The organism is Cyclobacteriaceae bacterium, assembly GCA_025808415.1.
In the GTDB taxonomy this organism is placed as follows: Bacteria; Bacteroidota; Bacteroidia; order Cytophagales; family Cyclobacteriaceae; genus UBA2336.
This window is the reverse complement of record CP075525.1, coordinates 1035172-1150514: the sequence shown is the minus strand read 5'-3', so window position 1 is coordinate 1150514 and position 115343 is coordinate 1035172. Positions and strand designations below refer to the sequence as shown.

114 protein-coding genes and 2 pseudogenes (1 of these 116 running past the window's edge) are annotated in these 115343 nt (G+C 41.4%); 85 read left to right on the top strand and 31 right to left on the bottom strand.

Annotated features, from left to right (window positions below; translation table 11 throughout):
* Positions 1-59: 59 nt before the first annotated feature.
* The 3 genes from KIT51_05355 to KIT51_05345 all read right to left on the bottom strand — a co-directional run bounded on the left by KIT51_05355 (position 60) and on the right by KIT51_05345 (position 2392).
* The gene (locus tag KIT51_05355) at positions 60-791 is read right to left on the bottom strand and encodes a copper homeostasis protein CutC (GenBank protein ID UYN87688.1); all 732 of its coding nucleotides are present in this window, start codon (positions 789-791) and stop codon (positions 60-62) included.
* Between the two features lie 73 nt (positions 792-864).
* Positions 865-1842 (bottom strand): N(4)-(beta-N-acetylglucosaminyl)-L-asparaginase, encoded by a 978-nt coding sequence (locus KIT51_05350; protein UYN87687.1) that lies wholly within the window; start codon positions 1840-1842, stop codon positions 865-867.
* Between the two features lie 55 nt (positions 1843-1897).
* The gene (locus KIT51_05345; protein UYN87686.1) at positions 1898-2392 is read right to left on the bottom strand and encodes a C40 family peptidase; all 495 of its coding nucleotides are present in this window, start codon (positions 2390-2392) and stop codon (positions 1898-1900) included.
* Positions 2393-2435: 43 nt separating this feature from the next.
* On the opposite strand from KIT51_05345, the gene KIT51_05340 reads away from it, so the two are divergent.
* The 8 genes and pseudogenes from KIT51_05340 (at position 2436) to KIT51_05305 (ending at position 9368) form a co-directional block, all read left to right on the top strand.
* Positions 2436-3851 carry an FAD-binding protein gene (locus tag KIT51_05340; GenBank protein UYN87685.1) on the top strand — a complete coding sequence of 472 codons (1416 nt, stop codon included), beginning with the start codon at positions 2436-2438 and terminating at the stop codon, positions 3849-3851.
* Positions 3852-3875: 24 nt separating this feature from the next.
* On the top strand, positions 3876-4580 hold the full coding sequence (locus tag KIT51_05335) for a DUF1080 domain-containing protein (protein UYN87684.1): 705 nt from the start codon (positions 3876-3878) through the stop codon (positions 4578-4580).
* Positions 4581-4634: 54 nt separating this feature from the next.
* On the top strand, positions 4635-5372 hold the full coding sequence (locus KIT51_05330; GenBank protein ID UYN87683.1) for a DUF1080 domain-containing protein: 738 nt from the start codon (positions 4635-4637) through the stop codon (positions 5370-5372).
* 17 nt (positions 5373-5389) lie between these two features.
* Complete coding sequence (locus tag KIT51_05325) at positions 5390-5968, top strand: hypothetical protein (GenBank protein UYN87682.1); 579 nt, start codon at positions 5390-5392, stop codon at positions 5966-5968.
* A gap of 120 nt (positions 5969-6088) precedes the next feature.
* Positions 6089-7990: an asparagine synthase (glutamine-hydrolyzing) gene (gene asnB / locus KIT51_05320; GenBank protein ID UYN87681.1), complete on the top strand. Its 1902-nt coding sequence runs from the start codon at positions 6089-6091 to the stop codon at positions 7988-7990.
* Between the two features lie 4 nt (positions 7991-7994).
* Positions 7995-8399, top strand: coding sequence for a hypothetical protein (locus tag KIT51_05315; GenBank protein ID UYN87680.1), 405 nt, complete (start codon positions 7995-7997; stop codon positions 8397-8399).
* Positions 8396-8768: pseudogene (locus tag KIT51_05310) on the top strand (DUF4260 domain-containing protein). The gene KIT51_05315 and the pseudogene KIT51_05310 overlap by 4 nt, the downstream one beginning before the upstream one ends.
* 27 nt (positions 8769-8795) lie before the next feature.
* On the top strand, positions 8796-9368 hold the full coding sequence (locus tag KIT51_05305) for a helix-turn-helix transcriptional regulator (GenBank protein UYN87679.1): 573 nt from the start codon (positions 8796-8798) through the stop codon (positions 9366-9368).
* A gap of 14 nt (positions 9369-9382) precedes the next feature.
* Here the strand turns inward: KIT51_05305 and KIT51_05300 are convergent, their stop codons facing one another.
* The gene (locus tag KIT51_05300; protein UYN87678.1) at positions 9383-10003 is read right to left on the bottom strand and encodes a hypothetical protein; all 621 of its coding nucleotides are present in this window, start codon (positions 10001-10003) and stop codon (positions 9383-9385) included.
* Positions 10004-10227: 224 nt separating this feature from the next.
* Here KIT51_05300 and KIT51_05295 point away from each other — a divergent pair, with 224 nt between their 5' ends.
* A complete protein-coding gene (locus KIT51_05295; protein ID UYN87677.1) occupies positions 10228-10758 on the top strand; it encodes a DUF2975 domain-containing protein in 531 nt (176 codons plus the stop codon).
* A gap of 3 nt (positions 10759-10761) precedes the next feature.
* Positions 10762-10968 (top strand): helix-turn-helix transcriptional regulator, encoded by a 207-nt coding sequence (locus KIT51_05290; GenBank protein UYN87676.1) that lies wholly within the window; start codon positions 10762-10764, stop codon positions 10966-10968.
* A 70-nt stretch (positions 10969-11038) separates the two neighbouring features.
* Here KIT51_05290 and KIT51_05285 read toward each other — a convergent pair whose 3' ends face one another.
* The 6 genes from KIT51_05285 to KIT51_05260 form a co-directional block, all read right to left on the bottom strand.
* Positions 11039-12490 (bottom strand): aldo/keto reductase, encoded by a 1452-nt coding sequence (locus tag KIT51_05285; GenBank protein ID UYN87675.1) that lies wholly within the window; start codon positions 12488-12490, stop codon positions 11039-11041.
* Between the two features lie 3 nt (positions 12491-12493).
* Positions 12494-13975: an APC family permease gene (locus KIT51_05280; protein UYN87674.1), complete on the bottom strand. Its 1482-nt coding sequence runs from the start codon at positions 13973-13975 to the stop codon at positions 12494-12496.
* 122 nt (positions 13976-14097) lie between these two features.
* A complete protein-coding gene (locus KIT51_05275; GenBank protein ID UYN87673.1) occupies positions 14098-14337 on the bottom strand; it encodes a hypothetical protein in 240 nt (79 codons plus the stop codon).
* A gap of 156 nt (positions 14338-14493) precedes the next feature.
* On the bottom strand, positions 14494-15312 hold the full coding sequence (locus tag KIT51_05270) for a hypothetical protein (protein UYN87672.1): 819 nt from the start codon (positions 15310-15312) through the stop codon (positions 14494-14496).
* A gap of 4 nt (positions 15313-15316) precedes the next feature.
* A complete protein-coding gene (locus KIT51_05265; GenBank protein ID UYN87671.1) occupies positions 15317-15466 on the bottom strand; it encodes a hypothetical protein in 150 nt (49 codons plus the stop codon).
* Positions 15466-16152: a hypothetical protein gene (locus tag KIT51_05260; GenBank protein UYN87670.1), complete on the bottom strand. Its 687-nt coding sequence runs from the start codon at positions 16150-16152 to the stop codon at positions 15466-15468. Before KIT51_05260 ends, KIT51_05265 begins: the two co-directional genes overlap by 1 nt.
* A 158-nt stretch (positions 16153-16310) precedes the next feature.
* Here KIT51_05260 and KIT51_05255 point away from each other — a divergent pair, with 158 nt between their 5' ends.
* A complete protein-coding gene (locus tag KIT51_05255) occupies positions 16311-18521 on the top strand; it encodes a copper-translocating P-type ATPase (GenBank protein UYN87669.1) in 2211 nt (736 codons plus the stop codon).
* Between the two features lie 115 nt (positions 18522-18636).
* Here the strand turns inward: KIT51_05255 and KIT51_05250 are convergent, their stop codons facing one another.
* The 5 genes from KIT51_05250 to KIT51_05230 are packed head-to-tail and all read right to left on the bottom strand — an operon-like array spanning position 18637 to position 21688.
* Positions 18637-19017, bottom strand: a complete 381-nt coding sequence (locus tag KIT51_05250; protein ID UYN87668.1) for a VOC family protein — start codon at positions 19015-19017, stop codon at positions 18637-18639.
* Positions 19014-19499, bottom strand: coding sequence for a GNAT family N-acetyltransferase (locus KIT51_05245; GenBank protein ID UYN87667.1), 486 nt, complete (start codon positions 19497-19499; stop codon positions 19014-19016). Before KIT51_05245 ends, KIT51_05250 begins: the two co-directional genes overlap by 4 nt.
* 31 nt (positions 19500-19530) lie before the next feature.
* Complete coding sequence (locus KIT51_05240) at positions 19531-20073, bottom strand: cupin domain-containing protein (protein UYN87666.1); 543 nt, start codon at positions 20071-20073, stop codon at positions 19531-19533.
* Positions 20074-20096: 23 nt separating this feature from the next.
* On the bottom strand, positions 20097-20783 hold the full coding sequence (locus KIT51_05235) for a hypothetical protein (GenBank protein UYN87665.1): 687 nt from the start codon (positions 20781-20783) through the stop codon (positions 20097-20099).
* A gap of 32 nt (positions 20784-20815) precedes the next feature.
* Positions 20816-21688 (bottom strand): c-type cytochrome, encoded by an 873-nt coding sequence (locus KIT51_05230; GenBank protein UYN87664.1) that lies wholly within the window; start codon positions 21686-21688, stop codon positions 20816-20818.
* Between the two features lie 95 nt (positions 21689-21783).
* Between KIT51_05230 and KIT51_05225 the strand changes: the two genes are divergently transcribed.
* The 5 genes from KIT51_05225 (at position 21784) to KIT51_05205 (ending at position 24693) form a co-directional block, all read left to right on the top strand.
* Positions 21784-22767, top strand: coding sequence for an AraC family transcriptional regulator ligand-binding domain-containing protein (locus KIT51_05225; protein ID UYN87663.1), 984 nt, complete (start codon positions 21784-21786; stop codon positions 22765-22767).
* A 17-nt stretch (positions 22768-22784) separates the two neighbouring features.
* Complete coding sequence (locus tag KIT51_05220) at positions 22785-23366, top strand: Crp/Fnr family transcriptional regulator (GenBank protein UYN87662.1); 582 nt, start codon at positions 22785-22787, stop codon at positions 23364-23366.
* A 69-nt stretch (positions 23367-23435) separates the two neighbouring features.
* On the top strand, positions 23436-23843 hold the full coding sequence (locus KIT51_05215; protein UYN87661.1) for a DUF4345 domain-containing protein: 408 nt from the start codon (positions 23436-23438) through the stop codon (positions 23841-23843).
* Positions 23843-24412, top strand: a complete 570-nt coding sequence (locus KIT51_05210) for a DinB family protein (GenBank protein UYN87660.1) — start codon at positions 23843-23845, stop codon at positions 24410-24412. Before KIT51_05215 ends, KIT51_05210 begins: the two co-directional genes overlap by 1 nt.
* A 74-nt stretch (positions 24413-24486) precedes the next feature.
* Positions 24487-24693: a heavy-metal-associated domain-containing protein gene (locus tag KIT51_05205; protein ID UYN87659.1), complete on the top strand. Its 207-nt coding sequence runs from the start codon at positions 24487-24489 to the stop codon at positions 24691-24693.
* Between the two features lie 10 nt (positions 24694-24703).
* On the opposite strand, the gene KIT51_05200 is transcribed toward KIT51_05205, so the two are convergent.
* The gene (locus KIT51_05200; protein ID UYN87658.1) at positions 24704-26029 is read right to left on the bottom strand and encodes a hypothetical protein; all 1326 of its coding nucleotides are present in this window, start codon (positions 26027-26029) and stop codon (positions 24704-24706) included.
* Positions 26030-26130: 101 nt separating this feature from the next.
* Between KIT51_05200 and KIT51_05195 the strand changes: the two genes are divergently transcribed.
* From KIT51_05195 to KIT51_05130, 14 genes are all read left to right on the top strand, one after another.
* A complete protein-coding gene (locus tag KIT51_05195) occupies positions 26131-26358 on the top strand; it encodes a hypothetical protein (GenBank protein UYN87657.1) in 228 nt (75 codons plus the stop codon).
* Positions 26359-26361: 3 nt separating this feature from the next.
* Positions 26362-28695 carry a molybdopterin-dependent oxidoreductase gene (locus tag KIT51_05190; protein ID UYN87656.1) on the top strand — a complete coding sequence of 778 codons (2334 nt, stop codon included), beginning with the start codon at positions 26362-26364 and terminating at the stop codon, positions 28693-28695.
* Positions 28696-28698: 3 nt separating this feature from the next.
* On the top strand, positions 28699-29385 hold the full coding sequence (locus KIT51_05185) for a hypothetical protein (GenBank protein ID UYN87655.1): 687 nt from the start codon (positions 28699-28701) through the stop codon (positions 29383-29385).
* Positions 29378-30028, top strand: a complete 651-nt coding sequence (locus tag KIT51_05180; protein UYN87654.1) for a hypothetical protein — start codon at positions 29378-29380, stop codon at positions 30026-30028. The genes KIT51_05185 and KIT51_05180 overlap by 8 nt, the downstream gene beginning before the upstream one ends.
* A 5-nt stretch (positions 30029-30033) precedes the next feature.
* Positions 30034-31050, top strand: a complete 1017-nt coding sequence (locus KIT51_05175; protein ID UYN87653.1) for a 4Fe-4S dicluster domain-containing protein — start codon at positions 30034-30036, stop codon at positions 31048-31050.
* 9 nt (positions 31051-31059) lie between these two features.
* Positions 31060-32289, top strand: a complete 1230-nt coding sequence (nrfD, locus tag KIT51_05170; protein ID UYN87652.1) for a polysulfide reductase NrfD — start codon at positions 31060-31062, stop codon at positions 32287-32289.
* A complete protein-coding gene (locus KIT51_05165) occupies positions 32286-32621 on the top strand; it encodes a carboxymuconolactone decarboxylase family protein (protein ID UYN87651.1) in 336 nt (111 codons plus the stop codon). The genes nrfD and KIT51_05165 overlap by 4 nt, the downstream gene beginning before the upstream one ends.
* A 167-nt stretch (positions 32622-32788) precedes the next feature.
* Positions 32789-33196: a hypothetical protein gene (locus KIT51_05160; protein ID UYN87650.1), complete on the top strand. Its 408-nt coding sequence runs from the start codon at positions 32789-32791 to the stop codon at positions 33194-33196.
* A 75-nt stretch (positions 33197-33271) separates the two neighbouring features.
* Positions 33272-37138 (top strand): efflux RND transporter permease subunit, encoded by a 3867-nt coding sequence (locus KIT51_05155; GenBank protein UYN87649.1) that lies wholly within the window; start codon positions 33272-33274, stop codon positions 37136-37138.
* 103 nt (positions 37139-37241) lie between these two features.
* Positions 37242-37637, top strand: coding sequence for a four helix bundle protein (locus KIT51_05150; protein UYN87648.1), 396 nt, complete (start codon positions 37242-37244; stop codon positions 37635-37637).
* 31 nt (positions 37638-37668) lie between these two features.
* The gene (locus KIT51_05145) at positions 37669-39084 is read left to right on the top strand and encodes a TolC family protein (GenBank protein UYN88501.1); all 1416 of its coding nucleotides are present in this window, start codon (positions 37669-37671) and stop codon (positions 39082-39084) included.
* A 21-nt stretch (positions 39085-39105) separates the two neighbouring features.
* A complete protein-coding gene (locus KIT51_05140) occupies positions 39106-40794 on the top strand; it encodes an efflux RND transporter periplasmic adaptor subunit (protein UYN87647.1) in 1689 nt (562 codons plus the stop codon).
* Between the two features lie 94 nt (positions 40795-40888).
* On the top strand, positions 40889-41383 hold the full coding sequence (locus KIT51_05135) for a DUF3347 domain-containing protein (GenBank protein UYN87646.1): 495 nt from the start codon (positions 40889-40891) through the stop codon (positions 41381-41383).
* 92 nt (positions 41384-41475) lie between these two features.
* A complete protein-coding gene (locus KIT51_05130) occupies positions 41476-42054 on the top strand; it encodes a DUF2911 domain-containing protein (GenBank protein UYN87645.1) in 579 nt (192 codons plus the stop codon).
* Positions 42055-42060: 6 nt separating this feature from the next.
* Here the strand turns inward: KIT51_05130 and KIT51_05125 are convergent, their stop codons facing one another.
* From KIT51_05125 to KIT51_05115, 3 genes are all read right to left on the bottom strand, one after another.
* A complete protein-coding gene (locus KIT51_05125; protein ID UYN87644.1) occupies positions 42061-42993 on the bottom strand; it encodes a tetratricopeptide repeat protein in 933 nt (310 codons plus the stop codon).
* 99 nt (positions 42994-43092) lie between these two features.
* Complete coding sequence (locus KIT51_05120) at positions 43093-44367, bottom strand: amidohydrolase family protein (GenBank protein ID UYN87643.1); 1275 nt, start codon at positions 44365-44367, stop codon at positions 43093-43095.
* Between the two features lie 15 nt (positions 44368-44382).
* Positions 44383-44775: a hypothetical protein gene (locus tag KIT51_05115; GenBank protein UYN87642.1), complete on the bottom strand. Its 393-nt coding sequence runs from the start codon at positions 44773-44775 to the stop codon at positions 44383-44385.
* 125 nt (positions 44776-44900) lie between these two features.
* On the opposite strand from KIT51_05115, the gene KIT51_05110 reads away from it, so the two are divergent.
* Positions 44901-45491, top strand: a complete 591-nt coding sequence (locus KIT51_05110) for a DUF479 domain-containing protein (GenBank protein ID UYN87641.1) — start codon at positions 44901-44903, stop codon at positions 45489-45491.
* Here the strand turns inward: KIT51_05110 and KIT51_05105 are convergent, their stop codons facing one another.
* Complete coding sequence (locus KIT51_05105) at positions 45492-48317, bottom strand: glycosyl hydrolase (GenBank protein ID UYN87640.1); 2826 nt, start codon at positions 48315-48317, stop codon at positions 45492-45494.
* Positions 48318-48410: 93 nt separating this feature from the next.
* On the opposite strand from KIT51_05105, the gene KIT51_05100 reads away from it, so the two are divergent.
* Together KIT51_05100 and KIT51_05095 are read left to right on the top strand one after the other, a co-directional pair.
* The gene (locus KIT51_05100) at positions 48411-48779 is read left to right on the top strand and encodes a hypothetical protein (GenBank protein ID UYN87639.1); all 369 of its coding nucleotides are present in this window, start codon (positions 48411-48413) and stop codon (positions 48777-48779) included.
* Positions 48779-51955: a hypothetical protein gene (locus KIT51_05095; GenBank protein ID UYN87638.1), complete on the top strand. Its 3177-nt coding sequence runs from the start codon at positions 48779-48781 to the stop codon at positions 51953-51955. Before KIT51_05100 ends, KIT51_05095 begins: the two co-directional genes overlap by 1 nt.
* Here the strand turns inward: KIT51_05095 and thiL are convergent.
* A complete protein-coding gene (gene thiL, locus KIT51_05090) occupies positions 51950-52987 on the bottom strand; it encodes a thiamine-phosphate kinase (protein UYN87637.1) in 1038 nt (345 codons plus the stop codon). The two genes, KIT51_05095 and thiL, sit on opposite strands and share 6 nt — an antisense overlap.
* Before the next feature lie 287 nt (positions 52988-53274).
* On the bottom strand, positions 53275-53682 hold the full coding sequence (mce, locus tag KIT51_05085) for a methylmalonyl-CoA epimerase (GenBank protein UYN87636.1): 408 nt from the start codon (positions 53680-53682) through the stop codon (positions 53275-53277).
* A 79-nt stretch (positions 53683-53761) separates the two neighbouring features.
* Between mce and KIT51_05080 the strand changes: the two genes are divergently transcribed.
* Positions 53762-54169, top strand: a complete 408-nt coding sequence (locus KIT51_05080) for a hypothetical protein (protein ID UYN88500.1) — start codon at positions 53762-53764, stop codon at positions 54167-54169.
* Positions 54170-54180: 11 nt separating this feature from the next.
* Positions 54181-54507 (top strand): iron-sulfur cluster assembly accessory protein, encoded by a 327-nt coding sequence (locus tag KIT51_05075; GenBank protein UYN87635.1) that lies wholly within the window; start codon positions 54181-54183, stop codon positions 54505-54507.
* Positions 54508-54770: 263 nt separating this feature from the next.
* Here the strand turns inward: KIT51_05075 and KIT51_05070 are convergent, their stop codons facing one another.
* The 5 genes from KIT51_05070 to KIT51_05050 all read right to left on the bottom strand — a co-directional run bounded on the left by KIT51_05070 (position 54771) and on the right by KIT51_05050 (position 59105).
* Positions 54771-55193: a RidA family protein gene (locus KIT51_05070; protein UYN87634.1), complete on the bottom strand. Its 423-nt coding sequence runs from the start codon at positions 55191-55193 to the stop codon at positions 54771-54773.
* A gap of 146 nt (positions 55194-55339) precedes the next feature.
* The gene (locus KIT51_05065) at positions 55340-56137 is read right to left on the bottom strand and encodes a DUF4198 domain-containing protein (GenBank protein UYN87633.1); all 798 of its coding nucleotides are present in this window, start codon (positions 56135-56137) and stop codon (positions 55340-55342) included.
* A 5-nt stretch (positions 56138-56142) separates the two neighbouring features.
* Positions 56143-57441, bottom strand: a complete 1299-nt coding sequence (locus tag KIT51_05060; GenBank protein ID UYN87632.1) for an aminopeptidase P family protein — start codon at positions 57439-57441, stop codon at positions 56143-56145.
* A gap of 81 nt (positions 57442-57522) precedes the next feature.
* Positions 57523-57981 (bottom strand): DUF4199 domain-containing protein, encoded by a 459-nt coding sequence (locus tag KIT51_05055; protein UYN87631.1) that lies wholly within the window; start codon positions 57979-57981, stop codon positions 57523-57525.
* 170 nt (positions 57982-58151) lie between these two features.
* Positions 58152-59105, bottom strand: coding sequence for a S1/P1 Nuclease (locus KIT51_05050; GenBank protein UYN88499.1), 954 nt, complete (start codon positions 59103-59105; stop codon positions 58152-58154).
* Between the two features lie 170 nt (positions 59106-59275).
* On the opposite strand from KIT51_05050, the gene rpsT reads away from it, so the two are divergent.
* The 7 genes from rpsT to rny all read left to right on the top strand — a co-directional run bounded on the left by rpsT (position 59276) and on the right by rny (position 66183).
* Positions 59276-59530 carry a 30S ribosomal protein S20 gene (rpsT, locus tag KIT51_05045; GenBank protein UYN87630.1) on the top strand — a complete coding sequence of 85 codons (255 nt, stop codon included), beginning with the start codon at positions 59276-59278 and terminating at the stop codon, positions 59528-59530.
* An 85-nt stretch (positions 59531-59615) separates the two neighbouring features.
* Positions 59616-60317, top strand: coding sequence for a DNA repair protein RadC (gene radC, locus KIT51_05040; protein ID UYN87629.1), 702 nt, complete (start codon positions 59616-59618; stop codon positions 60315-60317).
* 443 nt (positions 60318-60760) lie between these two features.
* Entirely contained in the window at positions 60761-61381 is a 621-nt protein-coding gene (locus KIT51_05035; GenBank protein ID UYN87628.1) for a DUF1684 domain-containing protein, read from the top strand.
* Between the two features lie 75 nt (positions 61382-61456).
* Positions 61457-63880 (top strand): phenylalanine--tRNA ligase subunit beta, encoded by a 2424-nt coding sequence (pheT, locus tag KIT51_05030; GenBank protein UYN87627.1) that lies wholly within the window; start codon positions 61457-61459, stop codon positions 63878-63880.
* Positions 63881-63944: 64 nt separating this feature from the next.
* Positions 63945-64241 (top strand): hypothetical protein, encoded by a 297-nt coding sequence (locus KIT51_05025; GenBank protein ID UYN87626.1) that lies wholly within the window; start codon positions 63945-63947, stop codon positions 64239-64241.
* A 20-nt stretch (positions 64242-64261) separates the two neighbouring features.
* Positions 64262-64549, top strand: a complete 288-nt coding sequence (locus KIT51_05020; protein UYN87625.1) for a cell division protein ZapA — start codon at positions 64262-64264, stop codon at positions 64547-64549.
* 65 nt (positions 64550-64614) lie between these two features.
* On the top strand, positions 64615-66183 hold the full coding sequence (rny, locus tag KIT51_05015) for a ribonuclease Y (GenBank protein UYN87624.1): 1569 nt from the start codon (positions 64615-64617) through the stop codon (positions 66181-66183).
* A 328-nt stretch (positions 66184-66511) separates the two neighbouring features.
* Here rny and KIT51_05010 read toward each other — a convergent pair whose 3' ends face one another.
* Positions 66512-67390 carry a bile acid:sodium symporter family protein gene (locus KIT51_05010; protein ID UYN87623.1) on the bottom strand — a complete coding sequence of 293 codons (879 nt, stop codon included), beginning with the start codon at positions 67388-67390 and terminating at the stop codon, positions 66512-66514.
* A 127-nt stretch (positions 67391-67517) separates the two neighbouring features.
* Here KIT51_05010 and KIT51_05005 point away from each other — a divergent pair, with 127 nt between their 5' ends.
* The 26 genes from KIT51_05005 to KIT51_04880 all read left to right on the top strand — a co-directional run bounded on the left by KIT51_05005 (position 67518) and on the right by KIT51_04880 (position 88780).
* Positions 67518-68714, top strand: a complete 1197-nt coding sequence (locus KIT51_05005; protein ID UYN87622.1) for a tyrosine-type recombinase/integrase — start codon at positions 67518-67520, stop codon at positions 68712-68714.
* 138 nt (positions 68715-68852) lie between these two features.
* A complete protein-coding gene (locus KIT51_05000) occupies positions 68853-69413 on the top strand; it encodes a hypothetical protein (protein UYN87621.1) in 561 nt (186 codons plus the stop codon).
* A gap of 237 nt (positions 69414-69650) precedes the next feature.
* On the top strand, positions 69651-69944 hold the full coding sequence (locus KIT51_04995) for a type II toxin-antitoxin system HigB family toxin (protein ID UYN87620.1): 294 nt from the start codon (positions 69651-69653) through the stop codon (positions 69942-69944).
* A gap of 5 nt (positions 69945-69949) precedes the next feature.
* Positions 69950-70306: a helix-turn-helix domain-containing protein gene (locus KIT51_04990; GenBank protein UYN87619.1), complete on the top strand. Its 357-nt coding sequence runs from the start codon at positions 69950-69952 to the stop codon at positions 70304-70306.
* 33 nt (positions 70307-70339) lie between these two features.
* The gene (locus KIT51_04985; GenBank protein ID UYN87618.1) at positions 70340-71407 is read left to right on the top strand and encodes a proline iminopeptidase-family hydrolase; all 1068 of its coding nucleotides are present in this window, start codon (positions 70340-70342) and stop codon (positions 71405-71407) included.
* Between the two features lie 228 nt (positions 71408-71635).
* Positions 71636-72154, top strand: a complete 519-nt coding sequence (locus KIT51_04980) for a hypothetical protein (protein UYN87617.1) — start codon at positions 71636-71638, stop codon at positions 72152-72154.
* Between the two features lie 484 nt (positions 72155-72638).
* On the top strand, positions 72639-73046 hold the full coding sequence (locus KIT51_04975; GenBank protein UYN87616.1) for a hypothetical protein: 408 nt from the start codon (positions 72639-72641) through the stop codon (positions 73044-73046).
* Positions 73047-73114: 68 nt separating this feature from the next.
* Positions 73115-73927: a hypothetical protein gene (locus KIT51_04970; GenBank protein ID UYN87615.1), complete on the top strand. Its 813-nt coding sequence runs from the start codon at positions 73115-73117 to the stop codon at positions 73925-73927.
* A 194-nt stretch (positions 73928-74121) separates the two neighbouring features.
* Positions 74122-74922, top strand: coding sequence for a hypothetical protein (locus KIT51_04965; protein ID UYN87614.1), 801 nt, complete (start codon positions 74122-74124; stop codon positions 74920-74922).
* Positions 74923-75108: 186 nt separating this feature from the next.
* Positions 75109-75537: a hypothetical protein gene (locus KIT51_04960; protein ID UYN87613.1), complete on the top strand. Its 429-nt coding sequence runs from the start codon at positions 75109-75111 to the stop codon at positions 75535-75537.
* Positions 75538-75540: 3 nt separating this feature from the next.
* Complete coding sequence (locus KIT51_04955; protein UYN87612.1) at positions 75541-76167, top strand: hypothetical protein; 627 nt, start codon at positions 75541-75543, stop codon at positions 76165-76167.
* An 887-nt stretch (positions 76168-77054) separates the two neighbouring features.
* Positions 77055-77993 (top strand): proline iminopeptidase-family hydrolase, encoded by a 939-nt coding sequence (locus tag KIT51_04950; GenBank protein UYN87611.1) that lies wholly within the window; start codon positions 77055-77057, stop codon positions 77991-77993.
* A 289-nt stretch (positions 77994-78282) separates the two neighbouring features.
* Positions 78283-78576 carry a type II toxin-antitoxin system HigB family toxin gene (locus tag KIT51_04945; protein UYN87610.1) on the top strand — a complete coding sequence of 98 codons (294 nt, stop codon included), beginning with the start codon at positions 78283-78285 and terminating at the stop codon, positions 78574-78576.
* Positions 78577-78581: 5 nt separating this feature from the next.
* Entirely contained in the window at positions 78582-78938 is a 357-nt protein-coding gene (locus tag KIT51_04940; protein ID UYN87609.1) for a helix-turn-helix domain-containing protein, read from the top strand.
* Positions 78939-78971: 33 nt separating this feature from the next.
* On the top strand, positions 78972-79565 hold the full coding sequence (locus KIT51_04935; protein UYN87608.1) for a hypothetical protein: 594 nt from the start codon (positions 78972-78974) through the stop codon (positions 79563-79565).
* A gap of 173 nt (positions 79566-79738) precedes the next feature.
* Positions 79739-80737, top strand: coding sequence for a hypothetical protein (locus KIT51_04930; protein UYN87607.1), 999 nt, complete (start codon positions 79739-79741; stop codon positions 80735-80737).
* Entirely contained in the window at positions 80737-80916 is a 180-nt protein-coding gene (locus tag KIT51_04925) for a hypothetical protein (protein UYN87606.1), read from the top strand. Before KIT51_04930 ends, KIT51_04925 begins: the two co-directional genes overlap by 1 nt.
* A 54-nt stretch (positions 80917-80970) precedes the next feature.
* Positions 80971-81264, top strand: a complete 294-nt coding sequence (locus KIT51_04920; GenBank protein UYN87605.1) for a type II toxin-antitoxin system HigB family toxin — start codon at positions 80971-80973, stop codon at positions 81262-81264.
* 5 nt (positions 81265-81269) lie between these two features.
* Positions 81270-81626, top strand: a complete 357-nt coding sequence (locus KIT51_04915) for a helix-turn-helix domain-containing protein (GenBank protein UYN87604.1) — start codon at positions 81270-81272, stop codon at positions 81624-81626.
* Positions 81627-81793: 167 nt separating this feature from the next.
* Positions 81794-82813 carry a hypothetical protein gene (locus KIT51_04910; GenBank protein UYN87603.1) on the top strand — a complete coding sequence of 340 codons (1020 nt, stop codon included), beginning with the start codon at positions 81794-81796 and terminating at the stop codon, positions 82811-82813.
* 446 nt (positions 82814-83259) lie between these two features.
* Complete coding sequence (locus KIT51_04905; GenBank protein ID UYN87602.1) at positions 83260-83898, top strand: hypothetical protein; 639 nt, start codon at positions 83260-83262, stop codon at positions 83896-83898.
* Between the two features lie 177 nt (positions 83899-84075).
* Entirely contained in the window at positions 84076-84915 is an 840-nt protein-coding gene (locus KIT51_04900; GenBank protein ID UYN87601.1) for an HNH endonuclease, read from the top strand.
* Positions 84916-85162: 247 nt separating this feature from the next.
* The gene (locus KIT51_04895) at positions 85163-85456 is read left to right on the top strand and encodes a type II toxin-antitoxin system HigB family toxin (protein UYN87600.1); all 294 of its coding nucleotides are present in this window, start codon (positions 85163-85165) and stop codon (positions 85454-85456) included.
* Between the two features lie 5 nt (positions 85457-85461).
* Complete coding sequence (locus KIT51_04890; protein ID UYN87599.1) at positions 85462-85818, top strand: helix-turn-helix domain-containing protein; 357 nt, start codon at positions 85462-85464, stop codon at positions 85816-85818.
* Positions 85819-86234: 416 nt separating this feature from the next.
* Positions 86235-88439 (top strand): peptidase domain-containing ABC transporter, encoded by a 2205-nt coding sequence (locus tag KIT51_04885; GenBank protein UYN87598.1) that lies wholly within the window; start codon positions 86235-86237, stop codon positions 88437-88439.
* A gap of 14 nt (positions 88440-88453) precedes the next feature.
* On the top strand, positions 88454-88780 hold the full coding sequence (locus KIT51_04880; protein ID UYN87597.1) for a hypothetical protein: 327 nt from the start codon (positions 88454-88456) through the stop codon (positions 88778-88780).
* Here the strand turns inward: KIT51_04880 and KIT51_04875 are convergent.
* A complete protein-coding gene (locus tag KIT51_04875) occupies positions 88758-91598 on the bottom strand; it encodes a carboxypeptidase-like regulatory domain-containing protein (GenBank protein UYN87596.1) in 2841 nt (946 codons plus the stop codon). The genes KIT51_04880 and KIT51_04875 overlap by 23 nt on opposite strands.
* Positions 91599-91793: 195 nt before the next feature.
* On the opposite strand from KIT51_04875, the gene KIT51_04870 reads away from it, so the two are divergent.
* The 3 genes from KIT51_04870 to KIT51_04860 all read left to right on the top strand — a co-directional run bounded on the left by KIT51_04870 (position 91794) and on the right by KIT51_04860 (position 96463).
* Entirely contained in the window at positions 91794-91973 is a 180-nt protein-coding gene (locus tag KIT51_04870; protein ID UYN87595.1) for a class I lanthipeptide, read from the top strand.
* A gap of 75 nt (positions 91974-92048) precedes the next feature.
* Complete coding sequence (locus tag KIT51_04865) at positions 92049-93278, top strand: hypothetical protein (GenBank protein UYN87594.1); 1230 nt, start codon at positions 92049-92051, stop codon at positions 93276-93278.
* Between the two features lie 11 nt (positions 93279-93289).
* Complete coding sequence (locus tag KIT51_04860) at positions 93290-96463, top strand: lantibiotic dehydratase (GenBank protein UYN87593.1); 3174 nt, start codon at positions 93290-93292, stop codon at positions 96461-96463.
* Here the strand turns inward: KIT51_04860 and KIT51_04855 are convergent.
* Complete coding sequence (locus KIT51_04855) at positions 96438-97718, bottom strand: hypothetical protein (GenBank protein UYN87592.1); 1281 nt, start codon at positions 97716-97718, stop codon at positions 96438-96440. The genes KIT51_04860 and KIT51_04855 overlap by 26 nt on opposite strands.
* A gap of 467 nt (positions 97719-98185) precedes the next feature.
* Between KIT51_04855 and KIT51_04850 the strand changes: the two genes are divergently transcribed.
* The 14 genes from KIT51_04850 to KIT51_04785 all read left to right on the top strand — a co-directional run bounded on the left by KIT51_04850 (position 98186) and on the right by KIT51_04785 (position 115012).
* Positions 98186-98782, top strand: coding sequence for a hypothetical protein (locus KIT51_04850; protein UYN87591.1), 597 nt, complete (start codon positions 98186-98188; stop codon positions 98780-98782).
* Positions 98783-100457: 1675 nt separating this feature from the next.
* A complete protein-coding gene (locus KIT51_04845) occupies positions 100458-100976 on the top strand; it encodes a hypothetical protein (GenBank protein ID UYN87590.1) in 519 nt (172 codons plus the stop codon).
* 147 nt (positions 100977-101123) lie between these two features.
* Entirely contained in the window at positions 101124-101699 is a 576-nt protein-coding gene (locus tag KIT51_04840; GenBank protein UYN87589.1) for a hypothetical protein, read from the top strand.
* 214 nt (positions 101700-101913) lie between these two features.
* Positions 101914-102429, top strand: coding sequence for an RDD family protein (locus KIT51_04835; GenBank protein UYN87588.1), 516 nt, complete (start codon positions 101914-101916; stop codon positions 102427-102429).
* Between the two features lie 168 nt (positions 102430-102597).
* Entirely contained in the window at positions 102598-103311 is a 714-nt protein-coding gene (locus KIT51_04830; GenBank protein ID UYN87587.1) for a hypothetical protein, read from the top strand.
* Between the two features lie 204 nt (positions 103312-103515).
* A complete protein-coding gene (locus KIT51_04825) occupies positions 103516-104184 on the top strand; it encodes a hypothetical protein (GenBank protein ID UYN87586.1) in 669 nt (222 codons plus the stop codon).
* A 138-nt stretch (positions 104185-104322) separates the two neighbouring features.
* A complete protein-coding gene (locus tag KIT51_04820) occupies positions 104323-104874 on the top strand; it encodes a hypothetical protein (GenBank protein ID UYN87585.1) in 552 nt (183 codons plus the stop codon).
* Between the two features lie 319 nt (positions 104875-105193).
* A complete protein-coding gene (locus tag KIT51_04815; protein UYN87584.1) occupies positions 105194-105823 on the top strand; it encodes a hypothetical protein in 630 nt (209 codons plus the stop codon).
* Positions 105824-106017: 194 nt separating this feature from the next.
* Positions 106018-106809: a hypothetical protein gene (locus KIT51_04810; GenBank protein UYN87583.1), complete on the top strand. Its 792-nt coding sequence runs from the start codon at positions 106018-106020 to the stop codon at positions 106807-106809.
* 28 nt (positions 106810-106837) lie between these two features.
* Positions 106838-107431, top strand: a complete 594-nt coding sequence (locus tag KIT51_04805) for a hypothetical protein (protein ID UYN87582.1) — start codon at positions 106838-106840, stop codon at positions 107429-107431.
* Between the two features lie 352 nt (positions 107432-107783).
* Positions 107784-110648 (top strand): N-6 DNA methylase, encoded by a 2865-nt coding sequence (locus KIT51_04800; GenBank protein ID UYN87581.1) that lies wholly within the window; start codon positions 107784-107786, stop codon positions 110646-110648.
* Between the two features lie 305 nt (positions 110649-110953).
* On the top strand, positions 110954-111553 hold the full coding sequence (locus KIT51_04795; protein ID UYN87580.1) for a hypothetical protein: 600 nt from the start codon (positions 110954-110956) through the stop codon (positions 111551-111553).
* A 197-nt stretch (positions 111554-111750) separates the two neighbouring features.
* Positions 111751-112350: a hypothetical protein gene (locus tag KIT51_04790; GenBank protein UYN87579.1), complete on the top strand. Its 600-nt coding sequence runs from the start codon at positions 111751-111753 to the stop codon at positions 112348-112350.
* 2083 nt (positions 112351-114433) lie between these two features.
* The gene (locus KIT51_04785) at positions 114434-115012 is read left to right on the top strand and encodes a CHASE2 domain-containing protein (protein UYN87578.1); all 579 of its coding nucleotides are present in this window, start codon (positions 114434-114436) and stop codon (positions 115010-115012) included.
* A gap of 79 nt (positions 115013-115091) precedes the next feature.
* On the opposite strand, the pseudogene KIT51_04780 reads toward KIT51_04785, so the two are convergent.
* Positions 115092-115343, bottom strand: a pseudogene (locus KIT51_04780) (IS3 family transposase) (it continues 812 nt past the right edge of the window).

Here is a 115343-nt window from a genome sequence, read left to right as displayed (position 1 = left end):
GCCTTTTTTAATTTCTGGGCATCCATCCTGACTTAAACTTTGGTTGCCGGTGGGTATTTTTAATTTCCCAGTGCTTCCACAACCTTCCTTACCCGTTCGGCATTAGCAACAAACTTTCCCGTTTCTTGTGGCAGTTTATCGGTAAACCGGATAGTACTATTAAAGGTTGAGGGCTGAAATTGCCGGGCAGAAAAATGGATTTCCTTTGCACCGGTTTGATCAACAATATGTTTTGCGTTGGTTTCATTAATGCCGGCACCCGGCATAATAGAAATTCGATTAGCCGCTTTTTGAACCAATTGCGTCAATAAGCTTATACCATCCGGTGCTGTTTGGGCTTGCCCTGATGTAAGGATGCGGTCAAACCCAACTTCAACACAAGCTTCCAGTGCTTCAAACGGATCGCGTGTAACATCAAATGCACGGTGGCACGTTACTTTCATCGGGCGGGCTGCATCAATTAATTTCTTGCAGCGGTCTTTATCCAGTGTTCCATCAGGTTTTAGGATACCAAGCACCACACCATCCAGGCTTGCACGCTTGCACATTTCAAGATCGCGTTTCATAGCATGATACTCGTATGCCGAATAAACAAAATCGCCACCGCGGGGACGGATCATGGCATATACATCCATGCTTACTGCTTGCCGTACAATTTCCATTACACCAAATGAAGGTGTTGTTCCTCCCTCAGCCGGATTGTCGCATAATTCAATCCGGTCGGCTCCACCCTTTTGGGCATTTATGGCGGATTCGATGTTATAGACTACGATTTCTACTACTACCGACATTTATTCAATTATTAAAATGGCCCCCGGTCACCAGTCACGGGTTCAAAGTATGTTAACCATTAAATGTTAACCCTTAAAAATAACTCCCTGATCGGATAACGGTATGTATTTGATCTGATGTTGTGAGTGTATATTCAAAAACATCGTTCGTTGAATATGCGCCAACCTCCCCGTTCACACTTAATGCCAAAAATGCCACACTCAGTTCTTTGGCTTTTTCTTCACCTCGTTTCCTGATCAACCGTTTAATGGCTTCTTCGCAGGCCGCTTGCGGTGTTAAACCCTGGCGCATCAATTCCACTATGCTATTGCTTCCCGCTATCCTTATCATTTCTTCGCCTAAGCCCGTTGCCGTGGCGGCACCCACTTCACCATCAACATAAAGTCCGGCTCCAATAATCGGTGAGTCCCCAACACGACCGTGCATTTTAAACGCCATACCACTGGTAGTACAGGCTCCTGATAAATTTCCTTGACTATCTAAAGCTAAAATACCAATGGTGTCATGCTGCCCCGGATTATGGTAAGGTTTATATTCCGATTTCTTCAGCCACTCTTTCCACTCCTTCTCTGATTCTTTAGTCAGCAGTTTTTCCTTCTTGAACCCCTGCGAAGCAGCAAATTGTTCTGCGCCTTTTCCAACCAGCATAACGTGCGGTGTTTTTTCCATCACAGCCCGTGCGATAGAAATCGGGTGTTTGTAACCTTGTACAAAAGCCACGGCCCCGCAGTTACTTTTTTCGTCCATAATGCAGGCATCCAATGTTACACAGCCATCGCGGTCCGGCAGCCCGCCATACCCAACGGAAGTATCCTTTGGGTTTGCTTCCGGTACACGCGCTCCTTGTTCAACTGCATCCAACGCGCGACCGCTTGCCGCCACCACTTTCCATGCAGCCGCATTGGCATCGGGGTTTCGCCAGGTGGAAATAACAATAGGTCTACCAGCGACTGGAAAAAAAGCAGATGCACTGTGAATGGATAGTGCCGTAGCTGAAAGTGCGGTTAATTTTAGAAAATCCCTTCGGGACGTTGCAACTGAAGGTTTCATTATATTTTATTGATCAGGTAAGATAGCAAACATCAGGAACACCCATGCATCGGTATTAATCAATCAACCTGCGGGCAGTCCTGAACCGTTCGATATAGTAAGCAGAATAAATGTTATCTTCCACCACACCCAAACTGGTAGAGGCATGAATAAATTTTATGTTGTCCCTGGCCTTTTTTTCGGTAACCAAGCCAACATGGGTAATTTGCCTTTTCTTTTTCCCCGTAGCAAAAAACACCAGGTCACCGGGCTGAAGCTCTTTTAGCTTAACTTCCTTGCCCACTTTACTCTGCCCTTCTGCGCTGCGGGGCAACTCCACATTTAAGGTACGGAAAGAATGTATGGTTAAGGCTGAACAGTCCATACCTGACCGTGTCGTACCTCCATAGCGGTAAGGCGTGCCCGTATAGCTTCGGGCAGTTTGAATAACCTTGTCAACTTTCTCATCGCGTACCCTGGCTTTGTGTGAAGCACAAGATGTAAAAAACAGAATGGCGAGCAGAAAAAGTAACTGAAAAGGTTGCTTACCTTTACGGCAAAAAATCAGCATCCTTGAACCGTTTAAAAAATTATTTTCCAAATATATAAAACGCATGGCATTTCCTGAAGTAAGTATTGACATCCTGAGCGAATTTGAGGCCATTATCGGCAAAGAAAACGTGATTCTTGATGAAGAAAGGCGCCAGGAGTACGCCCATGACAAAACTGAAGATTACTTTTTTCTGCCATCACTCGTGTTGAAACCCGGCACTACTGACCAGGTAAGCCGGATTATGAAAACCTGTAACGATCATCATATTCCGGTGACGCCCCGTGGGGCAGGAACAGGGCTTGCCGGGGCTGCCTTGCCTACCCATCATGGCATTGTACTCTCGATGGAACGCTTCAATAAAATTTTACTGATCGATGAACTAAACCTACAGGCTACCGTAGAACCTGGCGTAATCACCGAAGTGTTTCAAAATGCGGTTAAAGAAAAAGGATTATTTTACCCACCCGACCCGGCCAGCAGTGGCTCATGCTTTTTGGGTGGCAATCTTTCGCAAAACTCCGGTGGCCCTAAAGCGGTGAAGTATGGTGTTACCCGCGATTATGTTTTAAACCTGGAAGTAGTATTGCCTAATGGTGAAATTATATGGACGGGTGCGAACGTCCTAAAAAATTCAACAGGCTATAACCTTACACAACTCATGTGCGGCAGTGAAGGAACGTTGGGCATCATTACCAAAATAGTTTTTAAGCTGCGTGGGTATCCGCAGAAAAATGTACTCATGCTCATTCCGTTTGTTACCAATGAAGAAGCATGCCGTGCCATTGCTGCCATTTTTACTGCAGGCATTCAGCCTTCGGGCATGGAATTTTTTGAACGTGAGGCCGGTATAAAAACTTTCGAATATTGCGACAAGGTGTTGGGCAGCCCGGTAACTACGCAACTACCGGAAAATATGAATGCTTATTTATTGTGCGAACTGGATGGCAACGATGAGGAAGTGCTGATGCGTGATGCCGAGCGTGTGATGGGGGTTGTTGAAAAATTCCAGTCGGGTGAGATACTTTTTGCCGACACGGCAGCCCAAAAAGCCGAGTTATGGAAGGTTCGTAAAAATATTTCACCGGCAGTAAACTGGTATACGCTCACCAAGAGTGACGATGTGGTAGTGCCGCGCGCCAATCTCCCAAAACTCATTTCGGGCATCAAGCAAATCGGAAAGGCTTATGGTTTCAATACCGTTTGCTTTGGGCACCTGGGCGATGGAAACCTGCACGTGAACATTCTCAAAGAAAACATCAGCGATGAAGTTTGGGAAACCAAAATACCCGAAGGCATTGGCGAGATTTTTAAGCTTACCGTGAGCCTGGGCGGAACGTTATCGGGCGAGCACGGCATCGGTATTGCCAAACGCCCTTATATGCCCTTGGCCATGAAGGAAACAAACCTTGAATTAATGCGTGGCATTAAGCGTGTGTTTGATCCGAAAAACATTCTCAATCCAGGTAAAATTTTTTAAGTTGGATGTCCAAAATACATCCTTATGAAAATAACTTCTCTTCTTGTTTCATCCATCATGCTTTTGGCCTGCGCATCAAACCAACCAGGTAGTGAAGTACAGCAGGCAACTAAAGTTGAAAGCCTCAATCTTTTCGATGGCCATTCCTTAACGGGTTGGCGCATCTTTAAAAACAAAGAAAATAATTCATGGGAAGTGGTTGATGGAACGCTGCATTGCAAACCCTTTGCCGATACCGGGGCAAATTTCCGTTCGGACCTGATCACCGAAGAACAGTTTCAAAACTTTGAACTCACATTTGAATTTAAAATAGCCGCCCAGGCCAACAGCGGGGTAATGTTTCGTGTTAGCGAAGACTACGATCAAACCTATTCTACCGGCCCGGAATACCAGATTATTGATGACACCGGCTACCCCGGCCAGCTTGCCGAAGAAAACAAAACCGCATGTAACTACGCTATGCATGTTGCCGAGAACAAAGTCCTAAAACCCATTGATGAATGGAACGAAGGAAAAATTGTAGCTGACGGAAATCATATTAAGCATTGGCTGAATGGTACCCAGGTGGTAGCGTATGAACTTTACTCGACAGATTGGACAACCCGAAAAGAAGCCAGCAAATGGAAAGATTTTCCGGGTTATGCAACCGTTAAAAAAGGTCACATCGCTTTACAGGACCACGGCAATGAGGTGTGGTTCAGGAATATCTCCATTAAGGTACTGGACTAAACCGCCATTGCATCAATAATGTTAACTTTAAGCCCACACTAACTTTCTAACCTTATGAAACCCTATTTAATTTTAACTATAGCTTTGTTGCTGGTTGTTGCCTGCCAGCAAAAAACACAAGAGACGCAACACGTTGAGTCGACAACCACAAACAACATGTTAACGGAAGAGCAGAAAGCTGATGGCTGGGTATTACTATTTGATGGTAAAACAACTGACGGCTGGCGCAATTTTAAAAGCAACACCATCGGAGCGGCCTGGGTGATTGATGATGAAGCCTTACATTTTGATAACACCAAAACCGAAGGTAAAGGCGATATTATTACCGATGGCGAATATGAAAATTTTGAACTGATGTTGGAATGGAAAATTGATTCGTGTGGCAATAGTGGAATTATATTTAACGTAGTGGAAGACGCACAATACAATTATGTGTGGCAAACAGGCCCTGAAATGCAGGTGCTGGATAACAACTGCCATCCGGATGCTAAAATTATTAAACACCGTGCCGGTGATCTGTATGATTTAATTTCCTGCTCCACCGAAACGGTAAAGCCTGCCGGTGAATGGAACCAGGTTCGTATTGTTTCCGATAATGGCAATTATCAATTCTGGCTAAATGGTACAAACGTGGTAAACTTTACTATGCATACCCCCGAGTGGGATGCCATGGTAGCCGGAAGTAAGTTCAAGGAAATGCCCGGCTTCGGCAAGGCAACCAAAGGGCACATTTCGCTACAAGATCATGGCGATAAGGTATGGTACCGAAACATCATGATCCGTGTACTGTAAAAAAAAACGATTAGCCGTTGAGTATTCGTAATGGTGTTGTTCTAATAGTAGCACTTGAACTTGTCAGTGCCGCATTAGCCATTAGTCATTTCGGCTATACAGTGGAGGGGCTTCAGGCCGTAACACGCTATTCAGGAAGGTTATCGCTGATTGTTTTCAGCTTACTTTTTATTTTACTGCCGGCACATGAATCGCGTCTTTCAGCTATCCTCTCTCCCCGGTATTTTCTCGTATTTGCACTGGGGCATGGCATTCATTTACTCCAATTGCTCACCTTTGTTTACCTGTCGGGAAATGAATTGATACCGATACGGCTGGCCGGTGGATTCCTGGCCTATGTATTGATATTTGCCATGCCATGGGTACAACAGTATTACAAAGCCGGAAAATTAAACCATCAAAAATTCTACTGGATACAATCGATTTACCTGTATTATGTATGGTTTATCTTTTTTATGAGTTACCTGCCCCGTGTACAGGCGAAACTGCCAAATGTTGGCGGAAAGTATTGGGAGTTTGTGGTATTATTATGTTGGGTGTGTATGTTGCTGGGTATGAAGCTGGCTTCGCTGTTATTTAATAGCAAACGTCATTAATTTGAGAATTCAAGGTTCAAGATTCAAGATTCAAGATTAAAAGTTTAAAGTTAAAGGTTGCCCAATACAAAGTACGTTGAACCACCATGAACCAAGAACGTTGAACTTTAAAACCACAGTATGTGTGGAATAACCGGAATATTTGCGTTTAACCTGGTGGGTAAGATGAACATGATCCATCTTACCAACGCCACCATGGCCTTGCAAAAACGTGGTCCGGATTATCAGGACATTTACCACGATCAGTTTGTTGGATTAGGGCACCGAAGGCTTTCCATCATCGATACGAGTACCATTGCCCATCAACCCATGTGGGATGAAGGCAAACGATTTACAATAATATTCAATGGTGAAATATTCAACTACCGCGAACTGAGAAAGGAACTTGAGGCCGAAGGAGTTTCCTTTTTCTCACAATCCGATACGGAGGTATTGCTAAAACTCTACATGCTTGAAAAAGAGAAATGCCTGAACCGGCTCAATGGCTTTTTTGCCTTCTGCATCTACGATAAACAGGAACAAACATTCTTCCTTGCACGCGACCGGTATGGCGTAAAACCCCTGCTCTACCTGCACGATGAGGACAAATTCATTTTTGCTTCAGAGATGAAATCCATTATGCAGTATGGAATAGAAAAAGCAATCGATTATAATTCGCTCTACACTTATCTTCAGCTCAATTACATTCCGGCACCCGATTCAATTTTTAAAACGGTTAAAAAACTTATGCCCGGACACTATTTAACAATTGACAATAGGCAATTAACCATCAGCAATTTTTACAATATTCCGTACACGAGAGAGGATTCAGAAAGAAATCCTATTGGTTATGAGGATGCAAAGGCAAAATTCAAAACATTACTGGAGGAATCTGTACAACGAAGATTGGTTGCTGATGTTCCTTTAGGCTGCTTTTTAAGTGGGGGAATTGACTCTTCTGTTATTGCCGGACTTGCCCGTAAGCACAAACCTGATCTGCACACGTTTTCTATTGGGTTTAAGGATGAAAAATTCTTCGATGAAACAAATTATGCCAACCTGGTTTCAAAACATTTCGATACAGAACATACTGTTTTCTCACTCACCAATAACAATTTATACGAACACGTTAATTCCATATTGGATTACATCGATGAGCCGTTTGCGGATTCATCTGCCATAAACGTTTATATACTGAGCAAAGAAACCCGCAAACATGCCACGGTGGCCCTATCGGGCGATGGGGCAGATGAATTGCTGGGTGGCTATAATAAGCATGCGGCACATTATCGAGTCATTAATAAAACATGGAAAGAAAACCTGGTGGCTACGCTTCAGCCGTTTTGGATAGCCTTACCCCAATCGCGTAACAATCTATTGGGAAACAAAGCTAGACAACTGGCTCGCTTCGCGGAAGGAATGAAGCTATCATCGAAAGAACGTTACTGGCGTTGGGCGGGGTTTGCTACAAAAGAAGAAACCCTTAAGCTGCTTCACCCAGATCTGCAGATAAATTTATGGATCAATGATTTCTACCCCAGACGGGCATCCGTACTGGAATCCATTCCTGATACGGAAACCATAAATGACATACTGCTTACAGACACAAAGCTTGTTCTTCCCAACGATATGCTCACAAAAGTGGATTTAATGAGTATGGCCAACAGCCTGGAGGTGCGTACACCTTTCCTGGACTATGAACTGGTGAATTTCATTTTCAGCCTACCGTATGAGTTCAAAGTCAATGGCTCTATGCGCAAGCGTATTCTTCAGGATACTTTTAAAGACTTTCTACCATTGAAATTATATAATCGTCCTAAGAAAGGTTTTGAAGTGCCGCTGTTAAAGTGGTTGCGCCATGAAATGAAATCACTGATTGTTGATGACCTGCTTTCGAAAAAATTCGTTGAAGAACAAGGGATTTTCAACTACCTTGAAATAGCTAAACTCAAGGCAAAGCTTTTCTCTTCCAATCCCGGTGATGTACACGCCCACATTTGGGGGCTTATCGTATTTCAGTGGTGGTGGAAAAAGTATAATTAACCAAATGGCTGGTGTTAAAATTATAGTGGTTGACGGAACAGAAATCCTTGAAGTCGACTATCGTGGTGCAAAGCCGGTTGAAATGATCGACATCTTTGATCAGGCAACTGAAGTACTGACCAACAATAATAAACCCATGTTGGTTATGAGTTTGCTGCAAGACGATAACTATGGAACCCCCGATTTCATTCGTCATATTGAAAAACAACTTTCAAAGCATGGGCATCTTATCATAAAGCAGGCAGTTATTGGGCTAAATCTTACCAAGCGAATATTGCTGACTGGCCTAAATATCTTCCTCCAGCGAAACTTTAAAGCATTTGACACAAGAGAAGAAGGCCTTCAATATTTACTACAAAAAAATTCCGAAGAGGATTTGCCTGATCACTTTAAGAAAAGAAAATCATGAAAAATATTTTACGCCTTGAAGAGCTTGCCATGTTTGGCCTTGCGGTCTACCTGAATTCCTTCCTGCCTTTTAAAGGCTGGGTTTTCTGGGCATTTTTTTCTGGCGCCCGATCTTGGTATGCTGGGTTATCTTGTGAATACAAAAGTGGGAGCGTTTACTTATAACCTATCACATCATAAAGGTATTGCTATTGCATGCTACTTTGCCGGCTACTTTCTGGTGATTCATGAACTTACTTTGGTGGGGGTAGTGTTATTCGGGCATAGTTCATTCGATCGCATTGTAGGATACGGTTTAAAGTACACTGATAACTTTAAGAATACACATCTCGGATGGATTGGAGGTGGAGACACAAGTAGAAAGACATAAGTAGCAAGACATAAGTAGTAAGATATTATGACACTCTACATCAAAAATATGGTTTGTAATCGGTGCATCATGGCCGTGGAGCAATTGCTCCATAAATTTGGTCACGTACCTGAAAAGGTTTCACTAGGCGAAGTTATTTTGCAAAATGATTTATCGGAAGAAAACCTAAAACAGCTCGACAGTGAATTAATAGCTTTAGGTTTCGAACGGATTGACGATCGAAAGGCCCGGTTGATTGAAGGCATCAAAAATAAAATCATTCAGCTTATTCACCATACCGACAGGGTAAATCTGAAACACAACTGGTCGGATATTCTTTCGGAAGAATTACACTACGAATACAATTACCTCAGCAACCTGTTTTCATCAGTGGAAGGTATCACGCTGGAGCAATACATCATCAGGCAAAAAATTGAGCGGGCTAAAGAATTACTTTTTTATGATGAACTAAACCTGAGTCAGATTGCCGATCGGTTAGGCTATAGCAGTGTTGCCCACTTATCCGCTCAGTTTAAAAAAGTTACAGGTCTTACACCATCCGAATTGAAAAAGTCAAGGGAGTTTGACAAAGTACGCAAGCCCCTTGACTCGATTCAATAAATAAGAATCTGAAATCAGAACTTCCCAAACTTTAAGGTAAAACTATAATTCCAGTCACTTAGGTCACTATCGGAAAGACCAACACCGTCACTGTTGTATGATCTGCGGTAACTCACACCAGGACTTAAGCGCACCCAGCGAAAGAGATTGATTTCAACCTGTGCCCCAGGCTCCATAACAAAAGACCAGCTCTGATCATAAGGTCCATGAGTAACATTCCAATCATAATTGGGATTTGACCAATGTTCATACTGGTAAGAAAAACCGGCACCGGCAAACATGGATAACACCAGGTGAACAGGCTTGTTGGAAGCGAGTACATACTCCGTCATCAAGCCGGTTTGAACATATCCATAACTCATTTCCACTCCGGGATTACTGCTAAACTCGGCTGGAACTTGAATTTTGTTGGTGGTCGAAAATCCACCTACACCAATCATTACTTTCCGGTCGATAAACACACCACCATAAGCACCAACCATATTGGCATAATCGCCACGGATAGAAGTAAATTTATTGGTGATGGCACCATAACCGGTAACACGGGAGCTCTTAAAAACGGTTTGAATTTCGCCTTGAGCTGAGGCCACAAAGGTTGCAGATAAGGCAAAAAGAAGGATCAATAGCTTTTTCATGGGTTTCTTATTTTTTGATACCATGACAATTGACCGGGGGATTACCCCTATCCCGTTTTAAATTATTTTCTAGTAGTCATTCTGCTACCCGCACGAAATCCAAAAAAGCACATTTCTGCCCTCAAAATCGGTAATTATATAATTTTATCGAAAATCATTTTATATTTATTGTTTATCAATAAATATTTACTGATATTTGAAATATTAATAACAACTCAACTTTTATGGACACAAAAACGAGAACTGAACAAATACTGGTAATCATGCGTGTACTGGCATGGATTGCATTCATTGGCCTAACGATCAAGGTAGGGGCAATCCTTACTTCTTATGCAGTAAGTTGTGTAAACCCAACAGCAGCAAAAGATTTATATAGAGGACTGGATTTCTATAAGCTCAGCCAGCATAACTTTTGGTATTACTCTCAATTTGTTTCTTTCTTAGTTGTTTATATCGGCTTGAAAGCATACATGATTTTTCTGGTCATTAGAAGTCTTTCGAAAGTAAACCTGGCAAACCCTTTTACCAACGAAGTTGCCCGTATTCTGGAAAGGATCAGTTATACACTTTTAGCAATCTGGATTATTGCCCAATTGAATAATACACACGCCAGTTGGTTACTGAAAAAAACTGATATGACACTTGGAGATCTTGCCACAGGAGAATTTCTCTTTATGGCAGGTCTTGTATTCATTATTTCACAAGTGTTTAAGCGTGGTGTAGAAATTCAATCAGAAAACGAATTAACCGTTTGAGCTATGCCAATTATTGTAAACCTGGATGTGATGATGGCGAAGCGGAAAATGTCGTTGAATGAACTTTCGGAGAAAGTTGATCTGACCCTTGCCAATCTTTCTATACTTAAAACCGGAAAAGCTAAAGCCATTCGTTTCAGTACACTGGAGGCTATTTGTAAAGCGTTGGATTGCCAGCCCGGGGATATATTGGAGTACACAGAAAAATAAATACAGAAAACTTTACAAATCCCAGGTCTGTGTCAACACAGACCTGGGATTGCTTGCCATAATAAGGCTGTTACTCAACAATGGCCTCCGCTTCCATTTCCACCAGGTACTCATCACCAATCAATTCAGCTTTCACCATAGTGTTTGCCGGTTGAATGTCCTTGAATCGCTCACCATGAGCACGGGCAATGGGCTCCCAATCATTAATGTTGCGAATGAAAATTCTTGTCCGGACAACATCGTTCAATGTTCCGCCAAGTGACTGAATGGCTCCTTCAATCTTATCGATAATAAAATGAGTTTGCGCTGCAGGATCATTTCCACACATTGCTTTTGAGCCATGCGTTGCCGTTGTACCGGAAACCAAAATGCGATTTCCTTTTCTAACCGCCCTGCTGAACCCTGCCAGATCTTCCCAAACCGTTCCGCTTAAGGCTTTGCTTCTTCTATCGCTTCCCTGAACAGCCGGATAGGGCGCTGGAAAACTTTCCACATGATGACTCAGGTCTCCCGATGCCGTTAAGAATGGCGGCTTGCGATACTCATCGCCACAATCACCAGGTATTGGCTTCAGCATGGATAGTGCAAGAGCGATCTTTCTCTTGCTTTCGCTATCCAATTCAAATGAAAACAGTTTCTCATTTTCTGTGATATGTTCACTTTGCCCTAACCGGGCGCCAATAATTACCCCGCCAACAGCCGGCTGCTCCAGCATATACTTGCTGGCAATATTGGCTATACCTACATTATATTTTTTCGCCACCTGATCGAGTGTACTCAACAAGGTTTGAAATACATCCCATCCTCCAGCAGTATCAATAAAGCGCTTGTATTTCATTTGCGACCATGTGAGCGAATCATTCAATACTGGTTCAGGTTTATTCAACCACTTCTCTGAAAGAAAACCACCGGCCACAGTACCGAATGCAAGTAACTTTACACTATACTTTTTGCAAATCTCCGCCATCCGGCCCGCGGCCCGCTGATCAAGCAGCGAATAACACACCTGATTGGAGACAACTTCAATACCACTGTTGATTACAATACTTAAGTGAGCGCTATCAAAATTGGTAAGGCCGATGTACCTGATCAACCCTTCATTCTTTAGTTCCTGCAACCACAACAAGGCATCAACCCATGATGGATGCGCATAACTCCAGGCATGAAATTGCATCAGGTCAATTTGCGCTGATTGCATACGCTCAAGCGCTCGTTCAACTGCATCACGAACTTGCTGCCGCTTAATCGTTCCAGGTGTCGGTACCCATTTGGTCAATAGTTGCGCTTTCCCTTTTGCGTATTTTGTTTGAAACACTCCGGCTATTTCTTCCGCTGATCCATAATGATCGGCCATGTCAAACGTGGTGAAGCCTGCCTTTGCATAAGCATCCATCGCGGCAGCAGCTTTTTCAGCTTCCACTTTGGTTCCATCGCGTTCGAGATCGGCTATTTGCCATAAACCGGTTACCGCCCGACAAATGGTCAGACCGGGGGCGAGTTCAATGTATTTTGATGTGTTCATGTGCTATTCCGGTGGAAGTTCAGAAAATAATTTCTTTGTGTCTACGCCTGCATTCTTAAGTCTTTGCCATTGCACATAGAAAATAAATGAAGCCATCAGCATCACGATAATCCAAACAGGCGTAGAATGAAAATACCAGGCAGCAACCGTTGATGACAGATCTTTAGTGATATGGATAATCAGAAATGATGCTAACAACACAATGCCTCCAATGGCCAATACCAATTGCAAAGGTCTTGATGTAAATATGGCAATCCGCGCAGCTAATGCCGGATTACGATTAGGAAGCCCAACAACCGAAACACACATCAACAGAAAGTTGACCAGCATGGATGTAACCATGATATCAATACCCAGAAAAAAATCTCCGGCAAAGTGACTGCCTAATATGCCGATGGAAGCCATTACCCCGCTAAGCACAATGGCGCGGTGCGGTGTATGAAGTTTGGGATGAACCGCTGAAAGTTGTTTTGGAAAGATGCCATCCTCAGCCCAGGAAAACATGAGCCGGGAAACAGAAAGAATCATAGCCGGCAAATCGTTGAGCAGCGCTATGGTCGCGCCCAACACAATAAGCACAGCCCAACCTGAAGGAAGCACATAGCTCAACAAACCAGGTGCGGTTATATCTTTCACCAGCGACTCCTGCGCAACAAAATACCAGGGCACCGCATGATACACCGAAAGGGTGAAAACGATATAGAAAAAACTTACTGTGAGTATAGCCAAACCAATAGCACGGGGTAAATTCCGCGAAGGATTTTTAGCTTCACCACCTGCTTGCGCGATAGAATCAAACCCGATAAAACTTGCGAACAACAAAGTTGATGCTGAAAGAAATGTAGGCCAGTGAAAAACCGCATCCTGCTGCACTACTTCCCTTCCCTCCTTTTCAAACAATGCTGCTGCGAAGTCCTGATGGTTAAAGCTCAATCCGGAAATCACAACAATGGCGCCCAACGCAAACATGAGCAGCATTAACGGAATGAGTGTACGCTGATACAGTTTTACACCACGGATGTTTACATATACAAACGTCCACAGAAAAAGTAACGACAGCGCAACACGCACCACACCTGTGTCTAAAAATTTTGCCACGTCAATCAACTGAAGCGCTGAAGCTACATCACGTAGAAAGGGCACAATAACATACGACACCACGCCAATAACAATGGAAAGTCCGAACCACTGCGAGAAACTGGCCACAAAACCAAGGTATGGATGCAACGCTCGGCTGGCATAAATATAACTTCCGCCAGCACGCGGCATGGCGGACGACAAGATGGTGTAGGCCAACGCTGCCAATGCCGCGGGAAAAGCGGCAAACAAAAAAGCAGGCAACACGTATGGCCCAATGCCCGACACGTTGCGTTGGATCATAAAAGGTACTACATAAATGGAAGCACCTATCATGGAGCAAATGCCAGTTGCGGTAAGGCCCAAAAGCCCTAACTGCCGGTTCAGGTTTGGTGATGTGGAAGACATATGGCCCAAACAGGAAAAGTAAAGGTTTTGTCTTCCAATCGCAATGGAATATAGATTATACGTTGGCGGGTAAACCGGAATTCCCGCACTAATCGGGTTTAAGATTTGTCAACCCATTTACTTCAATCACACGTACAGGTTTCGCATTCTTGTTTAGTTGCAAATCCGTAGTGATTGCATCCGCTATATCCAATCTGCTTACAGGAATCCCTTTTCTTATCATAAAACCATCTTTGGAAGTATGCCCCGCATTCTTCGTCATTAGGAGGTGCTTCTTTGCATAAGGAATTGGCGTTTTCACAATCCCTGCTGCATGATCCGGTCACTACGATAAATACGAATAAAATAGTTAATTTTCTCATACTTGTTTACCCCGTGCAACGTTTTCGGGCTTTGCGTTCGGGCGGGTTTCGGAGCACTAAACTGTCTGCCAGCACTGAACTTGAATAGAAGCACAAAGCTCCAAGTTTGCACATCACCCCGCCTGACGCAAAACCCGTGTTGGTGGCTGGCATTCTTTAGTTCTTTGCAAATTCGTTCCATAAGTTAAATTTCTTAGCGTTTGTCAGTAACTTATTCCATTCGTTTTCATCTGTCATTGGTGCGACAATTGTAAATTCGTCCACAAGTTTCCAATTTGAAGGCAACATTGTATTTAAAATATCATTTGTTATCATAATCGGTTGCTTGTCTGATGTATGTAACAAAATGTAGTCATACTTGTCAATGATATAGTTGGTTTCGTTTGTCAGAAGTTTCATTACTTTCTTGTCATCTTCTGAGTTCCTGACTTGCATAATGTTACCATAGTCAAAGTTTGGTATTTGATAATTTACAGTCAAGATAATCTCAAACATCTTGTTTTTTAGTTGTTCGCCTTTAAGTCCTTTGAATTGCTCGTGCAATCTTTTGCCAAAATGAACTTTTCTAACAGGTCCATAAATAGCAATATTTTCGTGTTCTCTTGATAATACTTGAATGGTTTCGCAGTCGTGAATTTCTGCTTCAGCTATTCTGTCGTTGTCAAAAATGGGGAAATCAGAAATTTGTTCTTCATCTTCGTCAATGATAATTCCATTTGTCAATGCTATAATTTCTGCTACAATTTTATTTGTTAAATCGTAGTCGTGTTTATTTGAAAGAATAGTGTTTCTAACTTCAATGTAGTCTTGTTCAAGAGTAATATCAAAACCTCGTGTAGATTTTCCGTCAATCCAAAAGTAAAATACGCCTTCGCCTCTGTCTTCGTATGTTGCACCATCAATGGTAGAAACGAATTTGTCAAGTCTTGAAATGTCAAGAGGTCGCTTGTAAATGATGTTATGTATTAGGCTCATTTTTTTAATGTTTATTGTTACTGTCGGTGTTGTCACTTATGCTTGCCACCAACGTTTTGGGTTTGTTTAGTGGCGGATAAATCCAACGGATTTTTCCGCCTACACGAATATAAATAAACTTGTTGACACTACTGGCGACTGTGTCGCCCGCCATTAAACAAACCCGGTGTTAGCGTGCGTTTTTTTCTCAATTGCTTTTTTCAATAGTCCATTTTTTTCTTCCAACGTCAAACTATCTAAATACGCCTTTGATGCTTCGTCTCTTTTTGAAATTGTCTTGGGCAATATATACTTTATAAGCTCTAAGAATTCAAACAAGTCTTTACTACTTAACCCATATTGTCCAATAATCTCGTAGCTTAATTTCATACTTACATCTGATTCATGAATATTAAAGTTCGCACTTGCATAAATCTTTTCGCTATTTGATACTCCTGCGTGAGCTAAGTATTCATTCCTAATGTCCATTAAGTTTTTGTGAAGTTGTTTAAATGAAGTCTGGTGTTCTCCAAAACAGTCACGACTTTCCAACTTAATTCCCCGTCCGTCAGTCTGTGTAAAGCATCTTGCATAAGTTATGATGGATGAAATGAAAAGACTTCTCTCTGTCAGCTGGTTAACTCTGTTATTTTGTCCACTTTCTTCAATCACCTTTGCTTTTAAGTCTAGTAGTAAAGAGATAAATTCTCCAACCAATTTTAAGTCGAACGTAATAGATGCATAACCCTTGTATCTTTTAATTCTCTTATCGTCAAGGTCAATTGAATAGTCAAACTCATTGTTAGATTGTCTAACACTCTCAATTATTTCATTCAATTTATCTATCTCGTCACTGTCCATAAAAAATGCACGCTAACGTTTGTGTTTGTTCATTGCACAAAATAAATATCACCCTTTTTACCACAAATTCATAGCATCCTGTAAACCAAACCCGGAATTCTGTAAAACCTTAAATTAAGTTTCTGTGTATTATTGTGCAGGATCATTTCAATACATTCATGTCAACCATCAAACAAACCTTCCCCGTACTGGAAATGACCTGTGCCGCCTGTGCCGTTAGCGTGGAGTCAATGCTAAAAAGTACGAAAGGTGTAAAAGAGGCTTCGGTCAACTATGCCAACCAAACAGCTTTGGTGGAATTTGATCCGGCCGCAACCAACCCCACTGATTTACAGCAGGTCGTGCGCGCCATCGGCTACGACCTGGTGGTAGATGTGGAAGATCCGCAAACCATAAAAGAGGAAGCGCAGCAAAAGCACTATCAGGAAATTAAAAACCGTACCATCTGGTCGGCTGTATTATCAATACCGGTAGTGATCATCGGTATGTTTTTTATGGATTGGAAAACAGGAACCTATATATCCATGCTCCTATCAGCACCTGTAGTTTTTTATTTTGGCCGGTCTTTCTTTGTGCATGCTTTCAAGCAAGCCAAATTTGGAAAAGCCAACATGGATACGCTCGTGGCACTCTCCACCGGCATTGCATTTTTGTTCAGTTTATTCAACACATTCTTTCCCGAGTTCTGGCACAGCCGTGGTATTCATGCGCATGTGTACTACGAAGCAGCAGCCGTAGTGATCACGTTCATCACATTGGGAAAACTTCTGGAAGAACGCGCGAAGTCCAGCACCTCATCGGCCATCAAAAAACTGATGGGCCTACAACCTAAAACTGTTCGTGCCAAGGTAGATGGCGTAGAAATGGAGTTGCCGATTGCGGCAGTGAAGGTGGGCTACACCATACTGGTACGGCCCGGTGAAAAAATTCCGGTGGATGGGGTAGTAACATCGGGCTCTTCTTATGTAGATGAAAGCATGATCAGCGGAGAGCCCGTACCGGTAGAAAAAATGGCCGGTGAAAAAGTGTTTGTCGGCACCATCAACCAGAAAGGCAGCTTTGAATTTGAAGCGCAGAAAGTCGGTGCGGATACGGTGCTCGCACACATCATCAAAATGGTGCAGGAAGCACAAGGCAGCAAAGCGCCCGTGCAAAAACTGGTGGATAAAATTGCCGGAATTTTTGTGCCCATTGTTATCGGAATTTCTATACTCACTTTCATTGCATGGCTGGCGATTGGTGGTGATGACGCCTTCACGCATGCCTTGCTTACATCAATAACCGTTCTGGTAATAGCTTGTCCCTGTGCGCTGGGATTAGCAACACCAACAGCCATTATGGTGGGCGTTGGCAAAGGCGCTGAAAACAATATCCTCATTAAAGATGCCGAAAGCCTGGAACTGGCCCATCAGATAAACGCCATCATTCTCGATAAAACCGGAACGATCACCGAAGGCAAACCGCAGGTAGCAGCCTTTGAATGGCTGGAGGGAATTGAAAACACGGATCACCTCCGCTCAATTCTTTATGCACTTGAGAAAAAGTCAGAGCATCCGTTAGCCGAGGCTGTAACTTCTTATTTGAAAGGCCCTGCCGAAACTAAACTGGAGTCTTTCGAAAGCATTACAGGCAAGGGTGTAAAAGGCACTGTTAACGGCATAACCTACTATGTTGGGAGCAAGAATTTATTGGAAGAGTCTAACTGCATGGGGTGTGCCAGTCTGGATGCCAAAGCAGAGGAGTGGAAGGCAAACGCCAATACAGTGGTCTGGTTTGCCGATTCGCGAAAGGTTCTGGCTGCCATCGCCATTGCCGATAAAATAAAAGTTTCATCCAAAGCCGCTATCGAAGCCCTGCAAAAGAAGGGCATCGATGTGTACATGCTTACCGGTGATAATGAGCAAACTGCTAAGGCCGTTGCAAAACAAGTAGGACTGAAACACTACAAAGCCGAAGTGCTTCCTTCCGATAAGGCAGAATTCATTAAACAACTTCAGGCAGAAGGTAAGGTAGTAGCCATGGTGGGCGATGGCATCAACGATGCCCATGCACTGGCCCAGGCCAATGTAAGTATGGCCATGGGCAAAGGCACCGACATTGCCATGGATGTGGCAAAGATAACCCTAATCACTTCGGATCTTCAATCCATACCGAAGGCCTTGAACTTATCTACTAAAACTGTAATGGGCATCCGCCAGAATTTGTTCTGGGCCTTTATTTACAACGTGATCGGTATTCCCATCGCGGCCGGTGTTCTGTACCCTATTAACGGCTTTTTGTTAGATCCAATGATTGCCGGGGCAGCCATGGCACTCAGTTCGGTAAGTGTGGTAACTAATAGTTTACGGTTACGGTTTGCGAAGATTTGATCTGTCACCCAGGAATGGAGCGTTGAGTTCGGTGAGTGTGGTGAGTACCAGTTTGATGTTGAAGTTTAAAAAAATATGATCTTGACTGTCACCCTGAGCCTGTCGAAGGGTGACTTTACGCCTTCAGTCGCCAGGGCGGATTTAATCGGTTAACACCGGCATAGTACAAAATCAATTGATTGCCATCCGGATCTTTCAACCGGGCTTCTCTCCATAACCAGTTTTTATCGTTCGGCAATTCCTCAAACTCAATTCCTTTGCTTATCAACTCCTGGACATTCTTATCTAGACCATCACACTCAAAATAGATATTCACGCCATAGCCTGTAGGAAGTTGCTCAACCAAATGCAAGGAAAAGGTAGCATTTCCTTCCGGGCACTGTAACCTTGCATAGTAAGGAAGTGCCTCCACGATAAGTGTTAAACCCAATGTCTGGTAAAATGAAATTGCCTTTGAAAGATCTAAAGACGGGACGGTAACCTGGTTTAAATTCATGCTTGATCTGTCAGTTTTAGTGATAAAACAATCATATGCCTGGCTTGAATGGCGTTTTCAAAAATGGGCTCAGGATAATTCTGGATAAAGAAATTCCTTTTTATGTCGGTAATTTCAAAACCCAGTTTTTGGTATAGACACAATTGCCAGATACTGGAATTAGCTGTTCCAATGAGAATAGTTTTGAGCTTTTTGATAGCCGACCTGTGTATAGCATCTTTAATCAAGAAACTTCCAATGCCCTGCCCTTGAAATTCAAACTTAACGGCAACGTTCTTTATTTCAACTGTATCTTCGGTTAGTGGATATAATGTCAGAACTCCAAGGATTTCATTCCCTTCCATTGCCACAAACACTTCCGACTTTTCTAAATATTCGTCTACCTTTTTTTTTGAAGGGTCGGCTAATAACAACAGGTCATAAGGTATGGATTCTCCCTGGTCAAGTTTTTTGATGATGATGTTTTGACTGACTTGTTGCATTGTTCAATTATAATCTCTCCTTAATGAGAGTTTAACTGATATGGCAATACTTTTGCTCCAGCATCAATGCAGTTCTTTTGCGAAATAAGGCAATCATCTTGAATATTGGCATCATTAATCGAAGCGGGCCTGGCAGTTTGGTTCCTCCCATGGCTGCCAATATAGACAGGTGTGAAAATTTGTTTGGTATACCGTCTTTGTTCATTTCTCCATCTTCAGCCAAACCGTATGCAATAGCCAACGATTTTTCAAAACCAATATGACCTGGTGTAAGGGTTACTATGAACTTCACTGGATTTTCTGTTTTGTTCCGGAAGCAATGAAAATGATTCGGCTCCACTGTATAGGCATCCCCCGAATGCAATGTTAACTCGCACTGATCTACTGTAATGGATAATTCACCCTCCAGCACCCGGAAGGATTCTGAAAACAGATCGTGAGCATGAACCATATTTCCTCCACCCGGTACCAGTTCAATTTCAATGAGGGAATATTCGCCATTGGTTTCTTCAGCGCTTTTTATAAGCGTTGCTTTATCGCCAATCTGTGGATTTATAAAGACTCTTTTTCGCATAGGACAATTATTTATAGTTTCTATTAGATTTTGTTTTTCATGATAGTAAGGCCCATCCATACAGGCCAAACGATTCCCAGCAACAGGTACACGTTTAAGCCAATCTCAGCGAGCAAGGAAATCTGAAACAGCTCTCCGATGCCATCAATCAGACAAGCTATTCCCAATACAAGTGTTGTTACCTTCAACGCACGGTTGCGTATGGCAAAATGCCCCACGCCTATCCACCACACTCCGCCAAGCAAAACTTCCAGGTAGTTCCAAAAACCTTTCACCACCACGTTAGTGATCAGTAAAAAATCTGCTTTTAGAATTTCCTTCATGACAGCATCAGCAAGTCTATACTGTGTAATCAGGTCGGGCCAAACTACCGCAAGTACAGAAGCACCAATCGCGCCAACCAACACATAGCCATATCCCATGGAAGTAAGCATGGAAGCCCAGGCTGTTATTTGTGCAAGCTCCCGGTGCAGAAAAAATATAACGGGTAACAGCAGCAGGTAATAGCCAAACATATCCAGGATCATAAACCACCTGAGGTAATTCACATTTACCGAAGGCATGTTGAGAATTTTGGCGGGGTTGGCAAAAGCTTCATCATCAAACTCTGTTGCGATAAAACCGAGAAGCAGACATGCCAAGGCCAGCAGACCGGCAATGATGGTAATCACCGCTATAGCTTGCTTTTCTTTTTCATTAAAGAGTATCATACAAGTGTTGTTTATAAAATTCATTATTAAGGCTACAAGCTTTTCAGGTAGAGGTAAAGGGCCTTCAACTCAACATCAGTATAGTGTTGGGTAAGCATCCACGGCATTTCTTCTTGCTTAAGAATTTTCCCTTCCGGTGTTTTTCCTGTGCGAAGTGTACCAATAAATTCTGCTTCCGACCAGTCGCCCACATTTCCGCTTGCTGTGATATCTGCCACTTCAGGAAATCCCGGGGCAACGGGAGAACCACCCTTCATATTTTTCCGGTGACAACCTTCACAGGCAACCGACAAGTATTTTCCGAAGTCAACCGTTACTTCATGGGCAATCGCCTTACTCAGTTGCCGGGTGTGGTCAATCTTTTCAGCCGGTATCATGGGTATTGCATCCAGGCTGGTGAGCAAGTAGCCCAAAAAACCTATTTGTAATTTTGGTAACTCCCGATCAACATCTTCCAATTGCTGGCCATACGCTATCAGCGCATTCATATCGTGTTGCGTAAGTGTTGAAAACTCATTGGCAGGCATAATGATGAGTGGTGTTTTGTTTCGGCTAAGGCCATGCTTCAATGCCGTCAACCAATCATGTGAAGTGTAGTCACTGGGGAGTCCGCCTCTTCCGCGCGTAAGGTTTGGTGCCACTATCCGGCCCAACATCGGATCATCCAACCACACCTTACCGCCCAGGTCATCACCGTGGCAATCGCGACAACCTTTAATCGTCATTAGCCTGGCGCCTTCTGAGAGGATTACAGAATCGCTTGTGATGTCAATAGGTTGAAGGGTGATGTCGTATTTCGTTGCAAGGCGTGCGCGGGTAGAAAAGAATGCATACGCATAAAACACACACACCACTAGCACAATAGTGAACAGTAAATATGATGTCCATTTGAAAAACTTTTTCATGGGTCAAAGGGTAATGCTTGATTTTTCTGTGAGAAACGAAAGACAGGAGTGGGTGAGGAAGGTTATTTTGCGACAAAAAGCAGTTAATTTGTCGCATGCATGCACAAATGTCCATCATCCGCGATATTGTCTACGCATCCGTTTCGCATGGGGCGAACTTTTCAAAATTTTGCGCTGATCTTGGCATCGCCCCAGAAGATTTGAACAACTCGGAAAAGCTGGTTGACTTTGAGCCTGCCGCCAGGGTGTGGGACATTGCCCTTGAACAAACGGGTGATCCATTGCTGGGGCTTCACATCGGAGAGGAAATAAGCCCCGGGATATTGGGCATGACAGGGTACCTGATGCAAAACTGCAGATCGCTTCGTGAAGCGATGCTCGCCTTTTGCAAATTCAACAACGTGTTTTCAACTATTTTTGAATATCGTGTTCACGATGAAAAAAATTTAACCCGCATACATTTTCAACCGCACGAATTCTGGATAAAGAAGTATCCTGAAAGCGCCCGTCAATCGGTTGAAATTTCTATGTCTGGGTTACTTCGCTTATTTCGTTTGCTTGTTGACAAGAAAGTTGTACCTGCTAAAGCCGAACTGGTCTATCCTAAACGATCCATCGAAGAATATGAGCGGATTTTAAGCTGCCAAATAAAATTTAGTTCGGATAAAAATGCACTGACTTTTGACGAGAATACTGTAAAGCTATCGGTCAGCCGACATGATGTCTCCTTGTTCTCATTCTTCAATGCCGCTTTGCAACAAAAATTGGACGAACAAACCAAGCTGAAGGGTTTTGCCGAGACCTTGAAAACACAGATACTGACAAAATTTAAAGGGCAGGTACCCCCTATTGAAATAGCAGCTTCCACACTAGGTTTAACAACCCGGTCGTTGCAACGAAAACTGAAAGAAGAGAACTTAAACTACCGCGAATTAGGCAATCATATAAAAAAAGAACTTACCGGAAGTATACTGAAAAACGGAAATGTTAAAGTGAAAGATATTGCTGTACTGCTTGGATACTCGGATTCAAGTGCATTCAGAAAAGCTTTTAAGAAATGGAACTTCGATACCAGGTGATTTAATGGTGAAAGAAGATGCAAAACGTTGAAAATCTAAAAAAAGCCATTGAGCATCTTGGCCGGTTAACACCCGAAGCCTCAGCCGACTTCTACAACATCTGGACTGAACATCGCGTAAAGCGCAAGGAAATCATAACCTCGGCAGGTGATGTAGAGAAATATTTATACTTTGTTTTAGATGGTGTTCAGCGCATTGTCTATCAGGATGACCAAAACCGCGAAGCAACACTGGTTTTTACCTATGCCCCTTCATTCGCAGGAATTATCGATTCTTTCTTTCTGCAGAAACCATCGGCCTATTATTTTGAAACGCTCACGCCTGCTGTTTTTCTGCGGGCACCGTTCGATGCCGTAAATCAGTGCATACAAAAACATCATTGCGTTTCGGATGCATTGCGGTTAGGTGTAACACAAGCCTTTTCGGGTTTGCTCGAAAGAATGGTTGAACTACAATGCTTCACATCCGAAGAAAAATTCAAAGAGTTACTTAAACGTAGTCCTCATATTTTAACACTGGTACCGCATAAATACCTGGCCAACTACCTCGGTATCGATCCCACCAACTTCAGCAAGCTGATCAATTCCGTGCGCATCTGAAAATCTTGGCAATTACCAAGAATCAGTTTTATGCCATCCTCCACTTTTGTTGCATCAAACAAAACAACTATGACAGCAAAAGTAATTTACCTCATGGCCAGTAAAGGTTTCATCCTTTTCTCCGCATTAAGTTTAGCGTACGTGGCCATTTTGGCCATTATCAATCCGCAATCGGTTATGGATTTAGTGGGTGTAAAACTTCCCAACACCGATGCCATCAGCTCCATCCGTGGTGTTTATGGAGGCGTAGGTATAACCCTGGTATTGTTGCTTATCTACCTGGCCTTTTCTGAAACCGTAAAGGGGTTGAGATTTTTATCAGTATTTTGGGGATCGTACGGGCTATCGCGGATCATGACCTGGTTTATGGATGGCGCCCTTGGCGAGTTTGGAACAAACTGGCTGGTAATTGAAAGTTTTATGTGCCTTGTAGGCATTGGGTTACTTGCATTCCGAAAAAAAATTAAAGACATCTAATGGTGGAGTCAATATCGCATTCAGAATTTCTTAACCGGGCAGAACAGCAAGTAGAAGAACAACTCAAAGAAGTAATCTCGGTATTCCAGAATCTTCCGGAAGACCAACTTATTTCGAATAATAATGGTGGATGGGGTATAGCCGAGTGTTTCGATCATCTCAATTCATATGCTGATTTCTATTTACCAAGACTGAGAAAATCGTTAGAAAAAATGCCTCCCCTGAAGGGCCAAACTACTTTCAAACACAGCTTTCTGGGTAGCTACTTCATTAAAGCTATGGACCATCAGCAAACCAAAAAGAAATATAAAGCCATGAGAAAGCATCGGCCTACCATCATTAACAATCCATACGCAGTGGTTTCCATGTTTATTCAGCATCTGGAAGAATTACAGAAAATTATTCTGCAAGCCAATCAAAAAAACTTAATGAAGGCCAGTGTCTCAACATCCATTTCACCTTTTGTAAAGATAAATGTTGGTGATGCTATACAGTTTGTATTGACGCACAACAGAAGGCACATTGAACAAGCCAGGCGAAATATCCATTCAGCAATGAATACAGATTAACTGTAAAAGAGTCTGTGAATTGTGTAAATCCGGTGCAGTCCGGATTTCGTTTATTTGTTAAACGAAATCAATTTATGAAAAAAAAAAAATTCAAAACCAACATAAAATGCTCAGTTTGCGTGGCTACCGTAACCCCCTTTCTTAATGAAACTGCTGGTGAAGGCCAATGGAAAGTTGACCTGACCAGTCCTGAGCGCACACTTACAGTAGAAACAGATGCTTCAGAAGAACAAATCAGGGAAGCACTACTAAAAGCAGGCTACAATGGAGAGAAGATTTAATAGGAATTCATCACAACTTCAACCCTGTCCTTGGCCACTCTACACCCGGCCTGAGTATGAGCATGACATACGCCCAGTTATTGGTTTGATTATGACCATCCGCTACATTTTTCAAATAGGCCATGGATTGCGTGGCAAACATCTGAGAATAACCACCCTGAAAACTAATGCCCGGTTTTAATTTGTGAACAATGGTCAGGTCGAGTTCGGTACCCAACCGTGAACTACCGGAAGTTCCGGGAGAATCATCATTTTCAACCACTGCATTGGAAGAGAAAAAATGTACGGCAGCACCGAGCAAGGTTTTAGAGCCTTTCATTAAACCCTTCAAATAATAATCATTGAGCCCAACAGAATTTCCATGATTACCCACATAGAAATAATCCATATAGCCATTAAAGCGATGATTAGTCCCATAAAAAGGGGTAAAGGATTTACTTTCTCCCGATGGCGCGTTGATTTGATCTGTTCCTGATATTACTTCCAAACCTGCTGTCAACGCAAACTTCTTACTCAAATCATACGTCAGCTCGGCCATCAAATCATATCCCGATAGGGATTGATTCAGATTGTTGGTACCTGTTTGATAATAAAAAGCCACATTACCGGATAACTTGTTGCTGCTTTCCTTATACACCAACCGCGGGCCGAAGGTTTGTGTAAATACAGTGGTGTATTCCACCGGCACGGTGTTGGGTTTTTGAATTTGGATACCATTATTCAAAAAAAGGAATGATGATTTGATCTTTCCGAAGGGTCGATTAAAATAAATGTACTGAAAGGTTTTATAGTTATTGGGTACCGTATAAACCGTTCCTGCCAGTTGCTCCTGATTTTGATTAAAGGCAAGCCCGGCATGTATTTGTGTGTTGCTGGCTGAATCATAAAATTTGATAATAGCTGCATCGTGCCTGCGGGCCTGCATCAGCCAGTCAAGACTTCCAAAAATGCGGTCTTCATCATAGGCAATTTCCTGCCTACCCATTTTCAACGCAAACTTTTTATTGATCGGAAGGGCCACCCACGCCTCATGTACCGAGAGCAAACCTGCATTGTCAATGGCCGCATTGGCCGTGCTGCCCCAGGTGCGGATGTCTTGTATGCTTACATACATTTCCGCATCCTGAAACTTCAGGCTGGTCATTACCCTTGCCCGCTGACTAATAAAAAATGCTGCATCTTGTTCGGGTGCCGCAAGCGTAGAAAATCCATGCCGGTACTCGGCCCGGTTCATGTACTGACCGTTGACACTGACATTAACCTGGGCAGATAAAGGCTGAGTACAGAGGGATAAAGCAGAACCAAAAAGAATGGTTCTAAATAGGGGAGATTTCATAAGTTCAGTATTGCATAACCCAAAACAAAATCGAAAATTTATTAGCACAAATGACTTAAGTCATACTATTCGTAATTGACTGTACTTTACTTTGAAACCATATGCCTGTAAAAAGTTACCTGGTATTCCCCATTGCTGGAGCAGTGGCCCAAGTGATTGAAAAGCTTCAGTCTTTCAATCATTGTGAAGTGTTGCCTGCGGATAACCGGGAGGTAATTGTGCTGGTAACTGATTCGGATTCGGAAAAAGAAGACGAGCAGTTTTTAGAGGCCCTTAAGGGCGATACTTCGATTCAACACATCAGTTTAATCTCTGGTTTTAGCACCTGAACTATGGAAAGGAAAGCTTACACCGTTAAAGACCACTCGCGCAGAAATTTTCTAAAGCAACTGGCAGCCACATCGGCCATCAGCGCGGCCACAGCCATGCTGCCGGAAGTAACCTTTGCCGGAGTAGATAAGCTTTCCGGCAACGATAAACTTAATTGGAAAAAATCGCCCTGCCGTTTTTGCGGGGTAGGTTGCGGCTTGCTCATCGGACTGCAAAATGGAAAAGCAGTGGCTGTAAAAGGCGACCCTGATAGCCCGGTAAACAAAGGGCTGTGTTGTGTGAAGGGCTATCACTCTGTGATGGCCTTGTACGGAAAAGACAGGTTGAGAAAACCATTAGTTAAGCGCAACGGCAAATGGGTGGAAGTAACCATGACTGAAGCCCTGGATTTGGTGGCCAGCAAAATGAAGGAGACCATTGAGAAACATGGTAAGGATGCTGTGTCGATGTATGGCTCGGGTCAGTGGACCATACCCGATGGCTATGTGGCCAGCAAGTTTATGAAGGGTGGAATCGGCACGAATAACCTTGAGGCTAATGCACGCTTGTGCATGGCCAGCGCGGTAACCGGATTTATGACCTCGTTCGGCATGGATGAGCCCATGGGCTGTTATGAAGATATTGACCATGCCGATGTATTTGTGTTGTGGGGCAACAACATGGCCGAGATGCACCCCGTGCTTTTCTCGCGCTTGTTAGACCAGCGCCTGAAAAGAAAAAGCATCATCATCGATTTGGGTACGCGCACTACGCGCACCAGCCTTGCAGCCGATAAAGCCATACTCTTTGAACCGCAAGGCGACCTGGCTTTAGCCAATGCCATCTGTTATGAAATTATCAATAATGGATGGGTGAACCGTAGTTTTATTGAAAAGCACTGTGTATTCAAGAAAGGGAAAACCAATATCGGGTATGGTCTTGAAGATAATTTCCAGTTCACCGATGAGCCTGGTGATATCAGTTTCAATGACTTCAAAAATTTTCTAAACGATTATGCTCCTGCAAAAGCAACTACTCAATGCGGAGTATCCGTGAAAGACATCAAATACCTGGCGCAGCTTTATGCCGACCCGAACAAGAAAGTGATGTCGCTCTGGTGCATGGGCCCCAACCAGCATACACGGGGCACCTGGATTAATAATCAGATTTACAACATCCACCTGCTTACCGGAAAAATTTCCACTCCAGGCAACTCACCCTTTTCATTGACTGGTCAGCCGAGTGCTTGTGGTACAGTACGTGAAGTAGGAACTTTGACTCATTTGCTTCCTCACGGAACAGTAACCAATGAAAAAGACCGCAAGTTTGCCGCAGAAATCTGGAAGGTGCCTGTTGAAAAAATTCCGGCAAAGCCCACCTTCCACACCGTTGAAATGTTCCGCGCCTTAGACCGGGGCGAAATCAAGTTCATGTGGATACAGGTAACCAACCCGATGGTTTCCATGCCCAACCTGAAACGCTATCGCAATGGGGCATTGAAAGAAGACCGGTTTATTGTTGTGTCGGATGTTTATCCCACACCCACTACTGATGTAGCGGATGTGATATTGCCTTCGGCCATGTGGATTGAGCGCGAAGGTATGTTCGGCAACTCCGAAAGACGCACGCAACATTTTGAAAAAATGATTGAGCCGCAAGGCGAGTGTGTGAGCGACACCTGGCAGATTATAGAAGTGGCCAAACGAATGGGCTATGGAAATCTTTTTCCCTGGACAAAAGAAAATCACATCGAAGAGATTTGGAAAGAATATTCACGATTCCATTATGGGCCCGATCACTCGATGGCGAGTTATGAAGAACTAAAAGCAAAGCCGGGCATTCAATGGCCATACGTTAATGGAAAAGAAACCAAGTGGCGCTACCACGCCAAATACGATCCCGCAGCAAAAGGAGATTCATATGATTTCTATGGCAAGCCCGATGGCAAAGCCTGGATATGGGCAAGGCCTTTTGAACCTGCCCCGGAAGTTCCTGATAAGGAATATCCATACTGGCTTTGCACCGGCAGGGTGGTTGAGCACTGGCATACCGGCTCCATGACGAGGAGGATTCCTGTGTTACATCAGGCGGTACCACATGCTTATGTGGAGCTGAATGTGCAGGATGCAACTAATATGAATATTCGCACAGGCGATAAAGTGAAACTGGTTTCGCGCAGGGGCGAGTTGGTGTTACCTGCATCGGTGAATGAGCGTGGCCAGCCTCCACGTGGACAGGTATTTGTTCCCTTCTTCGATGAAGGCTTACTGATCAATGAACTTACCATCGATGCGTTTTGTCCGATTTCGCGCGAGCCCGAATATAAAAAGTGTGCTGTAAAAGTGATGAAAGCCTGAGGTATGACCATCAAGCCGAAACAACATATACTCATTTTTTACATCGTGCTGCTGATGGCTTCAGCGATCGTTGTGCTTAACTTCAGCATGTTGGTGGAACAGGAGGAAGCCCATGTGGAGGAGGAGTTGTTTCCGTATGTTGAACCCCTTCCCTTTGAATCAGGTGTGTTTGAACGTGCCGAGTTTGCATTGGCTTATCAGAACATGCCTGATGATGAAAATCATAATCGCTCAATGGAAGGATACTATAAGCGAAGGGCTTTCTCAGGCGCACCGCCTGTCATTCCTCATGCCATTCTGAATGAAAGTGCCTTTGGTGGAAAGGCTTGTTTGCAATGCCACCAGAATGGTGGATATGTTGAACAGTTCAAAGCATTTGCACCGGTAACGCCTCATCCTGAATTAATCAACTGCAAGCAATGCCATGTTCCGGTCAACACCAATGCACTGTTCAAAGCAACTGCGTTTGAAGGACTGAAAGCTCCTGCTATCGGCAACCGTGCGATGGAAGGCAGTCCACCGGTTATACCACATACCTTGCAACTCAGGGAAAATTGCCTGGCCTGTCATGCCGGTCCGGCCGCTCCAAAAGCCATTCGCGTTACGCACCCCGAGCGGGTAAATTGCAGGTCGTGTCATGCATTGAAACCTTTAACACCCATTGAATGGGAAAGACCGGACAATGATTAAATACAAAACCATATGGCTCATTGTCTGTGCAGCAGTTGTAATGATTGTGTATTACAGTTGCTCTTCATCCCATCAGCAGGATGAGCATTATGACAAAGCCCACGGCCCATTAGCCAATCGCTTGCGCGCCTACACCGACAGCATTGAATACGAAAAATCATCGCTCGATGCCATGCAGCAGGTAAGGCTGGTGCTGGCACAGATTCATGATACGGTTGCTGTGCTTCTTCCCGAACGAACTTCCATGATTCGCTCCTATCCCTGCAGCAATTGCCATACACAACCCTTGGCCAAACTAAGTGCCGGCAGAAAAGCCGATGAGAAAAAATCGCACTGGGACATATCCATCATCCACGGCAGTGCAGAAGTAATGAACTGCCAGACCTGTCATGATGAGAAAAACATGAACGAACTGGTTTCACTGACAGGTAATGCCATTTTGTTTGATGAAAGCTATAAACAATGCCGGCAATGCCATTCCACACAATATACCGATTGGGTAGGTGGCAGTCATGGCAAGCGTTTGGGCGGATGGATGCCACCGCGCATCATGAACACGTGTGTTAGCTGCCACAATCCTCATAAACCTGCATTTGAAAGTCGTTGGCCTTCGCGTTTAAATACATCTTCACTAACTGAATGATAGTTATGGAACCTGTACCATTACCAGAGAACAAAAGCACCGGATGCCAATCAGGCAATTGCTCCTGCGGCAAGAAAAAAGAAGATGGCTTTGAGCAAGTCATGAGCAAACCCACTGACAGGAGAGATGCACTGAAGAAACTTACTTTAGGTCTGCTCACAGGCGTAGGTTTCGCATCAACATCGTGCAGCGTTACGGCCGGTGAAACAAAAAAGGAAAAAGCGCAACTGAATTGGGAGGAGTTTTTTAAAGGCAACTACCAGTTAATGACGGACGAAGAGAAGGAATCGACCGTGAAGCGACTTGAAAGATTATACGAATTAAACAACGGAAGAAAAATAAACGTATCGGCACAAGGCCCGATGAAGGATGTGCTCTATGGTTATGCCTTCAATATTTCCAAGTGCCAGGGATACATGGATTGCGTGAATGCCTGCGTGCAAGAAAACAACCAGGACCGAAACTCACAAATGCAGTACATCCGCATACACGAACACAAAAATGGTTCGATGGATTTTGAGTTAGCCGATGATAACTTCTATCATGAAGTTCCTGCTGCCGGTCATTTTTATATTGGCACACAATGTTTTCACTGTGAGAACCCGCCTTGCGTGGAAGTATGCCCGGTAAAAGCAACCTGGAAAGAGAAAGATGGTATTGTGGTAGTTGATTACGACTGGTGCATCGGTTGCCGGTATTGCATGGCGGCCTGTCCGTATGATGGACGCAGGTTTAACTGGGCAACACCCGAAGTGCCGGCAGAAGAAGTTAACAACAACCAGCACTACCTGGGCAACCGGCTTCGAAAAAAAGGCGTGATGGAGAAGTGTACTTTCTGTATACAACGCTCACGCAATGGCAAGAGCCCGGCTTGCGTGGAAGCATGTCCCACAGGTGCGCGCATTTTTGGCAACCTGCTCGACCCTAACAGTGAAATCCGGTGGGTGCTGGCCAATAAAAAAGTTTTCAGGTTAAAAGAAGACCTGGGCACCGAGCCTAAGTTCTGGTATTTCATGGATTAACCGCAACACATGAAGCAGCTAAAAATATTCAGGTCACTGGTAACTAACGGAATCAAAACCGCTCTGCACGGTAATTCATTATACCACGTGTGGATGGGCTTTCTCACCTTCTTTATGTTGCTGGGTGCATTTTGCTTTTACATTCAGTTGCGTGATGGATTAATCGTGACAGGCATGCACAATCACGTGAGTTGGGGTTTATACATCTCCAACTTTACTTTCCTGGTGGGTGTTGCAGCAGCCGCGGTGATGTTGGTGTTACCAACCTATGTATTGAAGGAAATGGATTTTTCAAAAGCGGTGCTCATTGGTGAAGGCATGGCCGTAGCAGCACTCATCATGTGCCTGGCTTTTGTTACCGTTGATTTAGGCGGGCCCATCCGCGCCTGGCATCTGATACCCGGCATAGGCGTATTTAACTGGCCCAACTCCATGCTGGCGTGGGATGTGATTGTGTTGAATGGTTATCTCTTCATTAACATTACCGTGCCCCTGTATATTTTAATGTGCCGCTACCAGGGCAAAGAACCTAACAAAAATTTTTACTTACCCGGTGTTTTGATTTCTGTTTTCTGGGCAGTAGGCATTCACCTGGTTACAGCCTTTCTGTATGCAGGTTTACCGGCCCGTCCGCATTGGAACAATGCACTTTTAGGTCCGCGATTTTTAGCATCGGCTTTCGCGGCAGGGCCGGCACTCATCGTCATTGCGCTTGCCGTAATCAATCGCTTCACAAGCTACAAGATTGATGACAACACCTTCAGAAAACTTGCCTTGGTCATTACCGTGGCTGCTCAAATAAACATCATTATGCTGGGCTCTGAGATATTCAAGGAATTTTACTGGCCCACCCACCACGGCAGCAGCGCCATGTATTTGTTTTTTGGATTGCATGGAAAAAATGCACTGGTACCTTACATCTGGACAGCCATAGGTTTAAGTTTTACCGCCACGGCCATTCTCAGTTTGCATAAACTAAGAAACAATAGAGTGTGGTTGTACATGGCTTGTGTCATGTTATTCACCGGTATCTGGATTGAGAAGGGCATGGGATTGATCATCCCCGGATTTATTCCGGAAGCCTGGGGCAACATTGTAGAATATTCTCCGAGTTGGATCGAGGTTGGTGTAACCGGTGGCATCTGGGCTATGGGTGCGTTCATCTTTTCGCTGCTTGCCAAAGTGGCCATTGGCATTGAAACAGGAACACTTCGTTATCAGGAAAAAATTTCAGTATGAAAAAATCCACTAAGAAATTACCCAAGCCGCCTAAGTTCTATACCGATTTCGAAAAGAAATATCCGCAGGTAGCAAAAGCCTATGAGCAACTGGGCGATGCAGTACATGATCAGGGGCCTTTAACAGAGCGTGAACGGGCATTGATCAAACTAGCGGTTTCAGGTAGTCACCGATTAAACAGTGCATTAAAATCGCACATTCGAAAAGGAACTGCAGCCGGTTTGAACCGGGAAGAAATGGAACATGTGGCCCTATTGCTTTTACCTACAGTAGGTTTCCCAACCACCATGGCCATGTTGGGTGTTATTGAAGAGCAGTTTATGAAGAAATGATTCATTGGCCTCACGAAATTCCCGCTTTCAAGAAATGTGGTTAGCAATGAAAATTAACAAAAACCAGTCGATTCTGTTTTAGTTTCGAAGGTTTCCATGAATTCTGTAAGGGCTTGAAATAACTTTATAAATCCAAAACCACTTGAAATCCGTACATTTGCTTATTAATGAAACTGCTCCGTACCATATCCTCCCTCCTGCTGGCCGCACTTGTGCTGATGGCCTCCAGCAGTTTTTATGTGGGCGTGCACTATTGTGGTGGCACAGTTAAAGCAGTTGCTTTTCTTAACAAAGCCGATGGTTGCGGGCATCAACAGTTGCCGCCTTGTCACCGCAAAGTAATGGAAGGATGTTGTGCTGATGAACAGCTTATTCACGAATCGCAGGATATTAATGGCGCAACCGTAAACATCTTACTTCCTGTACTTTCATCCACAGATGTTGTTCATAACACATTGGTGGTGGCTGAGATTATCCCTACTGTTTCCGTTTCTACAACATCGTATTTTACGGATCACCCCCCTGCCCCCACCGGGCACGATATCATCATCTCCATTCAGTCTTTTTTGATCTGATTCTGTTCAGCCATCTCATTGGTGAGATTGGTATGTCTTCTTTTTTTCTTTTCAAGAAGTCTTTAGAACAGAACTATGATCAACCGTATAATAAAATTCTTTTTAGAACAAAAACTGGTAACCGTGCTAGTGCTCCTGGCCATTGTAGGCTGGGGCCTGGTTACTGCTCCATTCAACTGGAAAATTGGTTTTCTGCCGCAAGATCCGGTACCTGTAGATGCCATCCCCGACATTGGTGAAAACCAACAAATCGTTTTCACGGAATGGATGGGGCGATCTCCTCAGGATGTGGAAGATCAAATCACTTATCCGCTGACCACATCGTTGCTGGGTATGCCAGGTGTGAAGGCCATCCGCAGCACGTCTATGTTCGGCTTCTCTTCTATCTACATCATTTTCGATGATGATGTGGAGTACTACTGGAGTCGCTCAAGAATTCTTGAAAAATTAAGCGCCCTGCCGTCCGGCTTGTTGCCTGAAGATGTTCAACCCAAACTCGGCCCCGATGCCACCGCACTCGGACAAGTGTATTGGTACACGCTCGAAGGTCGTGATGAAAATGGAAATCCAGCGGGCGGATGGGACCTGCATGAACTGCGCACCATCCAGGATTTTTATGTGCGTTATGCGCTCACCGGTGCAGAAGGAGTTGCTGAAGTAGCCAGTGTTGGCGGACATATCAAAGAGTACCAGGTCGATCTTGATCCAGTGGCGATGAAGACGTACAACATTTCCATGATGGAAGTGATGCAAGCGTTGCGTAACAGCAACCGCGATGTTGGCGCTAACACAGTAGAAATAAATCGGGTGGAGTATCTGATTCGCGGACTCGGTTATGTAAAAAAGATTGAAGACATAGAAGAAGCAGTGGTGCGGGTAAATCAGAATGTGCCTGTTCGTATTAAAGACATCGCTCGCGTTGCCCTTGGTCCTGCTGATCGTTCCATGTTAGGCATTTTAGATAAGAGTGGAGCGGAAGCTGTTGGTGGTGTAGTCATTGCCCGCTATGGTGATAACCCATTGGCTGTTATCAATCATGTAAAAGACAAGATCAAGGAAATAGCCCCGGGATTACCTTCTAAAAAATTAGACGATGGAAGGACTTCTAAAGTAACCATCGTTCCGTTCTACGATCGCACACAACTCATCTATGAAACACTAGGGACACTGAACGATGCCATCACGCTGCAGATCCTGATCACCATTATTGTCATTATCGTGATGGTGTATAACCTGCGTGCTTCATTTTTGATTTCAGCGTTGTTACCATTGGCGGTGCTGATGTGCTTCATCCTTATGAAATATTTTCATGTGGATGCCAACATTGTTGCGCTCTCAGGAATTGCTATTGCCATCGGAACCATGGTCGATCTCGGCATCATTCTCAATGAAAATGTGCTGAGACATCTTGAAGAAGCTCCGAAGGAACAACCATTAATCACTACAATCTATAATGCCGTATCGGAAGTTTCATCCGCCATCATCACGGCCGTATCCACCACCATTGTAAGTTTCCTGCCAGTATTTACGTTGCAGGCTGCCGAAGGAAAATTGTTCGGACCGTTGGCTTATACCAAAACATTTGCTTTGGTGGCTGCTTTGATCTTCACACTTGTCATCATGCCAACCTTCACCCACTGGGTGTTCGGCATGAAGGTCGGTAAAGGAAGATTCAAACTTGTCGGGAACATCTTACTCGCTTTAACGGGATTATTTATCACGATAGTCTACTTGCCATGGGCAGGTGTTGCTTTGCTCTTGTTTGCGGCAAACAATCTCCTCAATCATTTTTATCCGGAGAAATATTCTCGCTTCCATGAATTGGCTACCGTGGGTATTTCGGTAGTAGCGGTATCATGGCTGCTGGCTACCACCTGGCTGCCGCTGGGTGTACACAACAGCATTATCCTGAACTTCCTGTTTATCCTCATCATCATCGGATTGGTACTGGGTGGATTCTCCATCTTCATCCGGTTCTATCCTCGGATACTCACCTGGTGTTTGGAAAACAAAGTGAAGTTCTTGCTGATCCCGGTTTTCATCATCCTCCTCGGCTTAAACATCATGCTGGGATTCAACAAGGTGTTTGGTTTTGTTGAAAAAGGTGTTGATGTCATCGGCTGGAATATTCGTACCACTTCGTTATGGAGTTCATTAACGCATACCTTCCCCGGTATGGGCAAAGAGTTCATGCCCTCGTTGGATGAAGGAGCATTCTTACTGATGCCCACCTCCATGCCCCATGCCGGTGTAGAAGCCAACAAACAAGTAGTACAACAACTGGACATGCTGGTAACCGCCATACCCGAAGTAGAAATGGTGGTCGGGAAAGCCGGTCGCGCTGAAACAGCGTTGGATCCCGCACCCATGTCGATGTATGAGAATGTGATTCTTTACAAGTCGGAATACATCACGGATGAGAATGGACGAAAACTTCGGTTTAAAACAGATTCACAGGGAAGGTATAAGATTGATATTGGTGGATATTTGGATATTGATGGATATTATGATCGGGTGAGTGGAAAAATATATGATGCCAACAATATCGAAATATCAACGAGTATACACCAATATCCATCCATATCAAAAAATATCCACAAGTATCTAATAAAAGATAAGAACGGAGAATATTATCGTCAGTGGCGTGATGAAATTAAATCTCCCAACGACATCTGGGATGAAATCGTAAAGGCCGCCAACATACCCGGTGTTACCTCTGCACCAAAACTCCAGCCTATAGAAACACGATTGGTGATGCTCCAAACTGGTATGCGCGCACCGATGGGACTAAAAGTATACGGACCTGATTTAAAAACAATAGAATCGTTCAGCCTCGAACTGGAGAAACATTTAAAGGAAGTCCCTTCCATCAAGCCGGAAGCCGTGTATGCCGATCGTTCCCTCGGTAAACCTTACATGGAAATTGACCTCAACAGAAAAGCGATGGCGCGCTACGGATTGAATGTAAGTGACGTGCAGGAGTACATTGAAGTAGCGCTAGGCGGTATGAGCATGACCACCACCGTGGAAGGCCGTGAGCGGTATTCCATCCGTGCACGTTATGCGCGTGAATGGAGAAGTGATCCGGAGTCGATTAACAAAGTATTTATTGCAACCCCTACAGGTGCGCAGGTGCCACTAAGTGAACTGGCTACTATTAATTACCGTCCCGGACCGATGATGATCCGTGGAGAAGATTCCTTCCTTGTCGGATATGTACTCCTGGATAAAAAAGAAGGATATGCCGAAGTATCTGTTGTGGAAGAAGCCCAGCGTTACCTGAACAAAAAAATTACTGATGGTGAACTGCTAGTGCCTGCTGGTGTGAGCTATAAATTCTCCGGTAGTTACGAAAATCAGTTGCGTGCTGAAAAACGATTGGCCATCGTAATCCCTCTTTCGCTGATAGTCATCTTTTTGATATTGTATTTTCAGTTCCGCTCGGTAGCAACATCACTATTTATCTTCTCCGCCATTGCTATGGCCTTTGCAGGTGGTTTTATGATGCTATGGTTATATGGTCAGGACTGGTTTATGGACTTCAGTCTTTTCGGAACCAACTTTCGTGAGTTGTTTCAAATGCGTGCCTTTAACCTGAGTGTTGCCGTGTGGGTTGGATTCATTGCGCTGTTTGGTATCGCTACTGATGATGGTGTGGTGATCGGCACTTACCTGACCCAGAGCTTACAGAAACACAAACCAGAATCTGTTACTGAAGTGCGTAAAGCAGTACTCGAAGCCGGAATGCGAAGGGTGCGTCCATGCTTAATGACTACTGCGACAACGTTACTCGCTTTACTTCCAGTATTAACTTCATCCGGAAGAGGCTCCGACATCATGATACCCATGGCCATTCCTTCCTTTGGCGGCATGGTCGTGGCGTTGATTACGCTGTTTATTGTACCGGTACTGTATTCATGGAAGGAAGAACGGAAACTATGATACTAATGGATATTGATAGATACTTGTTGATACTTATTGCCTCGATTCACAACAAATATCGATGCGTATCAATTCATATCAACAAGCATCAAAATGACCCGATATGAAAAAGAAAGAATACATCCCACTCCAGAACCTTGAAGTCTATCAGCTCGCAAGGGAATTAGCCAAAAAGGCCTGGGTGATCTATGACAAGATGAGTTGGCAGGAGAAAAAGATCATCGGTGATCAGTTCATATCCTCCATCGATTCCATAGGAGCAAACATCGCAGAAGGATACGGTCGCTTCCATTATCTTGACAGAGTCCGTTTCCTGTACAACGCCCGAGGTTCCATGCTCGAAGCCATCAATCATTGGCTTGAATTGTTAGTAGAGAGAAACAAAATCAGTCAACCAGAATTTGATGAAATGAAATTCTTAGCCGATAAACTATCCATTAAGCTTAACAACTTCATTCGATCCATCTATGAATCCAAAAACAATAAGGAAGATGAATAAACTATCCACCTATATCGATCAATATCCACCTATATCGATCAATATCATTAGTTTATTGGCATTGATGTTATTATGTCAAATTGCCAAAGCTCAAACAATTGACGATTACCTAACCGTAGCTGCACAAAATAATCCATCATTGAAAGTCCGGTACAACGAATACTATTCCGCATTGGAAAAAGTACCGCAGGCAGGTACTTTACCCGATCCTCAACTTACGTTTAGTATGTTCGTTGGTAAAGATGGCTTGTACATGGAGCGTTGGATGGGCCAGCAACTTTCAGAAATTTCTGCCATGCAGATGTTTCCATGGATTGGTTCGCTGGATGCAGCAAAAAATGAAGCCACGTATATGGCTCAAATGAAATTTTCCGCCTTTCAGGAATCGAAAATTAATTTATTTCATGATGTGCGCACCGTGTGGTACCAATTGTATCAGGTTGATGAAGAACTGAAACTGCTGGAAAAAGAAAAAGAAATACTAAAAACTTATGAGCAACTGGCGCTTACCCGATTTAAAACAGGAACAAGCGGAACCGCTCCGATGAATACGCAAAGTGGCACTACACCTTCCGTTCCATCATCAGGAGGTGGTATGGCGGGAATGGGTGGAAACACAGCAACCCCCTCACCATCGGGCATGCCATCGGGACAGGGGAGCGGTGGAATGTCGGGCGGAACAACAGGATCAATGGTCGATGTACTGCTTATTCAACTCCAAATGAAGGAACTGGATTCACGAATCGAAATACTTAACGCTTCGCGCAAGCCGCTGGAAGTAAAATTCAATAACCTGTTGAACCGTGCTTCGAGCGAAAAGATAATACTTGCCGACACCCTGTCTTCTGTATCCTTACCGGCTACGCTTTCCATCATCCAGGATTCGGTTATTCAAAATCATCCTATGGTGAAAATGTATCAATGGGATGAGAAAGCACGGGAAGAACAACAGCGCATGGCTAAGTTAATGGGTAGGCCTATGATTGGCGTTGGATTAACCTATATGATTTTCCGCCCACGATTTGATGAAATGCTGAATGAAAATATGGGCGGAGAAAACATGTTCATGCCCATGGTTACCATGACTTTGCCCATCTATAGAAAAAAGTATACCTCCTTACGCAAGGAGGCGGAATACCTGCAACAATCCGCTACACAAAATAAGGAAGCCGCAAAGCTTGACTTACTCAGTGAACTGGAGCGTTTATTATTTGATTACGAAAGCAGCACCAGGCGGCTTAAGCTCTTACACGATCAAAGAGAGATTACACAACAAGCCATCCGACTAATGACTACAACCTATAGTACAGGTGGTGGTGGAATGGAAGAAATTCTTCGTCAGCGTCAATCTTTATTAAGCTATGAACAACAGCAACTATCAGCCATAACAGAACAACATATAACGGTATCGGGCATCACTAAACTTATGGGAATTGAAAGTAACTAAGACCTCAACGAATTGAATACTATGAAACCAAAATCAATCATCATCAACATCATTCTTCTGGCAGCAGGGTTATTGCTTGGCTGGCTAATCTTTGGAGGAGACCAATCCGAAACACACGACCATAAAACAGAAGCGGTCAGTGAGTACACCTGCTCCATGCATCCACAAATCCGACAGCAAGGACCCGGTAAATGTCCAATATGTGGCATGGATCTGACTCCTGTTTCATCCGGCAGCAGCACCTCCAATCCATTTGTATTGGAGATGACACCGGAGGCTGCTGCACTGGCTAACATTCAGACAACAAAAGTTAAATCCGTTTCAGCCTCCAATGAACTGATGCTAACCGGAAAAGTAAAGGTGAATGAACAGGCGCTTTCTGTTGTCGCTGCCAAATTTCCGGGGCGGATTGAAAAACTATTTGTAAATTTTGTAGGGCAGGAAATAAAAAAAGGAGAAAAGCTCGCCACACTATATTCTCCTGAACTGGTAACCGCCCAACGTGAATTGCTGGAAGCAAAAAAGATGGCAAGCATCTCGCCACAGCTTTATGAAGCCGCCAAAGAAAAACTTCGGTTGTGGAAAATCAGCGACAAGCAAATTGAACAGATCGAATCTTCCGGACAGGTTACCACCACTCTGGATGTCTATGCCGAAACTTCAGGCGTAGTCACCAAACGCCAGGTTTCTTTGGGTGATTACCTGTCAACTGGTAGTGTAATGATGGAAATTGCTAATCTTTCATCAGTTTGGGTGGTACTGGATGCCTATGAAAGTGATCTGCCCTGGATCAAAACCGGATCAACCATAAACTTTACTGTCCCTTCACTTCCGGGAAAAGAATTCAATGCTAAAATTCACTACATCAATCCATCAGTAAGTCCAGAAACCCGGTCAGTAGATGTGCGGGCTATTGTACCCAATACCGGCAATCTGCTAAAACCTGAAATGCTGGTAAGTGCCACCCTGCAAACAAAATTGAATTCAAATGTAAAGGGTCTGGCCATTCCGGCTACAACAGTACTCTGGACAGGCAAGCGCTCGGTTGTATACGTTAAACAAAAGGGAACAACTCCAGCATTCGAACGAAGAGAAATTACACTCGGTGCCCGGATGAATGATGTATACATTGTAGAAAAAGGACTGGATGAAGGTGAAGAAGTAGTATCTAATGGTGTGTTTTCAGTGGATGCATCAGCACAACTAAGTGGTAACTACAGCATGATGTCTTCACCTGAAATAAAATCAATTGACGTGCCCGAAGCCTTCCGAGCACAGCTAACCCAGGTGGTTGAAAAATACTATGCTGTTAAAAATGCGCTGGTCGAATCAAATCCTGCTTTGGCTGCTACTGCCGCAAAGGAAGTTTTGAAAGCACTGAAAGCTGTAAACATGAAATTACTGGAGGGTGCTGCCCATGACGAATGGATGGTGCTGACTAAGCCATTGGAGCAGGGCGCAACCGGTATAAGTACGAAGACTGATGTGGAAGAACAGCGCAAGGACTTCGAACTCCTCTCCAACTACCTCATAGAGGCCGTTGAACTGTTTGGGCTTACCACCGAAAAAGCATACCGGGCCTATTGCCCGATGGCCTTTGAAGATGAAGGTGCATATTGGTTAAGTGAGTTTGAAGACATTAAAAATCCGTATTTTGGCGCCACTATGCTGAAGTGTGGGGAAAACCGGGAAGTATTCAGGAAACGGTAACAGTAGAACATATTAGATATTCATCGATATTGATGGAGCTACATAGATATTAATTAAAATCGAAATCAAATTCAAATCATAAACTAAACGAGAAATGAAAATCAAATCAATTTTAGCATTAGCCTTGGTTGCACTGATAATGGCAGCCTGCGGAAAGACAGAAAAATCTTCTGACGAGCAAACACAAACCGCTGCGAAAGAAACCAACGAAGCACTGAAAGTTGTACTTACCGGTTACTTTGAAGTGAAAGATGCCCTGGTAAATGATGATGCAGTCAAAGCTAAGTCTGCTGCTACTGCACTTGCGGCTTCAACCGGAAAATATGCCGACCAATTAAATGAATATGTGTTAGCCATTGGAGAAACCGATGACATTGAAGCACAACGTGAAGCTTTTGAGGCGCTTTCTATTTCCATGTACGATTTAGTGAAAGCGGGTGGAGCCGGATTAACCGTTTACAAACAATACTGCCCTATGGCATTTGATGATAAAGGTGCCCTCTGGTTAAGTGATGAAAAAAAAGTACTAAATCCGTACTTCGGTGCTTCCATGCTCAGGTGCGGATCAGTGAAAGAAGAAATTAATTAAAAAGCAGGCAGCAGGCAATTGCAACGTAACATCTTGTTTTTTTACAGCCAATTGCCTACAGCTTACAGATATACTCATCTCAATTAAACTATATGTTAAAGTATCCAATACTAATCCTTAGTGTCGCCATCCTGGCAATCAGTTGTCAGTCTAAAAAAGAAATCACTGAAAATCACGATCAGCACATGACTGCTCCGGCTCAAACCGAAGCAGACACGGTCAAAAAAAGTTTGCCCAAGGAAACCCACGCCATGGTGGGTAATGCGCATATCACGATTAAATACACAGCCCCGGTAGTTAAGGGTCGTATAATCTGGGGTGGACTTGTTCCGTATAACGAAGTTTGGGTTACCGGAGCACACCGGGCGACTTCGTTTGAAATTGATAAGAACTTCATTATCGGCAATCAAAACATACCGGCAGGCAAGTATGCTATTTTTACTATTCCAGGAACAGAAACCTGGACATTCATTCTTAACAAGAACTGGGACCAGCATTTGGCTGACGACTATAATGCTTCAGGAGATCTACTGCGGATAAACGTTACACCTGAAAAACTGGAAGAAACCCAGGAGCGCCTCCTGTATGCCATTGAGACCATTTCAGCTACAGAAGGTGCCTTGCAGATCAGTTGGGAAAAAATCAGGATTACTATTCCGCTGAAATTTTAGCCACTATTATTTTAAGAGGCGGTGCAAATCCGCTTCCGCAGCAATAAATCCAAAAGCAGAAAAATGCTTTCCTGAAGTTACCTGCTTGAATATCTCTACTGCGCGTGTAGTGTCGCCTTCACAAAAATACCAGTTTCCCACACCATACCCTTGAGTGGCCAGGGCCAGGTCAACATCCGGATTTTCACCACTCACCTTCAATAAATCATCCGGTGGTAACATGCCTTTATACATTTGAAGGCGCAGGTAGTAGGAGTCGTTCTCGATAATGTTCATTTCCTCGCGGATAAGCTCGAGCACTTTGGCGGCTTCTTCGGGTCTATTCATTCTACGATAGGTCATGTAAAGCCAATCAGCCGTGGCGGTAATAAGATCATCGTTATCGGAAGCATCAAGGCATTGTAAGTATGCTTTTTCGGCACTTTCGAAATCGCCTTTTAAATAATGAGCAAGTCCTAAATGATACCAAACATTGAATTGAACGTTCGATAGTGGTTTGTTGATTTTATTCGGCTGACCGTCCGGTTCTATTTCAAGCGGTTGTCGTGGCATCAGCGATGCCGCCATTTGTAAATCAGCAATGGCCTTATTGAATTCTCGAATAGAAATGTAGCGATGTCCGCGATGCCTGAATAGTTTATAGGAGTTCGGGTACTTCTCCAAACCCTCCGACAGAATTTTTATAGCCTCATTATAATGGTAGAGATATCCTTCCCTTCTGGCCAGCCAAACATAATTATCTTCTGAAGGATCAGTTTCAAAATTTTTCCGTGCAACATTCAGGTTGCTGTCGAGCCGGGCTTGTGCCGTTGCGCTTCGTTCGGGTTCAAAGTATTGCTTACCGTCCAAGCCGGTGAGGACAGGTGATGGTTCGGATTTTTTTTCTGGTGTTGAGCAAGCTGCTAAAAACACCGTGAGTATGAAAACTTTTCTGATCATAATGTATTGGAATGACGAATGATGATTGTGGAATTTTGATTCAAGAAATCTGATATCCTTCAAAAATCAAAAATCGTTATTCTTACTTCTTAGTTCGATTCATTGAAGGTAAACCACGCCCTCCTTCATCACAAAACTCACTTTCTCCATGGTCTTTATGTTTTTCAACGGATTATCATCAGTGGCAACAATGTCGGCCAGCTTACCTGCTTCAATGGTTCCAATTTTATCGTTCATACCCACCACTTCAGCCGCCACTACTGTTGCGGATTTAATGGCTTCCATCGCGGGCATACCGGCCTCTACCATGTAGGTAAACTCCTTTCCGTTTTCACCGTGCGGAAACACCCCGGCATCAGTACCAAAAGCAATCTTTACTCCCCGTTTATAAGCTTTACCAAAGGTTTCCTGAATCTGTGGACCAATGGCCAATGCCTTGGGCGTAACCAATGGATGATAATAACCAGGTTCCTTTGCTTTCTCAGCCACAAATTTTCCGGCAGAAATTGTAGGGACGTAATACGTTCCTTTCTCTTTCATCAAATCCATCACCTCTTCGGTCATCATGGTGCCGTGTTCGATGGTGGTAATGCCTGCCAGTACAGCCCGCTTCATGCCTTCGGTGCCGTGCGCATGGGCAGCGGTGTGCATCCCATAATCTTTTGCTGTCTCTACTATTGCTTTTAGTTCATCCAGCGTAAACTGCGGTCCACTGCCATCTTTGGCAAGGCTGAGCACACCACCTGTTGCTGTAATTTTTATCAGGTCGCTACCGTCTTTATAGCGTTGCCTTACGGCTTGTCTTGCTTCTTCAGGCGAGTTGATCACACCTTCCTTCGGCCCGGGGTCGCCCATCAAATCTTCGCGGTAGCCGTTGGTCGGATCGGCATGACCGCCTGTTGTGCCAATAGATTTACCAACGGAAAAAATTCTTGGCCCCACAACCAATCCCTGGTTAATGGCATTGCGCAAGGAAGTATTGACCCCACTGCCGCCTAAATCGCGCACGGTAGTAAACCCTGCCAGCAACGTTTTCTTTGCATAAACGGTTGACCGGAAAGCAACATCCGCTTTATTTGATGTGAACCGTTGCAAGGCTTGATCTTTGTTCGTTTCACCTTCCAGGTGAACATGCAAATCAATCAAACCGGGCATAACGGTTTTCTTGCTCAAGTCAATCAACTTATCGGAAGTACCGGGTTTTGTGAATCCTTTTTCTACTCTTGTGATACTATTTTTTTCTACAATCACTGTCATTTGTGACTGCACATCATTCGACTTTCCATCAATCAGGTTGCCGCAATGAATTACCGTTCGCTGGGCAATCAGTTGAATAGACACAACCGTCATTGCCAGTAAAAAAAGCTTCTTCATATTTTCAAAATAAGGTTACTTGGATAGATATTTTTCAGTGATCTTTTTAAGCGCCTGCAGTTCATTGCGCTGCATTTCTTCACGCACATGCAGCATCAGGTCAAACATAACGGTTTGGTCGTATCCCAAACGGGCAGCCACTTCCGAACAATACTTAATTTCTTCCTGATATAATCGCTCATCAATTTTCATCAACTGAACAAGGCTTACAATGTAATCGAACTTTTCATTATTAGTCAGGTGCATTAATCCTATGTTTTCATGATCCTGATCGAACAGCGGAACAATATCTTCCATCGGTACACCATTGGCCAGGCCTATGGTGGTAATGTACTTGCGTTCACGATCGGCAATGTCACCGTCAATACGGGCGAGATTAACCAGTAGTTTCAATTGGGATAAGGCCATACACGCATAGTTTTAATGGTGGAAGATGGGGAATTGTTCCTCGATTGTCAATAGTTCACAGTCAATAGTTTATTAAGTGCTGTCCAGACGATGAACTATTGACTGTGGACTGTTAACTTAACCGCATGAACTTCCTTGCGCACATCAGTCTGTCGGGTGACAACCCTAAAGTTATGGTGGGCAATTTTATTGGTGATTTTGTGAAAGGACGGAACTTACTCGAACAATTTGAACCCGAAATTGCCCGTGGCATAGCGCTGCACCGTGCTATTGATGAGTTTACGGATAGCCACCCGATTGTAACAGTAAGTAAAAACCGGTTGCGCCCAACTTATCGTCATTATTCTGCTGTCATAGTCGACATGTTTTATGACCACCTGCTGGCTAAAAACTGGGAACATTATTACACCGATTTTCTCCCGGATTTTGCCGAACGCTCTTACAGCACGCTGGAAAAGTTTCACCACATTTTACCCGAAGGTGTAAAGTTTATGCTTCCCTACATGACCAAAGGCAACTGGCTCGTAAACTACGCACGACTGGAAGGGATAGAACGTGCGCTAACGGGCATGGCCAGGCGATCGAAACACGAATCAAAAATGGAACTGGCCGTTGAAGACCTCAAAAATAATTATAAGGACTTCACGAAAGAGTTTTCTGCATTTTATCCGGAACTTCAGGCCTTCTCAAAAAAGTGGCTCGACAACGAAACTTGATTATTTTATTTCCACCACCACTTCACTGCTATCGCCACCACTCACAAACTTAATCGTGTACTTCCCCTTACCGGCATACTTCAAAACGGGTTCCGTTACAACCGGAGTTTTTGATTTTGATTTTGCAGGTGCCGGTGCGGCTTCAGCAACCTTAACATCCCAGGTAAATTTTTGAAAACCGGTGGCACCCGTTGCTGTGAGTTTGCGCACCAGATTCTTCTTCTCATCATAAACTTCTACCGCAATTGCCGCTGATGCCTTACCTGCATAATACAGTATGCTTACTTTCGGCTCGTTGGTTTCTGCCCACGGATATTGTTTTTGCCCCCAACGTTCACTGTGACGTATGCTTTCTGGCGCAAAAGCCATAATGGATTTGCCGGCATCTTTCAGTGCTTGCAAAGGTTTTACATCAGCTACGAAAACACTACGGCCATGGGTACCTACTACCAGCTCGTTATCGCGAGGGTGCACCAGCATGTCGTAAGATGCTACATTGAGCATGCCGTTGAAGTAATGCCAGGAGGTTCCATTGTCCAGGCTTGCATAGGTTCCATTATCCAACCCGCAATACAACAAGTTTGGCTGAACCGGATCCTGAACGATCACATTTGCCACTGACTCCGGCAAATTTCCTTTCACGCTCTTCCAGTTTTTACCATAATCAGTACTCGCATATAAATACGTTTTGAAATCATCATCGCGGTAGCCGTTCAACGAAACATAAACAGTACCTTCTGCGTGAGGCGAAGGTGCAATTGAACTCACCCACTTATTCTGCGGCAAGCCTGTTACAATACTTTCCCAACTACCTCCTCCGTTTTTAGATACCCACACATTTCCATCATCCGTACCGGCATAAAGCAATCCAAACTTCAATGGCGATTCTTCCAATGCACTGATGGTGGAGAAAGGAACATCCCCTTGCTTTTTATTTTTAGTCAGGTCATCGCTGATGGTCTCCCAACTTTCTCCTTTATTTAAACTTCTGAATACTTTTTGAGCCGCCATGTACACAATATCCGGATTGTGCTTACTTAACTGCAGCGGGGTACACCAGTTCCAGCGGTAGGCCGGCTCGCCAATATCATTGCGGGGTGTAATGCGCGCGCCAGGCTTGCCAGGTTCTACCCTGAAATAATTTCCAAACTGAAAACCCCAATACACCAACTTGCTGTTGCGCGGGTCGGCTGCTACATACATGCCATCGCCCCCGCCAATGGTTTCCCAATGCTTGTTAACATTGGGTACCGAACGTGACGAACCTTTCAATACACCGTTATCTTGCAATCCACCATAGACATTATAGGGTGTTTCCATATCAACATTCACAGTATAAAATTGACCCACAGGCATATTATTAATGTGTTGCCAGTACGCGCCTTCATCATAAGTCACATACAATCCGCCATCGTTACCCAGCAACATGTGCTTGCCATTGTTAGGATTGACCCACAGCGCATGATGATCGACATGGATGTTTTGTTCGCCACGCAGCGTATCGAGGTGGTTCCAGGTTACACCACCATCGTTTGATTTCAGAAGCGGCACACCGTAGATGTACACTTTATCGGCATTGGAGGGATCAACACGCATTTCGGCAAAGTAATAGCCGTAGGTAAAGAACACACCATCTAAATCATAGCTGTTCATTTTTTTCCAGGTATTGCCGTTATCATCCGAACGATATACTTCTGCACCGATAATCTTTTTATTGAACAAATTGGCGTTGGCATCGCCACCCAGGTAATCATACAAAGCGGTGGCAGAATATTTTCCTTCGCTTACTTCTTTCTTTACCCGTTTGGCATCATACTTCTGTGGAAAGCGGTTGTCTTTCAAAAAATCATCAAGCTTTTTATCATCAAGCCTGGCAAAGGCTTCCCTGGTCATGCCCTTAAAATTTTCTGCCTTAAGGTTGCCATCATCTTTCGGTTTTTCGGTTTGTGGAATTTCACCCTGGTTGTCCAGAATGGCGTAAACAACATTTGGGTTAACGGCTGAAACATCGAGGCCTATTCGGCCTACCTGTTTTCCTTGTGGAAACCCTGCTACCGACTTGTACCAGGTTTCACCGCCATCATCCGATTTATATATAGACGAACCCTCACCGCCTTCCTTAAAATCCCACGCTTTGCGCGAACGATCCCACGAAGATGCCAGCAATTGGTTTGGGTTTGATGGATTGATTACCAGATCAATAATACCGGTGCTGTCGTTTATGAATAGTGTTTTTTTCCATGTTTTACCGCCATCAATTGTTTTGAATACACCACGTTCTGAATTTTTTGAATAAAGGGCACCAATGGCCGCTACCCACACCGTGTTGTTATCCTTCGGATGAATTACAACACGACTAATGTGATGCGTTCCGGTAAGGCCAAGGTGTTGCCAGGTTTTTCCTGCATCAATGGTTTTGTACATGCCACTGCCGGCATAGCTTGAGCGACTGCTGTTTTTTTCGCCAGTACCTACGTATAAGATCTTTGGATCAGTTTGCGATAAAGCAAAGTCACCAATACCCATCGCATCCACATCATCAAAAATGGGCTGAAAGGTTATTCCGTTGTTTTCTGTTTTGAAAATTCCACCGGAGGCAAAGCCGAGGTAATACTCATGCGTATTTTTCAGGTTCACCTCAATATCAACAATGCGCCCGCCTTGTACCGTGGGGCCAATGTTCCGCACAGGGTAGTTGCTTAAAATGGATTGTTCAGCAAGTTTTTTCCGGGCTTCAAATGAAGCCTTTATTTCGGACTCACTTGTGGCCTGACCATACACCGACAGGCACAGTACTGAAAATAAAAACTGTATAATTGATCTCATTTCATTGGGTTTATGTCCGAAAATAGGGAATTCTTACCTTGATGGCAGGGATACCTGCCAACATATTATTTTAGTGGCTCATTTTTTACGACTATGCATAACGATCCGGAGCTGAGTGGGAAATATTTAGGCACAATTTCACAGGATTTTGTAAAAGTAGCCGACTCCATTAAAGAGGCTTCATACCAGGTGCGCAAGCGGGGTTTTTCAGAACATCCTGTTTTTCCTGTTTGTAAAGAGCAGCAACCGATAGGACAATTGCTCATTGATAAACAACTGGCTGAACTGGAATGGAATTACTACATCAGCTACATGGACGAGTTTGTGCAACGAGGTTTAATTGATGAAGAAAAACAAGAAGCTTTTAAAGCAGCTTATAAAGACCCGGATGAATTCTGTTGCCTGTTTGTGATCGATAAAGCGTTTACCAATTTTGTTTTTATACCTTACCCGGAGGATTAATGTGCAGGAGGTTCTGTTATAGTTTACTTACCCATTTGGTGCTATCCGGCAGTAGTGTTTTTTCACAAACACTGCCCGAGCAACTTATTTTTGAACACGTTTATGTTCCGGGCACGATCCGTTCATCCGAAATAAGCGATGTTCTCCAGGATCCGGAAGGGCTGATCTGGATTGCAGCGGACGGATTGTTTCAATACGATGGATTGAACTTTACGCGCTACACGCTACTGCCCGATTCGGGCTCAATAGCCGGGAGGGAAATAAACAGCTTATTTTACGACCATCAACGAAAACGACTACTGATTGCCACCCGGAACAATGGCGTAGTGGAATACAGTTATAACACAAACGCCTTGCGAAAACTACCGGCACAGGCAGGCATACCCATTGTAAACGAGCTTGCCCAAACACCCGATGGCATTATTTGGGGCACCACCTTTAACAACGGACTTTACTTTTTAGAGAACGATACGCTAAAGCGCTACTACTCCGACCATTACAATACCAACACGGCAACTTCGCTGTGCAATGATGGTGACGAATTGATTATTGGCGATGTGCGAAAGATTTTTTGGATCAAAGACCGCAAAATTACCGACTCGTTAAAACTTTCGTGGAAGGATGCAGAATTTACTATCTATGGTCGGGTAACAGCCCTGGCCATCGATTCAGCCAGGCGCCTTTATATGGGCACGGAAAAGCAAGGCTTGTTGATTTATGATTTGCCCTCAAAAACCTTTATAAAATATTTTTCACCTGAAATCAATCCCTTCTACAACCGCATTAATAAAATTTTTGTCGACCGAAACCAACGTGTTTGGTTTTTAACCAAATCAGGAGGACTGGCCATTTACAGTCCCGCTGAAGATCGATTTATTCAGACCATCAAAAATCCTTTATCAGCCTACTCACTCAGTGGCGACAACTGCACCTCCATGTTCGAAGATAAAACCGGGATTATGTGGATCGGTGCCACGGGCGCAGTAAACAAATACGACCCGGATAAAATTAAATTCCTACACATCACCAACGATCCGTTCAACCCAAACTCACTGTCGGATAAAATGGTGCGGGGGATTTATGAGGAACCCAATGGCGATTTGCTGATTGGAACAGATGGGGGATTTATCAATAAATATAACCGCGTTACACACCAGATAAAGCGCATTAAAGTTGCACCCGATGGCTCGGGCAAAACCAGTGTGCCGATGTACTTCCATGACTTCAATGCCCGGGAACTGTTGGTGGGAACAACCACCGGCCTGATGGTAATGGATAAAAACAAGTACACCTTTACCTGGTACAAACCGTTGAAGGAGGTTTTCCAGAACCGTATGGTCAGGCAGATTTTACGCATTGGCGATAAACTGTATTTCCTTTCGGGGGGCAACCTTTTTATATATGATCTTGTCCATGGTGAGATGACGCGACATGGCGTTTTTTCATCCGATCCGCAACGAAGGATTGGTAATGCCACCATGCTATATGCAGATAGTAAGAACAGGATTTGGTTAGGTGTTCAGGGCGGTGTTTCCCTACTGCATGACGACCTGACGTTTACCCATTATCCGATTGAAAAAAACCCGGTACGGCCCGATGGTTCCTATTTTATGGTATTAACCATGAACGAAATTAATGGCAACATCTGGATCGGGACTTTTAACTCCGGCTTGTGGCAACTTAATCCCGAAGAGGCTGATCAATCAACCAATCCAATTAAGCGGATCGATATACCCGAACTCAATGCCAGCACCATTTATGCAACCCTTACCGATGCACAAAATAATGTCTGGATCAGCACTAACCAGGGTATACTTAAGCTGGATATGCAAACTTTTGCGTTAACACAATTTTCAATTGGCGAAGGTGTGCAGGACCAGGAGTTTAACCGGCTCTCGTATTTGATAGCCCGCAACGGTGAAATTGTTTTTGGTGGTATAAATGGGGTTAATGTTTTCAGCCCGGCTAAAGTTTCGCCAAGTTACAGGGCGGTAAAACCTGTTATTTTAAGTGTATCTGGCTTTAAAGGTTTACCCAACGAATTTTACGTAAACCTCAGGCATACCAACGCGGTAAGCCTGAACCATCGGCAAAACCAATTATCGTTCAGCTACATTGTTCCTAACTATCAGCAGCCGGTAACCTACGGTATAGAATATAAACTTGAAGACCACGATATACAGTGGCACACCGCCAGCGGTAACACGATCACTTACAATAACCTAAAGCCCGGTAAATATACCTTTCAAATCCGCACAAAGTTTAAAGGCGAAGTGATTGAATCCGACTCGCTGGATGTTTCCATTGCCCATCCGTTTTGGCAAACGTGGTGGTTTACTTTGCTTGCCGTTGGCTTTGTTTTCGTTGCCGTGTATACTGGTGCCCAGGCGTACGCCAACAAGGCCCGTCACGATAAGGAAAGGCTAGAGAAGTTACTGAAAGAACGTACCGCAGAAATTGAAAAATCGCGTGAAGAACTGGAGGTGCTCAACCAAAAAAAGGACCTGATATTTTCCATTCTGTCGCACGACCTGCGTTCGCCCCTTACAACACTTAAGGGGTTTCTGTCCATCATTATTGAAAATGTTGACGCCCTCCCGAAAGAGGCCATTAAAAAACATGCGCGCAGTATACGCAACTCCGTAAGCAGCTCACTGGATTTAATTGACAATACGTTGTATTGGTCGATGTCGCAAACGGGCAGTATAACCTATACGCCATCAGATTTTTCGATCACAGAAACGCTTCGCAAAATCTATGAGCTGTACCAGCTTACCGCAGAAAAAAAACGGATAAACTTTCACCTCAATATACCGGAAAATATTGCCGTGCATGGCGATGAGAATATGTTGTATGTAGCCTTGCGTAACCTGGTATCGAATGCCTTGAAATTTACCCGCGAAGGCAAAAACGTGAACCTTTCAGCCATACGAAACCACCAGTATGCTGTTATTAAAGTAACCGATGAAGGCATTGGTATGGACGCACAATACATCGAAAGGCTGCTTTCAGATGAACACCTGTCGTTAAAAATGGGAACGGCCAATGAAAAAGGAACCGGACTTGGCTTAATCTTATGCAAAAAGTTTGTCCAGGTAAACCAGGGAGAACTAAAGATCAACAGTGCTGAAGGCGTGGGCACTGAGTTTACCGTAAGCCTGCCCTTATCATCATGATTTAAAATGATCCCAACCCTGAGCACGCAGCGAAACTGCATTGCCTTGCTTGGTAACCAAAATATGGTCGTTTGGTTTTTCGTGCACGTAACCAATCAGGTGGATATCCGAATGGTTTTTGATTTTCTCAAAATCATCCGGCTTAATGGTAAATAACAATTCATAATCTTCCCCACCATTCAGCGCACCGGTAACCGGGTCAATTTTAAATTCCAACGCCATGGCCTCATAAGCCGCCTGGTCAATCGGTATCTTATCTTCAAAAATTCGGGTGCCCACGCCTGAGTTTTTACCAATATGGAATAGCTCCGAAGCAAGGCCATCTGAAACATCGATCATTGACGTTGGCTTAACCCCCAATTCTTCCAACTCGTAAACAATATCTGTACGGGCACCAGGCTTTAACTGTCGCCCCACCATGTAAGCATATTTTTCAAGGCCCGGCTGCATATCCGGGTTGGCCAGGTAAACCTCCTTTTCGCGTACCAGTACCTGAAGACCTACATAAGCTGCCCCAAGGTCTCCCGTTACACAAATAATATCGTTTGGCTTTGCGCCTGATCGATACACAATTTTTTCTTTTGCCACCCGGCCAATGGCTGTAATGGAAATAACCAAGCCTGAACGTGAAGCGGTTGTATCGCCACCTACCAGATCAACATTGTATTGCTTGCAAGCTGCGCGGATTCCTTCGTACAAAGCATCCACAGCCTCAACAGAAAAACGGTTACTTAAAGCAATCGAAACCACTATTTGTTCAGCCTTTCCGTTCATGGCCGCGATGTCGGAAACATTAACGGAAACAGCTTTATGCCCCAGGTGCTGAAGGGGGGTAAACGCAAGGTCAAAGTGGATGCCTTCGGCCAGCAAATCGGTTGACACCAACAGGTAATCAACGCCACCATCCAAAACTGCAGCATCGTCACCTATTCCATGTATGGAAGTTGGGTTATGCAACCGGGTGTTGCCTGCAATCCTGTCGATCAGGCCAAATTCCCCAAGTTCACTGATTTCAGATCGTTTTTCACTCATGTTGTAAATCGGTTGTAACCGTTCGTTCACCGTTCGGCAAGGCGTTTCGTCACACAAAAGTAAGATTATAACCTAAATTAAAAGTTTTAAGCAACCCATACCCGGTATTTATGCACACAAGAAAGCAAAACTTATGAGAAGGATTTCGGTGTTGCTTGTCTTGGCTTTAATCTTTTCAGTGGCGTGTTCTTCGGTTCCCAAACCTTACTACGAAACCAAGTTGGGGAAAAAAAAACAGCGTTATTACAACGCTGTGCAGTATGGTAAAAAAGAGGTGCCCGACTTTCCTAAGAGCCGTTAACCTCCTGGCACAATTCAACCAACACACCTTGTGTTGACTTAGGGTGCAGAAAACAAATCATTTTGTTGTCTGCACCTTTTTTTGGTGCTGCATTAATGGCTTCGAATCCCTTTTGTTGGTAGTCCTCAAGTGCATGATGAACATCGGCAACTTCAAAGGCAAGGTGATGTATGCCTTCGCCACGTTTTTCGATAAAGCGTGCAATGGGCGAATCAGGACGCGTGGCCTCCAGTAATTCTATTTTTACACCACCTACTTCAAAAAAAGAAGTACGCACCCCTTCCGACTCAACCTCCTCTACCTTATAGTGTTGCCGGCCTAATAAACGGGCAAATAACACATTTGCCTCGGCCAGGTTTTTAACGGCAATTCCGATATGCTCAAGTTTTTGCATAATTGTTAACTTTGACCTTAAAATGAGAAACTTTTAAGGCATTTAAAAAGTTTTCTCCCTACTGAATTCTTAGCGTATGATGGAGACAACCAGTGAAATACATATTGAGGCGGCACGTTTGCAGCAGGAAATTAAAGATTACCTGGGGTTACGGTCGTCCGATTTGATTTTTGAATACAGTACCAAAGATGGCAAAGTGAGGCTGGACCTGATCACCATTAACCCGCGGCACAACCAATCGTTTTTATTCCATTACGAAACCGGTACCGATAAACTGGATGCCCTGAAAAAGATGCACATGTATGTGCAGAATTATAAAGAGAAAGAAAACAGTTATACCATTCAATGGGTAGCCAAAGGAGACACCGAATTGCACACCTCGTACTTCCGCGCAGGCAACATAACCGATGCCCTGCAAAAACTTTATTACGGGCGCGACATGAACACAATAACCGTTTTTAGTGTTGTATTGAATCCTGTTTCTTAAGTGAATGATTTATGATTACCGTTACCGATAAAGCCAAAGAAAAAATTGTTGAGCTCCGCCAAAAGGAAGGCAAAACGGAAGATCCGAATATACGCGTCTCTGTAAAAGGGGGCGGCTGTTCGGGACTTATGTACGAACTGGCTTTTGATGAGGCCATTAACCCTGCCGACCAGGTTTTTGAAGATAAAGGCGTAAAAATTTTGGTGGATAAAAAGAGCCTGCTTTACCTGTTGGGAACAACGCTTGATTTTTCAGACGGACTAAACGGAAAAGGATTTCAGTTTATCAATCCAAACGCTTCACGCACCTGTGGATGCGGGGAGAGCTTTTCTGTGTAAAGACCTTTCTTAGAAAATAAACCGGAGAACTTTAACACTAGTCCACAGTGTAGTGGTTACGGCATAACAAATCAATACACTCCAAACTACTACCCTTAAAAGGTCGAATTCTCGAAAATTATTACCTGCTAGTTTCATACAACAGTGGGGTTGTTGTTTAATTTATGACTAATAACAGGATTTTCGGGGAAAGGTTTCGAACCGGTGCAGACAAACGGTTGAAATCGTCCATTAGCCCCCAATAAAACAGGCCAATGAAGGCCCTAGCCTGCAGAAATTGTGGCTATGCATTTTAGCTCTATGGCAATTGGGGTAGGCAATGCGTTTACCTCCACCGTGGTGCGGCAAGGCTGGTTCTCCTTAAAGTACTCCGCATAGATCCGGTTGAAGGTGGCAAAGTCCGCTTTCATGTTGGTAAGAAATACCGTTACATCCACCAGGTTTTCCCACTGCGAACCAGAGGCTTCCAGGATATACCGAACATTCTGAAAAACGGAATGGCACTGTTCGGCTATATCATAGGCAACGATGTTGCCTGCGGCATCTAACGTAACGCCTGGGATTTCTTTTGACCCTTTTTTGCGTGGCCCTACCCCCGATAAAAAAAGCAGGCCGCCAACTTTGCGTGCGTGTGGATAAAGACCAACAGGTTCGGGTGCTTTATCGGAGTTGATAGATTGACTCATGATTTTTAAAAGTTTGGTCGGACACAATTTTACTCTTTAGTGACTTTGTGATTTCGTGGCAAGAAAAATTCCATGTCGTTAAGCCACAAAAACACTAAATCACTAACTCACAAAAAAGACGAATACCATCATTGAATACCTGGCTTTTAAAATCCAAATACCAAACTCCCCCAATAGCTCTGCCAATCGGCTCCTTCCTCCTTTGCGGGAACCATCTTCACACAACTTACCATCCATGCACCTGAATTGCTTAGCCGTGTTGTTATGGTGCCGTCTTTTTGAGTATAGGTATTTTGCATAAAGGTAGTGCCATCTTTTCTGTTCCAGACTTTAACCATCGTAAAAGGAAGTGGCTTGCCTTCAAACCATACCTGAAAAGTAATGTCATCGCCTTGCTTAACAGCATATGGATTCTTTACGGGTACAATTTCTAACGGCAGACCAACTTGCTTTTTAAAAGTATCATCTGTTTTAGTTCCGGTCTGTAGCAGAAGTTTTGCACACCGGGCATAATACTCTTTGGCAGGTTTATGCATTAAATTATTTTTCCTACGGAAAGCCAACACATCCTCCACACCATCTTCTTCAAGATAAGCATTGAATTTTTCTCCTTCCAGTTCAATGAAGGCGTTATTGCTTTGCATCACAAATAAATGGGTTCCTTCTTTAGTGAATTTAATCTCCAGGTTATTTCCTTCTCCCGGGTTTACGCTTTCAATAAGGCCCTCACTATAGGAACCCGCATGATGATCCAACCGTAGCAAGCGGTGCTTAGTTAAATTCCATCGCTCGCCTACAAAATTCTCACCCACCATAAAATTGATCTTCGCAGTTTCACCTATGGCAAACCTGAATTTATCAGGTTGCATCCAGAATTCGTGCGCTTGTGCGAGTACAGCAACAAAAGTTATTAGAAGAAAAGCTGCTGAGAATTTTCGTTTCATGTCCATTACTTTGAATTCATGAGGTCTTCTATCTCCTCAGCTTCAATGGGAATATTTTTCATCAAATCCTGAAGCCCGGTTTTGGTAATCACAACATTATTTTCCAGGCGGATGCCAAGAACTTCTTCTTTAATATAAATGCCGGGTTCTACGGTCCATACCATTCCCTCCTTCATTTTCGCAAACATATTTCCGGTATCGTGCACATCCAACCCCAAATGATGACCGGTACCATGCATAAAATACTTCATCACCACCGGTTTATCAGGATGTTGATTTTTAATATCAGTCTTATCAATAAGTTTTAGTTTCAACAACTCCCCTTCCATTACCTTCTGCACTTCTTTATGATAATCAAAATACATGGTGCCCGGTCGAAGTAATTTATAAGCCGCACGCTTTACGCGGAGCACGGCATTGTAAACATCCTTTTGTCGTTTGGTGAATTTACCACTTACCGGTATCACCCGCGTCATATCGGCATTGTAGTTTGCGTATTCGGCTCCCACATCTAATAAAATTACCTCACCGGCTTTACAGATACTGGTATTTTCAATGTAATGGAGCACGCAGGCATTGGCACCCGAGGCGATGATGGGTTCATAAGCGAACCCTCTTGAACCGTTGCGGATAAATTCATGAATAAATTCGGCTTCAATTTCATATTCCTTCACGCCAGGCTTCACAAATTTCAACACCCTGCGAAAAGACTTCTCCGTTATATCACAAGCCTTTTGCATCAATTCAATTTCGTATTTCGATTTCACTGCCCGCAAGGCAGACATGATGGGTGCAACACGTTCATACTTATGCAATGGATAACGTTCCTTACACGCTTTGATAAAGCGCGAGTCGCGGCTCTCCACACGTACTTCTGCCCGGTAATGTTCATTGGTATTTAAATACACGTTTTCCACACCTCCCATCACCATCATGGTGTTGAACACGCGGTGAAAATCGGATGTCCAAAGAATGGTTTCTATGCCTGTTACTTCATGCGCTTCCGCTTTGGTTAGTTTATGACCTTCCCAGGTGGCAATCTGCTCGTTAGTTTCGCGCAAAAACAACACCTCACGAAGTTTCTTATCCGGGTAATTCGGGCATATCACCAAAATAGTTTCTTCTTGGTCTACCCCGGTAAGGTAAAACAAATCACTATTCTGACGGAAACGCATCGTGCCATCGGCATTGGTGGGCATAATATCGTTGGCATTAAACACAGCTACCGAAGCGGGTTTTAGTTCCTTCACCAACCGTTTACGGTTTTGCACAAAAAGCTGGTTGTTGATTTGAGAATAGCGCATAACGTTAATATAAGTGCCTAAAATTAAAAAAACCTGCCGGGTAAGCCGACAGGTTTGTAGTTTATAATCAATTCTTAACGATTAGCCTTCGTTAGGTTCATCGGTATTAATGTAGTTAATCAACACAAAGGTTACGAGCAAACCGGAAAAAACACCCTCAAGGGCAACGATAAACGAAACGATATATGGATTAAGGAAGCGTCCCATAGGCTCGTGGTCGATGATGTATTGCATAAAGGGAACATCAATAAACGTAACATAAATGAAAAGGAATGCCGCAAAAGCCAGTGAAGCAATGGCACCGGTAGCCACACCCGTAACCAGCGCCCTGAAGTAATTGATGTGTTCGCCATGGGTATGCTGGAATTTTTTAAGGGCCATGTAAATACCACCCACCAGGATAACCACATTCAACAGCCGCAACTCAACAATGTTGAGTAACCCGGCAAACTTCATAATCAAAAAATAAGCGATAAGCCCTCCGGCTATCTTTAATCCGTAATTGATATGGAGCTGATTGGGATTGGAGAAAACATTCATAGCTAATGGATTTGGTTTACCGAATTATTGAATTTTCCCACAGAATATCAAGTACTTTGCTGTATATAATTGCTGATGGCCAGGCCACTTTGTCTAATTTTCTTTGGGTCGCACTGCAAGTCATCTCAAAAATCATCCTACACTTTGGTAAATCGGCTTGCCGAAGGCCTCTAGTGATCCGGTTCGGTTTCATGCTTGCGGGTATGTACCTGGTGCTGGTGCTGTTTCCACTCTTCCATTTCCTTTCTGCGTTGGGCAAGTTCAGCCTCAGTAGGCTTGTAGTTGATCAGGGATTTCATATCCGGTTGTCCGGCATCCACCCAGGCCGAATACCAGAAATCACCAATCGATTTTAAGGAAGCGCGCATTTGCCGTTCTACTATACCCTTTAATGCATCGTGATAGGCTTTTGAAAACTCGTATGAATAAACCTTTATCGTTTGTTTGCCACGACTTTCAAACGAGTACTTCTTTTCACCCATTTCAAAAGTAAGTTGGCGTTCAACCGCGAACACTTCTTTCAAATGCTGGTGGGTTGTTTCAATAATTTTCCAGGCTTCGAGTTGCGGATTTTCGATGTAGGCTGCCTTACCTGCAAAAAAATCATACTCGGCCGAAAACAATTCAGGCAAGCGCGATTCCCAAAAGGCATGTATTCCCTCCTGCCCGGTTAATTGCCCGTTGTAATTTTCGGTGGTATGCAAGGGCACGTGGGCATCGGCAAGGTAATGACCAAGATCAGCCGAAAGGCTTAAAATCCTTGCCGGGTCTCTTACCAGAAAAGCATCTTTTAGGCGGTAGTATATCACATTGATGTGCCACGGTAAAATACCGTATGCTTTCAGGGTATCCTCGCCATACTGTTCTACGGCTTCCTTCCAGTAGCGGGGCATGGTATAAATGGCGCTGTCGCCAAAGTGGTCAATATCGATGTAGTGGCGCGGGGCCTCATCCACCACGGCAAAGCGTCTGCGGTCGGCATTTACAGAAGCTTCGGTTATATAGCCTATGTTGGCTTTATAAAATCCTATCATTTCAGGCGGAAGGGTAAAAACAGCCAACCGGTTAATCTGCCTATGGGCATGAAAACCCCACCCTGCCAGAAGAAACAGGCTGATAAGCATGATTAAACCAATAATCCATCTGTTCATTACCTTAAATTGAAAAAAAATATCCAATTCAGCTCAAAACGCTCACTTTTCAAGGCTTTTCAGCAGAATTCATTGAAGACGCCCTTTGCAAATAAGATGAATACAATTACCTTTGCAGTCCTTAAAAAGTAAGGTCATAAGATATGGCAAACCACAAATCAGCAGAGAAAAGGATACGGGCCAATGAGGCTAAGCGTGTAAGGAACCGCTACCAGCATAAGACAACCCGCACATTCATCAAAAAATTGCGCACAACTACTGTTAAGTCCGAGGCAGAAGCCCTTTTAAAGGAGGTTTCGGCCCTGATTGATAAACTGGCGAAGAAAAACATCATTCATTGGAAAAAGGCCGCTAACCAAAAGTCAAGCCTTACTAAATACGTTAACAAGTTGGCTTAATCAGCCTTTTAATAACACCCCGAAACCCTGGCAGCAACGCCAGGGTTTCTTTTTTCTATAAGTTGCCATTCTTTATTTTAGGCAAATGAAGGATGAAAAGACCGGCTTTTTGAACATCAAAAAATGGGCAGCCGAAGACAGGCCCCGTGAAAAACTATTGCTGAAAGGAACTGCTGCCCTTTCCGACACTGAATTGATCGCCATCTTGCTGGGAACGGGCACCGCCTCCATGAGTGCCGTTGATGTGGCCAAGAACATTTTAAAAAACGTAGATAACAACCTGGACGCATTAGCCAGGCTCTCGGTAAAGGACCTGATGAAGATAAAAGGAATTGGCGAAGCCAAAGCCATTACCATTGTGAGCGCACTTGAGTTAGGCCGCAGGCGAAAAGAAGTAAGCACACAGGAACGACCAAAAATTTCTTCTTCACAAGATGCCTTCGAAGCGTTAAAAGGCGACCTGATGGATATACCGCACGAAGAATTCTGGATAGTGATGATGAACCGAGCCCATCGTATAATCAAAAAACAGAAGATAAGCCTGGGCGGAGTTCACGGCACCGTGGCCGATCCTAAAATAATATTCAAAGTGGCCTTGGAAGAACTGGCCAGCGGCATCATCGTTGCCCACAATCATCCTTCCGGAAACCTTACACCCAGCCAGCAGGATATTGACCTCACCAAAAAACTAAAAGAAGCCGGTAAGCTTTTGGAAATTCAACTGCTCGACCACCTGATAGTTGCCGGAAAAAACTACTATAGTTTTGCCGATGAAGGATTGTTGTAAGTCGTAATTAATCCGGGAATTGTCATTATAAATTAGTTCAGACATAAATATATGACGAATCCTGACAGCGAACCGTCAGGATTGTCAGGATTAACCCTGACATTGAAAATGAAGGAAGACTTACTCTTAGAACCAACTTTCAACTGCTTCATTTTCAATCGTCAGCACCTTGTGCAAAAAAGTCTAATGAATTTTTTGGGTTAATTTTTGTCACTCCGCAATCCCTTCACAAATCAAATGTTGGTAAAATAAAGTTTTTTCAGTGTACTCAGACTGCACATCAGCCAATCTTCGGACTGGCAGGGGCATGCGGGGATTGGGCGCAGCGCTGGATGAGTACACGGGGCCATGCGGCCCGGGAGCAAATTTTAAATCAGCAAAACTCTTACTTTCGTGAATTAGTGTTTAGTGTCCCATAAACTAGCTATCCATAATTTTTCTGTATGAACAGAACTAAAATAATTATCATGATTGCCATTGTTGTTGCTGCCATTACCCTGATCTATTCCTTTATAGGGCAAGATGATACCTCTTACATTACCAAAATTCAGAAACAGCGCGAGGAGAAAGATCGCTTCATGCGCACCGCATCCGACTCTCCCTTTGCCGATAATTTCGCTGCCTATAAAGGGCTCAATTGGTTTGCCCCCGACAAAAAATATCAGGTTAAGGCCCGACTCATAGCCGTTGAAAACAAAAAAATGGTGGAGCTTCCTACAAGCGATGGTAAAACCAAACGCTACATGGAATATGCTTATGCCGAATTTAAACTAGACGGAAAAGAGCAACGCCTATTGATTTTGGAAATTATTGACATGGGCCCCTACAAGGGAACACTTTTCCTCGCTTTTGGCGATGAAACGAGCGCCCGCGAAACGTATGGTGCAGGCCGGTATCTCGATGTAAAAAAACCACGCGGACTAAGTACCGTTATACTTGATTTTAATGAAGCCTACAATCCCTACTGCGCATACAACGATAAATATTCATGCCCGCTTCCACCAACTGAAAATTTGTTGACGATACCTATTTACGCAGGCGAAAAAAACTATAAATCAAATTGAATCCCCGGATCAGAGAGGATGGGCGTGAGGTTTCCCCTCCTTTTCTTACTTTTGCCGATTAACCGCTTTTAAGTAATGACCATCTCCTACAACTGGCTCAAAGAGTACATCAATATCCACGAATCGCCCGAAGAAATCGGGCAAGTATTAACCGGCACCGGACTGGAGGTTGAATACATTGAACCATTTTCAACCGTTAAAGGAGGTTTGGCCGGTTTAGTAATTGGCGAGGTGCTTACATGTACTAAACATCCCAATGCCGATAAACTTTCTGTTACCACGGTTCATGTTGGTGGAGATAAAGTTTTGCCCATTGTGTGCGGAGCTTCGAATGTAAAGGCAGGCCAAAAAGTAGTGGTGGCTATTCCGGGAACAACCCTGTTTCCTTTCAAAGGTGATCCCTTCACCATTAAATCAACCAAAATCAGAGGTGAGCAATCCGAAGGGATGATCTGTGCAGAAGATGAAATGGGGTTGGGCGATAACCACGAAGGTATTATTGTGTTGGATACGAAACTACCCAACGGAACACCGGCATCAGAATATTATTACATCCAATCCGACTATGCTATTGAAATCGGGTTAACACCTAACCGTGCCGATGCCGCTTCGCACCTTGGCGTGGCCCGCGACATTAAAGCCGCGCTTAACCGTGAACTCAACTGGCCATCAGTCGATTCCTTTAAAACCGATAACCATAAACTACCCCTTGCAGTATCGGTAGAAAACCCGCAGGCGTGCCCGCGCTATTCTGGCATTACACTCACCGGCATTACCGTGGCTGAATCGCCTGCATGGTTAAAAGCCCGGCTGCAAACCATTGGTCTCACACCCATTAACAACATCGTTGACATTACTAACTATGTTTTACACGAAACCGGCCAACCGCTGCATGCTTTTGATGCAGATGAAATTACCGGCAACAAAGTGATTGTAAAAACATTGCCGCACAACACACCTTTTGTTACCCTTGATGGCAAGGAAAGAAAACTGCTCGCCACTGATTTGATGATCTGCAATGCAGGAGAAGGCCCGCAGGCAGGAATGTGTATGGCAGGTGTGTTTGGTGGCGCCAAATCAGGCATAACGGAAAAAACAAAAAATATCTTTTTAGAAAGCGCCCATTTCTCGGCCGATTACGTCCGCAGAACATCCATGCACCATGGTTTAAAAACCGATGCATCGTTCCGTTTTGAGCGTGGTACCGATCCGAACATAACCGTGTACGCGCTTAAGCGTGCAGCGTTACTAATAAAAGAAATTGCCGGGGGCGAAATCTCATCCGACATCGTAGATATTTACCCCAACAAAATCAAAAACAAAACCATACTGGTAAAAGATAAAAACGTGAACCGGCTAATTGGCAAAGCCATTCCGCGCCAGGAAGCCATAGCCATTTTAAACAGGCTTGATATTGAGGTCACCGAATCTGCAGATGGGCACTATACTGTATCCGTTCCGCCTTACCGTGTTGACGTAACACAGGAGGCCGATGTTATTGAAGAGATCCTTCGCATTTACGGGTTTAATAACATCGAATTAAAAGAATATGCCGGATCGGATTACATAGCCGAATTCCCATCCAACGACATCAATAAATTCAAAAACACGTTAGGCAGCCTGTTGGTAAACAACGGCTTTTACGAAATCTGGACCAACTCATTAACCAATGAAGCCTGGCAGGCCAAACACAAGTTTACCTTTGAAGGTGAGCCGGTGCATATCCTCAACAAGCTTAGCGAAGAACAAGGCATATTGCGCCAAACGATGCTGTTTACCGGTCTTGAAGTATGTGCATACAACATAAACCGCAAGCAAAAAGACCTTAAATTGTTTGAATTCGGAAAGGTTTATTTTAAAAACACCGGCCACTACCACGAACAAGAAAGGCTTGCGCTCTACATCAGCGGCAACACCGAAACAGAAAACTGGCAACACAAAACTGCCAGCGTATCATTTTATGATATGGCCCAATTCGTCTACCAACTTATCCAAAAGGTAGGTGTTGCCGTAAAACAACAACAGGTTGCCGATCCGTTGTTCGACTATGCCGTGCAACTCACGCTCAACAATAAGCCGCTCGGTAAATTCGGAAAAGTAAAAGCTGCTTTACAGAAAGATTTCGGCATAAAGCAAGATATATTTTATGGCGAGCTGGATACAAACTTGCTTTTCACTAGTTCAAACCCTAAGTTAGTAGTGAAGGAGGTAGCAAAATACCCCGAAGTGCGGAGAGATTTGTCGCTTGTGCTGGACAGGAACGTGAGCTTTGAAGAAGTACAAAAGCTTGTGCAGGCAACCGAGAAGCGACTGATACGGGAAATCATTACATTTGATGTGTACGAGGGAGATAAAATCCCGGAAGGAAAAAAAGCTTATGCATTGGGCTTTACCTTACAGGATGAAGCCAAGACCCTTACGGATGAGGAGATCGATTCAACCATGCAGCGCCTGATAACGGCTTTTGAGCAAACGTTGGGCGCGGTAATTAGAAAATAAAAAAACGTTCTTCCGCAGGCGAGCTGCGCTGCGGTAGGAACCGGAAACCTGAAAACCTTAATTCATGAACCAGGAACTTCTAAAATCCAACCTCAACGGTCTGGAACGCAAGATTTTAGTGTTGGTAAACGAGCACAAGAAACTCAAGGCGGAAATTACATCGTTAAAAACTGAAAACCAGGAGCTTAAAGCGGGCATCCACAGCCGCGATGAGCAACTGGCCAATTTTAAAAATCAAATTAAAATCTCTAAAATTGTGGATAACATTAGTCCGGAAGACGGAAGTGTTTCGGAGCTGAAAAGGAAAGTGGACGATTATATACAGGAAATTGATAAGTGTATTGCGTACCTAAGCCGGTAGTTAACTGTAAGAACGTTTAAATGGAGGAATTATCAATACGGATTAAAATTGCGGACCGTGATTACCCGATGAAGGTAAAGGCTCACGAAGAAGAAAGGGTAAGGACCGCAAGCCGTCTCATCAATGAAAAGATAAAATCTTACAGGGAACAGTTCGGAATTGACGATAAGCAAGATTTACTGGCCATGGTGGCTTTTGACAGCCTGGTTGAAAAAATGAAAACCGAAGAAAACCATCAGGAAATTGACCAAACCGTATTTGAGAAAGTAAATCAACTGAATTACCTCGTTTCGCAGTCCATCCTTTAACACTCCTAAAATCCTTCCATACTGTGTAGTCTTTCGGGTTTTATAAACCCTTAACAACACTACGTATGTCTGAATTAGCCATAATCATTTCCGCAAGCGCGCTTGGCGCCATTGTGGTAGGCCTTGGGTTCGGCACCTTGCTGTACAAACGCAAATACAGCAGGCGCCAAAAAGAAGTTGATGACAAGGCAAAGCTCATTTTAAAAGAGGCCGAAATAGCAGCCGAAAACCTGAAGAAGGACAAAATCCTGGAAGCGAAAGAGAAAATCCTCAAAATGAAATCCGAGTTTGAGGAAGAAGCCAACCGCAAAAAAAACCAGATCATCTCCAACGAACAGAAAATCAAACAACGCGAACAGCAGGTAAACCGCGAATTGGAACAGGCAAAACGCAAAGAAGCCGACCTTACCGAAACCCAGCAAAACCTGGCACACCAGCTTGAACTGGTGAAAAAGCGCAAAGAAGAGCTTGATCGTTTTAACGAACAAAAAATTGAAATACTCGAAAACATTTCAAAGCTAACAGCCGATGAAGCACGCGAACAGCTAATAGCTTCTTTGAAAGATGAGGCCCAAACAAAGGCATCATCGTACATAAAAGACATTATGGAACAGGCCAAGCTTACGGCTACCAAAGAAGCCCGTAAGATTGTAATTGAAACCATACAGCGTACCGCCACCGAACATGCCATTGAAAATTGTGTCTCGGTATTCAATATCGAAAGCGATGACATCAAAGGGAAAATAATCGGCCGCGAAGGGCGCAACATACGCGCGCTGGAAGCCGCTACAGGCGTTGAAATTATTGTTGACGATACACCCGAGGCTATTATCATCTCCGGATTTGACCCGGTGCGCAGGGAAATAGCCCGTTTATCGTTGCACCGGTTGGTGCAGGATGGCCGCATCCACCCTGCGCGCATTGAAGAAATCGTGGCCAAAACCACTAAAAACATTGAAGACGAAATTGTTGAAACAGGCGAACGTACCGTAATTGATTTGGGCATACATGGCCTTCACCCCGAACTGGTGCGCATGGTGGGCCGTATGCGCTTCCGTTCGTCATACGGACAAAACCTGTTGCAACACTCGCGCGAGGTAGCCAACCTGTGCGCCATTATGGCGGCCGAACTTGGTTTAAACGTGAAGCAAGCCAAGCGTGCCGGATTGTTGCACGACATTGGAAAAGTATGGCCCGAAGAATTGGAAAAGCCCCACGCCATTGCCGGCATGGAACTGGCGCAGAAGTACAAAGAACACCCCATAGTGTGCAACGCCATTGGCGCCCACCACGATGAAATTGAAATGACCAATCCGGTTTCGCCCATTGTACAGGCTTGCGATGCACTGAGTGGCGCGAGACCCGGTGCAAGGCGCGAGGTAATGGAACAATACATAAAACGCCTGCGCGAACTGGAAGAACTGGCCAGCAGCTTTGATGGGGTGGAGAAATGCTATGCCATACAAGCCGGACGTGAGTTGCGCGTAATCCTGGATGCCGAAAAAGTTACAGACGACCGCGCCAGCCAGTTGAGCTTTGACATCTCACAAAAAATTGAACGCGATATGCAGTATCCTGGCCAAATTAAAGTTACTGTTATACGTGAAATGCGTTCTGTTGCTTACGCAAAGTAGTAGCCTGACATAAGTAGTAAGACGTAAGACCGAAAGGCTTTTAGCGTTACGCTTTAAGCCTTTTTCTTTTACGATAGTCCGGAATTCTGCCAATTATAGTTCGCTATCTTTATTTTTTTCAGCATGTTCAGACAACGCCTTGGCCAATCTTTGGTCTGGCAGGGGAATGTGCGCCTGCCTGCCGAAACGACAGTACAGGCAGGGATTGGGCACTGCGTTGGATGAACATGCGGGGCCATGCGGCCCGGGAGCAAAAAATACCTGTTCTTTAGGCTTAACTAAAAAGGTTTCATTTGTATAACCACCAAATTGATTGCCAAAGTAATCTTCAGGCTTTATCAAACATAAACGTACGGCTGAAAAAATACACCGCTATTCCACCGGTAACAAACATAATAAGCGAATAGATAGCAGCCGGAATAGACATCTGCGAATTATTCAGCAACATGCTGCTGGTGGCTATCGCAATAGCCAGGGTGCCGTTTTGAATGCCCGATTCGATGGCAATAGCCGAACGCTGGGGGTGACTAAGGTTTAACAACTTACTAATGCCATACGCAACCGTTAGGATGACCAGGTTGATGAGCAATGTGATGACACCTACCTGGGCAAAAAAATCAGCCAGGTTTGCCCGCTCTTTAAGGATTGCACCTAAGATAATTATGGTTATAAAAAGTGCCGATGCGATTTTCACCGGCTTTTCGGCACGCTTTGAGGCTTTTGGTGATTTCCACCTCAACAACATACCAATCGATACCGGTATGATGGTAATCACTACAATCTGTAACATCGTTTTTAGTACCGGCAATTCCACATATTTTCCTTCCCCAATAAAATGTTCCATCGAAAGATTAACAAAAAAGGGTATCGTAAATACTGTTACCATACTGGATATAGCCGTTAACGTAATCGACAAAGCAACATCGGCCCGCGCCAAATTTGATAGCAGGTTTGATGTAGCACCACCCGGACAAAACGCCAACAGCATAACACCCACGGCCAATTCGGGCGGCAGGCTTATTAGCTTGAGCATACCAAAGGCAATAACAGGCAGCACAACCAATTGACTGACAAGCCCAACAAATGTTGCCTTCGGAAACAGTGCTATGCGTTTAAAATCATCCAGCGTAAGCGACAGCCCCATGCCGAGCATGATAATGCCCAGGGCTACCGGTAAAAATATTTCTGTTAAAATGTTGGCCTGCATACATGGTGGGTTTTGGTGTTTTAAGATACTAAAAAAATCATGGTTACCGCCCTAATGGTTTCCTTTCGCTATATTCGTCATGCTTTAATCCCAAAACCAAAAGGCTATGTTGGCTAAAACAATTACGGTGAAAAGGATTCGCCATCGCGATATGAACTGCCTGGCACTTTTTTTTCCTAAAAACCAGGAGATCATCAACCATGTTAAGAAAATTCCGGGCATAAAATACAGTGCCACACATACCTGTTGGTACTTGCAAGAGACAAAAGATGCATGGGGTATGATTTATGATGGGTTAAAAGGAAAAGTTTGGCTCGATTACACTGCGGTCAAGAAAACACAAATCGAAAAAAACAAAGTTGAACGTACGCAACCCGATAAAGAACCTGTGCACGAAGAAATGCCGCTTTCACCAAAACTTATTGAGCCGATTGCCAATCAACAATCATATTCAGAAATCCACAATAGTATTCTTGAACAAATCCGTAAGAAACTAAAATTCAAGAACTACAGCCCATCGACTATTAAAACATATACCGAGCAGTTCAAATTGTTCATGCAATTTTTCCCAAATAGCCATCCGGAGGTGTTAGGGGAAGAAGAAATACAGCATTACATGATGCACCTGATTGAAAACAAAAAGCTTAGCGTTTCCACACAAAACCAGGCCATTAATGCCATTAAGTTTTACTATGAGAAAATACTAAAGCAAGACCGTAAAGTTTACGACCTGGAACGCCCGATGAAGGAAAAGAAACTTCCTGAAGTACTAAGCCAGGAAGAAGTGATGGCCATTTTTGACGCTGCCGCAAACCTTAAGCATCGTTGTATGCTCGCAATACTATATGCCTCGGGATTAAGGCGCAGCGAGTTACTTAACTTACGGATAGGCGACATTGATTTTCATCGCAATGCTGTGTTGGTGCGCGGAGGTAAAGGCCGAAAAGACAGGCATACTGTGATGGCCCAGAGCCTTATGCCACTTGTTGAACAATACCTGGCAGAATATAAACCAAAATTCTGGTTGTTTGAAGGTGCCACCGGTAAGCAATACAGTGCGGCCAGTTTACAGCAAGTACTCAAAAAAGCTTCCTACAAAGCCGGAATACGTAAAAACGTCAGGCTTCATATGTTAAGGCATTCGTTTGCTACGCATTTGCTGGAATCGGGTACCTCAACCCGGTATATCCAAGTATTGCTTGGGCATGATTCCCCTAAAACAACAGAAATTTATGCCCAGGTTACCCGCTTTGGTCTGGACAAAGTAATGAGCCCATTGGACCATTTAGCCGCCACAAAACAGTTGCGGAGTAATGACCAGTAACAGAGTTATACAAAAAAAATATCCAATAAATTTAACTGGAAATAGGCTTTTTAGGGATAAAATTTGACCTAATGCCAAAGATGAAATATATTCAATGCATAAACCCAAACGTTAGCGGCAAGGCAAATATCGAGTGACATGACTTACGACTTTTATGCAGACAAAAGCGACAAAATAGAAATACTTAATTTCATTTTTCGCGAGACAGATTTACAAATATTTGACTGTGACTCCGCATTTGGACAAGAGATAAATGAATACAAAACGACTGACGACATAAATTTAAAATTCGATTTAGAAAGCGGTGGACAATTCGCCACTACATTTCAACTATGGACACCGAGATTTAAGGGGGACTTGAATTTTAGAAAAGTAGACTTAGACCCTAAACACTGTAATGGGCACACGTTTCGTTACTCGACTGACGGCTGGGGACTAATTCAGTTATACTTTGGCGGACTAAAGAATAATGAGTTAAATCGGTCACACATTGGACATCAAAGTGAAAAAAGAGCATTGACTTGGGAGACCAATAACAAAGAGATGGGACGAGTAAATAAGTGGGACTGGAAAGAAGTTGAACAAACTGGACGTAAGCTCAAATACCAAATCAATAAAATGGCAGTGAGAAAAATTAACACGTTTGGTGTTTTAATTGGAGCGGACAAATTGGAAGGACAAGGAATTAAGTTTAGGTGAATTTGCCCAGCCGCTAACAAAATGTTTCTGCAATGGTGCCGTGACGAGTTGGTATTAAGTTTTATCTTCGTTCAACGTTTGGTTTCGTGGGACAGGACGCGGCTTCGAAAAGGCACCACTGCAGAAACACAAACGTTGGCGGTTATGCCTCCAGAACGTCCAAAAATCAAGAAAAATACGTAAAATAACATTTCCCAATACGGGAACTTTTGCGTACCTTTGACAAAAGATTAATACTTGAGAGTAATTGCTAAAAAGGTACTCCGAGAGTTTTGGACTAAACATTCGGACTGTGAACAACAACTTAAATCTTGGTATCGAGAAGCTGAAAAGAGTGAGTGGAAAAATACCAATGAAATCAAAAAGGAGTATCCAACAGCAAGTATTCTTGGGGACAATAGAGTAGTTTTCAACATAAAGGGGAACAACTACCGACTAATTGTTAAGATTAATTTCCATTATCAAATGATGTGGATTCGATTTGTCGGGACTCATAAAGAATATGACAGAATTGATGCGAATAAAATTTGACGACTATGAACTTAAAACCAATAAAAACTAAAAAGGACTACCAACAAGCATTGGACAGACTTGAGCTAATCTTTGACGCAAAAAAAGGAACAAAGGAAGGAGACGAACTTGAGATATTGGGTATTTTAATTGACCAATACGAAAATGAACATTTCCCAATTGACCTACCAGACCCAATTGAAGCGATAAAATTCAGAATGGAACAACTTGGTTATACTCAGACAGATTTAGCGAAAGTCGTTGGACTTAAGAGTAGAGCAAGTGAAATACTAAACAAAAAAAGAAAACTATCGTTGGACATGATTAGACAGCTTCATGAAAAATTAAATATTCCGACAGACGTTTTAATACAAGCCTACTAAAACGGCACAAACCGCCAACACCGGGTTTGTTTAATGGCGGGCGACACAGTCGCCCGTAGTGTCAGCAAGTTTATTTATATTCGTGTAGGCGGACAAATCCGTTGGATTTATCCGCCACTAAACAAACCCAACACGTTGCCGGCAAGGCTGTCTGAAAAAAATATGAAACTATTATTAACTATAGTAATCACGATTTTCTCTTTTGTGACAAAGGGACAGCAATTAGATAATACTGAAAATCAAGACCAAGATAAAAAAGGAGTTAAATACATAGACTTAAAAGAGGGATACAAAATTTGGACGAAAAGGGTTGGCGATGGGAAAATTATTATTCTTTTAATCCATGGTTCTGGTAATAACCATCATTGCTTCGAAATTTTCCGCGATAAATTAGATTTAAAAAAATATCAACTCATCTATTACGACCAACTAGGGTCTAACAATTCAGACAAACCAACTGATAGTAGTTTATATAACATTGACAGATTTGTAAATGAAGTTGAACAACTAAGAATTGACCTTGAATTAAATGAATTCTACATTCTAGGCCACTCTTGGGGTGGTGCCTTAGCAATGGAATATGCAATTAAATACCCTAACAATGTAAAGGGGCTAATCATCTCCAATAAGGGATACAGTACACCAAATTTAATTAACTCACGAGTAAAACTTTGGAATGAAATAGCCAAAGGATACGCCTCAGGGCAAGAAATTATTAAACAACTTGAATCAGGCAAACAAGTTTCTGATACATCGACATTAAAAAAAATTGACCTCGATTTCGAAAGAAGATACCTTCGTACAATACAACCAATACCTGAACCAATGGTTAATTCAAGAAAGAATAATAGAAGATTTTACATTACTAATTATTCATCTTGGGACATATACGATAGACTACAATCTATCAAAGAACCAACACTATTAATTGGTGGGGACCGTGATTTTGTAGACAAACATGAACTCTTTCAGATGAAAAAAGTAATTCCTGATAGCTATATTTTTATTTGTCCTAATGGTGGACACTTTTCCTTTTGGGATGATAGCGACAACTATTTTAGAGAAGTTGAGAATTTTATTAACAAAACTGAAAATAAATAGTCGTGAGAATCAGCCCAGCCGGCAACACCGTGTTTATTTAATTGCGGGGTTCGGTGTTGGCTATCAAGTTTTGGTTTCTTAATTTAGTCCGCTGTAGGCGGACAGTTGCGGAGCAAGTCGGGCTTAACATTCCACTGCGTTCCATTTTTAAGCCCTCCTACTCCCGCAACTAAATAAACACAAAACGTTAGCGGCAAGCTTTCTCGACAAAGTAGAACACGATGATAAATGGGACTGAACGACAAAATATCGGAACATTTTGAATTGACTGTTGAAAACTCTACTTCGAGAATACTTGCAGACCTTTCAGAACAGAAACAAAAACAGACTTGGACTGACTTCATCTTCTCTGACCAAATTGACTTCAAAGAAATTAAAGTAAAAGACAATCGACTTGAGATATTAAGAATACCAACTGTACTGAATCCATTCAAGGCACACGGACGAATAACCTTTGACCTTTCTGATTCTGAAAATAACACGGTGACAGTTAAGTGCAAAATATTACCACAAGACGGTATTTTTCCCTACGTACTTGTTTTCTACTTCGGGTTTTTCACACTGTGGACAATAGCTTGTTTCTTAATTGCGTGGGGTGACTTAAAAGTATTATTGCTTGTAATTACTGGATGGACAGTTTTCGGACTAGTAATATATTTGGGACTGCTTTATATTAAGAGTGGACTCCGAAATTACTCAAGACGAATCGTAAAGGAATTAATGACTGAGAAGAAAGCCAGCCGCTAACAAAAAGTTTATGCCAGCTGCTGGTTTGGTGTAGGTATCAAGTTTAGTTTTCTTAAATTCGTTCAGCCACGTGGGACAAAGACGCGCTTCGAAAGCCGCAGCCGTCATAAACTCAAACGTTGTGGCCAATTGGGTTTAGACACCGAGACAATGGGTTGGACAATAAGACAAAATCACATCATAAATAAATCGAAAAATATTAAGTAATTACTCAAATATTCAAATCAAGACTTCATGACAACTAAAGAGATAATTTCGAGAATTAAACATAGTGTAAAGGAAGCGCACTCCTTTTCAGAGAGCTTAGGAGAGTCGAATTCAATACACCGTGACTACTTGTTGAAATCCTTAAGTGATATTCCACCCTCTGAGATTCAGAAGGGTCTCATTGAACTAAAGGAATTAAATGAAATTGAATTTGGAGATAATTCCGATGTAATTCTTTTAACAAAAAATTATAAGCACTAACAAAATCCACAAAACTATGAGACGATTGCTACTAGCTTCAGCGGCCTTGTTCATATTCTCATTTTCATTGAGCCTGGTTCAATTGAGTTGCTCTGAAAGCGCAGACGCATCTCCAACAATGACTGAGATTAGTCAACTGAACAAAATTATTGTTTGCAGAACCTACTCTACGGATGCTGAAATTTGGATTGCCAACTATGATGGAACAGAATACAATAAAATTAACATAACTTTACCAACAGGAATTAGAATGCTTACACCGACAGAGGTAAGGTTGTCTCCAGATGGTCAAACTGTTTTCTTTAATGTAGCGGAAAATAATACGATTGTTCATATTTACAGTTGTAGACTTGATGGTACAAATCTGAAAAAAGTAATTAGTGGCAGTAACAGTGATTCACCCTTTTTACGTGGAGCATATTAGTTTAGTATTCAAACAAGACCGGTTCAAAAGATTCAGTCAATTGTCAAATCAAAACGCCAAATATTTTTATGGGTCTCTTTGACTTTCTAAAATCACCAGAACAAAGAAAACAAGAAGAGCAAATGAATAAACTCTTCAAGGAATTATTTCCAAATGGTGACGCGCAGCTTAATACAGAAGTTCAACACGTTAGAGATTTACTTGAATTTAAATATACAAAGGAATCGGTTAAACAAACTTACCTGTATGCGTGTGCTATTTACTATTTGTCAGACGACAAAGATTTACATGAAGTTGTAGGTTCAATTCTCAGAAATGACAAAACATCGGTTACTAAAGAAGATGCCATTAAAATATATTTTTATCTACAAGACAAATTCGCCAGAGATTCATTCGCGAAATTAGCAGATAAGCTAAACAACTTATCTGATGGTTATAAACTTTTCATGATTGCTAAAGGTGGAATTGTCGAGTTGAAAAAGGCCTATAAGGATTTAAGTGACAAGGGAAAATTTGAAGTTATCATATTTAATACCCTAATAGTGTTACAAGGCTATCAAGAAAAATTTCCTTTAAAATATGACAAAGTTTCCGATGACTTGTTTACACATATTTTCAACCAAGCACGTGAATATCAGATAACAATGACAAATGAAAAACTTAGAGATTTTATAAATAATAGATTTAAATTCTATTCAGATGAATTGAATGAACAATTAATTAATCCAAATCATTTGCAGACAAAAGTCTTTAGTAATTTCTATAGACAACCACTCGCAATACCATCTGGTGACGACCACGACTTATTTGAATATATGGAGTTCTTTCCTGCCTATCTTGGGATGATAAACTGGGTAAGACAAAGAATTGAGAATTTTTAATTAAAGACCCAACTGGCCACAACACCGTGTTTATGCCAGCTGCGGGTGATGAGTTGCTATGTAGTTCGGTTTTATTAACTTCGTTCACCCACGGGGGACAAAGGCGGCTTCGAAAACCGCAGCCGTCATAAACACAAAACGTTGTGGGCAATTGGGCTGGCTCCGTGGACAATGACGACAAAACAAAAAAGTAAATGATAAGAGAACCAAGACAAGTCGGACTTAAGACAATCCTTGATTTACTTAAACAAAAACGACTTCATTTTACTGTTGGACTAATATTTACATTAATTCCTTTTGCCATTGGTGCAATATTTTTACTTGTGACTACGCTTATCGATTCTGACTTACCTAACGTGGACTATGACAGCGTGAACAAAAACGGAAAGCTGACGACAGCAACAATAACTGACATTGAAACGCAAAGTAACATTACAATTAACAATGAACACCCTTCAATTATTAGTTACAAGTACAACGGGGACAACAAAGAAATAGAAAACCAATACAGGACTCTTGACCCAGACAGGATTAATCGAATGAACATCGGGGACACAATAGAAGTAAAGTACCTAGCCGACACTTCAATAATCGTTGGACTCGACCCATTTGAATTTCCGTTTGACATACTTTTTAAAATATTAATTCCATTCCTAATTATAGGACTGACATTGTTAGGACTATTGTACTTGAGAGTTCGTGGTGCGATAAATCTCTACAAACACGGAGAAATAAAGGAAGCAGAGATTGTTTCAATGACACCTAAAAACGGACTTCCTATTTCTGGTATTGGTCAAGGTGTGACAGTTCATTACCAATACAAAACAGCACGGGGACAAAGTATTCTTGGTGAATCATTCACGAGTGACTATACAGTACTTAACAACAAAAAGCAGGGAGACCTGATTAAAATATTCGTGTCTTCGGACAACGACTCAAAATCGTGTTTGATACCGAAACTTGACCAAGTAAGAAATAATTGGAAAATAGATTAGTGAAAGCCCAACAGCCCACAACACCGTGTTTATGCCAGCTGCGGGTGACGTGTTGTTATGAAGTTTAGTTTTCTTAAATTCGTTTCGGCCACGTGGGACAAAGACGCGCTTCGAAAGCCGCAGCCGTCATAAACACAAAACGTTGTGGCTCATGCCTAAAATAATAATTAACCTAACTACAAGATTATGAAAATTTTGACTGTAAAAATTAATCGAACTTTTCTACTATTATTAATCCTAATATCCTGTGATAATGGAGAAGGCGAAAAAACCTACACAGACATAACAGGGCAATGGAAGTTTACAAGTCCTTCATATTCTGGGGAGTTCAATATTGTAAAATCATTAAATGGAAATTTTACAGTTGAAGCCGGTACATCCTTTAAAATTAATGGACAGACATATCAACACACATACGGGCACGATCTCGACTTACAATCAGGACTTGAAATAGAGCTAATTTTGCTGCAAGGAGATGAAGGATATCTAGCTCTTGACGAATTATTCTATACCGGAGATTTTAAAAAAATGACATCAACACTCCAATACATCGTTACATGCAGTTCCTGCATTCAGGAGAGCACCAATGAGGATGTGACTATAACAAGAAAATAACTTATGACAGAAGCTGAATTATTATATAAAAAAAATGAATACTCTAAAAGGCATAGTTTTTGGACTGCTCAGGCGTTAGAACAATTTGGATATTCTATAAATTTATTCACAACTATAACCATAGGCTTTTTAGGTTATTTGGTGTCAATCAGGGACAAATTTCCTGACTTACAGTTCTATTGGGATGGAGAAATACACTGGCCGCTTGTCCTTTATTTTTCAACATTAATTACTCTCTTTATCTCAATAGCTATAGGATTCGTATCAATTTTAAGTCGGCTAACAGATTTTAGAATTTCACGACACTTAAGTCTCACTAGAAAAAGACTCCTATCACAGAAAAAGAACGTAGAAGAAGACAAAATCGAGGACAAGGAAAGACTAATTAATAGCGGAATAAGTGATACTTCAAAGTATTCATACTATGAAACCTTTAAAAATAATGTCATTAAAAAAATTGACTTCATTAACCAAACTGATTTTAAGAACATTGAATCAATGAAAGAGAAATTTGAAAGACTAAGAGCTGAATCCAGAATTCTTGGTGACATAACTTGGGCTGCCCACAAGACTCAGATAATATTTTTCTTGATAGCGATTTTTATGTATTGTATTACATTTATAAAGTGAGGTGAAGGCACGAGCCACAACACCAGGTTTGTTTAATGGCGGGCGACCGTGTCGCCCGTAGTGTAAACAAGTTTACTTATATTCGTGTAGGCGGACAAATCCTTTGGATTTATCCGCCACTAAACAAACCCAAAACGTTGCATGCAAGGCGTGGACAAAGAATTCCCAAACGATAATACAACGTCTTAACTACAAAGATTTAAATTAAAAAAACAGTTGATTTTGTAAACTGACAAAGACTCGTCTCATTATTTGGATTTTGACATTATTGAAAATTAGGAATTAGTTTAAGAGAGGTGGCGACCGACCCGTAAAATTTCATTAGGATTCGCGCGAAGCGCGAATTTTTTTACGGTTTGACAAAGGAAATGCGGAAGACTCAGAGTCTTGAAAAAATTTTGAACTAACAAGACTAGAAATCAACTTAGGACTTGAAAAGACTTCTAAACCAAAAAGACTCACAAACTAAAAAGGAATCACTAAATATCAGACTAAAGGAATTGAATTTGACTAACTAAGAGAATTTGGAATTTAGAGAACCTAACGACTTTGAATTTATTTCTTTACAAAACACTTGTACTCGGAGAGCTTAAACCAAAGAATTAGGAGTTGTTACATTGGACGGATTCCGTCCTGACCTAAATTCAGACTTGGGATTTGGAGTCGGTTATGAATTTTGACTGTAACGTAACGACTTAGATTTGTCTACAAATAACGGTCGGACTGAATCCGCCCAGCATGCAACAACGTGTTTGTGTAATGGCGGGCGACTGTGTCCTAAGTCATTATTTTCTATAAATTCAGCTTGGTGTAGGCGGATAATTTCACTTTCTTTAACCGCCAATACACAAACACAAACGTTGCCGGCAAGGCTGTCTGAAAAAAATATGAAACTATTATTAACTATAGTAATCACGATTTTCTCTTTTGTGACAAAGGGACAGCAATTAGATAATACTGAAAATCAAGACCAAGATAAAAAAGGAGTTAAATACATAGACTTAAAAGAGGGATACAAAATTTGGACGAAAAGGGTTGGCGATGGGAAAATTATTATTCTTTTAATCCATGGTTCTGGTAATAACCATCATTGCTTCGAAATTTTCCGCGATAAATTAGATTTAAAAAAATATCAACTCATCTATTACGACCAACTAGGGTCTAACAATTCAGACAAACCAACTGATAGTAGTTTATATAACATTGACAGATTTGTAAATGAAGTTGAACAACTAAGAATTGACCTTGAATTAAATGAATTCTACATTCTAGGCCACTCTTGGGGTGGTGCCTTAGCAATGGAATATGCAATTAAATACCCTAACAATGTAAAGGGGCTAATCATCTCCAATAAGGGATACAGTACACCAAATTTAATTAACTCACGAGTAAAACTTTGGAATGAAATAGCCAAAGGATACGCCTCAGGGCAAGAAATTATTAAACAACTTGAATCAGGCAAACAAGTTTCTGATACATCGACATTAAAAAAAATTGACCTCGATTTCGAAAGAAGATACCTTCGTACAATACAACCAATACCTGAACCAATGGTTAATTCAAGAAAGAATAATAGAAGATTTTACATTACTAATTATTCATCTTGGGACATATACGATAGACTACAATCTATCAAAGAACCAACACTATTAATTGGTGGGGACCGTGATTTTGTAGACAAACATGAACTCTTTCAGATGAAAAAAGTAATTCCTGATAGCTATATTTTTATTTGTCCTAATGGTGGACACTTTTCCTTTTGGGATGATAGCGACAACTATTTTAGAGAAGTTGAGAATTTTATTAACAAAACTGAAAATAAATAGTCGTGAGAATCAGCCCAGCCGGCAACACCGTGTTTATTTAATTGCGGGGTTCGGTGTTGGCTATCAAGTTTTGGTTTCTTAATTTAGTCCGCTGTAGGCGGACAGTTGCGGAGCAAGTCGGGCTTAACATTCCACTGCGTTCCATTTTTAAGCCCTCCTACTCCCGCAACTAAATAAACACAAAACGTTGGCGGTTATGCCTCCAGAACGTCCAAAAATCAAGAAAAATACGTAAAATAACATTTCCCAATACGGGAACTTTTGCGTACCTTTGACAAAAGATTAATACTTGAGAGTAATTGCTAAAAAGGTACTCCGAGAGTTTTGGACTAAACATTCGGACTGTGAACAACAACTTAAATCTTGGTATCGAGAAGCTGAAAAGAGTGAGTGGAAAAATACCAATGAAATCAAAAAGGAGTATCCAACAGCAAGTATTCTTGGGGACAATAGAGTAGTTTTCAACATAAAGGGGAACAACTACCGACTAATTGTTAAGATTAATTTCCATTATCAAATGATGTGGATTCGATTTGTCGGGACTCATAAAGAATATGACAGAATTGATGCGAATAAAATTTGACGACTATGAACTTAAAACCAATAAAAACTAAAAAGGACTACCAACAAGCATTGGACAGACTTGAGCTAATCTTTGACGCAAAAAAAGGAACAAAGGAAGGAGACGAACTTGAGATATTGGGTATTTTAATTGACCAATACGAAAATGAACATTTCCCAATTGACCTACCAGACCCAATTGAAGCGATAAAATTCAGAATGGAACAACTTGGTTATACTCAGACAGATTTAGCGAAAGTCGTTGGACTTAAGAGTAGAGCAAGTGAAATACTAAACAAAAAAAGAAAACTATCGTTGGACATGATTAGACAGCTTCATGAAAAATTAAATATTCCGACAGACGTTTTAATACAAGCCTACTAAAACGGCACAAACCGCCAACACCGGGTTTGTTTAATGGCGGGCGACACAGTCGCCCGTAGTGTCAGCAAGTTTATTTATATTCGTGTAGGCGGACAAATCCGTTGGATTTATCCGCCACTAAACAAACCCAACACGTTGGCAGCAAGGCATATGAAATTTCTAACAATAGTGTTTCTGTTTACAGTTTCGATTAACACTTTTGGACAACAGATTATATCCTATGAGCAAAAAGCATTTGACTATTACAGAAATAATATATTGACAGAACACCCCTTAAAAAAACGTGCTACATTTTATTCAAAAATTGAGACAGTAGAACAACTATTCAGTTTCCCGAGATGTCTAGAGAATATAAATATTGAAAAATGGAGTGAATACATTTCAATGAGTTCAAAGAATTCTAAAATAAAAGTTATTGACGCCACAGGTGACAAGAGATTTAAACACAAAAAAAATGGGAAAGGAAGTTATCCTAGAGTTTTTTTAATAGCTCCTTTCAGCAACGATGAAAATCAAATTATTGTGACAATCATTGAAGTACATCGATGGCATGGTAAAACATACCATATTGAAATGGATAAATATGGTCAAGTAATTAAATGGTGCAGTGGAGGATGGATGGTTTAATATGCCCAGCTGCCAACACCAGGTTTGTTTAATGGCGGGCGACCGTGTCGCCCGTAGTGTCAGCAAGTTTATTTATATTCGTGTAGGCGGACAAATCCGTTGGATTTATCCGCCACTAAACAAACCCAAAACGTTGGCAGTAATGCATCAATAAAATATTCGTCTTCGAAATAATGACACAAAGAATAGGGATACTTATCATTATAGTTTTTGCTATTGGACTAGTAAGTCACGCTCAAACTCCTGGACAACCAAAGCAACTAAAGGTAAAGGGGACTTATATTCATTCACCGACAATGACTGAATTCCCAGAGAATATAGATTCTTACCAAAGACAAAGTGTTTATTCGTTTGACAAGAAAAAGGAGAATATTGGCTCCACATATAAGAACGGACAAACCACACTCTCAATTTACCTATATCCCGCTGGTGATGGAAACGAAGGACGACTGAGAAATCAATACTTAAAAGCTATGCAGGACATGGCTAACGTATCAAAAAAAGGACTTCATGCCACACAAGGGTATAAATATTATAAAAGTGATGGATATAAAATTAATGGTTTTAGTGCAACAACTCCTGATTACCCCAAATCACAATTAACCCTATTTGAATGTGGTAAATGGTTTTTCAAGGTGCGTATTACAACTGACCAATTAGACACAGTAGCAATTAACAAATTAGAAAAGGAATTACTAGATACGTTTAATCCCATTAATCTTGTTAAGGACAATCCACTGGATAGTAAGGCAAATGTCTATTTTGAAAGGGCAGCATTCAGAGATTCATTACTAATTGGGTCAGCAATGGGAAGTGCCTTTAAGAAACTTGAATGGGCTTTAGAAAATGTAGATTCCCTAGAAAGAGCCTCAGGATTTCCTGATTTATATCTGGACATGCATGTAGAATCACTGAAAGCATTCGTAGACTTTGAAAAGCGACAAAACATCTCAAATATTCAACAATTCACTAGAGACTACGTGGACGAACTAAATCAAATTATTGACTCCGGATTTCTGGAAGAATTCATCTTAGAACAATTTAGCATGGTAATGATATTCAAAGACAGAGAATTAGATTTTGATTCCTATGCTAAATGGAAAGAACAATATCCGACAAAAATAAATCTTAATGAGAGATTTTATATGCTATCGTACAAAGCAAAGGACTGATGCACTACTGCCAACACCAGGTTTGTTTAATGGCGGGCGACACAGTCGCCCGTAGTGTCAGCAAGTTTATTTATATTCGTGTAGGCGGACAAATCCGTTGGATTTATCCGCCACTAAACAAACCCAAAACGTTGGCGGTTATGCCTCCAGAACGTCCAAAAATCAAGAAAAATACGTAAAATAACATTTCCCAATACGGGAACTTTTGCGTACCTTTGACAAAAGATTAATACTTGAGAGTAATTGCTAAAAAGGTACTCCGAGAGTTTTGGACTAAACATTCGGACTGTGAACAACAACTTAAATCTTGGTATCGAGAAGCTGAAAAGAGTGAGTGGAAAAATACCAATGAAATCAAAAAGGAGTATCCAACAGCAAGTATTCTTGGGGACAATAGAGTAGTTTTCAACATAAAGGGGAACAACTACCGACTAATTGTTAAGATTAATTTCCATTATCAAATGATGTGGATTCGATTTGTCGGGACTCATAAAGAATATGACAGAATTGATGCGAATAAAATTTGACGACTATGAACTTAAAACCAATAAAAACTAAAAAGGACTACCAACAAGCATTGGACAGACTTGAGCTAATCTTTGACGCAAAAAAAGGAACAAAGGAAGGAGACGAACTTGAGATATTGGGTATTTTAATTGACCAATACGAAAATGAACATTTCCCAATTGACCTACCAGACCCAATTGAAGCGATAAAATTCAGAATGGAACAACTTGGTTATACTCAGACAGATTTAGCGAAAGTCGTTGGACTTAAGAGTAGAGCAAGTGAAATACTAAACAAAAAAAGAAAACTATCGTTGGACATGATTAGACAGCTTCATGAAAAATTAAATATTCCGACAGACGTTTTAATACAAGCCTACTAAAACGGCACAAACCGCCAACACCGGGTTTGTTTAATGGCGGGCGACACAGTCGCCCGTAGTGTCAGCAAGTTTATTTATATTCGTGTAGGCGGACAAATCCGTTGGATTTATCCGCCACTAAACAAACCCAACACGTTGTGCACAATTGCCTTTAAATAAATAGAGTTATGTATAAAGAGAGACTTGAGAATTACAAGAAAATTGAAGGACTAAGAAAGTCCAAATTACTTGTTTATGTAACGGGGGACAGACCCGGAATGGAGACTCAGATTCATCCGGAGATTCTTGACTACTTTATAGACCACCTTGACAAATTTGGAAAAATCAAAAAGGTGACGTTATTCCTATACACCAGGGGTGGAAATACTTTGGCAGCATGGAGTTTGACAAATTTAATACGACAGTTTTGTGATGAGTTTGAAGTAATAATTCCTTCAAAAGCACAAAGCTCGGGGACATTAATTTCCCTTGGAGCAAATACGATTGTCATGACAAAGCAGGCTACTTTGGGACCGATTGACCCAAGCTTAAACGGACCGCTAAATCCACAAGACCCAAGAATACCGAATAACCCGACAGCCAGAATACCTGTGAGTGTTGAGTCGATTAAAGGTTACATCGCTTTAGCACAACAAGACTTAAAAATAAATTCACCGAATGAACTTAGTAACCTATTGGTACACCTTTCAGAGAAAGTTCACCCTCTATTATTAGGTGATGTTTACAGGTCAAGGACTCAAATTCAAATGCTTGCCGGCAAACTATTGTCAAAGCAAATGGACAACAAAGAAAAGATTGAAAAAATAATTGCATTCCTGTGCAGCGACTCAGGGAGTCACGATTATACAATCTATAGACGTGAGGCACGTGATGAGTTAGGATTGAACATTGAAAAACCGGACGATGCTTTCTATAAAATAATTAAAGAAACGTATGACGACATTAAAGCGGAATTGCAATTGACTAAACCTTTTGACCCAAATGCAATATTAGGGGCAACGAATAGTGCTGCTTACTCCGCAAGAAGAGTGCTAATCGAGAGCATTGACGGTGGGACAGATGTTTACCTAAGCGAAGGGACATTAACAAAGCAGTTGCAAAATATTATGCAGCCGCCTCCGTTACCTCCGATACAGAATATCTTAATCAACGACCAACGAAATTTTGAAGGTTGGAGACATGAGTAATTTTACTAATTTAGCAACTCTAAGCATTGAAAATATGGTCAAAAACACAAATTTTGACAATCAGGTCAACTACGACACGCACTCATCAAGCGGTTCAAAGTATTCAGACCCAAACCAATCATCTTCTGACCCGACAAGTTTGTCATACCTGATAAGGAATAAGCAAATCATACAGTTTAAAATTGCTATAACTCCTGACAAAGAAGTTAAGGAGACAATTCAAGAAAAAAAGTAATCCCACAGGCAACTGTGCACAACAGCAGGTTTGTGCAATGGCGGGGTTCGGTGTCCTCATTACTTTCGGTTTCTTTATTTAAATTGTGTCGTGGGACAGGTAGCAACTGGTCGGTCTTAGCATTCCGCTGCGCTTCATTGCTAAGCCCTCCTATGCCCGCCACTGCACAAACCCAAACGTTGGCGGCCATAAGCTCAGACACATAAGCAACATGAACCAAGACGACAAAAACCTTATTCTGATAGAGTTTGAATATTACGGTGGTCCTGACGACTATAAAGAATTTATTAATGAGTTGAGAGAAAGCTATCAGTTAGTTCAAGCTCGACCAGTTTGGCTTCCAGCAGCTTGCGAAGGCAATGAAATGTGGCTGACAGTTTTTATTAATTCACCAATCACAGAGTTTATTGTAGTGAACGCAGCATGGGACTTGATAAAATACGGAGCAAAAAAACTTTTCTTAAGACCACTATTTAGTTCATTGGACAAGCTTGCAAATCAAGACAATAAGACACAGTTAAGACTATTAAAGTTTAAACTACAATTTGACGATACCTGTATATACATTGGTGGGATATCAAAGAATTTTATGTCAATTACAGGGACAATATTTCAAAAACTCTCCGTAAAAATGAATTCGTTCATTGACGAAGTAGGTATGCCGATAACACGGATTGACCTTCCCATTCACCAATTTGACAGAGATGGGTCTATTAAATATGAAATTGACACATATCATGAACGGACAGACACAGACTATTTTTTAAACCTGTGGAAGCTTACTTACCAAAATGGAGTGGAATGTAGAATTTTCGACTTTAAGACAGACAAGTTCATAAATTGCTATTAGACGAAAGCTTACGGCCGCCAACACCGCGTTTGTTTAATGGCGGGCGACACAGTCGCCCGTAGTGTCAACAAGTTTATTTATATTCGTGTAGGCGGACAAATCCGTTGGATTTATCCGCCACTAAACAAACCCAAACCGTTGGGTGCAATGCCCGGACTCCGAACAAAATAACGACTGATGACAAAATTATCTCATAAGAATATTACCCGAATTAAAAATATCACGAACGAAGAGACAGGACGAGCATATTTAGACTTGGAGAATAAGGAGTTCATTTTACATTTCCCTAACAGATTCAAAAAAAGTATTCTTGACACAACGACTGACGAGCTTTTGGTTTTATATCAGACAATTGATAACAAGCGTTATCTGACACATTTGGTAAGACCAATTGACAATGAAGTTATTGAAGAAAACGCTCGTGAGAATTTTAAGTTTGGCCGAATTTTCGAAATTATTGCGTACCCAGGTGACAAGAATAAAATCAGTTTCGATAAATCAAGACTTAGCAAGTTAGACTTTAGAAATAGAGGTTGGGGAAACGCAGTTCAGTTGAATGAGATAGCTGAAAAAAATGAAATAGAAAACATTCAAATTGATTTATGGAATCTGTTCAAACCATATTTCAGTCACGACTTAAAAGAAAATCAAAAGGACTATCAATCCTTTTTTAATGACGAATTAAACAGGGACTTTGAATCCAAAGAAGGGAAAGAATTATTTCGACAGCATAGAGTTAGAGAAAGGGACAGTTCATTGACCTTTGAGAAAAAGCAAAATGCTTTAAAAAATAACAACCTTAAATGTGAAGTCTGCTCGTTCTCATTTCAAGACACATTTGACCAAGACTATATTGAATGCCATCACAAAATTCCAATTTATAAAGGTGAAAGAGTAACAAGACTTGAGGACTTAGCTTTAGTGTGTTCAAATTGTCATCGAATGTTACATCGTAAAATAAATGGGGACTTTTTGACCATTGAACAATTAAGACAATTGATAAAGAAGAAAAAATAAAGGACGGACAAGGGCACTGCACCCAACAGCATGTTTCTGCAATGGTGCCGTGACGAGTTAATTTAAAGTTTTATCTTCGTTCAACGTTTTCGTTTCGTGGGACAGGACGCGGCTTCGGAAAGGCACCACTGCAGAAACACAAACGTTGGCGGTTATGCCTCCAGAACGTCCAAAAATCAAGAAAAATACGTAAAATAACATTTCCCAATACGGGAACTTTTGCGTACCTTTGACAAAAGATTAATACTTGAGAGTAATTGCTAAAAAGGTACTCCGAGAGTTTTGGACTAAACATTCGGACTGTGAACAACAACTTAAATCTTGGTATCGAGAAGCTGAAAAGAGTGAGTGGAAAAATACCAATGAAATCAAAAAGGAGTATCCAACAGCAAGTATTCTTGGGGACAATAGAGTAGTTTTCAACATAAAGGGGAACAACTACCGACTAATTGTTAAGATTAATTTCCATTATCAAATGATGTGGATTCGATTTGTCGGGACTCATAAAGAATATGACAGAATTGATGCGAATAAAATTTGACGACTATGAACTTAAAACCAATAAAAACTAAAAAGGACTACCAACAAGCATTGGACAGACTTGAGCTAATCTTTGACGCAAAAAAAGGAACAAAGGAAGGAGACGAACTTGAGATATTGGGTATTTTAATTGACCAATACGAAAATGAACATTTCCCAATTGACCTACCAGACCCAATTGAAGCGATAAAATTCAGAATGGAACAACTTGGTTATACTCAGACAGATTTAGCGAAAGTCGTTGGACTTAAGAGTAGAGCAAGTGAAATACTAAACAAAAAAAGAAAACTATCGTTGGACATGATTAGACAGCTTCATGAAAAATTAAATATTCCGACAGACGTTTTAATACAAGCCTACTAAAACGGCACAAACCGCCAACACCGGGTTTGTTTAATGGCGGGCGACACAGTCGCCCGTAGTGTCAGCAAGTTTATTTATATTCGTGTAGGCGGACAAATCCGTTGGATTTATCCGCCACTAAACAAACCCAACACGTTGGCGCCAATGCCTTTTAATGAGTTAGTTTTACCGACAAAGACTCGCTGACAGACTTAGGACAGATAAACAAAACATAACGGTTGACAGAAAAGTGATTATTTCAGGACTTCAGATTAATAGCGAGTTGACAACAATAAAGTTTTTTCCCACCGCACACCACGCGCAAAGCAAGAGTGTGGCAGTGGCTTCCATCACTGACACCCACACGCACGCTACTCCCACACACTTGCTTTCTCCAACGTTAGTTTCAATATGCAAATTTTATAATCTATAAAGCATTGTTCAAGAAATTTCCCTTTTACAAACAGCTTGATACCATGGATTGCGGGCCGACTTGTCTGCGCATGATTTCCAAATACTATGGTAAGGTATTTACACTGAATGAGCTCAGAAATAAAGCATACATAACACGTGAAGGGGTTTCAATGCTTGGGATAAGTGATGCTGCCGAAGCAATTGGGTTTCATACACTGGGAGTAAAATTAACTTTCGATCAATTACTCACCGAAGCACAACTTCCTTGTATTATTCACTGGAACCAAAGTCACTTTGTAGTGGTATATGCTGTGAAAAAGGATAAAGTATTTGTAGCAGACCCTGGCTCATCATTATTAATTTACAATAGACCCGATTTTGAAAAATGCTGGCTAACCATTACAGAAGCAAACGGAAGCAAGGCCGGGCTGGCTTTGCTTTTGGTACCAACTCCTGCGTTTTACGAGAAGGAACCAGACAGGGTGGAAACAAAAATTGGCTTTGCAAGCTTATTCGGATACATAAGAAAATACAAGCGACTTGTATTCCAGTTATTCATTGGCCTGCTGCTTGGAAGTTTGATCCAACTCATGCTCCCTTTCCTTACACAATCCATCATTGATGTAGGTATTAATACAAGAAATGTAAATTTCATTTACCTGATATTGGCCGGTCAGTTAATGCTATTCATTAGCCGCTCCAGTGTTGAGTTTATTCGCAGGTGGATTCTGCTTCACCTTAGCACGCGAATAAATATCTCGTTCATTTCAGATTTTCTTTTGAAACTTCTTAAGCTACCTCTTTCATTTTTTGACAGCAAAATGATTGGTGATTTATTACAACGCATTGAAGACTACAATAGGATTGAACGTTTCCTGAGTACCTCTACTCTCAGTATTCTTTTTTCATTCTTCAACTTAGTTGTTTTTGGTGCAGTCCTTCTTTTCTACAACATCAATATCTTTTTGGTTTTCTTTATTCTCAGCGGCCTGTATGTAGTTTACACATTGCTGTTCATGAAAAAACGTGCAGAACTGGACTACAAAAGGTTTCAGCAATTTTCGCACAATCAGAGCAACCTGATCCAACTGATTAACGGAATGCCTGATATTAAAATAAACAACTGCGAGACAACTAAACGCTGGGAGTGGGAAAGAATTCAAGCTAAAATATTAAAGTTATCTATTTCAAACACCAAACTGGCGCAGGTACAGGATGCAGGAAGTCTTTTCATAAACGAACTCAAAAACATAATCATCACAATCATTGCGGCAATGGCTGTAATTGAAGGACAGATGACACTCGGCATGATGCTGGCAGTTCAATACATCATTGGGCAGTTAAATGCCCCTTTAAATGAATTTATAACCTTCACGCGGAGTTTGCAAGATGCCAAACTTAGCTTTTCAAGAATATCGGAAATTCATGAGTTGAAAAACGAAGATTCACACCTTCAAAATTTTTTCGTGGATGATCTCTCTTTTACTTCTAAATCACTCATCATCAAAGATGTAAGCTTTCAATATGAAGGACCACATTCGCCAAAAGTACTAGATTCTGTTGACCTCATTATCCCTGAAGGTAAGGTAACAGCTATTGTTGGTGCCAGTGGAAGTGGTAAAACTACGCTGATGAAATTGCTCTTGAAATTCTATCAACCCATGAGCGGTTCAATAAGCGTTGGCGGAATTGATTTAGCTGGTATTTCATCATCGCACTGGCGCAAGCAGTGCGGGGTGGTGTTACAAGACGGTTATTTATTTGCAGATACCATTTTAAAAAATATTGCGCTATCTGACGAAGCTATTGACAAGCAAAAATTGTTGCATGCCGTAGATATTGCCAACATCAAAGACTTTATAGAGTCATTGCCGCTGGGTTACAGTACAAAAGTAGGTAGCAATGGCGTGGGCTTAAGCCAAGGCCAGAAGCAGCGAATATTAGTTGCCCGGGCTGTTTATAAAAACCCGGAATTCCTTTTTCTTGATGAGGCTACCTCTGCCCTTGATGCTGAAAATGAAAGAAAAATCATTGACAACCTGAATGAGTTTTTTAAGGGAAGAACCGTGGTAGTAATTGCACACCGGTTGAGTACGGTCAAAAATGCTGATCAAATTGTGGTAATCAGCAACGGAAAAATTAAAGAAGTAGGTACGCATGAACAATTGGCAAAAAGCAAAGGCGTCTATTATAATCTTGTTAGAAATCAATTGGAGTTAGGGGACTGAAAAAATCATAAACTATGAGTCTATTAAAATCTATTGACCGCTTGAAAAGACTTGATAGCTTTATTAAAAAAGAAGCTACAGGCACAGCAGAAGAGTTTGCTGAGAAAATAGGAATCTCCAGGAGTATGCTTATGATTAATCTCGATGAGATGAGAGAGATGGGTGCTTTAATTAAATTCTGCCCAATACGAAAGACATATTATTATGAACAGGAATTTAATTTATTGATCGGAAATATGAATCAACTAAAAGGAGGAAATAATGCTAGATTTGATAGCTCATCTTTACAAAAGTTGACCCTTAGCCCATTGAGAGATTTCAATTATTATCTATTACAATAAAAGATTCAGAACGAATGGGTTTGCCTGTTTCAGTCATACCCTCAACTATAATCCTATACCTTCCCGGTAAATCTGCTGCGAAGAATGATACTGAACAAGTTCCAGAGATACCATCAGTATTCAACTGCGGATTCCAATAAATAGTTGACCGATAATCCGGTTTTTCTTTATCTAACGTTGGGCTGTTATAATCAGGTGACTTGAATTCTCGGGGCGTGTTATATCCGGAAATTTTATAGACGTCCACTGTTTTTAGGTCTTGCAAATTGGATAGCTTGTTTGTAGAGCCTGATTTTGTAAATATGGCGATTACTCCATTCCGCCCAGCATCTCCATATAAACTATTTACTCTTGTAGTAACTTCTATCCGATCCACCATATTAGGGTCTATCATTGCCAATCGGTCACCGGCTGTATCTCCCATCTGGCCTAATTCGATAATTTTACCACTCGCATCCCTAATAGTTGGAGTTCCCGCATTTCCGCCTACTGGAACACCATCAATTAGCACTAAAGGTTCGGTGTTTAACAGAATCGAGGATATACCACGAATATTGATTTTGTAGGTAGAGCCCTTGTTTCCTATTGCAGAAGTAATAATCACTCCAGGTACTTTTCCCTGAAGGGCAACAGTTAAGTTTGTGGTTCCACTGTTAATGAGTGTTTCCCCTTTCACAACGTGATCTGGCTTGCCAAATATTTTGTGCTGTACTTCTGTTGGTGGCTCTTCTATTCGCCTTCCTGTGATAGTCACTTCTTCCAATAGAGTAGCCTCTTTGTCCACTTCAAATTGCGTAAATACACGTTGGGGCGAATTGGCATTGGCTATATTCAACCCTTTGTAGGCTTTCCATGACGAAATCAGTGGAATTTCTCTTTTCATTAATGATACATGGCCATAGGGCTTACCCCGCTTATCCTTAGCCTGGAAAGTAAAATCAACACTGTCATAAAACTGTAGCCCATTCAAAGTGAATTTTCCCTTGTCATCGGTATCAACCATAAAAAAATCAGCAAACTTTCCGACAACTACCATCAGGTTAGTACTTTCAGGCTTTTGCTTATCATTTTTAAATACTCCCGATAGCACTATCCCTTGCTCAATCTGGTATGCAATCACAGCAGGTTTGGGTAACCTAGGTAGTGTAAGACCGGTAACAATAGTTTCCTCATCTTTTATCGGAGTAACCTGTTTTTCATCCGTTATTGAAATGGATAGGTTTGCAGCCGTTGGTAATTTATTCTCGTCTTGTACGTGAATTGTTAATTGAATTTTTTCGCGAGGCTGGTAACTTTCTTTGTTTGCGACAACCCGCAAGGAGCTATCGGTTGCGGTTGAATAATAAACTTCTCTTTCTATTTTTTCTGAAAGGGTTAAAACCGGAATTGGCTTAAGCGAAAAACATTGCTCTCCAAAATTCCTCATCCAGTTAGTATAACCCCTCAGCATGTAATTTCCGGCAGGTAAGTCAGTAGGAAGCTTAAAATCAGAAGCAGCCCATCCACTATCAATTTTAACAGCTTTGTGCTGAATAATTTCTTTTGCTTGATTGATCAGCTCTATATACAAAACCTTGCTCAATGAGTCACTCAAGCCGGGCTGATTATAATTAAAATACACTTTCATCCAAATGTTTTCTCCTGGATAGTAATAGGGCTTATCAGTATGTATATATGCTTTTTCAATTGGTGAAATGGTTTTAGTAATGAGTTTATCCGATTGCAGCGCAATGCCTGGTTGGTAATCTAATGGGAGTAATGTGCCAACCCGATAATTGCTCCACTCCCCGGAATAGACAACTTCCCCAGGGTTAAGCAGAATTCCATTATTATTCACCCGCACCAGGTTGCCGCGTACTTCCATCCACGATACGGCTCCCGCCATATCTTTATAATATTTTACTGATCCGGATTTGTTCAGGTAATGAATTTCGGTGCGTCCGCTAAGTTGAAACGTGTATTCATAAGGACGACCTGTTGGCAACGCAATATTATTTGTGTTGTACTCTACTACCTTTTTACCTACTTCGGAATAGAATAGGTCTGTCCGTGTATTGACATCAACTGCGCCTGGCTTATCCATGTAAAGTCTGTAGCCTTCATGAACTACGCGGTTATTTAAAATGGATTTGAATAAATGCCTGTCTGATCCTGAATAAACATAAGCTCTGTTTGTAGCCCATGATTCTTTTTTGGCAGGATCACTTAGTTCTTTGAAATAAGCATTGCCTTCAATCGTGTATCCCTGGCTGCCTGACTGAAATTTTTTAAGATGAAATATAATGTTGTATCCCAAGTAGTTGTTGATAATTTCAAGAGGTGCCGATGCTTTGGCTGCAAATACTTTTGAGTTATCTGATGTTATAAAATCTATTACCCAAGGGTTCACTATTTTACAAGTAGATACAAACTTCTCACCTAAGAAAAGTTTTTCAAACTGCTTCATTTGTTTCAGCCATTCTTTATCACGGGTGCCTTTCACCTCCACTCCGGATAGCTCTTGTAGCGATTGGTTTAGCCGCACGGTAATGGTAACCGTTTGAGCTTCAGCAATTATAACTTTGCTCTGAAAAGTTTGGTACCCGATGTATGAGAAAATCAGATCGTGAGTACCGATAGGCACATTTTTTAATAGGAAATTGCCTTCTACATCAGACGTTGTGCCAAGTGTGGTGTTGCTCACAAACACATGGGAGAAAGGCAAGGGTTCCTGGGTTTGTGCATCCAAAATTTTGCCCGTCACTTCTCCGGTTTGACTAAACAATAACGATGGACATACAACGATTAAACTGAGCACTAAACATTTCACAATCTTCATTCTTATCAGAGTTCAGTGATTAAATATAGTATAAATTCAATTTTGCTTTAGCAAATAAATCTCAAATTCGAGACCCAGTCCAATACCATTGGACTCCCAAACAATACTTTAGCTTTGTCAAGTTGATGATCGCGACATCAGCAAGGCCATAATACCAAGGTGGTATTATGATTGTTAACCAAATTTTTAAAACCAATGAAAAAGCAAAGGTTAAAAACCAAACTGTCACTAAACAAGGAGACACTTGGTAATCTAACAAAAGATCAAATGCGAACTGTTAAAGGAGGTGAGACTGCCGAATGCGGTCAAGCTCCTTCATTGAGGGCAGATTCTCAGGGATGGAGCTGTACGTGCTCCTGGTGCGCCTGTCAATAATTTCTTACAAGGCCCTTGTTGTAAATATTAAAAGGTTATAGCAGGGGTCTTTTATAGTAACTTGATACTGTTAGGATGGTTCAATCATTAAAAACATTAGACTCGAAAATTCATTACTGCCTTGAAAGGCTAGATGATTTGCTATTTGATAAATTCGATTCTGAATCAAACGGTCTACTGAGTGGAGGCGGTGGTGTAGCATTATACTTCAAATACCGGCTCCTTCAAACCGGGCAACCTTTATTTCTTGATAGGGTTATGGAAATACTTGAAAAGGAGGTTGAAAAAACAAATATGAATCCAATTGAGCCGTATCTAAGCATAGGTTCTTCCTCTATTTCATCCGTTTGGCTTATCGATCAACTTATATTAATGAAATTACTGGATGAAGAAGAATATGCTCAAAGCAGACCTTGGGTTGATTTGGCTATGGAATCAACTTCTGTGGAGGAATTAGAATCTAATCGTCATGACCTATTTTATGGCTTTTTAGGAAAGGGATTAATTGCAATCGAACACAATCGAAATGCAGTCAAACCATATATCATTAAAATTATTGAAGCCTTGTTAAAAAACCTTAAGTATGACGCTGATGGAGCTTACTGGTTAACACCTAAGCCTCCCTATGTAGACACCAGTTATATAATTAATCTTGGTATTCCACATGGCATACCCGGGATACTATTATTCCTTTTTAAATGTGTTAGTACCTATGATTTGGGACCCGCTGTGAAAGAATCTACAGATAAGGTGGTACTATGGTTGAGGAACAGACTTAACAAGGAAAACAATACCCTGCCGTATGAATATTCTGACCGGATAAGTGGGACGGGTAACTTAGGTTGGTGTTATGGTGACCTTGCTGTTGCTTATACCCTGTTCATGCATTATGAGGTATCTAAAAACCAGGATAGTTTAATAAAAGCAAACGAATTACTTTCACAGGCATTACATAAAAATAGTTTAAAAGGCATTTCACATTATTCAGAATTTGACATCTACGATATGTGTCTTTGTCATGGTACATCCAGTATTGCCTATATGTATAAAAAGATTTTTGATCTATCCGGAAATCCATTAGCAAATGTAGAATCACATAGATGGCTTAGTTTAACATTGGATAGCCTGCAGAAGTATTTTTCTAATACTGAGGCAATTGAAAGCAGGCGTTACGAGTATTTCAATACGAGTTGTAGTTTTTTAAACGGACTGTCAGGAGTCGGGCTTGTATTATTGTCCTTTATTCATCAATCGGATACCCAATGGGATAAAATTCTTTTGCTTGATCATAAAAAAAGTAGTTGATAAATTTTGCTATGACATTTAATTCCCCCGGCTTCTTTATTCTAAGAACTCCACTTTTGCCCCTTGAAAACTATCCAAAATCTGATCTTCAAAGTCTATTCCTTAATAAGGTATTTAAGGAGGGCCTATACTTAGCTTCACCCAACTTGTTTAACGAGGTCGAAAAGTATCTGAATTGTTCACTTGACGGAAAGGAAAGGGAAAAATTAGAATTATCGCTTTATAGGTATTATCTGCGATCATGTTACCGTTGCACGCCCTTTGGGATGTTTGCAGGTATTTCATTAGGTGCTATAGCTGGGCAATCTACAATGCAATTGGCTCCCACTTTACAATACAGAAAAAATACCCGTCTTGATACTCACTTCCTTGCCTCGTTTGTTCAGCATTTACTACAGGACGAAAAAGTAAGAGAATCTATAAGATGGTTTGCCAATAACTCACTCTACACGGTTGGAAATAAATTAAGATTCATCGAATACAGGATAGACAAAGAAGTGCGAACACATCATTTAGTCAAAGTAGATGGTTCTGAGCACGTTCAATCGATCCTTTCCAAAGCAAGGAATGGCGCCACTATTAATGAATTAGCCAATTTACTTGTTACGAATGAAATCAAGTTTGAAGAGGCTGTTTCATTTGTCAATGAAATGATTGCCGCCTGTCTATTAGTTTCGGAACTTGATTCTCTGGTTACAGGGGCTGAATATCACACCCAACTGCTAGAAAAATTAAAGGATATTCCAGCATCTCAGAGATATTTAAAAAAACTACATGCAGTAGTAGCTGCGTTGCAGAAAACCGACCAGAATGAAGTGGGTGTTTCAACAAAGTATTACGATCAGGTCATCACGGATATAAAAAAATGGCAAATTGATTTTGATTCTGGTAAATTATTTCAATGCGACATGGTGAAGCCTGCAATCAGATGTGTAATAAATAAAAAAGTTACAGATGAGCTAAGTCAGTCTATAAGGATGTTAAATAGAGCGACAACTCATTCAGAGCAAACAAATTTAAAAGTTTTTAAAGAAGCCTTCATTAAACATTACGAGGAACAGGAGATACCATTGCTCGAAGTGCTCGACAGCGAAGCCGGGATTGGTTATCCGGTAAACACACACGTAAGTTCTGATAACTCACCTTTATTAGCAAACTTGTTTGTAAAAGAAGAAAACCATCTGCAATTAAATAATCATCAAAGTAATACGTGGTCAAAGTTCCTATTGACAAAATTGCAGGAAGCTATTAGACGTAACTCATGTGAAATCGAAATTTCGGAAGCGGAAATTCAGACTATTCTAAAAGACGAAAAAAATGATGAGAGCCTACTCCCTGATTCTGTTTATTCTTTAGGAAGCGTGTTGGCTCCTTCTGGCGAGGAACTCGACAAAGGAAATTTTTTAGTCTATCACGAAGTAACTGCCGGCCCTTCGGCTATTAATTTGCTGGGAAGGTTCTGCCACATGAGCAATGAACTTACTGACCTCGCAAGTGAAGCCCTTCGAAAAGAGGAAGAAGCAAGACCGGAGTGCATCTTTGCTGAAATACTTCATATTCCACAAGCGCGACTTGGAAACATACTGATGCGCCCCGTTTTAAGAGAGTACGAGATTCCTATATTAACACGAGCGTCAGTCGATGAGGATCATACTATTGAACTTAATGATTTAATGGTTTCCATTCGAAATGGAAGAATCTTTCTTCGCTCCAAGCGATTAAACAAAGAAGTGATTCCACGGCTCACAACAGCGCACAACTTTTCAATGAACCCTGTGCCCCACTATCACTTTTTATGTGACTTGCAGTTTCAGGGAATTAAAGGCGGGCTTTCCTGGAACTGGGGTGTTTTAAACGAGTTCCCTTTTTTGCCTAGGGTTCGTTACGGGAAAACAATCTTATCAAAGGCAAGATGGATTCTTAACTTAAGTAACCTGTCAACTAAAAAGGATATAAAGGATTCAGAAATAGTTGAACTTGTTACAACTCACTTTACAGAAAATGGAATCCCGGTTAATGTTACCATTACGCAAGGCGACAACCAGTTGCCGATAAATATTCGCAATGCAACTTGCCTGAAGATTCTGGTGCAAGATTTAAAGAAATACAAATCGCTTATTCTACAGGAGTGCCTCTTCAATGACAATAATCTGGTAGTAACAGGACCTGAAGGAGCATTCACCAATGAAATTATCATTCCGTGGTGTAAGCAGATTGACGTAAAACAAAGCGAGCGCACAAATGTTGATGTAAAACAAGCTAAAGAAATCAATTTGCAACAAAGATCATTTTTACCCGGCAGTGAGTGGCATTATGCAAAAATTTATTGTGGGGTAAAGACGGCTGACCTGATTTTAGCTGAAGTGATCAAGCCATTAACAGAAAAACTTTTGGAAGAAGGTATTATAAGTAAGTTCTTTTTTATCCGGTATTATGACCCGGATCATCATTTAAGGATACGGTTTAAAGGCGAAGGGAACTTTTATGCGGAGGTAACCAACAGATTAAATAAGTCTTTAACTCCTTTTCTTCAAGCCAATTTAGTTTCCAATGTTCAGACGGAAATTTATAAGCGGGAAATTGAACGATATGGCTTTGAAAACATGGATAACTCGGAGACTATATTTTTTGTTGATTCGATTGCAGTACTGAATATACTCTCTCTACTAGAGGGCGATGAAGGGGATCATTTTCGATGGCAATTTGCTATTAAAGGGGTCAATGATTTATTAGACGCTTTTAAATTTAACAACTCCATGAAGAAGGACTTAATGGGTTGGTTAAGTATGAACTTTGCAAAGGAATTTAATGCTGATAACCAGGAGAGCAAGAAACAGTTGAGTGCCAAATACAGAGAGTATCGGTCGGTCATTGAATTGATGTTTAAGGATATATTGAGCGAAAAACATGAGTTTTACCTTGTATGGCAATTTTTTAAAACCCGAAAAGAATCACTTTCAGTATATGCTGCTGAAATTTACTGGCTTTCAAGAAAGAATAAACTTTCTGTTGGCTTAAATGACTTGGTAGCAAGCTATATACACATGTTTTTAAACCGCTTCCTTCGCTCAAAACAACGAATGCAAGAAATGGTTATTTACGATTTATTACATCAACATTATAAATCGTTACTGGCAAGGGAAAGCAAAAACATCAAAGTTATTCAAACCGAACAAGTTTCCTGAACTGGTAAAAAATACGTTCGAGAAGGCGCAAATCCTCAGTTATTATTTCAATTTCTCCTCTTAGTAGTCCGGTTACTTGCAGCTCACCATTATGCGATGTTCTCAATCCGTTAGGGAGATTTACTTTTACCAAATATTTTTCTTCATTAGGAATCAAGGATACCGTTTCAATGGTACCTGTCAACATACCATATTTTTCAAAGGGATAGTTTTGTAACCTTATGTTTACAGTCTGACCTGACTTCACCTCTCCTGACCTCACAATTGGCAATTCGGCCTGTCCGAAAACATGTTGTGTTTCCGGCACAATTGAGAACAAGAACTTACCAAATGTGACATAATCATTGTCGTGGAAAAAAGATAGGTACGACACTTTGCCATCAAGCGGGGAAACAAGCAAATGATTCTCCTTCCATTTTTTGATCACAGCTTTCAATTCATTAATACGGTTATTTGCCTGAGTAATGAGTTGGATACCCTTATGCTTTTCATCAATTTGTAAATCTTCAATTTGTTTTTCGAGTTGATCTATTTGCAATTTATTATCAAGCATTGCCCTTTCAGTAGTTTTGTAAGCCCTTTGTTGTTGTAGGTATGTTGCCCGAGAAGCATTAAAATCTAACCGGGCTATGACTTGTTGGGAATAAAGTAGAGAGTCTGCCATAAATTTTTCCTTAGACAGAGACAGTTCGTTTTTGAGCAATTTAAGTTGAGCAGACTGATTATATCCTATCCGTTTCATAGTCTCCTTTTGCCTTTCTAATTGTCGGATTTGTTTCTGATAAGATTCATTGGCATGAAACACCTGAAAGTCTTGGAGCGCAGACCCTAACTGACTAAGATTGCTCTGCATTTCTCCGACATTAAGTTTCTGGAAAGAAGCTGGGTCGATAGTATTGAAATCGTAACAAAGAATTGATTCAAGGCTTTTCAAATCAACCAAATTAACGTTTCCATCGATGAAAGCGATAACGTCACCAGCTAGTACTGTCTCTTTGTCGTTTTTCAATAACTTTAATCGTCCATCAACCCGAGAGACTATGCTAACAGGAGAAGGTGATGTTGTAATCACGACTTCTGCTTTAAGCACATCAGGATATTTAACAAACCAACTTATAGACAGAAACACAAGAAAGACTGCAAAGATTAGAATTGTGCCCCATCTTACAATCCACGATGGTACCCGGTTGACAATTTCTTGGACTTCTTCGCTACGGATTTCTGCGAGATAATGGTCAGTTAATTTTTCATCCATATCTAATCATGTTTTTCAGTCTGGCCAAGTAGGTAATTTTACGCGGTTATAAAAATAATGCGCGGACTAAATATACCTTATTCGTAACAATTCCGCCACACACATTAAGCAAGCCGCTCATTCTCACTCAAAGCCCAAGCTTGCTTAATAAGTGTGGCAGGTAATCCCAAGCAAACAGAGTTTTTTCATCCCACGCTTCAAAAAACTTTATTGTTGTTTGAGAGTTTCAGAAGTAGATTTGTGACACAAGTGAACACTAAGAAATAGACTGAGGACAAAAGGCACAGGCGCTAACAAAATGCTTGTGCAATGGCCGGGTTCGGTGTCCTCATTACTTTCGGTTTCTTTATTTAAATTGTGTCGTGGGACAGGTCGCAACTGGTCAGGCTTAACATTTCGCTTCGCTGCATTTTTAAGCCTTCCTATTCCGGCCACTGCACAAGCACCAACGTTGCCAGCCATACGGTATGAGACAATATTTAACATTTTTAGTAATAATTACTTACGTCCAAGTTTGGGGACAATCATACATTCCGTATGACGTTGCATCACATCAGCTCCAAGGACAACGAATGGACAATATTGAGTTAATTAATTCATATAAATTTTCCGACCTTGAATTTTACATTGGTAAAGCTATCAATGGCGGACAACCACTAAAGATGATAATTAAAAGAAAGGATAAAATTCTTGGAGAAATTTTTGCACCAGATGACACTTTCTATTTCCGACCGACATTTTATACTAATAAAGTTAATGGTTCTCCACTAATTATTTTATGTGAATCCGGAAGTGAATACTACTGGGGACAAAGGGTAGTCATAATAAAAAACTATAATGTAAAAGTAATTGGAGACATCAATATAGGACAACTAAATAGCAATGGAGAAATTCAAACAATTATTGAGTGCACTCGAATTAACCAAGGACTAAGAAAGATTACAATATCATTTGAGTGTAACGACTTAATCTTAGACCCCGGGACAAAAAACGAAAGACACATTAAAATGAATACATTGTACTACGAAATTGACAATGACAGACTAACTAGAATTGAGTACTGACTAGACCGTACGGCTGGCAACACCAGGTTTGTTTAATGGCGGGCGACACAGTCGCCCGTAGTGTCAGCAAGTTTATTTATATTCGTGTAGGCGGACAAATCCGTTGGATTTATCCGCCACTAAACAAACCCAAAACGTTGCATGCAAGGCGTGACCAAAGAATTCCCAAACGATAATGCAACGTTTAACTACAAGGATTTCAATTAAAAAAAATAGTTGATTTTGTAAACTGACAAAGACTCGTCTCATTATTTGGATTTTGATATTGTTGAACATTAGGGATTAGTTTACGAGAGGAGTTTTTCAGTCTGGATTTCGATAAGACTACTATTACCATTTGTGCTTGTGGCTTGGCGACCGGCCGTAAAATTTCATTAGGATTCGCGCGAAGCGCGAATTTTTTTACGGTTTGATAAAGGAAATGCGGAAAACTCAGAGTTTTGAAAAAAATTTGACTTTAAAAGCAAAAAATCAACTTAGGAATTGAAAAGACTTCTAAACCCAAAAGATTCACAAACTAAAAAGGAATCATTAAATATCAGCCTAAAGGAATTGAATTTGACTAACCAAGGGAATTCGGAATTTAAAGCCCAAACGACTTGGATTAATTCCTTTAAAAATTACTTGTGTTCGGAGAGTTTAAACCAAAGAATTAGGAGTTGTTACATTGGACGGATTCCGTCCTGACCTACATTCAGACTTGGGATTTGGAGTCGGTTATGAATTTTGACTGTAACGTAACGACTTAGATTTGTCTACAAATAACGGTCGGACTGAATCCGCCCAGCATGCAACAACGTGTTTGTGTAATGGCGGGTGATTGTGTCCTAAGTCAATTTATTTCTATAAATTCAGCTTGGTGTAGGCGGATAATTTTACTTTCTTTAACCGCCAATACACAAACACAAACGTTGCATGCAAGGCGTGGACAAAGAATTCCCAAACGATAATACAACGTCTTAACTACAAAGATTTAAATTAAAAAAACAGTTGATTTTGTAAACTGACAAAGACTCGTCTCATTATTTGGATTTTGACATTATTGAAAATTAGGAATTAGTTTAAGAGAGGTGGCGACCGACCCGTAAAATTTCATTAGGATTCGCGCGAAGCGCGAATTTTTTTACGGTTTGACAAAGGAAATGCGGAAGACTCAGAGTCTTGAAAAAATTTTGAACTAACAAGACTAGAAATCAACTTAGGACTTGAAAAGACTTCTAAACCAAAAAGACTCACAAACTAAAAAGGAATCACTAAATATCAGACTAAAGGAATTGAATTTGACTAACTAAGAGAATTTGGAATTTAGAGAACCTAACGACTTTGAATTTATTTCTTTACAAAACACTTGTACTCGGAGAGCTTAAACCAAAGAATTAGGAGTTGTTACATTGGACGGATTCCGTCCTGACCTAAATTCAGACTTGGGATTTGGAGTCGGTTATGAATTTTGACTGTAACGTAACGACTTAGATTTGTCTACAAATAACGGTCGGACTGAATCCGCCCAGCATGCAACAACGTGTTTGTGTAATGGCGGGCGACTGTGTCCTAAGTCATTATTTTCTATAAATTCAGCTTGGTGTAGGCGGATAATTTCACTTTCTTTAACCGCCAATACACAAACACAAACGTTAGCGGCAAGCTTTCTCGACAAAGTAGAACACGATGATAAATGGGACTGAACGACAAAATATCGGAACATTTTGAATTGACTGTTGAAAACTCTACTTCGAGAATACTTGCAGACCTTTCAGAACAGAAACAAAAACAGACTTGGACTGACTTCATCTTCTCTGACCAAATTGACTTCAAAGAAATTAAAGTAAAAGACAATCGACTTGAGATATTAAGAATACCAACTGTACTGAATCCATTCAAGGCACACGGACGAATAACCTTTGACCTTTCTGATTCTGAAAATAACACGGTGACAGTTAAGTGCAAAATATTACCACAAGACGGTATTTTTCCCTACGTACTTGTTTTCTACTTCGGGTTTTTCACACTGTGGACAATAGCTTGTTTCTTAATTGCGTGGGGTGACTTAAAAGTATTATTGCTTGTAATTACTGGATGGACAGTTTTCGGACTAGTAATATATTTGGGACTGCTTTATATTAAGAGTGGACTCCGAAATTACTCAAGACGAATCGTAAAGGAATTAATGACTGAGAAGAAAGCCAGCCGCTAACAAAAAGTTTATGCCAGCTGCTGGTTTGGTGTAGGTATCAAGTTTAGTTTTCTTAAATTCGTTCAGCCACGTGGGACAAAGACGCGCTTCGAAAGCCGCAGCCGTCATAAACTCAAACGTTGGCAGCAAGCCACTAAAAAATAAAAAATGGACCCTATACTGACATTACCGTTTTCAGAAAATATGGTTATAAATGAGTTGGAGAAAAAATTCAACAAACGAGACGGTTATTCAATACTAATTCCTTCGACAAGACAACAAAAAGGGTTTGACTTGTTAATGTATAATAACAAGACAAAAAAATGCTTAACAATTCAAGTAAAGGGTTCACGGACTTACAACCCAAAACCACCCAAAAATGAGACAATTATCCGTTACAAAAATTACACATGGTTTAGCAAGTTTAAAATAGAAAAGGGACTTGCTGACTTTTATATACTCTTTGGACTCTTTATCACAAACCCGACAAGGAAAGAGAAATCAAGGAGTGTAAGAAAAAATGACTGGTATGACCATGTACTCATGATTTTTTCGGAAGCCGAAATGATTAAATTCTTAAGTGGTTTAAGACTTAAAACAAGTGACAAAGCAGACAGTAAATTCTCATTTGGATTTAATGACAAGAAGAAAATAATTCTAACTCGGGGGACTAAGGAACATGTCGACTATTCAGAAAAGTTATTTTCAAAGAGAATTATTGAACTTAAAAAGGTACTGGACTAAGTGGCCAGCTGCCAACACCAGGTTTGTTTAATGGCGGGCGACACAGTCGCCCGTAATGTCAGGCAGTTTATTTATATTCGTGTAGGCGGACAAATCCTCCGGATTTATCCGCCACTAAACAAACCCAAAACGTTGGCGCCCATTTGTTGGGACAACAAAACCTTCGATTGACATAGTACTATTATTACACGACAACAGAGAATTCATTTAGGACATGATAATAATTCCAGGTAAAAAGAAAAACCTAAATAGAAGATACTACGCTAACCTTTTGGACTATTTAATAATATTCATTTTCACAGTAATTTATATTTACCTGACAGGTGATGGTGACGAGTTCGGTACATATCGCGTGACTGGTTTCAAAGCGTTATTAATTCCATTTGTTTGGTTTATATACTTTCCGGTTTCCGAAGCAATCTTCGGACAGACAATTGGAAAGAAGGCATTACACTTACATATTGTTGACATAAACGGACAAACTCCAACAATTATTCAAACAACCATTCGCAGACTTCTTGACCCTCTTGAAATTGTGTTTTTGGGAGTACCGGCACTTGTGATAATAAATTATTCAGACAAGAATCAAAGAATTGGTGACATGATGGCTGGAACGACAGTCATACGGACAGATGCGGTTTGTAGACACTGTGGGACAGAATTAGAACTTTCACCTAAAGAAGTTATACGGGACTCATTTACCTGTCCAGACTGTGGACAATTGAACTAAACAAACGGGCGCCAACACCGGGTTTGTTTAATGGCGGGCGACACAGTCGCCCGTAGTGTCAGCAAGTTTATTTATATTCGTGTAGGCGGACAAATCCTCCGGATTTATCCGCCACTAAACAAACCCAAAACGTTGTGGGCAACCCGCAAATAAAATTTAAGCTAGCGAATGACTAAGGACAAACTAATCTACTTTGGACTCTTAATAGGAATTAGTTGTTCGACAGTAAACAACGAAAAAAAGATAGAGGGACATTGGCATTGCGTGAAGTCTGGAGAATGTGAGTTTGAAACAATTGACATTAAAGACTCTGTTATAATTGCAGACAAATTCATTATTGAATCGTACAGTCAAGTTCTGCACATCGGACAGGATGTTAATGCTCAAATTGATAGAAGGGATAGGTTAAGCCTCAATTACATTGATACTTCATTCTATTACTTTAGGTCAGACTTAAATAAATGCTTAATTTCTGACAGGTATAAAGACTGTATGATAGACTTGTCCTTACCAGAAGTCAGGTCTGCATTATCATTTGACATCTCTATAACAAAATATACCACAGGAGATTTATATATCGGAAAATTAAAACAAGGGTATTCCAACTCAAACGACCAGTTAGTAAAGCAATATCCAGACTCGATATTCATACAAGTAAATGATGTCCTGATAGGTTTCAAAGACATTCCTGGATATATACAATTCTTAGGTGCTGGTTTGCATAGGCCAAGGGAAAATATTAATCTACATGTGGACAGAGACGTTCCTGAAGGATTTGTTGGAGAACTTGTTAAATTAATCAATCCAGACAATTACCATTCGACAATGATTCATAACGTAGTTAAAATTAAGAACGGTGACATTGGATTATTAAAAAGATAAGAACAAGCGGGCAGCCCACAACAACAGGTTTGGGCAATGGCGGGGTGAAGTGTACGTATAAATATTTATCTTCGCTACAACGTTTGCCCACGGTGGACAGTGACGACCTAGTCGGCCTTAGCATTCCGCGATGCTACATTGCTAAGGCCTCCTAAGCCCGCCACTGCCCAAACCCAAACGTTAGCGGCTATTGCCTGACAAAAAATGAAACTCATACTAACGACACTAATTTTTTTAAGGACATTATCGCTATTCGGACAAGAGAGCAAATTTAATTGTGACCTGATATCTGTCCAGATAAAAATAAAATCCGACAGTCTTATCTATGAAAATTCATTTATCGACAAACACAAAGACATTGGACTAATTGGTAAATCAAAAGCGGACTTTGAATTAAGGTATTATAATACTCCGAGTTTAGCTAATGGCGGACATGTTATCATTATTAGTTGTGTTGACAATACAATAAAGGCTAAAAAGGTGACTTATTGGTTTTCAGTAAAGCAGGACTATGAAAAAAGGAGAATCAATAAAACTAAAGTTGAAGAACTTAAACCGACAAAGACTTGGAACTCATTCTTTAATACGTTGGACTCAATGAATTTCTATAATTTCCCAACTATGGAAGAAATTCGGCCTAAAATGAAAAAATATATGACTCTTGAAGACGGTAGAGTAGTTGAAAAAAGGTCAATGATAACGGACGGTGTTTACTATACATTTGAGATAAAAATTAAAGACAAAATCAGAAAGTTTTCATACCACTCACCGATTTCATGGTACAAAGTATACGACCATGTGGATGAACTTAAACAAGCTGAAGAAATTAAAGAGTTTTTTAAAAACAATTTGACCAATGGCAACAGCCGCTAACACCGGGTTTGTTTAATGGCGGGCGACACAGTCGCCCGAAAGTGTAAACAAGTTTACTTATATTCGTGTAGGCGGACAAATCCTCCGGATTCATCCGCCACTAAACAAACCCAAAACGTTGGCGCCAATTAGGTAAAAATGACAGACAAACAATTATTGACATTGATTTTACTAATTGTCGCAGTCAGTTGTAGTGACAAAAAGATAGACAGTAAAACGAATGACACTAGTCAAAGCCAGACACCTAACATTACTCCAGACTGGCTGACAAAGTTATATCCAAAAGACATTAGTGATGAAAACTATCCTTATAAGACACAATCAATAACAACTTTCAAACAACTAAATGACTCATTGACATTCTGCATTTTGTCAATTAATGATGGTGTGTGTAATACGGACATCTTAGCGATACAAATAAATAGAAATAAGGGGACTGAGACTGAAATTGGGAAAAGTTGCGACCAAGATTTAGCTTGGTCAAAATATGAATCTAAGACTTATAAAATTTTATCTGACTGGACGATTGAGGTGAAAGAATATTCAGAAACCGTAGACAATAAATTTATTGACGACAGTGGGTTTATAATAGACGGGTACAATTTTGAAGACATTGAAGATAAAAAGATTGACTCTGTCAAATATCAACTGACTATTGACCCAAACGGACAGATTAAGAAAAAAACCTAACTGGCGCCAACACCAGGTTTGGTCAATGGCGGGGTGACGAGTATGTAAAAAGTTTTATCTTCGCTACAACGTTTGCCCAATGCGGACAGTGACGACCTTGTCGGCCTTAGCATTCCGCGATGCTTCATTGCTAAGGCCTCCTAAGCCCGCCACTGCCCAAACCCAAACGTTGGGCGCAATGCCATCCGGACAAATGAGACTACTAATATTCACGCTGACATTTTTGACTCTCGTTGACGTTTACGGACAGAAGAAGAGCGTACACGAAACTCGAATTCCAAAAAATATTGAGCAGTGTTTTAAGACCTTGGACAAAACGATGCCCGACAAGGAAATAGAATTAATAAAGACATTACCAGAGGACAGCATCTACGACCATTGGGAATTTAAAAACGGGACGGACTTTTTTCACGCGTGGAAACTCTATGATGGTTCACGGTTGACAAAGTACTTTAACAAATTGGGGCTTTATGGCACACATCCCATCTACCAGACAATTTTAATTTCATATCACAGACAACTAAACAACCAAGACGTAAGACTTGCCGAACAAATTGATAAATGGAAAGCAATTCAAAAAGCGGACTATGAAGAATATATTGCTAAAACTCAAAAGGACTCACTAAATGGACTCTACATTCCTAAAGATATAAATGAGTGCGTGACTGAGTTAGATAAAGTTTACGAACAAAAATCAAAGGACAGTTTCGTTGGACAAGAAGAAAGTAAGGCAGTTGCAATGGCGTATAGGTTCGGACCTGGACTCTGGATGCGAAATAATTGGGGACTTTGGGGAGGGTCAAGACTTCAAAAGTACTTTTTTGACAATGGAGTAAAAGACCCAGAAGAAATGAGTTGGATAATTTTGACTTGTTACCACCGACACAAAAACGGACGACCTTTAGAATTTGATAAACTGACAAGTAAAAAGGAACCGACCAAAAAGTAGATTGAGTTAGATGGCACAGCGCCCAACAGTGTGTTTATGCCAGCTGCGGGTGACGTGTTAAAATGAAGTTTAGTTTTCTTAAATTCGTTCTGGCCACGTGGGACAAATACGCGCTACGAAAGCCGCAGCCGTCATAAACACGGGTCGTTGGCAACAATATTTACATCGACAAGAGAAGTAACTAACAGGCGGACATGAAACAAGTATTAATTCTAATACTTCTACTTAATTCACTATTAACTAACGGACAGACAAGGACAATAACTGGAAGAGTTCTTTTTGATGACTTGAATCCTGGCTACGAAGCGAAAATATGGATAAATGACACCCTCCAACTTGGGACATCAGGACTAAATGGGGACTTTATAATTGAACTTCCGACAAATATTTATACAATAGAAATCGGAATGATAGGAATGGAAATAGCTTTAATAAAAATTCCATCAACGTGTGACCGCATAGAGATTATAATGATGCCTAGTGGGACATATCATTACAAGTCTCACAAGAAAATTGACCGACAAAGAAAAAGTTTATTTGATAAGGTGACAGGACTACATTCAGTAGCCTTTGACAAAGGACTTTTTACTACTCCATCCCCATGCTATGAAAGAGAATTTGAACACATTAAACCACGCTTAGATGAAATACGTAAAGAACTTAAAGTCAAACAAAAGCAAATAAAAAAATCCTTTAGAGAGCTTCAAGTGGGTGACACGGTTAGGATACCTTACAGTACGACTTTTCGTCATGACGGAACAGACAGAACATCCTTACATGTCTATTCCTATGTCGTAGACGGTGAAAATTTTAAATGTATTATTCAAGGAGTAATTACTGACAAAAGTAGAAACTTTGAATTCACTTATCGTGTAACAAATTGTGATTCATGTAACTTGCAATCGACAATTTATGAGAATAAGGACATGAGTGTAGGACAAGTTTTCAAACACAACATGAGATATTTTAAAGTTTTGAGTAGGTAAATACTGTTGCCAACACCGGGTTTGTTTAATGGCGGGCGACACAGTCGCCCGTAGTGTCAACAAGTTTATTTATATTCGTGTAGGCGGACAAATTCGTTGGATTTATCCGCCACTAAACAAACCCAAAACGTTGGCAGCAAGGCATATGAAATTTCTAACAATAGTGTTTCTGTTTACAGTTTCGATTAACACTTTTGGACAACAGATTATATCCTATGAGCAAAAAGCATTTGACTATTACAGAAATAATATATTGACAGAACACCCCTTAAAAAAACGTGCTACATTTTATTCAAAAATTGAGACAGTAGAACAACTATTCAGTTTCCCGAGATGTCTAGAGAATATAAATATTGAAAAATGGAGTGAATACATTTCAATGAGTTCAAAGAATTCTAAAATAAAAGTTATTGACGCCACAGGTGACAAGAGATTTAAACACAAAAAAAATGGGAAAGGAAGTTATCCTAGAGTTTTTTTAATAGCTCCTTTCAGCAACGATGAAAATCAAATTATTGTGACAATCATTGAAGTACATCGATGGCATGGTAAAACATACCATATTGAAATGGATAAATATGGTCAAGTAATTAAATGGTGCAGTGGAGGATGGATGGTTTAATATGCCCAGCTGCCAACACCAGGTTTGTTTAATGGCGGGCGACCGTGTCGCCCGTAGTGTCAGCAAGTTTATTTATATTCGTGTAGGCGGACAAATCCGTTGGATTTATCCGCCACTAAACAAACCCAACACGTTACCAACAATGCGCTTTCAAAATTTCGGCTAACGATTAAAAAAGAGGACATTTCTCCACGAGGACAAGTGTGACAAAAGAAGCCTGCCCACATTTGGCACATTTGCAGGCCGCGCAAACCCGCCCGACTCCAAAGCCTGCAAAAGAGCCAAATCCCAACCGCACGAGTGTGGACTAACTGACTGAAATCCTTATTTTTGGATAATACGGTAAGACCTAATGACAAAAGAAGAGGCAAAACAAAAGATAAGTGACTTAGTAGTAAGATTTGGAGAACAAATCGAATCCTATAAAAAGTCGGACTATAACGAGACCTTGACTCGGAGAGATTTCATAGACCCCTTTTTTAAAGCTTTAGGTTGGGACATCGACAACGAACAAGGATACGCTGAGGCATACAGAGAAGTAATTCACGAGGACAGAGTGAAAGTAGGTTCAGCGACAAAGGCTCCTGACTATTCATTCAGACTTGTTGGTGGAAAAAGGCTTTTCTTTGTTGAAGCCAAAAAGCCAAGTGTAGTTGTAAAAGATGACATACTTCCTGCTTACCAAATTCGGAGATACGGATGGAGTGCAAAACTTCCGATAAGCATAATAACAGACTTTGAGGAATTTGCTATTTATGATTGTACTAAAAAGCCCAATCCAAGTGACAAGGCTTCAGTTGCAAGAATTAAGTATCTGACCTTCAAAGATTATATTAAGGAGTTTGACTTCTTGTGGGACACTTTTAGTAAAGAAAAAGTTCTAAAGGGAAGCTTTGACAAATTTATTCAAAGTGATACAGGCAAGAAAGGAACAGCAACGGTTGACAAGGAATTTCTTAGCTCACTTGACAATTGGAGAACTTATTTGGCTCAAAGTATTAGTTCAAACAACAAGGAAATTGATGAAGATGAGTTGAACTTCATCGTTCAACAGACAATTGACCGAATAATCTTTCTTCGGATTGCCGAGGACAGAGCCGTTGAGAATTATGGCAATCTAAAGACTACTTTAAAAGGTGATTGTTATCAAAATTTGTTTCTACTATTCAAGGAAGCTGACCAAAAATATAATTCAGGGCTATTTGACTTTAAGAAAGATAAATTAAGTGAGAATATTAAGGTCGATAATAAAGTCATTAAAAACATAATAAATGACCTTTATTATCCCGAAAGTCCCTATGAGTTCTCAGTTTTATCAGTTGAAATTTTAGGAAGCGCCTACGAACAATTCCTAGGTAAAGTAATAAGACTCACTCCTGCGCATCATGCAAAAATTGAAGAAAAACCGGAAGTAAGAAAAGCAGGTGGGGTTTATTATACACCTCAGTACATTGTTGAATATATTGTTGAAAGCACACTTGGAAAGTTAATAGACGGAAAGACGCCAAAAGAAATTAGCAAAATAAAAATAGCTGACCCTGCTTGTGGAAGCGGTAGCTTTTTAATTGGCGCTTATCAGTATCTACTTGATTACCATAAGAATTACTATTCAGAAAACGGCAAGCCATCTAAGGGCAAAAAGGATAGCCCACTTACACCTGAAGGTAACTTGACAACTTCTGAAAAGAAGCGTATTCTGCTCAATAATATATATGGTGTCGACCTTGACTTTAATGCAGTTGAAGTAACAAAATTAAGTTTGCTATTAAAGTGCATGGAGGGCGAAACTTCCGCGAGCATTGCAAATCAAATGAAGTTATTCAATGAAAGAGTTTTACCTACTCTTGATGACAACATTAAAAGCGGAAACTCACTAATTGATTTGGATTTTTACGATGGGCAACTTGATTTTGGAGGAGAGCGAAAAATAAAGCCATTCAATTGGAAAAAAGGGTTTCCTGAAGTATTCAAAAATGGTGGCTTTGACCTTATCATTGGTAATCCTCCATATGTCCTCGTAAGCCCTGAGCTTTTTTCAGATGAAGTTATAGAGTACTTCAAAAGATTTAAAGTCTCTGAATACAAAATTGACTTATATCATCTGTTTATAGAAAGAGGTTTGGGCTTATTAAAACCAAATGGGTCTTTAGGTTTCATTGTTCCAAGTACATGGATGACGCAAAAGTTTACGGACAGACTAAGAAAATTTGTTTTGGAACAATCCTCAATAGATGAAGTTCTGCATTTTGATTATAAAGTGTTTGACCAAGCTGATGTATTCACAGAAATTATTATTCTAAACAACTCCAAGCCTTCGATAGACCACAAAATTAAATTCATTAGAGAGGAAGGAAGTGTTACAAGCGGAAAGGTGATTGCATCGAATGTAATGTCAGAAACACAAAAGAGTTTTTTAAAGATTGAAAGTTATGCCATTGATATTCGCTCTCTTACCCGTGAAGGTAAAATAGTAGCAAAAATTATAAAAAGCTTTCCCGCACTTGAACAAATTGCAAGAGCATCATTAGGAGCACAAGCTTACAATAGTAGTAAGCATTCTAAATCTGAAATTGAAAATCGGGTCTTTCATTCAGACAAGAAATTATCTAAGGAATATTTACCTGAATTAGCAGGTAATGATGTCGGACGATATACTCTTGAAAGAAAAAAAGGACAGTGGATTAAATATGGTTCATGGCTTCATGACTATAGGTCAATGGATTGGCTGACAGGGCCACGAATATTAATTAGAGAAATAACAGGTAAAGACCCATATAAAATTCAAGGAACATACACTGAAGATACTTATTGCAATTACAAAACTATTCTTAATGTAAATCCAAGTGATAAGACAAACTTTTCAATGAAGTACCTGTGCGGACTTCTTAACTCTAAACTTCTCTCTTTCATTTTCAAAAACAGTTCAAATAAGATTGAGGCTAATTCTTTCCCGAGACTTTCAGTCGGTGATATAAAGAAATTACCAATTAAGGACATTGACTTTAAAAATAAGGACGAAAAAACAAAACATGACGAAATCATTAAGCTTGTTGACGAGATAATGAAGCTAAACATGGACTTGAAATCAATTAATCTTGCAGACAAGATTGAACAAGTTCAAAATAGAATTGACTACTTAAATAATAGAATTGACAAAATAGTATACGAACTTTACGACTTGAAACAGAGTGACATTGCGATAATCGAAAAGGAATGATTTTCAAAATCGCGCACACATTGCCTGGCCGCTCATTCCAACGCAAAACCAAAGCCAGCCAATAAGTGCGCTTAGTTTTGTGCAGTTGGACAAAGTGGTTTTCAAAAGTGTAAAAACATAACGCGGGACATGCGCACTGTTGGTAACAAAATGTTTATGCAATGTGGGGGTTTCGTGTTAAATTAAAGTTTATGTTTCAAAATGTAGTTCGGTCACGGGGGACAGTTCGGAGCAGGTCGGCTTTAACATTCCGCTGCGCTCCATTTTTAAAGCCTCCTATTCCCCACACTGCATAAACACAAACGTTGGCAGCCATATTTTTAATGAGATTGTTTTACTTACAAATATTTCTACTGACAGCTGTAGCAGCATTCGCACAAACTGACTGTGACAAATACCAAGACGATTATACTCCTAAAGACCTAGATGACGCTTTAAATTTTTTGGACTGTAAATGGTCAGACAGTGACAAAGAAACATTCAAATCAAAAGATGAAAGAGACGCTGTCTCCGAACTTCATTTCGGCACCGGACTAGCAATAAGAAATAGTTGGGGACTATGGAAAGGTGGTAACTCTTTGACAAGATATTTTAATTCAAAAGGTATTTTTCATCCAGATGACATCTCTTCTATAATACTAACCTCATTTCACCGACAACTAAATAACAAAGACATTGAATTAGAAAATCAAATAAAGTATTACAAAGACTATTGGGCCGAAGCAAGAAAAAGTCAAAAAGAGATTGACAATGAAATTAAAATACAGACTAAGACAGAGTACGAGACTTTCAAAATTGGCGACACTGTTAAAATTGCTTATAAAATTAATCTAAACAGTGGGGCTGTTTATGCCTACAGAATCCAAAAACACCCGGACTTAGACGATGAACCAACTGTTTTGTAATAGGCATAATAAATGACAAACGGATTAGAAAGAAAAAAGACTTCTTACTCAAAGTATTGGTTACAGACATCTGCGGACATAAAGAAGCATACGGGAGTAGTGACAAGTTATTCGTTGGACAAGAACGTGAGTTTAATGTTGAGAGCTTTAAAATATATAAGGACTGAAAATACGGCTGCCAACACCAGGTTTGTTTAATGGCGGGCGACCGTGTCGCCCGTAGTGTCAGCAAGTTTATTTATATTCGTGTAGGCGGACAAATCCGTTGGATTTATCCGCCACTAAACAAACCCAAAACGTTGGGCGCAATGCGGCCAGACAGAATGAGACTTCAATTGATAATAATAATATTTGGACTATTAACGTCTAGACAAGTAAACGGACAATTGATTTTGACCGAAGAAGAAAATATTGTTTGGATAAATGAATTAAGGGACGAGAATGAATTAGAAAATAAATTATTAATACTTCGGACAAGAATTTTGGCAGACACAAATGTTTACGTTCAGCCCATCGGTGACAGATTATTTCTAAAGAATGATAAAAATAAAGAAACAGGACTTTGCCGACCTTTATTAATTGTTGAAGGGCACTACTTGAAAATTGACAATGAAACTGAAAATTTGACAATTAGAAATTTGACTGCTGAATTGACGACCAAGAACATAAAACAATTAGAGATAGTCGAAAGTGAAAAAGCAAAATCGCTCTTCGGACAAAATGCTTGGTGTGGTGTAGTTTTAATTACAACAACAAACAAAAAAGCAAGAAAGACTTTGCTCAAATACAAAGTCTGAAAATGACAATAACCAAATTGGTGTGGACGCTGACGGTTCTGTCTGACCTGGACTCGTACATAAGACAAAGACTCGTTGAACTACAAAAAGTTTTACTGGTGACTTTGACTTGTTACTAAATATCGGTCGACTGAACCGCACAGCGCCCAACACCGTGTTTATGCCAGCTGCGGGTGACAGGTTGAAATGTAGTTCGGTTTTATTAATTTCGTTCTTTCCACGGGGGACAAAGACGGCTTCGAAAACCGCAGCCGTCATAAACACAAAACGTTGGCGGTCATTGCAGTCGGAAAAATGAGACCTATGAATAAAGGACTTCTGACAATAACTTTAATCTTGACAATTGTTCGACTATCATGCGGACAAGTGAAGCGTGAGCAATTGGATGGGGACTGGGAGACAAACAACAAGGACAGTCTATATTATAAGAGCGACACCGTTGAATTTATTCAAGATGCAAATTGGCGTTACGGCATCGTGACATGCGACATTGTCATACTGAGAGTATCAAAATCAGAATTTAAGTTTGTTAATACTTATTTGTGTAGTGAACCTGGTACAGAACGGACGACAAATGGAAAGCAGACAATTCGACTTTTTAAACAGAAAAGCGACCAATTGATTGAGATAAAAATATTGGACAAAGTTGAGAAATTTAAAATACTGACTTACGAGGAGAAAAGAGTAAATCGATATCCTTGGGACATAAAAGTGCTTCGATTAAAGAGAGTGTAAACTGCAACGAACCGCCAACAGTGTGCATATTGCATGGCGGGGTTCGGTGTCCTCATAACTTCCGTTATCTTTATAACCATTGTCACGGGGGACACTTTACAACTGGTCGCGCTTGTCGGCCTCGCGGCCTTAACAAGCGCTCCTAATCCCGCCACGACAATATGCACCAACGTTAGCGCCAATACGCGGACAAAAAAGTAAAGGACTTGTCCGCAGACAACGACTGGCTAACGTTTATCGACCCGTTAACGCAGACAATAACTCGACTTCTGACAAATGATAATTATGTAGTTCGGTGTACGCGGATACGCGGGAGAGTTTCGGACTTCTATACAATTGAAAACGGACCCTTAATAAAAATTCAGTGCCGCGCGCGACACGCGCGAAACCAGCCCCCCCCCAACCGTAGACAAGAGAATCGCGCGAAGCGCGATTTTTTTTCGGTTTAGTGAAGGAAAATTTGAAAAATCGACCTTAAAAAAATTTTTAGACATTTTAACCGACACAAAACTGACCAACCCGACAACGTTTTGTAAAAGTGGAGCCAGACGCGTCCAAAATTAGTTTTCGGTGGACTTCTTATCAGAAGTCCAAAACAAAGTAACGGTGGACGCGTACTGGCGCTAACACCAGGTTTATGCCAGCTGCGGGCGACAGGTTGAAATGTAGTTTGGTTTTACTAACTTCGTTTTCAGCACAGGGGACAAATTCGGCTTCGATAACCGCAGCCGTCATAAACCCAAAACGTTAGCGCCAATACGCGGACAAAAAATAAATGACACGTCCGCAGACAGCAACTGACTAACGTTTACCGTCCCGTTCACGCAGACAATAACTCGACTTCTGACAAATGACAATTAAAAAGTTTGGTGTACGTGGACACGCGGGAGAGTTTCGGACTCTTATAAAATTGACAACAGACTCTTAACAAAAATTCAGTGCCGCGCGCGACACGCGCGAAACCGCCCCCAACCGTAGACAAGAAAATCGCGCGAAGCGCGAATTTTTTTCGGTTTGGTGAAGGAAATTTTGAAAAATTGAACTTAAATAAATTTTTTGGACATTATAACCGACACAGACTGGTGAACCAGACAACGTTTTGTAAAAGTGGAGCCAGACGCGTCCAAAAATAATTTTCGGTGGACTTCTTATCAGAAGTCCAAAATAAAGTAACGGTGGACGCGTACTGGCGCTAACACCAGGTTTATGCCAGCTGCGGGCGACAGGTTGAAATATAGTTTGGTTTTACTAATTTCGTTTTCAACACGTGGGACAAATACGGCTTCGCAAACCGCAGCCGTCATAAACCCAAAACGTTGGCGGTAATGCCTCAATAAAGTGACAGCAAATGAATAAGGGACTTTTTAAAACAATCCTTCTACTTACGACAATTATCAGCTGCGAGACAAAGTCTCAACAGACTAAGATCTCACCTGAGAGCAGAACCAATGAAATTGTCCTAATAAACGCAGACCCAAAAGACCGCTGTGAAATGGGACAACTAATCGAGTCACTGAGTGAATGCAATCCAAGAGTAATTGGCATAAACTTCATTTTCCCTGGACAAAAGGAGATTGGATGTGACTCTAAATTCCAGCAAGCCATAATTAATTCTGGAAAAGTAGTTTTAATAGAAGGTTTCGAAGAAGGTAAACACGTTGAATCTCATAAGCTATTTCGTGATTATGCATTGCGTTCTGGAACAACTGGTTTAGCTCAGGGAGAAAACGACTTGACAGACTCTTATTATAGAGTATTCGATCATCGTGGCCGTTGGGAGTACAGTTTTCCGATGCATCTTTCATTACGATATGATACTACTCGAGCTTCAGAACTTGCAGCTAAGTCGTTTCCAAAAGACTATCCAATCAAATTTTATAGCTCAACCCAATGTAAGCTCCCCATTTTTAGGACAACTCTAAATTAGGAAATTTATTCATTGTTATTGTTGTAACCGGTTGTGGGTTTGTGGGAAACTCGTTTCGAGTTTCCCATAAATCCACGGCCAGCATGTCCGCAGGACTGCGCCCTTCGAGCGCATCATGTGGACGGTCATAGTTGTAATCATTCATCCACTCATCAGCTAGGATTCTTACCTGGATAAGGGATTCAAATAAGTACGCATCGAGAACATCTCTTCGGAAGCTTCCATTGAAACGCTCGATGTATGCATTCTGTGAAGGCTTGCCCGGTTGAATAAACTGAAGCTGGATGTTGCGTTCTTCGCACCATAGGCCGAGTTTGCTTGAGATGAATTC

Excerpts from the sequence above, each read along its gene's own strand:
- KIT51_05355 (UYN87688.1), bottom strand. The coding sequence starts at position 791 with ATGTCGGTAGTAGTAGAAATCGTAGTCTATAACATCGAATCCGCCATA.
- KIT51_05350 (UYN87687.1), bottom strand. The coding sequence starts at position 1,842 with ATGAAACCTTCAGTTGCAACGTCCCGAAGGGATTTTCTAAAATTAACC.
- KIT51_05345 (UYN87686.1), bottom strand. The coding sequence starts at position 2,392 with ATGCTGATTTTTTGCCGTAAAGGTAAGCAACCTTTTCAGTTACTTTTT.
- KIT51_05340 (UYN87685.1), top strand. The coding sequence starts at position 2,436 with ATGGCATTTCCTGAAGTAAGTATTGACATCCTGAGCGAATTTGAGGCC.
- KIT51_05335 (UYN87684.1), top strand. The coding sequence starts at position 3,876 with ATGAAAATAACTTCTCTTCTTGTTTCATCCATCATGCTTTTGGCCTGC.
- KIT51_05330 (UYN87683.1), top strand. The coding sequence starts at position 4,635 with ATGAAACCCTATTTAATTTTAACTATAGCTTTGTTGCTGGTTGTTGCC.
- asnB (UYN87681.1), top strand. The coding sequence starts at position 6,089 with ATGTGTGGAATAACCGGAATATTTGCGTTTAACCTGGTGGGTAAGATG.
- KIT51_05315 (UYN87680.1), top strand. The coding sequence starts at position 7,995 with ATGGCTGGTGTTAAAATTATAGTGGTTGACGGAACAGAAATCCTTGAA.
- KIT51_05305 (UYN87679.1), top strand. The coding sequence starts at position 8,796 with ATGACACTCTACATCAAAAATATGGTTTGTAATCGGTGCATCATGGCC.
- KIT51_05300 (UYN87678.1), bottom strand. The coding sequence starts at position 10,003 with ATGAAAAAGCTATTGATCCTTCTTTTTGCCTTATCTGCAACCTTTGTG.
- KIT51_05295 (UYN87677.1), top strand. The coding sequence starts at position 10,228 with ATGGACACAAAAACGAGAACTGAACAAATACTGGTAATCATGCGTGTA.
- KIT51_05290 (UYN87676.1), top strand. The coding sequence starts at position 10,762 with ATGCCAATTATTGTAAACCTGGATGTGATGATGGCGAAGCGGAAAATG.
- KIT51_05285 (UYN87675.1), bottom strand. The coding sequence starts at position 12,490 with ATGAACACATCAAAATACATTGAACTCGCCCCCGGTCTGACCATTTGT.
- KIT51_05280 (UYN87674.1), bottom strand. The coding sequence starts at position 13,975 with ATGTCTTCCACATCACCAAACCTGAACCGGCAGTTAGGGCTTTTGGGC.
- KIT51_05275 (UYN87673.1), bottom strand. The coding sequence starts at position 14,337 with ATGAGAAAATTAACTATTTTATTCGTATTTATCGTAGTGACCGGATCA.
- KIT51_05270 (UYN87672.1), bottom strand. The coding sequence starts at position 15,312 with ATGAGCCTAATACATAACATCATTTACAAGCGACCTCTTGACATTTCA.
- KIT51_05265 (UYN87671.1), bottom strand. The coding sequence starts at position 15,466 with ATGGCGGGCGACACAGTCGCCAGTAGTGTCAACAAGTTTATTTATATT.
- KIT51_05260 (UYN87670.1), bottom strand. The coding sequence starts at position 16,152 with ATGGACAGTGACGAGATAGATAAATTGAATGAAATAATTGAGAGTGTT.
- KIT51_05255 (UYN87669.1), top strand. The coding sequence starts at position 16,311 with ATGTCAACCATCAAACAAACCTTCCCCGTACTGGAAATGACCTGTGCC.
- KIT51_05250 (UYN87668.1), bottom strand. The coding sequence starts at position 19,017 with ATGAATTTAAACCAGGTTACCGTCCCGTCTTTAGATCTTTCAAAGGCA.
- KIT51_05245 (UYN87667.1), bottom strand. The coding sequence starts at position 19,499 with ATGCAACAAGTCAGTCAAAACATCATCATCAAAAAACTTGACCAGGGA.
- KIT51_05240 (UYN87666.1), bottom strand. The coding sequence starts at position 20,073 with ATGCGAAAAAGAGTCTTTATAAATCCACAGATTGGCGATAAAGCAACG.
- KIT51_05235 (UYN87665.1), bottom strand. The coding sequence starts at position 20,783 with ATGATACTCTTTAATGAAAAAGAAAAGCAAGCTATAGCGGTGATTACC.
- KIT51_05230 (UYN87664.1), bottom strand. The coding sequence starts at position 21,688 with ATGAAAAAGTTTTTCAAATGGACATCATATTTACTGTTCACTATTGTG.
- KIT51_05225 (UYN87663.1), top strand. The coding sequence starts at position 21,784 with ATGCATGCACAAATGTCCATCATCCGCGATATTGTCTACGCATCCGTT.
- KIT51_05220 (UYN87662.1), top strand. The coding sequence starts at position 22,785 with ATGCAAAACGTTGAAAATCTAAAAAAAGCCATTGAGCATCTTGGCCGG.
- KIT51_05215 (UYN87661.1), top strand. The coding sequence starts at position 23,436 with ATGACAGCAAAAGTAATTTACCTCATGGCCAGTAAAGGTTTCATCCTT.
- KIT51_05210 (UYN87660.1), top strand. The coding sequence starts at position 23,843 with ATGGTGGAGTCAATATCGCATTCAGAATTTCTTAACCGGGCAGAACAG.
- KIT51_05205 (UYN87659.1), top strand. The coding sequence starts at position 24,487 with ATGAAAAAAAAAAAATTCAAAACCAACATAAAATGCTCAGTTTGCGTG.
- KIT51_05200 (UYN87658.1), bottom strand. The coding sequence starts at position 26,029 with ATGAAATCTCCCCTATTTAGAACCATTCTTTTTGGTTCTGCTTTATCC.
- KIT51_05195 (UYN87657.1), top strand. The coding sequence starts at position 26,131 with ATGCCTGTAAAAAGTTACCTGGTATTCCCCATTGCTGGAGCAGTGGCC.
- KIT51_05190 (UYN87656.1), top strand. The coding sequence starts at position 26,362 with ATGGAAAGGAAAGCTTACACCGTTAAAGACCACTCGCGCAGAAATTTT.
- KIT51_05185 (UYN87655.1), top strand. The coding sequence starts at position 28,699 with ATGACCATCAAGCCGAAACAACATATACTCATTTTTTACATCGTGCTG.
- KIT51_05180 (UYN87654.1), top strand. The coding sequence starts at position 29,378 with ATGATTAAATACAAAACCATATGGCTCATTGTCTGTGCAGCAGTTGTA.
- KIT51_05175 (UYN87653.1), top strand. The coding sequence starts at position 30,034 with ATGGAACCTGTACCATTACCAGAGAACAAAAGCACCGGATGCCAATCA.
- nrfD (UYN87652.1), top strand. The coding sequence starts at position 31,060 with ATGAAGCAGCTAAAAATATTCAGGTCACTGGTAACTAACGGAATCAAA.
- KIT51_05165 (UYN87651.1), top strand. The coding sequence starts at position 32,286 with ATGAAAAAATCCACTAAGAAATTACCCAAGCCGCCTAAGTTCTATACC.
- KIT51_05160 (UYN87650.1), top strand. The coding sequence starts at position 32,789 with ATGAAACTGCTCCGTACCATATCCTCCCTCCTGCTGGCCGCACTTGTG.
- KIT51_05155 (UYN87649.1), top strand. The coding sequence starts at position 33,272 with ATGATCAACCGTATAATAAAATTCTTTTTAGAACAAAAACTGGTAACC.
- KIT51_05150 (UYN87648.1), top strand. The coding sequence starts at position 37,242 with ATGAAAAAGAAAGAATACATCCCACTCCAGAACCTTGAAGTCTATCAG.
- KIT51_05140 (UYN87647.1), top strand. The coding sequence starts at position 39,106 with ATGAAACCAAAATCAATCATCATCAACATCATTCTTCTGGCAGCAGGG.
- KIT51_05135 (UYN87646.1), top strand. The coding sequence starts at position 40,889 with ATGAAAATCAAATCAATTTTAGCATTAGCCTTGGTTGCACTGATAATG.
- KIT51_05130 (UYN87645.1), top strand. The coding sequence starts at position 41,476 with ATGTTAAAGTATCCAATACTAATCCTTAGTGTCGCCATCCTGGCAATC.
- KIT51_05125 (UYN87644.1), bottom strand. The coding sequence starts at position 42,993 with ATGATCAGAAAAGTTTTCATACTCACGGTGTTTTTAGCAGCTTGCTCA.
- KIT51_05120 (UYN87643.1), bottom strand. The coding sequence starts at position 44,367 with ATGAAGAAGCTTTTTTTACTGGCAATGACGGTTGTGTCTATTCAACTG.
- KIT51_05115 (UYN87642.1), bottom strand. The coding sequence starts at position 44,775 with ATGGCCTTATCCCAATTGAAACTACTGGTTAATCTCGCCCGTATTGAC.
- KIT51_05110 (UYN87641.1), top strand. The coding sequence starts at position 44,901 with ATGAACTTCCTTGCGCACATCAGTCTGTCGGGTGACAACCCTAAAGTT.
- KIT51_05105 (UYN87640.1), bottom strand. The coding sequence starts at position 48,317 with ATGAGATCAATTATACAGTTTTTATTTTCAGTACTGTGCCTGTCGGTG.
- KIT51_05100 (UYN87639.1), top strand. The coding sequence starts at position 48,411 with ATGCATAACGATCCGGAGCTGAGTGGGAAATATTTAGGCACAATTTCA.
- KIT51_05095 (UYN87638.1), top strand. The coding sequence starts at position 48,779 with ATGTGCAGGAGGTTCTGTTATAGTTTACTTACCCATTTGGTGCTATCC.
- thiL (UYN87637.1), bottom strand. The coding sequence starts at position 52,987 with ATGAGTGAAAAACGATCTGAAATCAGTGAACTTGGGGAATTTGGCCTG.
- mce (UYN87636.1), bottom strand. The coding sequence starts at position 53,682 with ATGCAAAAACTTGAGCATATCGGAATTGCCGTTAAAAACCTGGCCGAG.
- KIT51_05080 (UYN88500.1), top strand. The coding sequence starts at position 53,762 with ATGGAGACAACCAGTGAAATACATATTGAGGCGGCACGTTTGCAGCAG.
- KIT51_05075 (UYN87635.1), top strand. The coding sequence starts at position 54,181 with ATGATTACCGTTACCGATAAAGCCAAAGAAAAAATTGTTGAGCTCCGC.
- KIT51_05070 (UYN87634.1), bottom strand. The coding sequence starts at position 55,193 with ATGAGTCAATCTATCAACTCCGATAAAGCACCCGAACCTGTTGGTCTT.
- KIT51_05065 (UYN87633.1), bottom strand. The coding sequence starts at position 56,137 with ATGAAACGAAAATTCTCAGCAGCTTTTCTTCTAATAACTTTTGTTGCT.
- KIT51_05060 (UYN87632.1), bottom strand. The coding sequence starts at position 57,441 with ATGCGCTATTCTCAAATCAACAACCAGCTTTTTGTGCAAAACCGTAAA.
- KIT51_05055 (UYN87631.1), bottom strand. The coding sequence starts at position 57,981 with ATGAATGTTTTCTCCAATCCCAATCAGCTCCATATCAATTACGGATTA.
- KIT51_05050 (UYN88499.1), bottom strand. The coding sequence starts at position 59,105 with ATGCTTATCAGCCTGTTTCTTCTGGCAGGGTGGGGTTTTCATGCCCAT.
- rpsT (UYN87630.1), top strand. The coding sequence starts at position 59,276 with ATGGCAAACCACAAATCAGCAGAGAAAAGGATACGGGCCAATGAGGCT.
- radC (UYN87629.1), top strand. The coding sequence starts at position 59,616 with ATGAAGGATGAAAAGACCGGCTTTTTGAACATCAAAAAATGGGCAGCC.
- KIT51_05035 (UYN87628.1), top strand. The coding sequence starts at position 60,761 with ATGAACAGAACTAAAATAATTATCATGATTGCCATTGTTGTTGCTGCC.
- pheT (UYN87627.1), top strand. The coding sequence starts at position 61,457 with ATGACCATCTCCTACAACTGGCTCAAAGAGTACATCAATATCCACGAA.
- KIT51_05025 (UYN87626.1), top strand. The coding sequence starts at position 63,945 with ATGAACCAGGAACTTCTAAAATCCAACCTCAACGGTCTGGAACGCAAG.
- KIT51_05020 (UYN87625.1), top strand. The coding sequence starts at position 64,262 with ATGGAGGAATTATCAATACGGATTAAAATTGCGGACCGTGATTACCCG.
- rny (UYN87624.1), top strand. The coding sequence starts at position 64,615 with ATGTCTGAATTAGCCATAATCATTTCCGCAAGCGCGCTTGGCGCCATT.
- KIT51_05010 (UYN87623.1), bottom strand. The coding sequence starts at position 67,390 with ATGCAGGCCAACATTTTAACAGAAATATTTTTACCGGTAGCCCTGGGC.
- KIT51_05000 (UYN87621.1), top strand. The coding sequence starts at position 68,853 with ATGACTTACGACTTTTATGCAGACAAAAGCGACAAAATAGAAATACTT.
- KIT51_04990 (UYN87619.1), top strand. The coding sequence starts at position 69,950 with ATGAACTTAAAACCAATAAAAACTAAAAAGGACTACCAACAAGCATTG.
- KIT51_04985 (UYN87618.1), top strand. The coding sequence starts at position 70,340 with ATGGCGGGCGACACAGTCGCCCGTAGTGTCAGCAAGTTTATTTATATT.
- KIT51_04980 (UYN87617.1), top strand. The coding sequence starts at position 71,636 with ATGGGACTGAACGACAAAATATCGGAACATTTTGAATTGACTGTTGAA.
- KIT51_04975 (UYN87616.1), top strand. The coding sequence starts at position 72,639 with ATGAGACGATTGCTACTAGCTTCAGCGGCCTTGTTCATATTCTCATTT.
- KIT51_04970 (UYN87615.1), top strand. The coding sequence starts at position 73,115 with ATGGGTCTCTTTGACTTTCTAAAATCACCAGAACAAAGAAAACAAGAA.
- KIT51_04965 (UYN87614.1), top strand. The coding sequence starts at position 74,122 with ATGATAAGAGAACCAAGACAAGTCGGACTTAAGACAATCCTTGATTTA.
- KIT51_04960 (UYN87613.1), top strand. The coding sequence starts at position 75,109 with ATGAAAATTTTGACTGTAAAAATTAATCGAACTTTTCTACTATTATTA.
- KIT51_04955 (UYN87612.1), top strand. The coding sequence starts at position 75,541 with ATGACAGAAGCTGAATTATTATATAAAAAAAATGAATACTCTAAAAGG.
- KIT51_04950 (UYN87611.1), top strand. The coding sequence starts at position 77,055 with ATGAAACTATTATTAACTATAGTAATCACGATTTTCTCTTTTGTGACA.
- KIT51_04940 (UYN87609.1), top strand. The coding sequence starts at position 78,582 with ATGAACTTAAAACCAATAAAAACTAAAAAGGACTACCAACAAGCATTG.
- KIT51_04935 (UYN87608.1), top strand. The coding sequence starts at position 78,972 with ATGGCGGGCGACACAGTCGCCCGTAGTGTCAGCAAGTTTATTTATATT.
- KIT51_04930 (UYN87607.1), top strand. The coding sequence starts at position 79,739 with ATGACACAAAGAATAGGGATACTTATCATTATAGTTTTTGCTATTGGA.
- KIT51_04925 (UYN87606.1), top strand. The coding sequence starts at position 80,737 with ATGCACTACTGCCAACACCAGGTTTGTTTAATGGCGGGCGACACAGTC.
- KIT51_04915 (UYN87604.1), top strand. The coding sequence starts at position 81,270 with ATGAACTTAAAACCAATAAAAACTAAAAAGGACTACCAACAAGCATTG.
- KIT51_04910 (UYN87603.1), top strand. The coding sequence starts at position 81,794 with ATGTATAAAGAGAGACTTGAGAATTACAAGAAAATTGAAGGACTAAGA.
- KIT51_04905 (UYN87602.1), top strand. The coding sequence starts at position 83,260 with ATGAACCAAGACGACAAAAACCTTATTCTGATAGAGTTTGAATATTAC.
- KIT51_04900 (UYN87601.1), top strand. The coding sequence starts at position 84,076 with ATGACAAAATTATCTCATAAGAATATTACCCGAATTAAAAATATCACG.
- KIT51_04890 (UYN87599.1), top strand. The coding sequence starts at position 85,462 with ATGAACTTAAAACCAATAAAAACTAAAAAGGACTACCAACAAGCATTG.
- KIT51_04880 (UYN87597.1), top strand. The coding sequence starts at position 88,454 with ATGAGTCTATTAAAATCTATTGACCGCTTGAAAAGACTTGATAGCTTT.
- KIT51_04875 (UYN87596.1), bottom strand. The coding sequence starts at position 91,598 with ATGAAGATTGTGAAATGTTTAGTGCTCAGTTTAATCGTTGTATGTCCA.
- KIT51_04870 (UYN87595.1), top strand. The coding sequence starts at position 91,794 with ATGAAAAAGCAAAGGTTAAAAACCAAACTGTCACTAAACAAGGAGACA.
- KIT51_04865 (UYN87594.1), top strand. The coding sequence starts at position 92,049 with ATGGTTCAATCATTAAAAACATTAGACTCGAAAATTCATTACTGCCTT.
- KIT51_04860 (UYN87593.1), top strand. The coding sequence starts at position 93,290 with ATGACATTTAATTCCCCCGGCTTCTTTATTCTAAGAACTCCACTTTTG.
- KIT51_04855 (UYN87592.1), bottom strand. The coding sequence starts at position 97,718 with ATGGATGAAAAATTAACTGACCATTATCTCGCAGAAATCCGTAGCGAA.
- KIT51_04850 (UYN87591.1), top strand. The coding sequence starts at position 98,186 with ATGAGACAATATTTAACATTTTTAGTAATAATTACTTACGTCCAAGTT.
- KIT51_04845 (UYN87590.1), top strand. The coding sequence starts at position 100,458 with ATGGGACTGAACGACAAAATATCGGAACATTTTGAATTGACTGTTGAA.
- KIT51_04840 (UYN87589.1), top strand. The coding sequence starts at position 101,124 with ATGGACCCTATACTGACATTACCGTTTTCAGAAAATATGGTTATAAAT.
- KIT51_04835 (UYN87588.1), top strand. The coding sequence starts at position 101,914 with ATGATAATAATTCCAGGTAAAAAGAAAAACCTAAATAGAAGATACTAC.
- KIT51_04830 (UYN87587.1), top strand. The coding sequence starts at position 102,598 with ATGACTAAGGACAAACTAATCTACTTTGGACTCTTAATAGGAATTAGT.
- KIT51_04825 (UYN87586.1), top strand. The coding sequence starts at position 103,516 with ATGAAACTCATACTAACGACACTAATTTTTTTAAGGACATTATCGCTA.
- KIT51_04820 (UYN87585.1), top strand. The coding sequence starts at position 104,323 with ATGACAGACAAACAATTATTGACATTGATTTTACTAATTGTCGCAGTC.
- KIT51_04815 (UYN87584.1), top strand. The coding sequence starts at position 105,194 with ATGCCCGACAAGGAAATAGAATTAATAAAGACATTACCAGAGGACAGC.
- KIT51_04810 (UYN87583.1), top strand. The coding sequence starts at position 106,018 with ATGAAACAAGTATTAATTCTAATACTTCTACTTAATTCACTATTAACT.
- KIT51_04805 (UYN87582.1), top strand. The coding sequence starts at position 106,838 with ATGGCGGGCGACACAGTCGCCCGTAGTGTCAACAAGTTTATTTATATT.
- KIT51_04800 (UYN87581.1), top strand. The coding sequence starts at position 107,784 with ATGACAAAAGAAGAGGCAAAACAAAAGATAAGTGACTTAGTAGTAAGA.
- KIT51_04790 (UYN87579.1), top strand. The coding sequence starts at position 111,751 with ATGGCGGGCGACCGTGTCGCCCGTAGTGTCAGCAAGTTTATTTATATT.
- KIT51_04785 (UYN87578.1), top strand. The coding sequence starts at position 114,434 with ATGAATAAGGGACTTTTTAAAACAATCCTTCTACTTACGACAATTATC.